At 52.3% G+C, this 115343-nt stretch carries 105 protein-coding genes and 1 pseudogene (2 of these 106 cut by a window edge); 55 read left to right on the plus strand and 51 right to left on the minus strand.

Annotation, left to right across the window (positions count from 1 at the left end; translation table 11 throughout):
* Positions 1-163, plus strand: partial view of an FKBP-type peptidyl-prolyl cis-trans isomerase gene (locus tag IMCC3135_RS17130; RefSeq protein WP_088918722.1) — the 3' end only. Its footprint begins 311 nt before the window's first position; 163 of the gene's 474 nt are visible here — the last part of the coding sequence; the start codon falls outside the window, past its left edge; it ends in the stop codon at positions 161-163.
* A gap of 71 nt (positions 164-234) precedes the next feature.
* On the opposite strand, the gene IMCC3135_RS17135 is transcribed toward IMCC3135_RS17130, so the two are convergent.
* The 4 genes from IMCC3135_RS17135 to glmS are packed head-to-tail and all read right to left on the minus strand — an operon-like array spanning position 235 to position 4788.
* Positions 235-1806 (minus strand): AMP-binding protein, encoded by a 1572-nt coding sequence (locus IMCC3135_RS17135; protein WP_088918723.1) that lies wholly within the window; start codon positions 1804-1806, stop codon positions 235-237.
* A complete protein-coding gene (locus IMCC3135_RS17140) occupies positions 1797-2999 on the minus strand; it encodes a glutamate mutase L (RefSeq protein WP_088918724.1) in 1203 nt (400 codons plus the stop codon). The genes IMCC3135_RS17135 and IMCC3135_RS17140 overlap by 10 nt, the downstream gene beginning before the upstream one ends.
* Positions 2996-4360, minus strand: coding sequence for a methylaspartate mutase (locus IMCC3135_RS17145; RefSeq protein ID WP_088918725.1), 1365 nt, complete (start codon positions 4358-4360; stop codon positions 2996-2998). Before IMCC3135_RS17145 ends, IMCC3135_RS17140 begins: the two co-directional genes overlap by 4 nt.
* The gene (gene glmS / locus IMCC3135_RS17150; protein WP_088918726.1) at positions 4357-4788 is read right to left on the minus strand and encodes a methylaspartate mutase subunit S; all 432 of its coding nucleotides are present in this window, start codon (positions 4786-4788) and stop codon (positions 4357-4359) included. The genes IMCC3135_RS17145 and glmS overlap by 4 nt, the downstream gene beginning before the upstream one ends.
* Positions 4789-4917: 129 nt before the next feature.
* Between glmS and rraA the strand changes: the two genes are divergently transcribed.
* Both rraA and IMCC3135_RS17160 read left to right on the plus strand, forming a co-directional pair.
* Complete coding sequence (gene rraA / locus IMCC3135_RS17155; RefSeq protein WP_088918727.1) at positions 4918-5397, plus strand: ribonuclease E activity regulator RraA; 480 nt, start codon at positions 4918-4920, stop codon at positions 5395-5397.
* A gap of 736 nt (positions 5398-6133) precedes the next feature.
* A complete protein-coding gene (locus IMCC3135_RS17160; protein ID WP_088921900.1) occupies positions 6134-6337 on the plus strand; it encodes a cold-shock protein in 204 nt (67 codons plus the stop codon).
* A gap of 315 nt (positions 6338-6652) precedes the next feature.
* Here the strand turns inward: IMCC3135_RS17160 and IMCC3135_RS17165 are convergent, their stop codons facing one another.
* The 8 genes from IMCC3135_RS17165 to IMCC3135_RS17200 form a co-directional block, all read right to left on the minus strand.
* A complete protein-coding gene (locus IMCC3135_RS17165) occupies positions 6653-7393 on the minus strand; it encodes a metallophosphoesterase family protein (protein ID WP_088918728.1) in 741 nt (246 codons plus the stop codon).
* Positions 7394-7475: 82 nt separating this feature from the next.
* Complete coding sequence (gene treF / locus IMCC3135_RS17170; RefSeq protein WP_088918729.1) at positions 7476-8990, minus strand: alpha,alpha-trehalase TreF; 1515 nt, start codon at positions 8988-8990, stop codon at positions 7476-7478.
* A gap of 113 nt (positions 8991-9103) precedes the next feature.
* Positions 9104-10432, minus strand: a complete 1329-nt coding sequence (locus tag IMCC3135_RS17175) for a short-chain fatty acid transporter (protein WP_088918730.1) — start codon at positions 10430-10432, stop codon at positions 9104-9106.
* A 129-nt stretch (positions 10433-10561) separates the two neighbouring features.
* Entirely contained in the window at positions 10562-12493 is a 1932-nt protein-coding gene (locus IMCC3135_RS17180; RefSeq protein WP_088918731.1) for an acyl CoA:acetate/3-ketoacid CoA transferase, read from the minus strand.
* A gap of 43 nt (positions 12494-12536) precedes the next feature.
* Complete coding sequence (locus IMCC3135_RS17185) at positions 12537-13919, minus strand: GntP family permease (RefSeq protein WP_088918732.1); 1383 nt, start codon at positions 13917-13919, stop codon at positions 12537-12539.
* 187 nt (positions 13920-14106) lie between these two features.
* Positions 14107-14976, minus strand: coding sequence for a universal stress protein (locus IMCC3135_RS17190; RefSeq protein WP_088918733.1), 870 nt, complete (start codon positions 14974-14976; stop codon positions 14107-14109).
* Positions 14977-15452: 476 nt separating this feature from the next.
* A complete protein-coding gene (locus IMCC3135_RS17195) occupies positions 15453-16082 on the minus strand; it encodes a 3-oxoacid CoA-transferase subunit B (RefSeq protein ID WP_088918734.1) in 630 nt (209 codons plus the stop codon).
* Positions 16082-16777, minus strand: a complete 696-nt coding sequence (locus IMCC3135_RS17200) for a CoA transferase subunit A (protein ID WP_088918735.1) — start codon at positions 16775-16777, stop codon at positions 16082-16084. Before IMCC3135_RS17200 ends, IMCC3135_RS17195 begins: the two co-directional genes overlap by 1 nt.
* Before the next feature lie 472 nt (positions 16778-17249).
* On the opposite strand from IMCC3135_RS17200, the gene IMCC3135_RS17205 reads away from it, so the two are divergent.
* Both IMCC3135_RS17205 and IMCC3135_RS17210 read left to right on the plus strand, forming a co-directional pair.
* Positions 17250-17714 carry a hypothetical protein gene (locus tag IMCC3135_RS17205; RefSeq protein ID WP_088921901.1) on the plus strand — a complete coding sequence of 155 codons (465 nt, stop codon included), beginning with the start codon at positions 17250-17252 and terminating at the stop codon, positions 17712-17714.
* A gap of 8 nt (positions 17715-17722) precedes the next feature.
* Positions 17723-18271 carry a prolyl-tRNA synthetase associated domain-containing protein gene (locus tag IMCC3135_RS17210; RefSeq protein WP_157736062.1) on the plus strand — a complete coding sequence of 183 codons (549 nt, stop codon included), beginning with the start codon at positions 17723-17725 and terminating at the stop codon, positions 18269-18271.
* A gap of 27 nt (positions 18272-18298) precedes the next feature.
* Here IMCC3135_RS17210 and IMCC3135_RS17215 read toward each other — a convergent pair whose 3' ends face one another.
* Together IMCC3135_RS17215 and IMCC3135_RS17220 are read right to left on the minus strand one after the other, a co-directional pair.
* Entirely contained in the window at positions 18299-19159 is an 861-nt protein-coding gene (locus tag IMCC3135_RS17215; RefSeq protein WP_157736063.1) for an aldose 1-epimerase family protein, read from the minus strand.
* A 185-nt stretch (positions 19160-19344) separates the two neighbouring features.
* On the minus strand, positions 19345-21042 hold the full coding sequence (locus tag IMCC3135_RS17220; protein ID WP_169727479.1) for a putative bifunctional diguanylate cyclase/phosphodiesterase: 1698 nt from the start codon (positions 21040-21042) through the stop codon (positions 19345-19347).
* Positions 21043-21136: 94 nt separating this feature from the next.
* Between IMCC3135_RS17220 and IMCC3135_RS17225 the strand changes: the two genes are divergently transcribed.
* Complete coding sequence (locus tag IMCC3135_RS17225; RefSeq protein WP_088918739.1) at positions 21137-22456, plus strand: IS1182 family transposase; 1320 nt, start codon at positions 21137-21139, stop codon at positions 22454-22456.
* 140 nt (positions 22457-22596) lie between these two features.
* On the opposite strand, the gene IMCC3135_RS17230 is transcribed toward IMCC3135_RS17225, so the two are convergent.
* From IMCC3135_RS17230 to IMCC3135_RS17240, 3 genes are all read right to left on the minus strand, one after another.
* Positions 22597-23433 (minus strand): hypothetical protein, encoded by an 837-nt coding sequence (locus IMCC3135_RS17230; protein WP_088918740.1) that lies wholly within the window; start codon positions 23431-23433, stop codon positions 22597-22599.
* Positions 23434-23787: 354 nt separating this feature from the next.
* Positions 23788-25302 carry an aromatic amino acid lyase gene (locus IMCC3135_RS17235; RefSeq protein ID WP_088918741.1) on the minus strand — a complete coding sequence of 505 codons (1515 nt, stop codon included), beginning with the start codon at positions 25300-25302 and terminating at the stop codon, positions 23788-23790.
* On the minus strand, positions 25299-26270 hold the full coding sequence (locus IMCC3135_RS17240) for a fatty acid desaturase (protein ID WP_088918742.1): 972 nt from the start codon (positions 26268-26270) through the stop codon (positions 25299-25301). The genes IMCC3135_RS17235 and IMCC3135_RS17240 overlap by 4 nt, the downstream gene beginning before the upstream one ends.
* Positions 26271-26419: 149 nt before the next feature.
* On the opposite strand from IMCC3135_RS17240, the gene IMCC3135_RS17245 reads away from it, so the two are divergent.
* Positions 26420-27289, plus strand: a complete 870-nt coding sequence (locus tag IMCC3135_RS17245; protein ID WP_088918743.1) for a helix-turn-helix domain-containing protein — start codon at positions 26420-26422, stop codon at positions 27287-27289.
* A gap of 289 nt (positions 27290-27578) precedes the next feature.
* Positions 27579-28097 carry a DUF3461 family protein gene (locus tag IMCC3135_RS17250; RefSeq protein WP_157736065.1) on the plus strand — a complete coding sequence of 173 codons (519 nt, stop codon included), beginning with the start codon at positions 27579-27581 and terminating at the stop codon, positions 28095-28097.
* Between the two features lie 128 nt (positions 28098-28225).
* Here IMCC3135_RS17250 and IMCC3135_RS17255 read toward each other — a convergent pair whose 3' ends face one another.
* The 3 genes from IMCC3135_RS17255 to IMCC3135_RS17275 form a co-directional block, all read right to left on the minus strand.
* Positions 28226-28447: a hypothetical protein gene (locus IMCC3135_RS17255; protein WP_157736066.1), complete on the minus strand. Its 222-nt coding sequence runs from the start codon at positions 28445-28447 to the stop codon at positions 28226-28228.
* A 1239-nt stretch (positions 28448-29686) separates the two neighbouring features.
* Positions 29687-30634 carry a hypothetical protein gene (locus IMCC3135_RS17270; protein WP_088918746.1) on the minus strand — a complete coding sequence of 316 codons (948 nt, stop codon included), beginning with the start codon at positions 30632-30634 and terminating at the stop codon, positions 29687-29689.
* 140 nt (positions 30635-30774) lie between these two features.
* Positions 30775-31401, minus strand: coding sequence for a recombinase family protein (locus IMCC3135_RS17275; protein ID WP_088918747.1), 627 nt, complete (start codon positions 31399-31401; stop codon positions 30775-30777).
* A gap of 175 nt (positions 31402-31576) precedes the next feature.
* Between IMCC3135_RS17275 and IMCC3135_RS17280 the strand changes: the two genes are divergently transcribed.
* On the plus strand, positions 31577-34585 hold the full coding sequence (locus IMCC3135_RS17280) for a Tn3 family transposase (protein ID WP_088918748.1): 3009 nt from the start codon (positions 31577-31579) through the stop codon (positions 34583-34585).
* Here the strand turns inward: IMCC3135_RS17280 and IMCC3135_RS34750 are convergent.
* Positions 34582-35214 (minus strand): CE1 family esterase, encoded by a 633-nt coding sequence (locus tag IMCC3135_RS34750; RefSeq protein ID WP_205737575.1) that lies wholly within the window; start codon positions 35212-35214, stop codon positions 34582-34584. The genes IMCC3135_RS17280 and IMCC3135_RS34750 overlap by 4 nt on opposite strands.
* 206 nt (positions 35215-35420) lie before the next feature.
* Between IMCC3135_RS34750 and IMCC3135_RS17290 the strand changes: the two genes are divergently transcribed.
* From IMCC3135_RS17290 to IMCC3135_RS17355, 14 genes are all read left to right on the plus strand, one after another.
* Positions 35421-38219 carry a nitrate/nitrite transporter gene (locus IMCC3135_RS17290; protein WP_205737576.1) on the plus strand — a complete coding sequence of 933 codons (2799 nt, stop codon included), beginning with the start codon at positions 35421-35423 and terminating at the stop codon, positions 38217-38219.
* A gap of 23 nt (positions 38220-38242) precedes the next feature.
* Positions 38243-42049: a nitrate reductase subunit alpha gene (locus tag IMCC3135_RS17295; protein WP_088918750.1), complete on the plus strand. Its 3807-nt coding sequence runs from the start codon at positions 38243-38245 to the stop codon at positions 42047-42049.
* Positions 42046-43584, plus strand: a complete 1539-nt coding sequence (gene narH / locus IMCC3135_RS17300) for a nitrate reductase subunit beta (protein ID WP_088918751.1) — start codon at positions 42046-42048, stop codon at positions 43582-43584. Before IMCC3135_RS17295 ends, narH begins: the two co-directional genes overlap by 4 nt.
* Entirely contained in the window at positions 43581-44342 is a 762-nt protein-coding gene (gene narJ, locus IMCC3135_RS17305; protein WP_088921902.1) for a nitrate reductase molybdenum cofactor assembly chaperone, read from the plus strand. The genes narH and narJ overlap by 4 nt, the downstream gene beginning before the upstream one ends.
* Complete coding sequence (narI, locus tag IMCC3135_RS17310) at positions 44339-45082, plus strand: respiratory nitrate reductase subunit gamma (RefSeq protein ID WP_088918752.1); 744 nt, start codon at positions 44339-44341, stop codon at positions 45080-45082. The genes narJ and narI overlap by 4 nt, the downstream gene beginning before the upstream one ends.
* On the plus strand, positions 45075-45899 hold the full coding sequence (locus IMCC3135_RS17315; RefSeq protein ID WP_088918753.1) for a peptidylprolyl isomerase: 825 nt from the start codon (positions 45075-45077) through the stop codon (positions 45897-45899). The genes narI and IMCC3135_RS17315 overlap by 8 nt, the downstream gene beginning before the upstream one ends.
* 55 nt (positions 45900-45954) lie before the next feature.
* Complete coding sequence (locus tag IMCC3135_RS17320; RefSeq protein ID WP_088918754.1) at positions 45955-46227, plus strand: hypothetical protein; 273 nt, start codon at positions 45955-45957, stop codon at positions 46225-46227.
* A 6-nt stretch (positions 46228-46233) separates the two neighbouring features.
* On the plus strand, positions 46234-46827 hold the full coding sequence (locus IMCC3135_RS17325; RefSeq protein WP_088918755.1) for a carbonic anhydrase: 594 nt from the start codon (positions 46234-46236) through the stop codon (positions 46825-46827).
* Between the two features lie 93 nt (positions 46828-46920).
* Positions 46921-47442, plus strand: a complete 522-nt coding sequence (locus IMCC3135_RS17330) for a DUF2478 domain-containing protein (RefSeq protein WP_157736067.1) — start codon at positions 46921-46923, stop codon at positions 47440-47442.
* Between the two features lie 124 nt (positions 47443-47566).
* A complete protein-coding gene (locus IMCC3135_RS17335; protein WP_088918757.1) occupies positions 47567-47902 on the plus strand; it encodes a cupin domain-containing protein in 336 nt (111 codons plus the stop codon).
* Positions 47903-48331: 429 nt separating this feature from the next.
* Entirely contained in the window at positions 48332-49177 is an 846-nt protein-coding gene (locus tag IMCC3135_RS17340) for a c-type cytochrome (protein WP_088918758.1), read from the plus strand.
* An 18-nt stretch (positions 49178-49195) separates the two neighbouring features.
* A complete protein-coding gene (locus tag IMCC3135_RS17345; RefSeq protein WP_088918759.1) occupies positions 49196-50581 on the plus strand; it encodes a cbb3-type cytochrome c oxidase subunit I in 1386 nt (461 codons plus the stop codon).
* Positions 50578-51396 carry a CbbQ/NirQ/NorQ/GpvN family protein gene (locus tag IMCC3135_RS17350; RefSeq protein WP_269467040.1) on the plus strand — a complete coding sequence of 273 codons (819 nt, stop codon included), beginning with the start codon at positions 50578-50580 and terminating at the stop codon, positions 51394-51396. Before IMCC3135_RS17345 ends, IMCC3135_RS17350 begins: the two co-directional genes overlap by 4 nt.
* A gap of 14 nt (positions 51397-51410) precedes the next feature.
* Positions 51411-53492 (plus strand): nitric oxide reductase activation protein NorD, encoded by a 2082-nt coding sequence (locus tag IMCC3135_RS17355; RefSeq protein ID WP_088918760.1) that lies wholly within the window; start codon positions 51411-51413, stop codon positions 53490-53492.
* Between the two features lie 170 nt (positions 53493-53662).
* Here the strand turns inward: IMCC3135_RS17355 and IMCC3135_RS17360 are convergent, their stop codons facing one another.
* From IMCC3135_RS17360 to IMCC3135_RS17390, 7 genes are all read right to left on the minus strand, one after another.
* Positions 53663-53911, minus strand: coding sequence for a hypothetical protein (locus tag IMCC3135_RS17360; RefSeq protein WP_088918761.1), 249 nt, complete (start codon positions 53909-53911; stop codon positions 53663-53665).
* 209 nt (positions 53912-54120) lie between these two features.
* Positions 54121-56274 (minus strand): peptidase domain-containing ABC transporter, encoded by a 2154-nt coding sequence (locus IMCC3135_RS17365; protein WP_088918762.1) that lies wholly within the window; start codon positions 56272-56274, stop codon positions 54121-54123.
* A gap of 2 nt (positions 56275-56276) precedes the next feature.
* A complete protein-coding gene (locus tag IMCC3135_RS17370) occupies positions 56277-57524 on the minus strand; it encodes an HlyD family secretion protein (protein ID WP_088918763.1) in 1248 nt (415 codons plus the stop codon).
* A gap of 2 nt (positions 57525-57526) precedes the next feature.
* Positions 57527-58591 (minus strand): radical SAM/SPASM domain-containing protein, encoded by a 1065-nt coding sequence (locus IMCC3135_RS17375; protein ID WP_157736068.1) that lies wholly within the window; start codon positions 58589-58591, stop codon positions 57527-57529.
* 43 nt (positions 58592-58634) lie between these two features.
* Positions 58635-58895 (minus strand): hypothetical protein, encoded by a 261-nt coding sequence (locus IMCC3135_RS17380; RefSeq protein WP_088918765.1) that lies wholly within the window; start codon positions 58893-58895, stop codon positions 58635-58637.
* Positions 58896-59528: 633 nt separating this feature from the next.
* Entirely contained in the window at positions 59529-60776 is a 1248-nt protein-coding gene (locus IMCC3135_RS17385; protein ID WP_088918766.1) for a sensor histidine kinase, read from the minus strand.
* The gene (locus IMCC3135_RS17390) at positions 60773-61444 is read right to left on the minus strand and encodes a response regulator transcription factor (protein ID WP_088918767.1); all 672 of its coding nucleotides are present in this window, start codon (positions 61442-61444) and stop codon (positions 60773-60775) included. Before IMCC3135_RS17390 ends, IMCC3135_RS17385 begins: the two co-directional genes overlap by 4 nt.
* 117 nt (positions 61445-61561) lie before the next feature.
* Between IMCC3135_RS17390 and IMCC3135_RS17395 the strand changes: the two genes are divergently transcribed.
* Both IMCC3135_RS17395 and IMCC3135_RS17400 read left to right on the plus strand, forming a co-directional pair.
* Positions 61562-61987, plus strand: a complete 426-nt coding sequence (locus IMCC3135_RS17395; RefSeq protein ID WP_088918768.1) for a YgiW/YdeI family stress tolerance OB fold protein — start codon at positions 61562-61564, stop codon at positions 61985-61987.
* Between the two features lie 45 nt (positions 61988-62032).
* A complete protein-coding gene (locus tag IMCC3135_RS17400) occupies positions 62033-62593 on the plus strand; it encodes a hypothetical protein (protein ID WP_088918769.1) in 561 nt (186 codons plus the stop codon).
* Positions 62594-62658: 65 nt separating this feature from the next.
* Here IMCC3135_RS17400 and IMCC3135_RS17405 read toward each other — a convergent pair whose 3' ends face one another.
* Entirely contained in the window at positions 62659-63111 is a 453-nt protein-coding gene (locus IMCC3135_RS17405) for an Lrp/AsnC family transcriptional regulator (RefSeq protein ID WP_088918770.1), read from the minus strand.
* A gap of 190 nt (positions 63112-63301) precedes the next feature.
* On the opposite strand from IMCC3135_RS17405, the gene nhaC reads away from it, so the two are divergent.
* Both nhaC and IMCC3135_RS17415 read left to right on the plus strand, forming a co-directional pair.
* Complete coding sequence (gene nhaC / locus IMCC3135_RS17410) at positions 63302-64783, plus strand: Na+/H+ antiporter NhaC (RefSeq protein ID WP_088918771.1); 1482 nt, start codon at positions 63302-63304, stop codon at positions 64781-64783.
* 124 nt (positions 64784-64907) lie between these two features.
* The gene (locus IMCC3135_RS17415) at positions 64908-65471 is read left to right on the plus strand and encodes an HD domain-containing protein (RefSeq protein ID WP_088918772.1); all 564 of its coding nucleotides are present in this window, start codon (positions 64908-64910) and stop codon (positions 65469-65471) included.
* Between the two features lie 145 nt (positions 65472-65616).
* Here the strand turns inward: IMCC3135_RS17415 and IMCC3135_RS35315 are convergent, their stop codons facing one another.
* A complete protein-coding gene (locus tag IMCC3135_RS35315) occupies positions 65617-66393 on the minus strand; it encodes an efflux RND transporter periplasmic adaptor subunit (RefSeq protein ID WP_269467041.1) in 777 nt (258 codons plus the stop codon).
* 728 nt (positions 66394-67121) lie between these two features.
* Here IMCC3135_RS35315 and IMCC3135_RS17425 point away from each other — a divergent pair.
* From IMCC3135_RS17425 to IMCC3135_RS17440, 4 genes are all read left to right on the plus strand, one after another.
* Positions 67122-67445 carry a divalent metal cation transporter gene (locus IMCC3135_RS17425; RefSeq protein ID WP_088918774.1) on the plus strand — a complete coding sequence of 108 codons (324 nt, stop codon included), beginning with the start codon at positions 67122-67124 and terminating at the stop codon, positions 67443-67445.
* A gap of 163 nt (positions 67446-67608) precedes the next feature.
* Positions 67609-69246, plus strand: a complete 1638-nt coding sequence (locus tag IMCC3135_RS17430) for an acetolactate synthase large subunit (RefSeq protein WP_088918775.1) — start codon at positions 67609-67611, stop codon at positions 69244-69246.
* 9 nt (positions 69247-69255) lie between these two features.
* Complete coding sequence (locus IMCC3135_RS17435; RefSeq protein WP_088918776.1) at positions 69256-69561, plus strand: Rho-binding antiterminator; 306 nt, start codon at positions 69256-69258, stop codon at positions 69559-69561.
* 46 nt (positions 69562-69607) lie between these two features.
* A complete protein-coding gene (locus IMCC3135_RS17440; protein ID WP_088918777.1) occupies positions 69608-70279 on the plus strand; it encodes an RluA family pseudouridine synthase in 672 nt (223 codons plus the stop codon).
* A 53-nt stretch (positions 70280-70332) separates the two neighbouring features.
* Here the strand turns inward: IMCC3135_RS17440 and IMCC3135_RS17445 are convergent, their stop codons facing one another.
* Complete coding sequence (locus tag IMCC3135_RS17445) at positions 70333-71202, minus strand: pseudouridine synthase family protein (RefSeq protein WP_088921904.1); 870 nt, start codon at positions 71200-71202, stop codon at positions 70333-70335.
* A gap of 355 nt (positions 71203-71557) precedes the next feature.
* On the opposite strand from IMCC3135_RS17445, the gene IMCC3135_RS17450 reads away from it, so the two are divergent.
* The 3 genes from IMCC3135_RS17450 (at position 71558) to IMCC3135_RS17455 (ending at position 74163) form a co-directional block, all read left to right on the plus strand.
* Positions 71558-71824 (plus strand): hypothetical protein, encoded by a 267-nt coding sequence (locus IMCC3135_RS17450; protein ID WP_157736070.1) that lies wholly within the window; start codon positions 71558-71560, stop codon positions 71822-71824.
* Positions 71806-72543 carry a hypothetical protein gene (locus IMCC3135_RS34170; RefSeq protein WP_157736071.1) on the plus strand — a complete coding sequence of 246 codons (738 nt, stop codon included), beginning with the start codon at positions 71806-71808 and terminating at the stop codon, positions 72541-72543. The genes IMCC3135_RS17450 and IMCC3135_RS34170 overlap by 19 nt, the downstream gene beginning before the upstream one ends.
* 246 nt (positions 72544-72789) lie before the next feature.
* Positions 72790-74163, plus strand: coding sequence for an adenylate/guanylate cyclase domain-containing protein (locus tag IMCC3135_RS17455; RefSeq protein ID WP_088918778.1), 1374 nt, complete (start codon positions 72790-72792; stop codon positions 74161-74163).
* A 103-nt stretch (positions 74164-74266) separates the two neighbouring features.
* On the opposite strand, the gene IMCC3135_RS17460 is transcribed toward IMCC3135_RS17455, so the two are convergent.
* Genes IMCC3135_RS17460 through bcoG form a run of 3 tightly spaced genes read right to left on the minus strand, consistent with a single transcriptional unit; the run spans position 74267 to position 78083 of the window.
* Positions 74267-75649, minus strand: coding sequence for a BCCT family transporter (locus IMCC3135_RS17460; protein ID WP_088918779.1), 1383 nt, complete (start codon positions 75647-75649; stop codon positions 74267-74269).
* Positions 75646-77139: a carnitine 3-dehydrogenase gene (locus IMCC3135_RS17465; protein ID WP_088921905.1), complete on the minus strand. Its 1494-nt coding sequence runs from the start codon at positions 77137-77139 to the stop codon at positions 75646-75648. Before IMCC3135_RS17465 ends, IMCC3135_RS17460 begins: the two co-directional genes overlap by 4 nt.
* 32 nt (positions 77140-77171) lie before the next feature.
* Positions 77172-78083: a 3-dehydrocarnitine:acetyl-CoA trimethylamine transferase BcoG gene (gene bcoG / locus IMCC3135_RS17470; protein ID WP_088918780.1), complete on the minus strand. Its 912-nt coding sequence runs from the start codon at positions 78081-78083 to the stop codon at positions 77172-77174.
* A 162-nt stretch (positions 78084-78245) separates the two neighbouring features.
* Between bcoG and IMCC3135_RS17475 the strand changes: the two genes are divergently transcribed.
* On the plus strand, positions 78246-79196 hold the full coding sequence (locus IMCC3135_RS17475; RefSeq protein WP_088918781.1) for a GlxA family transcriptional regulator: 951 nt from the start codon (positions 78246-78248) through the stop codon (positions 79194-79196).
* Between the two features lie 59 nt (positions 79197-79255).
* Here the strand turns inward: IMCC3135_RS17475 and IMCC3135_RS17480 are convergent, their stop codons facing one another.
* Positions 79256-79591: a YjiS-like domain-containing protein gene (locus tag IMCC3135_RS17480; RefSeq protein ID WP_088918782.1), complete on the minus strand. Its 336-nt coding sequence runs from the start codon at positions 79589-79591 to the stop codon at positions 79256-79258.
* Between the two features lie 361 nt (positions 79592-79952).
* Entirely contained in the window at positions 79953-80810 is an 858-nt protein-coding gene (locus IMCC3135_RS17485; RefSeq protein ID WP_157736072.1) for a hypothetical protein, read from the minus strand.
* 284 nt (positions 80811-81094) lie between these two features.
* Between IMCC3135_RS17485 and IMCC3135_RS17490 the strand changes: the two genes are divergently transcribed.
* The 7 genes from IMCC3135_RS17490 (at position 81095) to IMCC3135_RS17515 (ending at position 85440) form a co-directional block, all read left to right on the plus strand.
* On the plus strand, positions 81095-81577 hold the full coding sequence (locus IMCC3135_RS17490; protein ID WP_088916797.1) for a helix-turn-helix domain-containing protein: 483 nt from the start codon (positions 81095-81097) through the stop codon (positions 81575-81577).
* The gene (locus IMCC3135_RS17495; RefSeq protein WP_088916798.1) at positions 81558-82232 is read left to right on the plus strand and encodes an IS630 family transposase; all 675 of its coding nucleotides are present in this window, start codon (positions 81558-81560) and stop codon (positions 82230-82232) included. The genes IMCC3135_RS17490 and IMCC3135_RS17495 overlap by 20 nt, the downstream gene beginning before the upstream one ends.
* Before the next feature lie 1030 nt (positions 82233-83262).
* Positions 83263-83397, plus strand: a complete 135-nt coding sequence (locus tag IMCC3135_RS35270; RefSeq protein ID WP_257790392.1) for a hypothetical protein — start codon at positions 83263-83265, stop codon at positions 83395-83397.
* Complete coding sequence (locus tag IMCC3135_RS34755) at positions 83390-83803, plus strand: hypothetical protein (RefSeq protein ID WP_205737578.1); 414 nt, start codon at positions 83390-83392, stop codon at positions 83801-83803. Before IMCC3135_RS35270 ends, IMCC3135_RS34755 begins: the two co-directional genes overlap by 8 nt.
* A gap of 187 nt (positions 83804-83990) precedes the next feature.
* Complete coding sequence (locus IMCC3135_RS17505; protein WP_205737579.1) at positions 83991-84359, plus strand: cation-transporting P-type ATPase; 369 nt, start codon at positions 83991-83993, stop codon at positions 84357-84359.
* A gap of 115 nt (positions 84360-84474) precedes the next feature.
* A complete protein-coding gene (locus IMCC3135_RS17510) occupies positions 84475-84645 on the plus strand; it encodes a hypothetical protein (RefSeq protein WP_088918784.1) in 171 nt (56 codons plus the stop codon).
* Between the two features lie 318 nt (positions 84646-84963).
* Positions 84964-85440, plus strand: a complete 477-nt coding sequence (locus IMCC3135_RS17515; protein ID WP_088918785.1) for a hypothetical protein — start codon at positions 84964-84966, stop codon at positions 85438-85440.
* Between the two features lie 233 nt (positions 85441-85673).
* Here the strand turns inward: IMCC3135_RS17515 and IMCC3135_RS35565 are convergent, their stop codons facing one another.
* From IMCC3135_RS35565 to IMCC3135_RS17535, 6 genes and pseudogenes are all read right to left on the minus strand, one after another.
* Positions 85674-85808, minus strand: coding sequence for a hypothetical protein (locus IMCC3135_RS35565; protein WP_418251447.1), 135 nt, complete (start codon positions 85806-85808; stop codon positions 85674-85676).
* 76 nt (positions 85809-85884) lie between these two features.
* Positions 85885-86064, minus strand: a pseudogene (locus IMCC3135_RS35570) (cation transporting ATPase C-terminal domain-containing protein); the annotation flags it as partial.
* The gene (locus IMCC3135_RS34765) at positions 86006-86335 is read right to left on the minus strand and encodes an HAD family hydrolase (RefSeq protein WP_205737581.1); all 330 of its coding nucleotides are present in this window, start codon (positions 86333-86335) and stop codon (positions 86006-86008) included. The pseudogene IMCC3135_RS35570 and the gene IMCC3135_RS34765, both read right to left, overlap by 59 nt.
* Positions 86325-87176 (minus strand): cation-transporting P-type ATPase, encoded by an 852-nt coding sequence (locus IMCC3135_RS17525; RefSeq protein WP_157736073.1) that lies wholly within the window; start codon positions 87174-87176, stop codon positions 86325-86327. Before IMCC3135_RS17525 ends, IMCC3135_RS34765 begins: the two co-directional genes overlap by 11 nt.
* A gap of 27 nt (positions 87177-87203) precedes the next feature.
* A complete protein-coding gene (locus tag IMCC3135_RS17530) occupies positions 87204-87905 on the minus strand; it encodes a Crp/Fnr family transcriptional regulator (protein ID WP_088918787.1) in 702 nt (233 codons plus the stop codon).
* Between the two features lie 151 nt (positions 87906-88056).
* Positions 88057-88776: a Crp/Fnr family transcriptional regulator gene (locus tag IMCC3135_RS17535; RefSeq protein WP_088918788.1), complete on the minus strand. Its 720-nt coding sequence runs from the start codon at positions 88774-88776 to the stop codon at positions 88057-88059.
* Between the two features lie 273 nt (positions 88777-89049).
* Between IMCC3135_RS17535 and IMCC3135_RS17540 the strand changes: the two genes are divergently transcribed.
* A complete protein-coding gene (locus IMCC3135_RS17540; RefSeq protein ID WP_088921907.1) occupies positions 89050-91422 on the plus strand; it encodes a phosphoketolase family protein in 2373 nt (790 codons plus the stop codon).
* 36 nt (positions 91423-91458) lie between these two features.
* Positions 91459-92727, plus strand: coding sequence for an ATP-grasp domain-containing protein (locus tag IMCC3135_RS17545; protein ID WP_088918789.1), 1269 nt, complete (start codon positions 91459-91461; stop codon positions 92725-92727).
* A gap of 587 nt (positions 92728-93314) precedes the next feature.
* Here IMCC3135_RS17545 and IMCC3135_RS34180 read toward each other — a convergent pair.
* On the minus strand, positions 93315-93572 hold the full coding sequence (locus IMCC3135_RS34180; RefSeq protein WP_157736074.1) for a hypothetical protein: 258 nt from the start codon (positions 93570-93572) through the stop codon (positions 93315-93317).
* A gap of 15 nt (positions 93573-93587) precedes the next feature.
* Here IMCC3135_RS34180 and IMCC3135_RS17555 point away from each other — a divergent pair, with 15 nt between their 5' ends.
* The gene (locus tag IMCC3135_RS17555) at positions 93588-94661 is read left to right on the plus strand and encodes an NAD(P)-dependent alcohol dehydrogenase (protein ID WP_088921908.1); all 1074 of its coding nucleotides are present in this window, start codon (positions 93588-93590) and stop codon (positions 94659-94661) included.
* A 39-nt stretch (positions 94662-94700) separates the two neighbouring features.
* On the opposite strand, the gene IMCC3135_RS17560 is transcribed toward IMCC3135_RS17555, so the two are convergent.
* The 5 genes from IMCC3135_RS17560 to IMCC3135_RS17585 form a co-directional block, all read right to left on the minus strand.
* Positions 94701-96068 carry a glucoamylase family protein gene (locus IMCC3135_RS17560; RefSeq protein WP_205737583.1) on the minus strand — a complete coding sequence of 456 codons (1368 nt, stop codon included), beginning with the start codon at positions 96066-96068 and terminating at the stop codon, positions 94701-94703.
* A 90-nt stretch (positions 96069-96158) separates the two neighbouring features.
* Entirely contained in the window at positions 96159-97280 is a 1122-nt protein-coding gene (locus tag IMCC3135_RS17565; RefSeq protein WP_205737584.1) for a phospholipase D-like domain-containing protein, read from the minus strand.
* A gap of 216 nt (positions 97281-97496) precedes the next feature.
* The gene (locus tag IMCC3135_RS17570) at positions 97497-99461 is read right to left on the minus strand and encodes a M48 family metallopeptidase (RefSeq protein ID WP_088918791.1); all 1965 of its coding nucleotides are present in this window, start codon (positions 99459-99461) and stop codon (positions 97497-97499) included.
* A gap of 15 nt (positions 99462-99476) precedes the next feature.
* Positions 99477-100073 carry a LemA family protein gene (locus tag IMCC3135_RS17575; protein ID WP_088918792.1) on the minus strand — a complete coding sequence of 199 codons (597 nt, stop codon included), beginning with the start codon at positions 100071-100073 and terminating at the stop codon, positions 99477-99479.
* A 322-nt stretch (positions 100074-100395) separates the two neighbouring features.
* Positions 100396-101058 (minus strand): methyltransferase family protein, encoded by a 663-nt coding sequence (locus tag IMCC3135_RS17585; protein WP_088918794.1) that lies wholly within the window; start codon positions 101056-101058, stop codon positions 100396-100398.
* Positions 101059-101501: 443 nt separating this feature from the next.
* On the opposite strand from IMCC3135_RS17585, the gene IMCC3135_RS17590 reads away from it, so the two are divergent.
* The 4 genes from IMCC3135_RS17590 (at position 101502) to IMCC3135_RS17605 (ending at position 107770) form a co-directional block, all read left to right on the plus strand.
* Entirely contained in the window at positions 101502-102188 is a 687-nt protein-coding gene (locus IMCC3135_RS17590) for a winged helix-turn-helix domain-containing protein (RefSeq protein WP_088918795.1), read from the plus strand.
* On the plus strand, positions 102185-103543 hold the full coding sequence (locus tag IMCC3135_RS17595; RefSeq protein ID WP_157736075.1) for an ATP-binding protein: 1359 nt from the start codon (positions 102185-102187) through the stop codon (positions 103541-103543). Before IMCC3135_RS17590 ends, IMCC3135_RS17595 begins: the two co-directional genes overlap by 4 nt.
* Before the next feature lie 295 nt (positions 103544-103838).
* Positions 103839-106130: an IS4 family transposase gene (locus IMCC3135_RS17600; protein ID WP_088916227.1), complete on the plus strand. Its 2292-nt coding sequence runs from the start codon at positions 103839-103841 to the stop codon at positions 106128-106130.
* Between the two features lie 638 nt (positions 106131-106768).
* Positions 106769-107770, plus strand: a complete 1002-nt coding sequence (locus tag IMCC3135_RS17605; protein WP_088918797.1) for a DMT family transporter — start codon at positions 106769-106771, stop codon at positions 107768-107770.
* A 20-nt stretch (positions 107771-107790) separates the two neighbouring features.
* Here IMCC3135_RS17605 and IMCC3135_RS17610 read toward each other — a convergent pair whose 3' ends face one another.
* Together IMCC3135_RS17610 and IMCC3135_RS34185 are read right to left on the minus strand one after the other, a co-directional pair.
* On the minus strand, positions 107791-109491 hold the full coding sequence (locus IMCC3135_RS17610) for an adenylate/guanylate cyclase domain-containing protein (RefSeq protein WP_088918798.1): 1701 nt from the start codon (positions 109489-109491) through the stop codon (positions 107791-107793).
* Positions 109492-109560: 69 nt separating this feature from the next.
* Positions 109561-109719: a hypothetical protein gene (locus IMCC3135_RS34185; protein ID WP_157736076.1), complete on the minus strand. Its 159-nt coding sequence runs from the start codon at positions 109717-109719 to the stop codon at positions 109561-109563.
* Between the two features lie 837 nt (positions 109720-110556).
* Between IMCC3135_RS34185 and IMCC3135_RS17620 the strand changes: the two genes are divergently transcribed.
* Positions 110557-110862 carry a hypothetical protein gene (locus tag IMCC3135_RS17620; RefSeq protein WP_088918800.1) on the plus strand — a complete coding sequence of 102 codons (306 nt, stop codon included), beginning with the start codon at positions 110557-110559 and terminating at the stop codon, positions 110860-110862.
* Between the two features lie 616 nt (positions 110863-111478).
* Here the strand turns inward: IMCC3135_RS17620 and IMCC3135_RS35575 are convergent.
* On the minus strand, positions 111479-111676 hold the full coding sequence (locus IMCC3135_RS35575; protein ID WP_157736077.1) for a transposase: 198 nt from the start codon (positions 111674-111676) through the stop codon (positions 111479-111481).
* 208 nt (positions 111677-111884) lie between these two features.
* On the opposite strand from IMCC3135_RS35575, the gene IMCC3135_RS17635 reads away from it, so the two are divergent.
* From IMCC3135_RS17635 to IMCC3135_RS17660, 5 genes are all read left to right on the plus strand, one after another.
* Positions 111885-113102, plus strand: coding sequence for a hypothetical protein (locus IMCC3135_RS17635; RefSeq protein ID WP_088918803.1), 1218 nt, complete (start codon positions 111885-111887; stop codon positions 113100-113102).
* 348 nt (positions 113103-113450) lie between these two features.
* On the plus strand, positions 113451-113714 hold the full coding sequence (locus IMCC3135_RS17640) for a hypothetical protein (RefSeq protein WP_088918804.1): 264 nt from the start codon (positions 113451-113453) through the stop codon (positions 113712-113714).
* A 363-nt stretch (positions 113715-114077) separates the two neighbouring features.
* Complete coding sequence (locus IMCC3135_RS35580; protein WP_088918806.1) at positions 114078-114185, plus strand: SHOCT domain-containing protein; 108 nt, start codon at positions 114078-114080, stop codon at positions 114183-114185.
* 156 nt (positions 114186-114341) lie between these two features.
* Positions 114342-114611: a DUF5676 family membrane protein gene (locus tag IMCC3135_RS17655; RefSeq protein ID WP_205737585.1), complete on the plus strand. Its 270-nt coding sequence runs from the start codon at positions 114342-114344 to the stop codon at positions 114609-114611.
* On the plus strand, positions 114608-115343 hold the 5' end (the start) of the coding sequence (locus tag IMCC3135_RS17660; protein ID WP_088918807.1) for a DUF3141 domain-containing protein. 1019 nt of this gene lie beyond the right edge of the window; 736 of the gene's 1755 nt are visible here — the first part of the coding sequence; the start codon lies at positions 114608-114610; its stop codon lies beyond the right edge, outside the window. The genes IMCC3135_RS17655 and IMCC3135_RS17660 overlap by 4 nt, the downstream gene beginning before the upstream one ends.

Below are 115343 nucleotides of genomic sequence, written 5' to 3' on the forward strand. Positions count from 1 at the left end.
CATTCCGGGCTGGACAGAAGGCCTGCAGTTGATGGTCGAAGGTGAAAAGACTCGTCTTTTCATTCCCAGCACCCTGGCTTACGGGAATCGCGCTGCGGGTAAAATAGAGCCAGGCTCCACATTGATATTCGACGTCGAGTTGATTGGTATCAACGCTGACTAAGGGATCGTGAAACAGATAAGTTTCCATTCACGCCCCCAGAGCGCCGGGCACACTACCCGGCGATCTGAAATTCAAATATCAGCCAGCTCTCGCTTCAACTCATCCTTGTTGATCTGGTTCTGATCACTTTGCACCATGGGCAAGGACTTTCGATACACAATGCGGCTGGGTATCATATAAGTCGCCAAATGTTTTTTCAGTTCGAAGGTGATCTCTTTTTCAGAGATCTCGCTCGGTGCTGAATACACCATGACAATTTCTTCTTCTATCTGCGGGTTGTCCATACCAAAGACCGCGCATTGTTGTATTTGCGGTAGGCGCCTGGCAACGACAGACTCGACCTCAAAGGGCGATACTCGAAAGCCACTGGTCTTGATCATGTCGTCACGACGATAAGCAAAGTAGAAATAGCCTTCTTCATCCTTGTAGACATAGTCACCGGTTGCAACGACAATCTCGTCGGCCAGCTGCCCTTCCAGGTCTACGGCGTTCTTGAGTATTTGTACCGATTTGAAACGTTCAGCAGTATCTTCAGGAGCGTTCCAGAATCCTCGATAGATATAACTACCTCGATGAATCAGCTCACCTACTTCCCGTGGTGCGCATTCCTGACCGTTTTCATCGATTACGTAGAGCTCGACATCGGGAATGGCCTTGCCGATGGAATCGGGACGAATCTTGATTTGTGAAGGATCCAGATACGTGGAGCGGAACGCCTCGGTCAGCCCATGCATGGAATAGAATCGAGCGTTTCTGAAGATCTTCTCGCAATCCTCAATCATCTTCACTGTCACGTTTCCACCTGAGGAGGTGATCGTTCGTACCTTGTCCAGCAAATCGGCATTGGGATGCGCAGGCAAGTCTTCGTCGAACATCTGCGAAATATTAACCGGCATGAGAGGCAGCACGGTGACTTGATCATTGATCAGGTGATTGAAAAAATCTTCGGGCAAGATAAAACGATGTAATGACAAGGTTGCCTTGTTAAGAATCGCGCAAAAAATCTGATTCAAGCCATAATCCAGGTTAAAGATAAGCAGACCGGAAATCACGTCGGTATCGGCAAGCTCCAGGTACTGAGACACAACCCGTGCCGAATCGATAAGATTGCGATGCGAGATGACAATACCTTTGGGCGTACCTGTAAAACCAAATGAATAAGTAATGACGGCATTGTCATGGCCGTTGATATCGCAGCTGAAGGGTTTGTTGTAGTACTTGAATATTTCTTCGAACGAAGGAATGTTCTTATCAACCGTTTCGATGGAAATGATATGTCCGTCGAAGTCAATTTCCTCAATACTATTGAGTTTGAGTTTGTCGGTGATGACGCATTGAATTCCACAGTCGTCGATAATGTACTGAACCTGCTCCGGCTTGAGCAGGCGCGTCAGTGGCACCAGAATGTAATCAGTCGAGAGGGTCGCCAATATGGCGATGACCTGAGAAATATCCTTGTTGGTATAAACCCCTACTCTGGACCCTTTGGGCAGCCCCAGCTCTTGTAGATACAAGGCAACATGATTGACCCGGGCCAGCAGCTCTGCATAGGTAAGCTGTTGCTCCTTGTGTGTCAGGGCAATTTTATCCGGGTGCGTCTGTGCTGCCTTGTCCAGCAATATACGGATACAGTTTATTGACATGTTGCATGCTCCTTTGCACCGAGTGTCCAGATGTCGTAGTTGGCGTCCAGCACAGTCACAGGCTTGTGATCCGAATTGAGGATTTTCCGATAGAAAAATGCCACTACATCTTCGATGTCATCGGTGTTGAGTACTTTTGTTATACCACCGGTAAATACAATGGAGTTCATTGCGAGCAGCCTCAGGGTAACGTAGGTCGGCCTGTAGTGAGACATTTTGCAAAGCACCAGAAAGATCGCCAGTTGCATGAGTATTCTCGTTGCTTTCTCACTGTGCTCGTTGTAGATGTTCTCGGTCACCTTCAGATGCATCAGCAGTTCATAGGCAAACTCGTTATTCTCTGCCGTGAATATCAATGACTGCCTGGATTTGAAAACCCCCAGCTTCTTGAACACTATCCTGTCGTGCTCTTGCTCTGTGACGATATTGTCGCTGACCAGATCCTTGGAGTAATGCACATCGGTTGTAGCGCCGCCGATGTCCAACAGAATGAAAGGATCGGTTACTGAAAAAGAGGCGTGGATCAGTGGCAGGGATTTGTTGACCACATAGGGCGTGGGGTAGATCTGATTGCCGGTGATTTGATACAGATCCTTGATATCCTCCTTGCCTTCGATATCCTGCTGATACAGGTTGGTGAGGTAGTCTTTCAGATGCCTTTCGACAATATGCAGGCGATCGTCAATGATATTGGGTAGCACGACGAGCTTCTTGACATGTGACGCGACAAAATCTGCGTCCGGAGCGTTGCCAACATACACCACGTTCGAGTAATGCAGCTTGTCCAGATAGCTCAGCAAGCGTTCATCAAACAACCCACTGTTGGAATCGATACCACCAACAATGATGACCACGTCGATCAGATCACTGGGGATCGAGTAGTCTTCTATATCCTGAAAAACGATGGAGTCAATGATATTGATGCCGGCGTTGAACGCGATGTTGGTTGCGTACTTCAGCGAATAGGAATGGGTGAGCCCGATGATCAGTGTGCTCAGGCCACCATTGGCAGATGAGCAGATATGGATATCCTTTGCATCAAAGCGCTGTACGGTCTCGCCGCATTTGTGCATCAGATCATCAAGAATCTGCTTGTTGAAATCCCGAAAGTGTTGCTCGATGGATTCAGAAGTACAGACTTTGAAATAGGTGCTGCCGATATCGATCAGAAGCTTTTGATTACTCGTACTCACTGCATTATTCCTATATCGCGGATGATGTCATTGACGATGCTGGTCGTGTCTTTGTTCAGATCGCAACAAGACTTCTCATAGGCATAACAACGATCGGGGATCGGCACATTACCGCGCTCGATAATGCGGATATTCTTTTGAGCATCTCGAATGGTAATCATCTTGTTATGGTTGATGATATGCGGTGAGAAAGGCACATCGATAATGCCGTTCTTGATCGAGTTGAACACCTTGCGCCAGAGAGTATCGGCCGGGTCATTGAATACCGCTTCCATGATGGCATGCACTTCCGCTGTCAGGATCTCTTCCTCCTGCTCATCGACGATGGCGGGAAGACCGCTGAGAATTCTCAGCGTGTACTGCGTGTTGGCCACAGTCTTTGCGTTGGCCTCCTTGGTGGGAATGCCGACAGCCTCCTCGCGGGTCTTGGTAATGATCTTGTCTGCACCAACCATCGAGGCAATAACCGTAGACATGTTGATGAGCTGATCGGCAGAATCCCTGTTTGTCGGGAAGGCGCCCATCCATTGGTGATACACGAGATTGATAATGGCATCTTCACAGCCTATCTGTGCTGCGTAGTGGTCCGCAAGCTTTCGAGTCACTGTGCCGGTGACAATGTCCTGGACCATAGAGCCTTGCTGGGAAAAGGACACCGAGAATGACTTGACGCCCTCCTCCAGTGACAGCAGCATTTCCAGCAGCTGAATGACAATCGTTATTGATGGCGGCACGAGAGTGGCGGTGAGTGGACCGAAGGACTCTCGGTTAATGGGTCTGTTGAGGGTTGAGTAATCAGCACATACTCGTTCAACGTATTTCCAGTACAGGAATGCCTTGTCCAGCGGGAAGTTCTTGGAATACGGCAGCAGATAGGTGATCGGCCCACCTTCTATTTCGAAGATACCTGAGGCGATGGCAATTTCGATCAGAAGCCTGGCATCAGGTGTGCCGTGGCGCAAACTGACCGGATGATTGAAATGCGTCATCATCTTGCGCGTATTGCGGTAGCCATGATTGACCAGCGGATAGCCGTTGAGCATATCCACCTCGTTCGCCTCACTCAGGCGCAACATTTTCTTGGCCGTGGTGTAGTCATTAAGCCGGGTGTTGGAATCGATGGTCAGTGGCAGCACGTCGACATTGGCATCGACAAAGAACTCATACAGGGCGAACTGTTTTTCATAGGTTGGAAAGCCGCCGCGAGGCTGAACCAGCATTTTTTCCTTCTTGGCAAAATGATGAGAAATGAACAGATTCTCATCAGCACCCTTGACGAATTCGCGCACTTCATCGAAATCAAAGGAGTCAACATTCTCATTGCCGAGGATGATTTCGCGCTCTTCCTGTAGCTGGCTCATGAGCTGGGGTTCTCCTGTGGAGGTACATATTCTTTAATGTAGTCTTCGAGCATGTCCAGTCCCGTATTCAAGTCCACCTGGTGGCACACGAGATCAAAGCCATAGTTCTTGTAACGCGGTACGATATCCTTAGCGTTGCCGCTGCCCACTGTGAGATTGCCGCCGATCATCATGATGAGCTGGTCAAGACTCTTGTATTTGGCTCTGAGCTGCTTGACCTCCCGGGCCCAGCCTTCGGCTTCACCATTGAGAGAGGAAATCAGCAGAATCTCTGCGCCAGTCTCGACCGCTGCATCAAAGAATTCTTCCAGATAGGTATTCACACCCAGGTTGAATACCTCGTAGCCTCTCGCATTCAGCGACAGATCCATCAATCGGTTGGCAACCACATGAATATCGTTGCCAATCACACCCGTTACGACTTTCATGTTTAACGTGCTCTGTAACCAAGCGATCATAGTATCAAAAGTCCTCCTGTACAGAGACGTCGAGATGATAGTATCTTCCGTTCGAGCCCATACCGACTGGGCCTGACACCCCCCATCAGAGAGCAAAACATGGCCGATTTCACTGCAGATTTTTGCGACGTTCACCCTGACAAGGTATCGGTGCTCGGCCCCGGATACTCAAACTACGGGGGGGCTGAGATGTGTCAGGGCGAAGTCGTCACCATCCAGCTGGATCGCAATAATAGTGACCTCATCACGCTACTACGCGATGAAGACGGGCAAGGCAAAGTAGTTGTCGTCGATTCAGATCAAGCCTACTACGCTATCGTGGGAGAGAACCTGATGAAGTTCGCTCAGGCAAGTGGCTACGCTGGCATCATCGTCAACGGCTATGTCAGAGATACTTTTCAGATCAAAGACATTCCGGTCGCACTGTACGCCTTGGGTACTTGCCCCAGAAAATACATTCCTGTTACTCAGGGCAAGCGTGACATCCCCTTGTCTTTTGGTGGCGCTGAATTCCGTCCAGGTGATTATGTCTATACCGATACGGATGGTGTCATTGTGACAGCTGAGGCTTTGAGCTGAATTCACAATACAAGCCCTGAGACAAAAGAGAGCTGCCCAGCTCCAGCCTCCTCTGCTCGTGGAAGGCCAGGATGCCATCGTGTGAGGAGTTGAGTTCAACAACGAGAGCTGTTAACGAGAGCTACGGCAGCACGGATCCAGGCAGCTTCAGGAATGTCGACATGATCCCGTGCTGGACACGCCTCATGGGCTTGAAGCCGAAAATGCTGAAACTGGTGATGAGATCGCAGACCGGCATGAACAGTTGTGACGAAAGTAGTGGCTGATGCTCAATTGCGAGTTAGGGTAATGGGAGTATCATCTCCACGTTAGGTATGTCGATGTTCACCTTGGCGAGGCTTGGCGCATCAAGCTCTTCTATGACGCATTGTTAAGCGAAACGCAATATTTTTAACCTACTTGCGACAATTATCATGCCACATCTCCCAATAGCTAACATCTTCAACGTCTTAAGAGGGATTTATATCGCTCAAAAGTGTCAAAAAGTGCACTTGAGCGAATAAATGTGAAATTAAGTGTTTTGACGCTTGTACTCGAGACGTAAACTACCTATATTGCAACTGTGACGGTTCTAGGAGAAATTCAAGAGCTGTCCGTTGTTAGTGACTCGAAGCGTATTTTACGTGAAAGGTATTTGCTAGATAGCAGATTTAGTCTGAAGGAGTTTGTAGTCTCAAGCTACCTTTGTTTCAGACGGTCTGTCCATTTTGATGTTTTTTATATACAGGGTATTATCTTGAGTACTGGTACAGTTAAGTGGTTCGACGCGGCGAAGGGTTTCGGCTTTATCGCTCCTGAAGATGGCAGCAAGGACGTATTCGTTCACCACACTGCTATCACTGGCGACGGTTACAAGTCGCTTGATGAAGGTCAGAAAGTAAGCTTCGACATGGAACAGGGTCAAAAAGGCCCAGCAGCGGTTAACGTCTCTGCGATCTAATCCTTGTCACATAGACACGGTAATACCAGCAAGCCCCGCACGTAGCGGGGTTTGCTGGTTTCTGGAACAGGCGCTCGCCTCTTTCAGGTAAAGAAAGAAAGTAACTCCTTTTAGTAGCCCACCCGGTGTTTCCTCCCTGGATCAGACTCCTGCACGAGAGTCCAGCTACTACAAATTCACCGGTATCTCGAATTGCTCCGCCTTTCTCATTTCTGCAAGGCTGCCTTGTATTGGCTGATTAAGTCCTTCCCCATCACTATTCTTCCTGTTAATTGGCGGGTTCGAGGCTATCTATCTGGATACCATCCTCACTTGTCAATCAAGCGGCTCTGGCAAGAGCGGCGTTCTTCCGCCATCAGTCAATAGCCAGCAATCAGCACCTTCAAAGACTGCGCATGTCAGCTGCCTGCCATAGCCGGAGCCGGTGTCCAGGCACACACGATTACCATAATGACGTGCCGCTTCAACGGGTGTGTGTCCATGCACAACTAACCAGGGGTGCGGCTTCTTACTCTCCAGGAACTCGCCTCTGATCCAGACAAGATCATTTTTGTCCTGTTGCTTGAAAGGTATGCCAGGACGAATACCAGCATGGACAAAAAGAAAGTCATCTTCCTGGTGGAAGTATTCCAGTGACTCAAGGAATTTGAGATGCGCTTCTGGAACTGTGGCACGGGCTCGCTTATGGGCATCACGGAAATGATCACCATCGCCTGCGTTTATTCCGTAAGAGGCTAACGTCTCTTTGCCACCAATCCTGTCGTGCAGCCAGGTGTACTGGCGTGGGAGTCGCACATCAGCTTGCGGGGAATCTTGCATGAACAGGCTGAACATCCGGTCATGGTTGCCAAGAAGGCACAGCCAGTTCTTGCCAACAGACAAGCCTTCAATCAAAAACTCAATGACCTCTTTGCTCTGCGCACCCCGGTCGACGTAATCTCCCAGAAAGACGACTTTCGCATCGGCCCCACCGTCAGCTTCTATCTTGTCGATCGCGCACTGGAGCATGTCCAGCTCACCATGAACGTCCCCGATTACGTATATTCGCTTTTTCATTTTCTGAATTTAAACGACCTTATCCAAAATTCCAGACTCCCCATTCTGTCGAAAAACGGACCAGCGACGTATGCCATGCAAGTCATCCCTCATCCCCCAGCTCATCCATCAACCTTGACAGTACCGCGTTGGTCCAGCCAAATCCGTCCTGCACCTCATACTCACCGCCGCCTGCCAACACTCCCGGCTGCTCGACGTTGTATTTCTCCACCAGAGCTCCCACGGATTGATAGACCTGCAGGTTGTTGTCTATCCAGCGTCGGGCTCCCGTTTCTGCCTCTGTTTTGTACCCGTAAAGGCACAATCCACGATAGACGATCCATTGCAGCGGTGCCCAGCCGTTAGGTGAGTCCCATTGCTGTCCAGTGTTGACAAGAGTGGTAACCCAGCCACCGGGCTTCAGGTAGCGTGAATGGATCCGGGACGCCACAGCGGCAGCTTGTTCAGGTGTGGCCAATTCAAAGAACAGAGGGTAGGCCCCAGCCAGTGACAAGCTGGGTTTGGGTTGCAACTCCGGCAGCAGCAAGTCTGCGAAAAATTGGGTTTCTGGATCAAAGAACAGAGTCTGGACAGCCTTGCGCCGTGCAGCGGCTCGCTCCTCGCAGAAGCGCTGCTGTGGGTGATCACCCGTTAGCTGATATGCGACTGCCAGAACCGTCTCCAGCTTGTACAACAGGCAGTTCAGATCCACCGGAACAATCTGGGTGGTCTGGATGCTGGCCATGTCATGCTCATCGGCAAACCAGCGCGAGCTGTAGTCCCAGCCCGACTCTGCTCCAGCACGAATGTCTCGGTATACTTCCGCCGTCTCGCGCTTGCTGTCGGCCGCCAGCTCTTGATCTTCTGCGTGGCTTTCCTGGCGCGGCAGGCTAGAGTCATCCCAGTAGCGATTCAGGCAGGTGCCCCCTGCCAGAACTACCCGTCGCGAAACCGGGTTCTTTTCGCTCAGTGTTTCTGCCCCAATCATCCAGAAATCGTACTCGCGCTGTAGCTGCGGCAGATAGTGTCGGTAGACGTCCTGGTTGTGAGTGGTTTGCGCCAGCAACTCCACCATCAGGGCAAAGAATGGTGGCTGTGAGCGAGTGCAATAGTAGCTGCGGTTGCCATTGGGAATGAACCCGATCTGATCAATCAGGAAAGCAAAATTGGCCACCATGTTTTCAATCATGCCAATGCGGCCTGAACCCGCCAGCCCCAGCATGGTGAAGTAGCTATCCCAGTAGTAGATCTCCCTGAACCTGCCGCCGGGTACGATATACGGCCTGGGTAGTGCCAGTAGAGAGCTGTGAGGTTGCCTGGCATCCTGAGCTCGGGTCAGCACATCCCAGAGTCGCTCAATGTGCTCACGCACCGGCTTGCGTTCTGCCGAATGGAGGCTCTTGTCATCGCCCTCGGGCAGCTTGAAATGAGAGGCAACGAACTCGCTCAGGTCGAAATCAGGCTGGTGTTGCTGGCTGAGATAGTCGGCAACGATTGCCGCAGGCTCACCGTTAGGCAGGGCATCGACGAAAGTCTTGGAATCGCCGAGTAACTGGCTGTCCTGCACCGCTTGAAATAATTGCGGGTACAACTCATCAGGGGTATCGATCCAGCTCATTTATATGCTCACCTGCCGCCCTGCACCAGCATGCTGGCAGCGGTCGTCTGATTTGAAACTGGCCCACCGTCATCAGCGGGCCAGTCAGGATCACACGATACAATACCCGGGCACTACAGCACCAGCATTGCAGTACCCACAACGACTCCAGTCCAGAGCAAGGCCACTACGCAGTAGCCCATGATGTCGCGAATACCCAGACCGGCGATTGCCAGCAAAGGCAAGGCCCAGAAAGGCTGGATCATATTGGTCCATGCATCACCCCAGGCTACAGCCATGGTCGCCTTGCTTAATGGCACGCCAAGCGCTTCGGCTGCAGGCAAGACGATAGGTGCCTGTACGGCCCATTGACCACCGCCGGAGGGCACGAAAAAGTTCACGATACCGGCACTCAGGAACGTCAGCAACGGGAAGGTGGTGGGCGTCGAGATATCCACAAACCACAAGGAGATGGAGGCTGCAAGACCCGACCCGACCATCATGCCCATGATGCCGGCGTACATTGGAAACTGCAGTACGATGCCACCGGTGGTCTTGATCGCCTCATTGAGTGCGCGCAGGTAGTTGGCTGGCGTCCAGTGCAACAAGATTCCGGCAAACAGAAACAGGAAGTTCACACTGTTCAGGCCCAGCGATCCGCCGTTAGCGAAATAGTTGAACAGATAGGCTGCTCCCATGACTCCCAGAAGCACGGGTACAACAGGACTGTTTTCAATCTTCTCGGCCGGAGACATCTCGGCTCGAGGTTTGACTGCTACCTCTTCGGGCTCCTTCAGCTTCTCTGGATCCACTTCGAGGACTTCCTCGTCTTTGGGGATCATCATCCGGTTGAGAATAGGCAGCGTTACAAGCAGGACCAGCGTTACCAGAAGTACCTGCCAGCTGAAAATCGTATCACTCACAGGAATCGCTTGCCCGCCTGTCAGCAGAGACAATGCATCATCACCCGGTGAAGCCACCTTCAAGGGGATCGATGCTGATAGCCCGGCATGCCAGACCAGAAAGCCTGTATATGCCGATGCGACCAGCAAGGGATAATGGATACCGCGGATACGAGTGGCGAGTTCTTTTGCCATCAAGGCCCCGACAATCAAACCAAAGCCCCAGTTGATCCAGCACGCCGCCAATGCAACAACGGTGACCAGAACAACAGCTTGCCCCGGGTTCTTTGCCAGCCCGGCAATCGCGGCCAGCCCTCGGCGTACCGGCTTGCTCATGGCCAGGACATAGCCTGTGACAAGGATCAAGACCATTTGCATGGCAAAGGCCAGCAAGCTCCAGAAGCCATCGCCCCAGAAACCGACCATCTCTACCGGGCTCTTGCCCTCACTCAGTATGCCGCCGATAAAGACGATGAAGGTAATGAAGGCTGCGAAGAGAAATGCATCCGGTAGCCACCGGCGTACAATCTTCGTGAAGAAGCTGGCCAACGCTTGAATCATGGTACTAGCTCGTTTTAAAGGTTGTTTTGAATTTGCCTGCAGGCAAGCAGGTGTGATTTGAGAGTTATCAGGGCGTATCCCTGCTCATTGCTGCAATGATCGCATGAGTCGAACCTGCTTGCATTGTTTTCACTCTGCTTCGCGCAATGCAGCCTCGGCAGCGCGCTCGCTGTCAAAGATGGTCACTCGACGACGGCGCTCAAGCGTCTGACCAAGCCTGCGACGCAGAAAGGCCGAGGTTGAATAACGGGTTGCGCGTTTATAGAGCCGAGTCTCAAAGTCATCGATCATGTCCGACCAGGCATGCGTCAGAGTGTCATCGATCTGAGTCTGGTCGTAGTTGACAACCACATCCACCTTGCGCCCCAGAGGCAGCAGTACAGATTCGACTCGAGTCTTGATTTCATTCATATCGGCCAAGGTACGAATATTCATCTTAGCCAGATTGATAAAGAGGATGTCGCGAGCCTCATCAAACTGAATACGTTGTGCCATGCCGACTGTCAGCAGATCATCACGCAAGCCCATGGGCGCATCGATAAAGATGCGTGGATCCATCAGAGCAACATCGTCGATGTGCGGAACAAAGCCCATATGGGCCAGGATGTCACGCTCGATATCGATTCCTGGCGCCACTTCAATCAGAGCGATACCCTCGGGGCCCAAGCGCAAGACACAACGTTCGGTCACATAAAGCACTGGCTGGCCAAGACGTTGGGCGCGTTTGCCTGAGAAAGTAATCTGCTCCACCGCTGGTCCGAACTTGCGTGCACGACCCTCGCTTGCAATTTTGAGTTCACCATCGACAACCCTGACATCCAGCCTGCTGGCCGTGAACGAACCGGCGAACACCAGATGTCTTGCGTTTTGACTGATGTTGATGAAACCGCCCGCCCCGGCCAGCCTGGGTCCGAAGCGAGAGACGTTGACGTTGCCAGTCACATCGACCTCGGCCATACCCAGGCAAGCCATATCCAGACCACCGCCATCGTAAAAATCAAACTGGCTGCCCTGTGCAATGATTGCCTCGGTATTCACCGCTGCGCCAAAATCCAGCCCAGATGCTGGCTGGCCACCGATGACGCCCGGCTCAGCCGTCAGGGTGAGATGGTGCAGCAGGCCCTCCTCTGCCGCAACCCCCGCAACGCCCTCTGGCATACCGATACCCAGGTTGACCACACCACCGACCGGAAGCTCAAATGCGGCACGGCGTGCGATCACCTTGCGAAGGTCCAGTGGTGCGGGAGCCGTCGTGCCCTCCGGCTCTTTATAGCGTCCCGTGTAGTAGCGGTTGTACTGGGTTGCATAGGTTTGCGGGTGTAGCTCTGCTGGAGCAAGAACCACCGCATCAACCAACATTCCGGGGATTATCACGTCACGAGCAGGAAGACTGCCTTTCGCAACAATCTGATCTACCTGGACAATGACGACACCCCCGGAATTACGAGCGGCCATGGCCTGCGCCAGATTGTCGAGAATAAGGGCTTCACGCTCCATCGTGATGTTGCCATGCTCATCGGCTGTCGATCCGCGCAGTAGTGCGACATGGATCGGCATGGCATGATAGAACAACCGTTCGCAACCGGCGATGGTGATCAGCTCGACCAGATCAGGTGATGGCTTGTCGCTGCTTACGCGACCTCCGCCCAGTCGTGGATCAACGAAGGTCTCCAGGCCAACATGGCTGATGGTGCCGGGCTTACCGGCGGCGATGTCCCGGTATAGGTGGGAGATCACGCCTTGAGGAAAGTTATAACCCTCAATCTCGCCTTTCACGGCGCGCGCCGCCAGCTTCGGGATCAAGCCCCAGTGCCCACCGATGACTCGGCTCACCAGGCCTTCCGCCGCCAGACGGTTCAGGCCACGCTCTTTTCCATCGCCCTGTCCGGCAGCAAACAAGAGTGTCAGACCGCGTGGGTGCGATTCCTCGTCAAACCGATCTGCCAGTGCCTTGAGTAATGCTTCGGGCACACCAGCCCCGACAAAGCCGGAGGTGGTGACCGTATCGCCCGAATGGATCAACGCCGCCGCATCGCGCGGCGAGACAAGCTTGTTCAGCATGGGCCTTCTCTCCAATAGGTGTTACATAGGCATTACACCTGTATTACAGCATGGAGCCAAGCACTATCACAGTGATTGTCGCCACAACGGGTATTGCCACCGCACAGATGAAAATATCGACATAGCTTTGCTTGTGCGTTAATCCGCAGATACCTAACAGAGTGATGACCGCGCCATTGTGCGGCAGAGCATCAAAACCGCCTGAAGACAATGCCGTTACCCGATGCATCAATCCCATGCTGATTCCTTGTGCGTTACCAAGATCGGCAAACTGCTCACCCAAAGCGCTCAATGCGATTGACATGCCGCCCGAGGCTGACCCGGTGATACCTGCAAGCACATTGACTGCAACCGCCAGCGAGGCTAAAGGGTTGTCAGGAAACAGCTCAAGAACAAAGTCGCGTACGATCAGGAAAGCTGGCAGAGCTGCAATGACAGCGCCGTAGCCGACCTCGGATGCTGTATTGAAGATCGGCAGAAGTGCGCCCATGGTGCCCTGATTGATGCTGTCCTTGACGTTCTCAAAGCGCTTCCAGTTGGTTGCAATTACCAGCAGGATTGAACTTAGCAGTGCCACGATGATGGCCCAGATTCCGGCGACCGATTTGAGCGAGGTCGGTCCGTATTTGTCCTCGGCCAGATAGCTTGCATCCATGTTTGGGAAAATCAGATAGGTGAGCGCCGCATTCAGGGCAATCACCAGCACTACTGGTGCGATGGCCAGCGCAAATGCAGGCAGTTGCACATCGTCGGGCAAGGCATCATCGGCGGCCATGGCCTTATGAGTGCCATAGCCTTCACTGCGAGCCTGAGCGGCGGTCGAACGACTGTTCAACCACAAAATGCCGCCTATTAGCATGATCAATCCAGCAAGCGTGCCTAAAAGTGGTGCGGCAAAAGCATTGGTGCCGAAGTACGGCATGGGGATCGCATTCTGGATGGCAGGCGTTCCCGGAAGCGCGGTCATGGTGAAAGTAAATGAGCCAAGCGCAATAGCTGCAGGTAACAATCGTTTAGGGATATCTGCCTGACGGAACAGCGAGTTGGCGATGGGATAGATTGCAAATGCAACAACGAAAAGAGAGACACCACCGAACGTCAGAACGCCACAGGCAAGAACCACCGCTGTGATAGCGCGATGCGCGCCCACGCCTTCGACAATTCGTTCAGCAATGACTCGGGCCGAGCCACTGTCAGCCATCACTTTGCCAAAAATGGCACCCAGAAGAAACAACGGGAAATATAGGATGACATACCCACCCAGCGCTTTCATGAAGACTTGGGTATAGGTCGCCAGCACAGGCAGATCGCCACTCATCAACACAGCCAGCAGCGCAAGAATCGGCGCTAATATAAGGACATTGATTCCCTTATAGGCCAGGTACATCAAGAGGCCAAGCGACACGAATATTCCAATCAAACCCATTGTACTTTCCCTGTGTTGTGATAGATTTCGCGAATTATAATACGAGCAGTATTCGCATTGCGGCTTGTATTATTGCAAATGCCGCCTAGCTGTCGTTCTCCTGAAACCAAGCTTCATCGAGCCTGCTCCAGGAACGGAATCAGATTGATTTGCCAATGCTGTCTATGCGTCTTCGGCGTACCTGCTGCTATTGATATTTTTCTGGATTGGGTGGTATGGCCAGAACGTCAACAGAAGAAGACTGCAGAACCTGCTCGGCGACACTGCCCATTATCATTCGCGCAACGAAGTGCGCGCCTTGGGTTGCCACAACAATCAAGTCCGAGCTTGTATCGCCTGCCGTTGTCAATATTTCATGAGCAATGGAGGTCTCCAGGTGTCGCACGATTTGTTGAGGACGCTTTACTCCAATCGTTGACACACAATTGGCCAGCTTGCGTCGAGCATCGGCACTCAGATCCTGTAGGTAAGCATCCTGACTTTCTTTAGACAGGGTGTCGACCATTGCCAGGCGCAGCGCCGGTGCATCAAATACATGCAGTATGGCCATACCATTATCCATACCTATCCCCAGACGCTCGAAGTGTTGCAGCGCTGTTTGCGCGCTGTCCGACAGGTCCGTAGTCAGTAACGTCTGCTTGTAATGCCCCACCGGTGGACCATTAACCATGAGAACCGGACAACCCACTGCCCTGATCGTACGCTCAGCCGTTGTTCCGACAAACGCATCCTTCAATATCTGCCGACGGTGCGGGCCGAGTATCAATAGATCCGGGTTGATATCCTTCGCCGCTGTTGTAATTCCTGCAAATGGGTCGGCCTGGATGACGCGGGTATTGCAAGACACACCATCGACGTTTTGCAACGTGTGTGCGAGTTTGTCGAGAAGTGTTCTGGCATCAAGCGTATCGCGATCAACGATATGCCGAGGTCGATCATCGTCAACAACATGAAGTAGATGAATGCTTGCTCCACTCTCAAGAGCCAACAGCACCGCACGACGCAAGGCCCGATCTGAACGTTCCGAAAAATCAGTAGCAAGCAATATTACATGCATAGGAGTCCTCACCCAACTTCACCTGGCCGACTATTCAAGCATGATTCTATCTCGTTTTCATTGATGAATATCAATCACGAGCGAGCAGTATAGTTATACTTTTTATTACACTCGGCGAGAATTGAAGTTAGGGGTCGTGAAATAATTAACTATACTTTTCGGTTGGTCCTGCGCCTGCCCGGCAAGGCGTGAGGAGGGCGAATAGCGGGCTATTCAACCGATAAACAACGCAGAAGGGCAGGATGCAGGGGCGACTGAAAAGTATAGTTTATTGTTTCACGACCCCTTACTCGTTCCGGCAAAGCAAAAAGCCCCGTCAATGGCGGGGCTCTTCGTATTTCAGCGTTAATGCGGAGGTCATGACAGACCTCAGGGCACGCGACGTATTCGCTTCAGGCTTAACGTACTCACATCAGGCTTATCCAACCACTACTGGAAAGGTTCGATTCGGCTGAATGGCAACGATGGAAGTGTGATTAAGCGACGATAGTGGCTTCGGTAGCTGCCCGTAGTTCGTCTTCAGTGACGCCTTCGGCACATTCAACAATACGCAGCCCACCTTCTACGACATCCAGAACACCCAGGTTGGTAATGATTCGATCAACCACGGATTTACCGGTCAGCGGCAGTGTGCATTCCTTCAAAAGCTTGCTATCGCCATGCTTGCTGGTGTGGTCCATTACGACAACAACTCGGCCAACACCTGCAACCAGATCCATTGCGCCGCCCATGCCTTTAACCAGCTTGCCCGGAATCATCCAGTTGGCAAGATCACCGTTTTCAGCCACTTCCATTGCGCCAAGTATAGCCATGGCGATTTTGCCGCCCCGGATCATGCCAAAGCTCTGCGCGCTGTCAAAATAGGCGGTTTGAGGCAGTTCGGTGATCGTCTGTTTGCCTGCATTGATCAAATCAGCATCGATTTGATCTTCGGTTGGGAAAGGCCCCATACCCAGCATGCCGTTTTCTGACTGCAGTGTGACCTCAACACCTTCCGGGATGTAGTTTGATACCAGTGTCGGAATACCGATGCCAAGGTTCACGTACCAGCCGTTTTGCAGTTCCTGCCCGGCACGAGCAGCCATCTGATTGCGATCCCAAGCCATTATGCAGTCCTCACTGTACGTTGTTCGATCCGTTTTTCATGCTCACCCTGAACAATGCGGTGCACGTATATGCCCGGCAAGTGAATGCTGTCCGGATCAAGTGAACCTGTTGGAACAATTTCTTCGACTTCAACAACACAGATCTTGCCGCACATGGCCGCCGGCGGGTTGAAATTGCGTGCTGTCTTGCGGAATACCAGGTTACCGGTTGCATCTGCTTTCCATGCCTTGACGATGGCCAGATCGGCAAAGATGCCTTCTTCCAGGATGTAGGTTTCACCGTTGAAGTCTTTGTGTTCCTTGCCTTCCGCGATGACGGTACCAACACCGGTTTTGGTGTAGAAACCAGGAATACCACAACCCGCTGAACGCATACGTTCGGCCAGAGTGCCCTGGGGATTGAATTCCAGCTCGAGTTCGCCTGACAGGTACTGGCGCATGAACTCGGCGTTTTCGCCCACGTAAGAAGAGATCATCTTCTTCACTTGCTTGGTTTGCAGCAGGATTCCGATACCGAAATCATCAACACCGGCGTTATTGGAAGCAAAGGTCAGGTCTTTGGTACCCGCATCCTTTATTGCACCCAGTAGCAGCTCTGGAATTCCACAAAGGCCGAAACCCCCGGCGGCAATGAGCATGCCATCTTGCAAAACTCCGTCAAGAGCCTCTGCGGCACTGCCATACACTTTATTCATGCTGCGACCTTTCTCGGTTCAAGGATATCTTAACGTCTGATCATGCAGAAAAATCTGACTAGCACGAAGAACGAGCGTACGTCAAGATTCGTCTGTGCCAAACAGTTGATGCACTATCTTCACATAATAACTGAAGAATTCACAATCTGCAGGCCAGAATGTGCTTGTGAGGCTATATGGGGATGCCCTATCTATCAGTGCCTGACATCGTTCGATAGGACTCTCTTACCTCACGGACTTGGATGCTGGGTCTGGTACCCGCACGCATTGGACAGGCCGATACTGAATTATCAGGGTTCTACCTACAGGTTTTGATCAGATGAAATGTGAGGACTCCGTGTTGATATGTCGTTAGATAGCAGTTACCGTTGTCGCGCTGAACCACTCGCCTTCCTTGACCTGCATCAAGCTTCGAAAGGTATTCTTCGGTAACAGTTCAAGCTGGTTAATATGAAGATCGAGGGAGATCACAATGCGCTTTAGTCAAGTCAAAGAACTGGTGAGCTGGGCGGCTGACTATCACGCCCAACTAGCCAGTTCTTATACCGTGTTGGCAGCCGGACCAGTTAGTCAACGAGTCAGCATGGCGCTTCGCTATCTCGCAGAGCATGAGCGTGCCATGCAAGCGAGTCTGGCGCAGTACCTGAATGATGACAGTGAGCATCACGGCGTACTGGATACCTGGTTTGACGATGCGACTGATTTTCCACACGTACTGGTACTCAACCGCCTGTCTAAGGGCATGTCTAGCGTTGATATGCAAACAGTCCTATCCATGGCGCTGGCGACTCATCGTACACTTCAGGATCTCTACGCTCATCGTGCCGAATGCGCCGCGACATCAGCAGAAAAAGAGTTCTTCGAGGCATTGCTTGGTGGGCACGAGGGAGAAGTACGCCGCCTGAGCAGAGACATGCAACGTTTAGAAGATTATTGACAGACACGATGAGCCACTCAGACAGACCTGATCCGGAAGCAGTTATTCTGGCTAATGGTGACAAGGCTGCGAGTGTCGAGCAAGTGCTTGGCGCTTTGACGATGCTTGGCATCGAGCATCAGACGACAAGTCACGAGCCACTGTATACCGTCGTACAAGCAAAATCGGTCGCCTACAAAGACCCTGGAGCTCATACCAAGAACCTGTTTCTACGGAACAAGAAAGGACGAATGTTTCTATTGGTCGTGGAGCAGGACCATACCGTTGACTTGCGAGGCCTGCGTGACAAGATCAAGGTAAGCGGTGGGCAGTTTGCATTTGCCAGCACCGAACGACTGGGTCTCTATCTGGGTGTGGTACCAGGCTCTGTCTCACCACTGGCGCTGATCAATGACACTGAAGGCAAAGTGCAGGTCTTTTTCGAGGCCAGCTTGCTGGAGCATGAATGGATATTTCTGCACCCGTGCCGTAATACTCACAGCACGCGCATGCGAACCGCAGACCTACTCCGGGCGCTTGAAGCATGGAGCCATACACCAACGGCTTTGCAATTTTGAGCCAAGCCGCTGGCTGACTTCTCGCTATCAATCGGACTTGGGGAAAACAATTCCGATACTGTGTTCGTACGTATCGCCCGGCTCAAGGCTTTTCAGATCTGGCTTGTTCTCAAATTGATTATCTGAATCGGCAAAGTCGCAGGTAGCAAGCCAGGGCTCTATGCAAACATACGGCGCCCCGGGCTTCGACCAGATACCCAAATGTGGGGCACCACCGGTATTGACAGTCAACATAGTCTGCCCTTTGTGGCTGAGCTTGACCGACTCCGCCGTTATATCTCGAAATACCAAGGCGTCATTGTTAAAAAGGGTCTCACTCAATGAGAACTCGCTTGCATGAGGCTCGGCAACGGTATTCAGCAGGCCTGATTCATAGAGATCGTATCGGTGTAAAGGTTCGCTCTGATCAATCATAATGGTGTAGTCCGCAAGTTCTGCCGGATCGTTGATATCCAACGCAAAGGCCGGATGTGACCCTATGGTGAACAGCATTGGTTTGTCATCTCTATTGATGACTTCGTAACGAATGTCCATACCTGAATCGTTCAGGATGAAATGCACCAATAATTCAAATTGCCATGGGTACTGTTGCAGCGTCAGGCTGTCAGATTGCAAGCGCATTGAGATGGATGTCGATGAACTCGCTATGCATTCAAACGTTGCGTGTTTTGCAAAACCGTGCCTGCCCATCTGGTAGTCTGCGCCTTGATAGCTCATGCGCCCTTCTTTCAATGCACCGACGATCGGAAACAGTATGGGTGCCCTGCCACTCCAGTATTTTTCATCACCGTGCCATAAATATTCGCGCTCGTTGATTTTCAGACTGCTTAGTTCAGCTCCAACGGGGTTGATTGTCGCTTCAATGTTCTTGTTCTTGATTGTGTGCACGACGGCAAGGCCTCTGGAAAGTGAATAGCTGAAAATAACGGGCATGGCGAGTTTACGCGACTCGGATGTACAAGGTATAGGCCGATGGCACGAAATAGCTGGATCGAATCGGCTTTCTCAGGCCCTTCGCTCCAGGTACGTCCGTGATAGACCAGTGGCCTGAACTTACTGAAAGGAAACTGCCTTCAGGCTGATCGCTTGTAGCGGGTTTCGGCTCGTTCGCGCAGCAAAGCCGTCATGCCCTGTACGCACAACGGACGTGCCATGTAATAGCCCTGCGCGATATGGCACTGCTTGCTTCGCAGGAAGTCCAGCTCGCCTTTCTGCTCAACGCCTTCTGCCACAACCTGCATTTCCAGGCTATTGGCAAGCATCAGAATAGCTGTCACGATTTTTTCATTAGGAGAGCCGATAGTTAAGTTGGTGATGAAGCTTCGGTCTATTTTCAATGTATCGACCGGCATCGTTGCAATGGTGCTCAGCGAAGAATAACCGGTTCCGAAATCATCCATGGCGATGGCAATTCCGCGCGCTCTCAGCTCACTCAGAGTATTGAACATCTCTTGCGGGGCTTCAATGAGACAGCTTTCTGTCAACTCAAGTTCAAGTGCACTTGCAGGCATGTCGTATCGTTGCAGTAGCTCATCAACGATTTGTGGAATATTGCCATGCGCGAATTGCCGAGCCGAGACGTTTACGGCAATCTGGTCCAGTGCAATACCACTGGTTTGCCATTCCTTCCATTGACGACAGGCTTCATCCAGAACCCATGTACCGATCTCGCCTATCAAGCCACGCTCTTCGGCAATCGGAATGAAAACATCTGGCGGCACCATGCCTCTCTCGGGATGATTCCAGCGCAACAGGACCTCTGCTCCAACCAGCTCCATATCTTCGACTGCATACTGAGGTTGGAAGAAAAGTGACAATTCGTTCTTTGACATAGCCTGCCGCAGGGATAGCTCCAGCTTCATGCGATCCTCAAGCGTTTGCTGAATAGAACTGCCATAGGTTCGATAGTTGTTCTTGTTAAGACGCTTCGCCTCATACATGGCAGCATCAGCACACTTGACCAGGTCGTCAACGTTATCGGCATGCGTGGGGTACAAGGCAATGCCTATACTGGTACTCACTACAAACTCATGTCCGTTCAGGGCTATTGGCTGAGCCATGGCTTGCAGAATTTTCGACGCAGCCTGCTCCCCCTCATTACCGTTCTCCGAATGAGACAATAAAGCGATAAATTCATCGCCTCCCATACGGGCAATAGTATTACAGCTTCTGCCCGAGCCCTGGATGCATCCAGGCTCGGGAACGGTAACTTCGAGACAGGCAAGCAATCTTTTGCTGACAGTTTCCAACAGCCTGTCGCCCGCCTTGTGCCCCTGCGTGTCATTGATCATCTTGAAATCATCAAGATCCAGGAACAGGACGCATAGCTCCTGACCGAGCTCGGATGCCCTAATGATCCTCTCTTCAGCCACCTGATTGAACAATCGGCGGTTTGCCAGGCCGGTCAGCGCATCTCGATAAGCCAGCGTTTCTATCTGCGCGTGTGAGACCTGCAACTCATCCATTGACACTTGCAGGCGTTCACTGGTGTCTTTGAACGCTCTGGACAGATCACCAATTTCATCTTGACGCTTTATATCTACGTAAGCATGTGATATGTCTTGTTGACTCTTGACGCCAATCTCCATAGCCAGCTGGCGAAGTCTGATCAAGGGTCGCAATACCAGAGGTCGCAGGAGTGTGAAAAACGTTGCGATACCCATAAAGGTACTCACCGCCGAGATGATCGTCAGTCTGTTGACAAAATCAACAATACTGAGCCTTACCGCCGAGTCAGGCAATAATGCAACTAGAGAGATATCATCAATCATTCTTTTTCGGCTGATGATCATCGGATTATCACGATAGCTAGGAATCTGCGCGGCAGAAGCCACTTGCAGAACATTTTGAACGATAATGTCATGTATGACTATCAGTTACCGAACATACGTCGCTGAGCAGGACTTACTTCTGCCACCGTCCCTGCAAGAATGGCTGCCGGAAGGACATCTTGCCTACTTTATTAGCGATACGGTGGATGTGCTGGATCTGTCAGCCTTTCACGCTCGTTACGAGAAAGGCGGTCCGCGTAACCAGCCGTTTCATCCGGCCATGATGGTCAAGGTACTGCTGTATGGCTATTCCACTGGCGTATTCTCATCGCGCAAGCTGGCGCGTAAGCTACATGAGGATGTTGCGTTCAGAGTTCTGGCGGCGAACAATTTTCCAGCTCACCGTACGCTCTGTGATTTCAGGGCCCTTCATTTGGAAGAGCTCGCCGAATTGTTTGTGCAGGTGGTTAGGCTGGCTAATGAGTGCGGTCTGATCAAGCTGGGCACGGTGGCGGTGGACGGCACCAAACTTAAAGCGAATGCTAGTCGTCATAAGGCGATGAGCTATGGGCATATGCTCAAGGCTGAGTCAGACCTGAAAGAACAAATCAAATCATTGCTGGAGAAAGCTAAAGCCACTGATGCTGCCGAGAAGCATGAACCGGATCTGAATATTCCTGACGAGATAAAACGGCGTGAGAAGCGTCTTGCCACGATTACTGCTGCCAAAGAGCGACTGGAAGCTCGCCAACGAGAAGCGGATCGAGAGAAAGGGCGAAGTGAGGATGACGATCAACAACCGCGCAATCCGGATGGTTCGGCCAAACGTGGGCCAAAATACAAGCGAAAATTTGGCACCCCCGAAGACAAGGCTCAGGAAAACTTCACCGATCCTGATAGTCGCATCATGAAACACAGCAATGGTGGATTCGATCAAAGCTACAATGGCCAGACAGCTGTGGATGCTGAAAACCAGATTATTGTCGCTGCCGAGCTGACACAGAATGCAGCGGACAGTGCAGAACTGCCCGTGATGCTTGATGCTGTGAAAGGCAATCTGCAAGACTTGCCAGAGCAGACGCTGGCTGATGCAGGTTATCGAAGTGAAGCGGTGTTGGAACAGCTATCAGAGCTGGCAACGAATGTGACCATGGCACTGGGGCGTGAAGGTCGCGGCAACCTCAGTGTTAACACCGTGAAGTATCCTCACACTGCACAAATGGCTGAGAAGCTGCAAACCCCAGTGGCTCAACAATTGTATCGACAACGCAAACATATCGTTGAACCGCCCTATGGCTGGATCAAGTCAGTGCTCGGCTTCCGTCAGTTCAGTCTGCGTGGGCTAGACAAGGTGAGTTGTGAGTGGAAGCTGGTGTGCGCAGCATTGAATTTGAGGCGAATGGCGTATCTGTGAGCCCTAATTCAACGAAATAATCAGCGCCTGCGAGCCGCTCAAGTAGCGTTATACCCGACATTTACAGCCTTTTTTCGATTCGAGTTGCATTCTAACCGGGGCAGATGAGCGCGGGTGTCTCCGCTCGCCCAAGCGCTCACTCAAAACGCTCCACCGCGCAGACTCCTAGCCCGGTTTATCTCACCTGAGGTGGATAAGACGCTTTCGTTTTGCAACAATTGCGGATCAACGGTTCCTATGAGAGCCTTGTTTGCATGAAGGACAACCTGTCCATCATCAGTAACAGCTGACCAGAACGCACCTTTACTAATCGTTTCAAATTCAATTTGATCAGTGAGTCCAGCCAGATCCACGACAAGCATCAAATGGGCGATGTTCGATGTTGCATCAGAGCGTTGTAATGAGCTTGCACCGGTATCCAGAGAAACCCTATCAGCTTCATAGCTCACAGGATGCGTTATAACCAGCACACTCTGCCCTGCAGTGGCATCCGTTTGAATCGAGGTAGTCGGACTTGTCAGTAATTCGAATTGGTCGGGCAGCTTTGCCGGTGATGGAGAATCCGCACCCATCAATGTCTGGTAGAAGGCTGAAGATTCACCGATAGTGGCTATCGGATCCAGAGTGCGGTCTGAATGGACCAGCTTCAGGTACAAGTACTCGGGGTGAGCTTGCTGAAACTGGAGCATGTCTCTTTGAACGCGCTCCTGCAGAATAGCCTCACCCCTATTCTGCTTGCTCGCTGAGGCATATTCCCTCAGTACATTCGTTCCTGCCAGTAACTGTACGCTGGCTTCTGCGGAGGTGATGAATTTGAGGAACTCGTGCCCTGTCAAGTTCAGAGCCAGGTTCATCTCATTGAGCATATCTCGACTGGCTCTTTCGTAGAGTCCAGCATTGGTGAAGAGATAGATCAGTATGAGAGACAAAATGCCACAAGGTGCAACGATAATGAACAGTTTTACTTGTAGTCGCATTTTTGTAGATGTCTGTTACAGCTGCATTAAACAAACCCCTTGAAAACGCAGTCAAAACCAATCCTGATTGACCACCCATCACAGAGTGACAAGCAGCTTTATATACAAGATGTTTCGGCAAACCTCTTATTCAATCAACGTTGATAGTACCAGCCTGTGTACTGGTCGTCGTATTGTCATAAGACACGAAAAGCAGACGATCTCTTGTGAGTATCGGCTACTGGCTCAAGAACAATACCAAGCTCACAAGGAATCGATGTACCAGCAGGTTACAAAATTGGCGGTGCTTGTAATCAACTTGATGGCCTGTCATCGTATGCAAGGTTCCAATGCCTGTATCTTCACGCATAATCATCATCGATTTTTCAGAGCGTTACGAACAATCGATAAATCAAAAACCTCAATTCCTTCCACACCGACGGGCAGTAACGGCAGGATGGATTGCACAACATCACGAACTGCCACTCCCAGATTGGCCTCCGACAACCCTCGGCGTTGTATTGACCAAGTGGCAATAGACAGCTCAATGGCAGCGATAGTCCAGGCTGCATCAATCTGTCGCTGCAAATCATGTACGGCGTGAAACGCGTTGCCAGCAGTATCCTCCACTCCATCAGCTAACTGACCAATAGCTATCAACAATTGCGGTTGTGCCCAGATTTTAACCGAGGTGATCAATGAAGCGGCGATATGGCCAAGGTTGAGAAACTGCACACCACCGATCGCTGAATCCTCAGCGGCGAGACCCGTCGGTAGTCCCGAGAATGCCGTCCACTGCAACTTGTGTATACGCTCACCGGAAATATCGGTGATTTTCGCCAAACCTTGCCGCACTTGATCTAGCGCCAGGGTATGGCGTGTCGTATCCATATTGCCATTCGAAAATGCTGCGAACGAGTCATGATCGACAACAGGGTTGTCAGCCAGACTGTTTAGCTCTTGCGTCAATATTTCCTCTGCGTTCAAGACCACCTCCTCTACCGCACCGTGTATTTGTGAAATACACCGGAAGCTGAGCGGATCCTGCAGCAGTCGCGCCTCGCCCTTGCTCCAGAGCCTGCTGCCCTGGAGAAAGGTTCGTAGTCTGTCAGCCACTCGCGTCTGGCCCGGTCTGATATGTACCTTGTTGACGATCTCGCTGATTGCATCGAGATTACAACGAAACCCTTCCATTGACGTTGCGGCGGCCAGCTCCTGTGCCCAGGTCAGGTTTTTCAATTCCACCAGTTGCAGTGCGCCGACAGTCAGACTCACCGCATTGCTGTTGATCAAAGACAGTGTCTCCTTGGCTTTTGGCAGACCGGATGCCTGTGCCTGTTCAGACGAGATGAGCCAGTCTGCTATCTGCGCCAACGGGACCAGGTCGGATGCGCCAACCGTTCCACCGGCATCAATGGTGGGGAATTTGCCTTCGGCAAGCTTGCCGATAATCACTTTCACCAATTCCTCGCTAACACCTGAATAGCCTTTGGCAAAACCGTTCAACAAAACGATGAGTGCCCCTCTGACAATACCTTCGCTCAAGGATGGGCCAGGTACTCGGGTCGCGTGAGCGCGGACTAGTCGGCGGTTGAACTCCGCGAGTGCAGCAGTAGGTACTGCGTGATCCTTCTGTGAGCCGACGCCGGTGTTGATGCCGTAAGCCGCGATACCACTCGATGTTATATGTTCAACGACTTCTCGAGCTTTCGATACTCGTAACCAGGCCTCGTCAGTCAGTTCTACACCGGCCTTTTGCTCAATGGCAGCAACCAGTGATGCACAGCTCAGGCCGTTGCCATCGAGAACCAGTACTGGAGGTTCAGGGTTCATATTTTCGAAAGCACCTCTGGTTTCTGGACGATCGTACATGGGCAGGCTAGCAATCATGGCTTTGTCTCATGGACGTTGTCTCCAGTCATATCGACAGGCAGGGTCCTGTTGTGAAAGGACCACAATGGATGGGCAACACTGTCTTTCTCGCACCAGAGGTATCGCCTGAATACCTCGGTATAGGAGGCATAGAAGTAGTGCTCGTTGCGAACCAGCAAGGCTGCACGGTGTTTGTCAAAAAATGCGGACAGTCGGTACCAGGGTAATCTGGGATGCAGGTGGTGCACGCTATGAAAGTTGTTGTATAGAAAGAGCCATGCTAGCGGGCCACGATCGTTGACCACGGCCGTACGCCCGGGAGCGGACTCATTCGCCTGATGCTCGAGATAGGTGCGGATTTTCAGGATCGACATACCAAGGTAGGCCGCGAGGATGTACATCCCGACACTCATACTTGCAAAACTTCCAAGCCAGTCAATCACCATCGCGAGCCCAAGCAGATGGTAAATATAGGCACGGATTACTCCTTTCTCGCGCCTCAGAATGCGTTTGCAGTCGGTGTAATAGAACTGAGAGAGCCCCATGACGGGACCAAGCAGCATTCGTCCAAACAAGGTGTTGTTCAGCCGAAACAGGTACTGAAGCGAACGCGGCAGTCGATGCAGCACTAGCAGGTCTAAATACGAACTCTCAGGATCATCGTATGGGTCAGTCAGGAAGCTGTCCCGGTGGTGTGCCAGGTGCGTATCCCGAAATCGTTGATACGGCACGAAGAGACCAATAGGCGGAAACACCAACAAAGCATTGCCTGTCTTGTTTCCGAAAGGATGGCCGTGAATCACTTCGTGCTGTAGTGAGGAATGCAACGCCAGAATGACGGCTAGTAGAACGACAGACACTACCGGTCCCAAGCCAGAGGCGGCCCACGTGACAACACCGTAGGCGCCGTAGCATCCTGCAAGAACAATCAGTGTGGGCCATTCAACGTCGTGTGATCTCAACGGTATGAAGGGACGAATTGGCATGTGTTCTTTTCATTGGTGACAGGCAGTGGTCTCAATGATCACCAATGGACAGACGACAGGCAATAATGCATATTTGTATTTTATAAGGTGTTTATAGCTCGAATCATGCAATATGATGTGCAAATACAATTTTGAGGTGAATATGCAATATGCATAAACGTGATGTCGCTAGTCTCTTTCGAAAACGCCTCCGATTACTCATTGCCAGTGAGAAACAAAGCACGGCGGCTTTTCTTCGTGACACGGGAATGGATCGTTCTGCCCTTAGTCAGTTTCTCGATGAGAGCAGTGATCGGCTGCCTCGTGCCGAAGCCTTGCGACGCATAGCGGTAGCTCGAGGTGTCTCTGTTGACTGGCTACTGGGTCTGGAGAATGCTCCTGAAGGCCGACAAGTAGTTACCTCCAGCGTACAGATAGAACAGATGCAGGATGAGCACGGCACCTCACCGCTTGAGCACTGGCGAAATGAAGCCTGGGGTCACAAGCTGCGCTACGTGCCCTCGACATTACCCGACATGCTAAGCCTGGCCAATGCCGGTGACACGGAACGCACCGGGGACCCAGTCGGGGACCCTATTCATGGCAATGATCATGCGCGTGCAAGTGGTGCTGAAAACGTGCTGGAAGGCCTGATGCCCGGTGATCTGGATATCGAAATTGCCATGCCTATTCAGACGCTGGAAGATCTGGCCAATCAATCCGGCCTGTTCAAAAACACACCGCCGGACACCTGCCGACGCCAATTGCAACACATGGCGCGTATCTGCCAGACAAGTTATCCAGCATTGCGACTTCATCTCTATGATGGAACGACGACGTTTTCTGCACCATTCACCGTATACGGCAAGCTGCGCGTCGCTATCTATATTGGTGAGTCCTACCTGGTTATTACCGCACGAGAACAAATAACCAGCTTCGTTCAACGTTTTGACGAGCTCGTCCGCCGCACTCTGGTAAGCCCAGATCAGTCTCACGAGACATTGCGCAAATTGAGTGACACAGTGCAACACAAACAGTGAACCCGTGTGAACAACAACAGCGAAGAGCGATACTTGTCAAAGCCTTCGGGTAGACTCGTCAATCGCTTTGCCAGAGCGTCATCTGCAAGACTGAATTTGCATTAAACAGCTGGTAATGTGGGGCTAACCCCCTCAAATACAGCCTTTTTGAGAACTGGCACACATATTTCATGGTGCGACATTTCAAGTCATTCATTATTCGTTCGACACGATGAAATGACTTGTTCCAATCCATACACTGCACTGCAACAAACAAGGCCTATATTGATCGCTGATATGGCCGATAGCTGTGAAGCACGAAAACAACCGCATACGTGCATTTTTGAAGGAAACACCAATGTCTGCAATCCTGGCTGAAAAAGTCACCCAATACGCCGCACTGGCTGAGATGGGTATTTTCCGCGTCAACGAAATATCCAATTACAGTTTGCGTCAGGATGGACCCGACAAAGATGTTCTGCGGGTGATTTACAAGCGTGCCAAGGGCTCTCTGCTGCCGTTTAGCCGTAAATACAAATTTGGCCGTTCGGTGAAAACCGTCGTTGTTGACGGCGGTACATCACGTATGGAACGCACCTACGAGATTTCACCTTTCCTGCTCAAGGCAGTGGCTGAGCTCGAAGATTTGTTGGTATTCAATCAATATGGACCCACTGAGCCGTCCACGTCTAATAAAGATCTGAAGGCGAGTCTCATGGCTGAAATCAATGTATTGAAGCAATTGATCAACCAGTCAATTCGAGCTGAAAGTATGGGCGCCGTGAATGCCAAGCTAGACAGCGTGCGTAGACATATTGACGCGCTGTAATGCCTTTTAGCCGTTTTATCGATCGCTCGACGAGTGCAACCTGCTACACCTATAGGGCTGGGTGACCCGAGCTCGGGTTCTAGCAGGTCGTATCGTCAGCCTGCGCATCCATTCGCTTCAGTATCTGCCTAGGACGATGTGGTATCGGAAAAGAAGCGGATCATTTCCGCTGAAGCGTCGGGCCCTTCGGCATCGGTGAAGGTGCAGGCAACATCGCCGCCAGACCAGGCATGAACTCCTTCTGTCAGCTTCCAGTATTCGCACCCGATGAACTCCGAGTTACTTTCATTGGTGTACGCAGTGATCGTACTTTTGCGTCCCAAATCGGTCGAGTGTTGTCGATTGTTCAAGATCCAGGTACTCGACTCAGACGACGCTTTACTGGCAGCTAACCAGTCGCTGACGATTCGATCACTATTCGATCACTATTCGAGCAGCCGGACGTCAGCCCGTTCAGTAGATTCTCTCCAGATAGAATATCTGAACTGTTGCCAGAGATGCCAAGCATCGCAATCAACGCTTCTGGCATGGAAGGGGTATGAAGCCCAATGGAACGAAAAGTTGCGCTAAGCCTCTTCAGGTTGCATTTCTAGTAGTCTTCCAACTTGGGGGCGATAGAGGATTCGGAATCATGTTGTGGTGTGCCCGGAGTCCGGCACGTGCAGGATGCACAAATGGACCACGAGTTTGTCTGAAATATCAACGCGCTGATTCATGACGGATCAGCAAACTGAACCCGTCTTCGGTGAGGGCGGTGAGCCTGAGCGGCAGTGACCGGCGGTGTGCCCGTCGGGTGATGAAACCCGCTGACAAATAGGATTGAGGCGAGATCACTAAGCCAAGAAGATCCCAGAGGCTGAACGTTGGAAGGTTGAAGAATATGAATCCATTAACCCGCCTCTGTGGGCCGAAAGATCCGCCATGACCTACGTGATCTACCAGGTCATGCGTAAAGAGAAGCTGCTACCGATTCGGTCGGTGCAGTTTTCCGATGGACCGGTTATGCGCAACTGCCGCGTCCGGGTTCTGCTGGCTTGGTCACCGCTATGCCAACAGCTTTACGCCACCTTGCAGCACGCAAGGCCAAAGAGTGCGATGGGCAACCTAACCAATGTGTTCGAGTTCAGGCAAGCAAACCGGGGAAGGTCGATATCGGATGCCAAGGGGGCACGACCCCGACGACGTATCGACTGGCGGAGCTTCCGTAGTAGTCCGCGATGGGGAAAGCCCATTACATGGCAAAGGGAAGCAGCTCTTGTGTGCTTGTGCGACAGATTAGCCGACCGTAGTGAGGTGAATACCTTCGATAATCGGCGAAATGCAGCGCAAGCTGGCAGCATGGAAAGTTGATGTTGCCATGGCGGTATGCCGCACTTGAGGGGAGAGCCGGATGCGCCGAGAGGCGCATGTCCGGTTCGGGGAGGAGAGGCAGGGAAACGGTCTACCGCTCCCTGTCTCTTACTCCACCACAACATGATTCCGAATCCTCTATCCACCCCAACTTGATGTCGAGGAGACATTGTCTCACCAAGCCATTTTGACGGCACTCGATATCCGGCATGCCTCAGATGACGCATGCCGGATATCGGTTATTCCACAGTCGTTCGCAATAGCACAAGGTTGTCGAGCACCAGATTGGAGGACCAGATGAATTCAGCGTCCGCGCCGGCAGCGTCGAAGATATCCTTGAAATTGGTGAAGGCTGTCTTGTTATCGACGCCGACCGTGTCGTTCGAGTAGATACTGGCTGCTGGCCAGATGCTGTCGTCGAATGCGGGTGCCATCCAGTCAGTCGGGATAGCCCAGTGTGCTGCGGAGAAACCGGTACCATCGTCAACGCCTGTTTCATCACATGCCGAACTATTGCGTAATTGACCTTCGACTACCAGGCAATCACGATCGGTCAAAGGTGCTGTGTAGAATGTCTGCGCGTGCCAGTTTCCATCCGTAATAGCAACAGAGTTTGCGTCAGCATCTTGAATTTGTGCAACAAATCCACCGTCTCCGGCGTGAAAGGCTTTGCCCTGGTTGTTCTCTGAACCCAGCCCCAGATTTTCCTCCCAGTCCACCATCATGACCGCAATGGTAAGCGGACGATCGGCAGTAAAGCGAACGACATTTGAATTGAAAGGCGTGAACGGAACCGGGTCAACGGCAAGAAGCACACCATTGACATAGAGTTCGAAATAGTTGTCTGCGAAGATGTAGGCCACGAATTCCTCGCTGCCGCCTGCGTCGAGCAGTGGAACGCTTTCCAGGTCCAGTTGCGAAACAGAAGACAGTTCATCCCCGTCACACTCGTTGAACAGATCCGCAGCCTTGCGTGCTGAATCGAAATTCGTGGCGGCAGGTACTGTCCAGACTGTGCCATCATCAGAGGTGATTTCACCGACTGCACTGACTCGAGATCCGCCTCCGCAGTCGACCAATCCGGGATTGGTTGTCGTGGCGGGACCGGTTGTAAAAACAGCCTCCTGTGCTAACAGACTTGAGGCGCTTGCACAGAGCAAAGCGCCCAGTAAGATACGTTGAACCATGGATAAAACTCCTTTGTGTGAATAAGTCGGTTGATCGCTAATTTTCGAACAAATCTGGGCGGGGGACATGATTGAGTTCAAAGTCGGTTCAGTTGCCGGTGGCAGTAGAGGGATGAAGCCTAATGGAACGAAAAGTTGGGCTAAGTCTCTTCAGGTTGCATTTCTAGTACATCTAGCGCGACTTTCTTAGCTCTGCCGCCGCTGCCCACGTATTCATAGAGCGTAGAGGTGGTAATACCCAACTCTTCAGCGATCAAATTCGCCTTGGCATTCGGGTCTGCCATCGCCGCCATGGCCATACGGATCTTGGATGGCGTCATTTTTCGTGGTCTTCCACCGGTGCGCCCTCTTGCTCTTGCTGCTACGAGTCCAGCCTTCGTCCGCTCAACAATGAGCTCTCGCTCGAACTCAGCCAGGGCTGCAAAGATGCCGAAGACCAGCTTTCCTTCAGGCTTGGTGGTGTCGATCGCTGCGCCTTGCCCGGTCAGCACCTGCAGGCCAATGCCCTGATCGCACAGTGTCTCGACCAGCTCGACCAGGTGGCGCAGATTGCGCCCTAAGCGATCGAGCTTCCATACCACCAGGGTGTCGCCGCTTCGCAGGGATTTCAGGCACGCGTCCAGTCCAGGGCGTTGGTCATGCCGACCGCTCATCTTGTCGGTGTAGATCCGCGATACCTCGACGCCAGCCGCTAGCAACGCATCGTGCTGCAAATCTGTGCTTTGGTTGCCATTGGCCTTTGAGACGCGAACATATCCCAGCTGCATGTGGTTTTTCGAGTTGGTTTTCTGCAGGGTACAAGAAAACCTCTGCAGATACCGTTTTTCTTGCGTAGATTATCGGAATGAGTTTTCTTGTGATTTTCGCTCGCTATTTGCACGAAATTCGCGTCTTTTCATACCGCAAGATAAACCTCCGTTTTCCGGATGCCCTGAATCTCCTATGCCTGTCGAATTTCTGACCCAAGCGCAACGCGAGCACTACGGTCGATTTGCCGGTGAGCTGTCCGTGGTCGAACTCGCCCAACATTGCCATCTCGATGACAAGGATCGCGCTTTGATCAACAGTCGGCGCCAGGACCACAACCGTCTCGGCTTCGCCGTCCAGTTGTGCACCGTTCGCTGCCTGGGGACGTTTTTAGCAGATCCGATCGATGTGCCGAGCAATATGGTGGCGTTCATTGCCCGCCAAATTGGTGGGTATGACCCAACATGCTTAGCGCGATATCTGGATCGCAAACAGACCAGACATGCGCATCAAGCCGAGATCCAACACGCGTATGGATACCGTGACTTCAACGAAGCCCCGTGGGGGTTCCGGTTGACTCGGTTGCTCTATGCACAAGCGTGGACGAGCACAGAGCGTCCCAGCCAACAGTTCGATATTGCCACTCATTGGCTCATGGTCAACAAAGTGTTGTTACCGGGTTCCTCGACGCTGGAACGTCTAGTGTCTCAAACAAGAGAGCGTGCTGCCAATCGTCTGTGGAGCAAACTCTCCGCTTTGCCGGGTCGAGGCCAAGTGGTTGCTCTGGAAACACTTTTGCAGATCGAAACCAGCCGCCGCACCACAGCGTTAGATCGGTTACGACAAGCCCCTGTGCATGTCAGTGGCCCTGCGTTTCTTGCGTCCCTGGATCGTTACGTTGAACTCAAGGCATTCGGCATGAATCGGTTGAACGTCACCGGTATCCCTTTGGTACGGTTGAAGGTATTGGCGCGTCACGCGGCTCAAATATCAGCCTACCGTATGGCACGAATGCCTGACGATCGTCGGATTGCCAGCCTGGTGGCTTTTGTACACAGCTACCAGACACGGGCATTGGACGACGCCCTTGATGTATTGGATCTGTTGGCCTCGGACATCACCAGCAAAGCGAAATATCTCGGTAAGCGTAACCGGCTAAGGACACTCAAGGATCTGGATAAAGCGGCTATCGCACTGGCCAAAGCCTGCGCCTTGATACTGGATGAAGAACAGAGTTCGGATGACTTACGCGCCTCGATTTTCTCACTGATCGCCAAGCCTCAGCTTGAACAAGCGATCGGTACGATCAATGACATTGCTCGCCCACCAGAAGGTACATTCCATGAAGAGATGGTTGAGCAATACGGTCGACTGAAACGCGTCGTGCCTCGGCTACTGTCTGATATTGAATTCAAACCCACAGCGTCTGGTGTGCCTGTTCATCAGGCGCTCAGCTTTCTCCAGACCATCGACGGCCCGCAGAAAGATATGCCAGGCGATGCCCCCGTTGCTTTTGTGACGAACGCCTGGCGCCGTTTAGTGTTCGACAAAGGCGGCCGTATCAGTCGAGCTGGATACACGCTTTGTTTGATGGATCGACTACAGGACGCATTGCGTCGCCGTGACATTTACGTCGAAGACAGCGAGCGCTGGACAGACCATCGCTCGAAGCTATTGCAGGGTGCTGAATGGGAAGCGAACAAGGTGCAGATTTACCGCTCTTTAGGCCATCCGATCAACGTAGACGACGCACTCTGCGGGTTAAGCAAGCAACTTGATACGGCGTATCGGCAAACCATCGAACGCTTTGATCAAAATAAGGCCGTGCGAGTTGAGTACACCAACGAAAAGCCAAGTCTGACTATCACAGGCCTGGCCAAGCTGGATGAACCAGAAAGTTTGCTCGCCCTGCAGGACAAGGTAATGGCCCTGATGCCAAGCATCGATCTGCCAGAGTTGGTGTTGGAAATTCATGCCCACACAGGGTTTCTCGATACCTTCTCACATATCAGCGAGGCCAACGCTCGTGCCTCAGACATGCCGACGAGCATCTGTGCCGTGCTGCTGGCAGAGGCCTGCAATATTGGCAGAGAGCCTTTCGTTCGATCTGCAAGAACAGAACTGACGCGGCACCGATTACTGTGGGCGCATCAAAACTATATCCGTACGGAAACCTTAATCGACGCAAACGCAAGACTGGTTGATCACCAATCAACAATACCCCTGTCTCTGCATTTTGGTGGTGGTGAAGTCGCTTCGGCAGATGGGATGCGCTTTGTCAGTTCAGGCAGAACCATTCACTCTGGTGCAAACCGCAAATACTTTGGCTCGGGTCGCGGGATCACCTGGTACAACTTTCTCTCTGATCAATACGCAGGCTTTCATGGCATCGTGGTGCCTGGCACGCTCAGAGACTCAATCTTCGTTCTCGAAGGTTTACTGGAACAGCAAACAGGTCTCATTCCACGAGAGATCATGACCGACACGGCTGGTGCCAGCGACATGATCTTTGGCCTGTTCTGGTTACTTGGCTACCAGTTTTCGCCTCGCCTGGCAGACGCAGGAGAAGCCAGGCTGTGGCGCATCGACAAGGAAGCGGATTACGGTGTGCTGGATGATCTGGTTCGCAGCTGCATAAAACCTCAGCGATTCGAGACTCAGTGGGATGAAATGTTGCGTGTTGCAGGATCGCTGAAACTCGGCACTGTTTCGGCGTCTGAGCTGATTCGCTCGTTGTTGAAAAGTGATCGACCCTCAGCGCTGGCGCAAGCGATCATCGAAGTGGGTCGCATCAACAAAACGCTGTATCTGCTGAACTACATCGACAACGAAGACTACCGCCGCCGAATTCTGACGCAACTTAATCGCGGTGAGAGCCGTCACGCGCTTGCTCGAGCAATTTGCTACGGAAAACGGGGCGAGATTCAACAAAGCTACCGTGAAGGGCAAGAGGATCAACTCGGCGCGCTGGGACTCGTCACCAATGCCGTTGTGCTATGGAACACCATCTATATGGATGCCGCTATCAATCGACTGCGTGAACAAGGAGAAGAAATCATTGAGGCGGATCTAGCAAGACTGTCACCGCTGATCAACAAACACATCAACATGCTGGGCCATTATTCTTTTGCGCTGGCAGAGGGGATCAAATCAGGCGTGCTCAGACCTTTAAACGACCCAAACACGGGGCCGTTCGGTGCTTAGCGCAACTTTTCGTTCCATTGGGCTTCATACCCCTGGAAGAGGCAGCACCGGTCGGAAGTCCGGAATGAACGCCGACGGCTGCAAACAATTCGGGATACTGTTCCGCCATGATCAACGCCATTGCACCCCCGGGCGCAGAATCCGGCGATGAAGACACGGTTGGGGTCAATCGGATGGTTGGCCAATATCTCTAGAGTCAAGGCATTCAACAAAGCCGGCTCTCCACTACCTCGTTGCTGGTGTGCTGACTCATACCAGTTCCAACATAGATTCGCGTTGGCGGTTGCCGGTTGAGTAGGATACAGCACGAACATACCGTGTTCTTCGGCCAGGGCGTTCATCTGTGTCCCTGCAGAAAAACCCTGGGCGTCCTGTGTACAACCATGCAGCATTACCAACAAGGGTGCAGTCGAGCCATCAACGTCGAATGGTTTGAACAATTTGTAATTCAGTGATTCGCCGTTATGGGCATGCGAGCCATCGATGAATGCACTGGAAGTTCCTACCTTGCTCGCCTCTGGATTGATAGTCTTGATACCACCAACGGATGACTCTATCTGCTCCGTTCTTTCTCCAGAAGCCTTTGTATTGTCGGCAGACGCCCTGTCGCTCGTGAGCGATACGAGCACTAAAACACATAGTTCACAAGTTATTTTTAGTTGTATGGGCAATTTACTTAACGTTTTACAAGGGTGGTCCAGTAAGCATTGATCTACATCAAGGCATAGAGATCTTTAGGGGAAGATACTCGCGGTTCGCGAACAACTATCATTCCTTCAGCTCGCAAAGACTGTCTTGACGGAATGACTCGTACCCGAACCTTCGGAACCTATTGATGAGTCAAACAAAAACATCCGGGCCACCATCCGGAGCCCCACCCGCCACGAACACCTCACAGCAAAATCGAATACTAGGCATGAGTACTCTGGCCTTCACATTCTGTTTTGCCGTGTGGACCATATTTGCGATCATCGGCGTGCGTATCAAGCAAGACCTGGGCTTGAGCAACACAGAATTCGGCCTGCTAGTCGGCACACCGATACTGACCGGTTCCTTATCCCGAATTTTCCTTGGTATCTGGACCGATCAATACGGTGGGCGAATCGTTAATACAATAACGATGCTGACCGCAGCGGCAGCTACCTTCGCCTTGTCATATGCCACCAGCTATCCAGTGATGCTTTTGGCGGCACTTGGCGTGGGTCTGGCTGGCGGTACATTTTCGGTGGGTGTCGCCTACGTTTCCAAGTGGTTTCCGAAAGAAAAGCAAGGAACCGCCCTGGGAATCTTCGGTATGGGCAACCTGGGGTCTGCCATCACCGTTTTCATCGCCCCGTTCGTCATGGTTGCCTTTGGCTGGACTACCGTCGCCCAGGTCTGGGCTAGCGTGCTGGCGGTCATGGCCGTGGTGTTCTGGCTAAGTACCGAGGATGAACCCTCATTGAAAGCCCGTCGTCTGGCAGGTGAGAAGCCACGCAGCGCTCTGAGTCAATTAGAGCCGTTAAGAAATCTGCAAGTCTGGCGCTTTGCCACTTACTACTTTTTTGTCTTTGGTGCCTTTGTGGCGCTGGCCCTCTGGCTACCGCGTTATCTGGTGGGTGTCTACGATCTGGACATCAAGCAGGCCGGCATGATAGCTGCGCTTTATTCGGTCCCGGCGTCTGTTTTTCGCGCCTATGGAGGCCATCTATCCGACAAATTCGGAGCACGCCGCATCATGTACTGGACCTTCGGGGTATCCATACTGATGACCTTCATGCTCTCCTACCCTAATACTGATTACATCATTCACGGTATCAAGGGCGACATCATGTTTCAGACGAGCATGAGTCTTATCCCGTTCGTGTGCGCGATTTTCGTACTCGGATTCTTCATGTCGCTGGGTAAGGCGGCTGTATTCAAACACATCCCGGTCTACTACCCCGATCACGTCGGTGCCGTAGGTGGTCTTGTGGGCATGATCGGTGGTCTGGGTGGCTTTGTAATGCCTATAGCCTTTGGTGCACTACTGGATCTGACCGGTGTGTGGACCAGCAGTTTCATGTTGTTGTTTCTGGTCGCCTCGGTATCCATGGTATGGATGCATTTGTCCATTCGCAATATGGAACGTAAAGCCATGGCAGGCACCCTGGCAGATCTGCCCGAGTTGCCTGAAATGCTACCTCTGCACGGCGTTGAGCAACACGGCAAGCTGGCAGCCTCCAAGACGCTTGACGACTGGCGGCCGAATGATGAAGAGTTCTGGGAGAATAAAGGCAAACACATCGCCAAGCGCAACCTGTGGATCTCGATTGCCGCGTTGTTACTGGCGTTTTCCGTCTGGATGGTGTGGAGCGTGGTGGTAGCCAAACTGCCGTCCATCGGCTTTAACTTCTCGACTAATCAACTGTTCTGGCTGGCAGCATTACCCGGACTATCGGGTGCAACACTCAGAATATTCTATTCGTTCATGGTGCCCATTTTCGGCGGCAGGCTTTGGACAACCTTGACCACAGCCTCATTACTGGTGCCAGCATTCGGTATCGGCTACGCAACACAGAATCCAGAAACGCCGTATCTGATTTTTCTGGTACTTGCACTGCTGTGCGGATTAGGTGGTGGTAATTTCGCATCTTCCATGTCGAATATCTCGTTCTTCTTCCCCAAGAAAGAGAAAGGTAATGCGCTGGCGCTCAATGCGGGTCTTGGCAACCTGGGTGTCAGCGTGATGCAATTTCTGGTACCGCTGGTGGTCACCATTGGTGTGTTTGGCGTAATCGGCGGTGAGCCGGTAACCACGGATACGGGTCAGAACCTCTGGATCCAGAATGCAGGCTTCATCTGGGTACCTTTCCTGATGATCACAACGGTTGCAGCCTGGTTTGGCATGAACGACATCGCTTCCGCCAAAGCCTCGTTTTCAGAACAATCCGTCATATTCACTCGTAAGCACAACTGGATCATGTGTGTGCTGTACACCGGCACTTTCGGCTCATTCATCGGCTACTCAGCAGGTTTTCCACTCTTGGCCAAGTCGCAGTTTCCAGAAGTCAACTCCCTGCCCTTTATCTTCCTCGGGCCATTGGTTGGCGCACTTTCGCGAGCAGGCACAGGCTGGATCTCAGATCGATTTGGTGGTGCACGGGTCACGTTCTGGACCTTCCTGGGAATGATTGCCGCGGTATTCGGCGTACTGTTCTTTCTGGGTATCAAGACACAACCAGGCGCTTTCTGGGGCTTCTTCGCCATGTTCATGCTGTTGTTCTTTGCAACCGGTGTTGGCAATGCCTCTACCTTCCAGATGATTCCGGTCATCATGCGCAAGGAAATCGATCGACTGATGCCACAACTTGATATTACAGCTCGGGCACATCAATCCGAAAAAGAATCGGCTGCGATCATTGGTTTCACCTCGGCAATGGCTGCCTACGGTGCATTCTTCATACCCAAGTCCTACGGCACGTCGATCTCACTGACGGGCGGACCTAGCGCGGCTTTGTGGGCATTCATGCTCTTCTATGTGGTTTGCGCAGCTCTGACCTGGCTTTACTACTCACGTCGTAGTGGTCTGTTATATGACATCGAGCATCAGCCCAACCAAGCGGTTGCACCTGACGCCACCTCATCAGCGGCCAACGCCGCTTCTGCCTCTTAACTTCACTCCATCAGGAAATACACATGAGTCATTTTCTCGATCGCCTGAGCTACTTCAGGTTATCCCGTGAATCCTTCTCCGATGGTCACGGTGTTGTCACCGGTGAAGATCGTACGTGGGAAGACGCTTACCGCAATCGCTGGGCTCACGACAAGATCGTGCGTAGTACCCACGGTGTCAACTGTACCGGATCCTGTTCGTGGAAAATCTACGTCAAGGGCGGTATCGTCACGTGGGAGACACAACAGACAGACTATCCGCGTACACGTTGGGATATGCCTAATCACGAGCCTCGCGGCTGTGCTCGGGGGGCGAGCTATTCTTGGTACCTATACAGCGCGAACCGTATCAAGTATCCGATGATGCGTCGCCGTCTGATAGAACGCTGGCGTGCGGCACTGGTAACGAGTCCGGATCCGGTCGACGCCTGGGCCAGCATCGTTGAAGATGATGAGGCGCGGCGCGACTACCAGAAAGTGCGCGGCATGGGTGGTTTTGTACGCAGTAGCTGGGACGAGGTAAACCAGCTGATTGCAGCCTCCAACGTCTACACAATCAAGAAGCACGGACCGGATCGTGTTGTAGGCTTCAGTCCAATCCCGGCCATGAGTATGGTCAGCTACGCTGCAGGTTCTCGCTACCTGAGCCTTATCGGTGGCGTCTGCCTGAGCTTCTACGACTGGTACTGCGATTTACCTCCCTCCAGTCCGCAGGTCTGGGGTGAGCAGACCGATGTGCCTGAATCAGCCGATTGGTACAACAGTACCTATATCATTGCCTGGGGCTCAAACGTGCCACAGACGCGAACTCCCGATGCGCACTTTTTTACCGAAGTTCGTTACAAGGGCACCAAGACAGTTGCAGTCACCCCTGACTACAGTGAAGTGGCCAAGCTGTCAGACGTCTGGCTGCACCCTAAACAGGGCACCGACTCTGCCATGGCCATGGCCATGGGTCATGTTGCGCTTAACGAGTTCTACTTCAAGCAGCGCAGCCCCTACTTCGACAACTATGCACGTCGTTATACTGACCTGCCCATGCTGATCATGCTGAAGGAGCATAAGCTGGAGGACGGTAGCATCACACAGGTACCTGACCGCTATCTTCGCGCCAGCGATGTGTACGACACATCAGCGCAGATGAACAATCCGGAATGGAAAACTCTGGCCTACGATACCAATGGCAATGTCGTTACGCCCAACGGTTCCATCGGCTTTCGCTGGGGCCCCGAAGACCGGGCCGATAGCGGACGCTGGAATCTGGAAGACAAGGAAGCCGAGCATGACCAAGATGTTCGGCTCAAGCTTTCTGTCATGGAAGATGGCGATCAGGTACATGAAGTGGTTGATGTCGCACTGCCCTACTTTGGAGGCGTCGTCGCACCACACTTCACCGCCAACGAGCAGCAAGGTGACATAAGCCATGTTCGTGTGCCTGCTACGCGACAGACCATCAACACAGATGATGGCCCACAGGAAGTATTGCTGGTTACCGTATTTGACTTGCAGGCAGCACAGTACGGTATCGATCGTGGTCTGGGTAGTGGTGCAAAAAACTATTCTGACAACGCTCCCTACACGCCAGCCTGGGCGGAGACAATTACCGGCGTACCCGCTGAGCGCATAGAAACAGTTGGGCGAGAATTTGCCGAGAACGCACACAAAACCGAAGGCAAGTCCATGATCATCATTGGTGCCGGCATGAACCATTGGTATCACGCCGATATGGGTTATCGCGGGGTAATCAATCTGCTGATGATGTGTGGTTGCATTGGCAAGAGTGGTGGTGGTTGGTCGCATTATGTCGGTCAGGAGAAGCTACGCCCACAAACTGGCTGGACAGCACTGGCCTTTGCTCTCGACTGGATCCGCCCCCCACGCCAGATGAACAGTACCAGTTACTTCTATGCGCACACGGATCAATGGCGCTATGAAAAACTCGGTATGGATGAGATCGTCTCGCCACTGGCCGACAAGTCGCAATACGAAGGCAGCATGATCGACTTCAATGTGCGTGCCGAGCGCATGGGTTGGCTGCCCAGTTCCCCACAACTGAAAACCAACCCCATTCAGGTTGCCAGGGATATCGCAGCGTCAGGCAGTTCAGCTGCCGACTATGTTGCAGGCGCGTTGAAGAATGGGGATTTGCAGATGAGCTGTGAAGATCCGGATGCACCGGAGAACTGGCCTCGCAACATGTTCGTCTGGCGTTCCAACCTTCTGGGTTCCAGTGGTAAAGGTCATGAGTATTTCCTCAAGCACCTGCTGGGTACCGCCAATGGCGTACAGGGCAAGGACCTTGGCACAGAGGATGCCAAACCGTCGGAGGTTACCTGGCATGAGAAGGCCCCCGAAGGCAAGCTTGATCTTCTGGTGACGCTGGATTTTCGTATGAGCACCACTTGTCTGTATAGCGACATCGTGTTGCCCACCGCTAGCTGGTATGAAAAGAACGATTTGAACACCAGTGATATGCACCCGTTCATTCATCCGCTGTCAACGGCTGTTGACCCGGTGTTCCAGTCGCGCAGTGACTGGGAGATCTACAAGGGTTTCGCCAAGGCTTTCAGTGAAGTCTGCAAGGGGCATCTGGATGTCGAAGAGGAAGTGGTGCTGACACCTTTGATGCATGACACACCCGCCGAGCTTGCGCAGGCCATCGGTGTCAAGGAATGGAAGAAAGGTCATTGTGACCTGATTCCCGGCAAGACCGCTCCACAAGTTGCAGTGGTAAAGCGCGATTACCCGAACGTCTACAAGCAGTTCACGGCACTTGGCCCGTTGATGAACAAAGTCGGCAATGGCGGCAAGGGCATCGGCTGGAATACCGAAACCGAAGTCTCGCAGTTGGGTCAGTTGAATGGCTCTAACAAAGAGGAAGGCATAACAACTGGCATGCCAAAAATCGAGACCGACATTGATGCCTGTGAAGTCATCATGAGTCTGGCACCTGAGACGAACGGGCATGTGGCCGTGAAGGCCTGGGAAGCTCTGGGCAAGATCACCGGACGCGATCATACGCACCTGGCAATACATCGTGAAGATGAAAAAATTCGCTTTCGGGATATTCAGGCACAGCCCCGCAAGATTATCAGTAGCCCAACCTGGAGCGGTATCGAGAGTGAGACAGTCAGCTACAACGCCGGTTATACCAATGTGCATGAGCTTATCCCCTGGCGCACACTGACGGGCCGGCAGCAGTTCTACCTGGATCATCCCTGGATGATTGCCTTTGGTGAAGCGATGGCAAGCTACAGGCCACCGGTTGATCTCAAGGCCACAGGCGGTGTTCACAACAAGCGCAGCAACGGTAACCCTGAAATCTTGCTGAACTTCATCACCCCGCACCAGAAATGGGGCATTCACAGCACCTACACCGACAATCTGATCATGCTCACGCTCAATCGTGGCGGACCGGTTATCTGGTTAAGTGAGGACGATGCGAAAGAGGCAGGCGTTGAGGATAACGATTGGGTGGAGCTGTTCAATGTGAACGGTGCCATTGCCGCCCGTGCGGTGGTCAGTCAGCGAGTCAAAAACGGCATGGTCATGATGTATCACGCGCAGGAGAAAACCATCAACACCCCAGGATCCCAGATAACCGGCACTCGTGGTGGCATACACAACTCGGTCACCCGAACCGTACTTAAACCGACACATATGATTGGTGGATATGCACAGTTCAGTTATGGATTCAACTACTACGGCACCATCGGCACCAATCGTGATGAATTTGTGGTGGTACGCAAGATGAGTAAGATTGATTGGCTCGACACACCAGACGAGGATCATCTTGCACCGGTCTACCAGGCTCTGGGAGAGAACCCATGAAAATCCGTGCCCAGATCGGCAAGGTTCTTAATCTGGATAAATGCATTGGTTGCCATACTTGCAGTGTTACCTGCAAGAATGTCTGGACCAGTCGTCCCGGTGTTGAATATGCCTATTTCAACAATGTAGAAACCAAGCCCGGTATCGGCTATCCCAAGCAATGGGAAGATCAGGCCAAATGGAACGGTGGTTGGGTTCGCAAGAGCAACGGCAAGATAGAACCACGCCAGGGTGGCAAGTGGAAGTTGCTGATGAAGATATTTGCCAATCCGAACATGCCACAGATTGACGACTATTATGAGCCGTTTACCTTTGACTATGATCATCTGCAAAGCGCGCCTGAGATGAAGGCCCCTCCCACAGCGCGTCCACGCTCCCTGATCACCGGTCAGCGTATGGAGAAAATCGAGTGGGGTCCCAACTGGGAAGATATCCTGGGCGGCGAATTTGAAAAGCGCAGCAAGGACAAGAACTTCGACGACATACAAAAGGATATCTACGGGCAATTCGAAAACTCTTTCATGATGTACCTGCCACGCCTTTGTGAGCATTGCCTGAATCCTACCTGTGTAGCCTCTTGCCCCAGTGGCAGTATCTACAAGCGCGAGGAAGACGGCATTGTGCTGATCGATCAGGACAAGTGCCGCGGCTGGCGTATGTGTATCAGTGGCTGCCCATACAAGAAGATCTATTACAACTGGAAAAGCGGCAAGGCCGAGAAGTGCACCTTTTGCTACCCACGTATCGAAGCTGGTGAGCCGACCGTATGCTCGGAGACCTGTGTCGGCCGGATACGCTACCTGGGAGTGATGCTCTACGATGCCGATCGTATCGAGGAAGCCGCAAGCGTTGAGAAGGACAAGGATCTGTATCAGGCTCAACTGGATATCTTTCTTGATCCGAACGATCCAGAAGTCATCAAGCAGGCACGCATCGACAATATCCCGGATGCCTGGATGGCCGCGGCACGACGCAGCCCGGTGTACAAGATGGCCGTGGACTGGAAAGTGGCATTGCCGCTGCACCCTGAATATCGCACTTTGCCAATGGTGTGGTATGTCCCTCCCCTATCACCTATCTCAGCAGCAGCCAATGCTGGCCATCTGAGTAGTAAAGGCGTATTGCCTGATGTTGAACAACTGCGGATCCCGGTCAAGTATCTGGCCAATCTGCTGACAGCTGGTGATACTGCGCCGGTCATACGGGCCCTTGAGCGAATGCTTGCCATGCGTGCCTTCCAGCGTGGACGCCACGTCGATGGCGAGACCAATCTGGAGGTGTTGACACAGGTGGGGCTGACACAAAGCCAAGTGGAAGACATGTATCAGGTCATGGCCATTGCCAACTATGAGGACCGTTTCGTGATACCGACCAGCCATCGTGAAGTTGATGAAAATGCATTCAACCTGCGCGGTGGTTGCGGCTTCAGTTTTGGTAACGGCTGCTCGGAAGGCACCACCCAAACCAGTCTGTTTGGCAGCGAGAAAAAACGCACTATTCCTATCAAGATGGAAAAATGGATCCCGGCATCATGAACAGGCATCGCTCTGAAGTATCCAGTAGTACCCGAACGCTGCGAGTAATAGCACATTTGCTTGGCTATCCCAGTGAAGAACTGCGTGAGCACCTTGGTGAACTGCAAGAGGCTTTGCATGATGAGAATGCACTAGGCAAATCACGCCTTGCAGAGATCGATGCGCTGATCGCCCGGTTAAGTAATGAGCCTGGTTTGTCCAGCGAGGCTGCTTATGTCGAACTATTCGATCGAGGACGTGGTACCTCCCTGCATCTTTTTGAGCATGTGCATGGCGATTCACGGGATCGAGGGCCTGCAATGATCGATCTGGTAAAGACCTATGAGGCAGGAGGCCTGTTGCTGGATGATGGAGAACTGCCTGACTACCTGCCAGTGGTGCTGCAATTTGCCTCAACACAACCCAACGCAGAGTCACGCCAGTTTCTGGGTGAGATAGCTCATATCATCAGGCTCATCTTCAGCGCTCTGGTACGCCGTGAAAGCTCTTACGCCAGTTTGGCGGGCGCCTTGCTGGAGCTTGCCGGTGAGCGAGCGGAAGCCGTCAGCATACCGGACGAGCAGGATATAGACGAGGCCTGGGCAGAGCCTGAAGTCTTTGGTGGTTGTTCGACCGAGGGACAAGCTTCTGCATCTGCGAATAGCCCCACTCAGCCCGAGGGTACCCAACCGCTGTATTTCATCCCAAAGGCCGCCACCTCCTCGGCATCTTCGGTCACGAAACCATCATCTTCTGATACCAGGAGAACCAGCCCATGAACGCACTGCATAACTTCTTCTTCAGTATCTACCCCTATATCTGCATGGCAGTGTTTTTCATGGGCAGTCTGGCGCGATACGATCGCGACCAATACACCTGGAAAAGTGATTCGTCGCAATTACTTCGTCATGGCCAGTTGCGCTGGGGCAGTAATCTGTTCCATGTGGGAATCCTGTTCCTGTTCTTCGGCCACTTTGTCGGCTTGCTGACGCCTCACTTTATCTACGAACCCTTCATATCACCCCATGCCAAGCAACTGGTTGCCATCTACTCGGGCGGCACAGCGGGTATTTTATGCTTCATCGGACTTAGCCTGCTTATTCACCGCCGGGTAACCGATCCAAGAATCCGCATGACCAGTCATCGTACCGATCTGGCGATTCTTATCATCCTTTGGGTACAACTGGTCATTGGTCTTATCACGCTGCCCTACTCTTTGATGCACTCCGATGGTCATGCCATGCTGCAGTTAGGTGAGTGGGCACAACGCATCGTAACCTTCCGTCCCGACCACACGGTGCTGGCAGGTTTGAACTGGCCCTACAAGATTCATCTGGTATTGGGCATGACCATCTTTCTGCTGTTCCCATTCAGCCGTCTGGTACATGTGTGGAGTGGATTTGCCACCATTCTCTATGTGTTCCGTCCCAAGCAGATTGTGCGCTCACGTCGCCTGGATCAACCGTCTGCGCCCAAGCAGCCTTGGCGCTTCATGAAAGGATCTGATAAAAATGGATAGCCTTAACCAGAACACGGTTGAAACAAACAAGAAACAGCCAATCCAGGGGCCGGTGCCAAGTGTCAACGGGATTATATTGATCACTCCCGATGAATCGCTTTCAACCGATGAGCTTCGCCAGCGCGCCTGCAGTGAAATGTTGCGTCAGACTGCCATGCAGGAGGGTCTGTTGCCGACTGACGACCCAGCTCCTGAAGCCGGGGTCATGAGCGAAGCTGCAAGCGAGGCAATTGAATCGCTTCTCGATCGCGAGCTGCAAGCGGCAGAGGAAGCTGATGAATCCGCCTGCCGTCGATACTATGAAGGCCATGCCGCGCAGTTCACACGAGGCGAGCGAGTCAACGCTCGCCATGTATTGTTTGCTGTTGTCCCGGGTGTGGATGTCAACCAGCTACGCAAACGGGCAGAAGCCTGTCTGCTCGACCTGCGATGCGAGACACCGGGTGATGAAACCAATCGTTTTGCCAGCGTTGCAGGTAGTACCTCCAACTGCCCCAGTGGTGCTGAGGGTGGTCATCTAGGCTGGTTGACAGCCGATGACTGCGCTCCTGAGTTCTCTCGTGAAATCTTTGGCAAACCTGAAATCGGTGTATTACCCCGCCTGGTGCATAGCCGTTTTGGTCTGCATGTCATCGAGGTACTGGAACGAGAGGCTGGCGTATTGCCAGAATTCGAAGCGGTTCGTTCAGCCGTTTCACTGGCGCTGGAACGACAGCGCTACGCGACGGCATTACGTCAATACCTGCAACTACTGGCCGGGCAATGCGAGATCGAAGGGGTCGACCTGGCCGCCAGTAGCGATCCACTGGTGCAGTAGATTGAGTGCAAGTGAAGCCAGCCGGTCCATTGAAACAATCCGAGATTGAAATATCATGATGTTAGGCGAGCTCATCAGTCAACTTGATCAACGTGAGATTTCTGCTGATGTGTTGGCAACATTTGATCCGAAGATCAGGGATGCCATCACTCAGCGTGCCGGAACTCTGTCAATGAGCCCTCCTGATTTCATTGCGGGTGCCGTCCGTGAGTTCGTTGACTGGGCCGACGATAGTCAGTGGGCCCAGCTTCTGACGCATATGAAAAAAGCTGAGGATCCTGGACTCATGGCAGTACAGATGATTCTCTTCTGGGTGGTGAGTGACTAGTAGTCCATGCTAAGCGATCTTCTCAAACACAATCAGCGTTGGTCCGCGTCACGCCAGCTCGAGGACCCGGACTATTTCAAACGCCTGGTTGCGCTTCAGCAACCCGAGTACCTCTGGATAGGCTGCTCCGACAGTCGGGTTCCGGCCAATGTCATCACCGGGCTTGAGCCCGGTGAAGTGTTTGTACATAGAAATGTTGCCAATCTTGTTCATCGTGGCGACATGAACCTGCTGTCGGTGCTCGAATTTGCGGTTGATACGCTGGGCATACAGAACATCATTTTGTGTGGTCACTACGGTTGTGGCGGAATCCGGGCGGCTCTGGATGGCCATCGCCACGGCATTGTTGATCACTGGTTGCAACCGATTCGAGACGTTGCTGAATCACATGCCAGTGTGCTGGATGCCTGCACCTCGAAGACGGATTCATTGGACAGATTATGCGAGCTTTCAATCCAGGCTCAGGTGGATAATCTCGCTCGTACGCCGATTGTCCAGTACGCATGGAAGCGTGGCAAGCAGGTCAATATTCATGGTTGGGTCTATAGCTTGAACGATGGACTGATCCGCGATCTTGAATGTAGTCGTTCTTCGATCTGAGCAATCGCCGGATATAGCCGCAATGTCTGCTCAAAAACTTTACCTATTCAAGCTGATATCCCCCCTTCTATAAATGACAGGATGAACACTCCAGTGATCTTCACAGATAGCCTTGACATGGCATTTGCCGGAATCCCGGCAGCTGACACCGGCCAGGTCGATCGCCTGCTTTGCGATTTGGCCATACGCCTGGAACGAGATGGCGTGCGGCTCGCAGGTGCCGTTCAGAGCGATATCGAACGACAAGGCGAATGCCGCTGCGACATGAGCTTGCGAATTCTCAGTTCGGATAATCGCTATCCCATATCTGCCAGGCTGGGCCCTTTGTCCCGAGGATGTCAGCTGGACCCAGAGGCACTGGAATGCGCAGCCTGGGAAGTTGAGAGCTTGCTTCGTAGTGCATCGAATAATGCGCTGCCGCAGCTGCTTATCGTGAACAAGTTCAGCAAGAGCGAGGCACATGGCAAGGGCTTCGCAACCTGTATTGCCGTGGCTTTGGAGCGAGGCGTTTCCGTGTTATGCGGTATTGGTCGGTTGAGTCTTGCAGATTTTCAGGGCTTTACCGATGATCAGGCAGAGCTACTCAAGCCGAACAAGCAAGCCATCGAACAATGAGTGAATAGCCGAGAATTGATTCCAGGGCACTCGCTTTCCTGCCAGCGAACTTGCATCGCTAACGGTACACTTCCAATACAGGGCATGAGCGTTGCCCATCACAAATAGAAGGAAGCAACAACGCATGTCAACACATCACGCAAAGGCTGGCGAAATAGTGGATCTTGCAACCTGGGCAAACGATCTGCCCTTCGAAAAATCCAAGGCCATCGTCAAGAGCAATGGCTTTGAACTAGCTCGCCTGGTTATCAAAGCCGGTGAAGATATGCACAAGAACGGACTCTGCCATGTCAATGGACCCACCATTTTTCATTGCATTGAAGGCGAGATAGATTTGCAGACAAGTGATACAACGGTCAGGCTGCATGCCGGCCAGCTGGCCTACCTAGAATCTCAGGCGAAGCATGCGGTGACTGGTATTCAGGACTCTGTGGTGCTGTTGACTATCGTACTCACATAGGCTCAATACTTCAGACGCACTTTAAATCTTCACTTCGCATCTGTCGTGGGCGAGTACTGTTGGGAGTCACTCTGGAGTGGGAAGAATAATTGACTCAATAATTATCTGAACTTTAACTGATACAAATCAATAACCCTTGGATTCAATTCCAGTAGTGTCGTTCAAGTGATCGTGATTTCGATACTCCCTCGTTACTGAGTGTTATCGCGAGATCTCCCGAGCTTCGCTACACCAATTTTTAAAGCACTATCCGGCGCAAGCGAATAGCCCTGAAAAATAATTGCGGAGTGTCGTTGAGTGCAAACCTGGATAAAGTCGTTTCGGATCGTCGGATGGGTCGTTGTTTTTCTGATGCTGGCGGCGATTGCCTACGCTGGCACCATGTCGCTGATCCACTACTCAGCAATTTCCGTGTAGGGGTGCATTGACATGAACAAACGCCAAACCCGCCTGTTTGCCATTGGTTCGACTTTGCTCGCCGTTGTCATATTCGTCGGCATGACCATTGATAGTCACCGTCAATTCGGCAAACTGACCAATGCTGACAAAATAACGGCCGAAGTAAAACTGGGTCAGAACGTCTGGCACGATAACAATTGCATTAACTGCCACACCCTGTTTGGCGAGGGTGCTTATTACGCACCCGATCTGACCAAAATCACTCAGCATCGTGGTGAGGCCTATTTAAAAGCCTATATGCGCGATCCGTCCCAATTTTATGACGAACAGAAAGATCGACGGTTGATGCCCAATCAGGATCTGAGTGAGGATGACATCACCAACCTGATCGCATTTCTCGATTGGGTCAGCAATGTCGACAATGGAGGGTGGCCACCACGACCGATACTGGTAACGGGTGCTGGCATGCCCGGCGGTGCACCCGTCGCGGTACAGACACCAACAACAGACGACGCAACTGGCAGTTCACAGAATGCTGAATTGAACCCGATCGCTCTGGGCGAGCAGGTATTCAAGACGACAACACCAGCCTGTGGCGCCTGTCATTCCATTGTACCTGGTGTGGATATGGCCGGACCGAGTCTGGCGGGAATTGCCAGTCGCAGCGAGAAAATGGTTGCATCGTCTGACTATACAGGGCAAGCGACGGATTTACAGAGCTACCTGCATGAGTCAATCGTCTCGCCCGGTGCCTATCTGGTGCCCGGTGCGATGTACTCAGCTGATGGCACCTCTTTCATGCCGCCAGGCTATGCGATGGAGCTGACGACTGAACAAGTCGATCAACTTGTTGCTTATCTGTCCTCGCTCAAATAATCCAACGGAACTCTTCTCATGCGATACAAATCCCAGTCTGTCGCCTACTGGTACTTTGCCGTTGCGATAGCCCTGTTCGGCCTGCAATTGGTCTTTGGTCTGTTGTCTGCGGCCAAGTATCTCGGCCCTGATCCACTACTCTACATCATGCCTTTCGATGTCACCAAGGTCATCCATACCAATCTACTGATTGTCTGGGTGTTAACAGGATTCATGGGGGCCACCTACTGGATGGTGCCGGATGAATCACGTTCCGAGTTGTACAGCACGAAGCTGGCCTACGTTCAATTGGTGCTCTGGACCCTCATGGGTGTGGTTACCGTGACCGGATACCTGTTTCGGTATGGCACGGGCAACAAACTATTGGAACAGCCATTACCCTCAAAAATCGTGATTGTTATCGTGATGCTGATGTTTCTCTACAACATCGGTATGACAATCAGGAAGGCTGGCCGTCTGACCACACCAGAGGGTGTGTTGATTGCTGGTTTAGGGCTAGCCGCCCTGCTCTACCTGCCCGCGCTGCTGCATTTCGAAAACTATACGATTGCCGTCTTCTACCGGTGGTGGACGATCCACCTATGGGTCGAAGGCGTTTGGGAAATGATCCAGGGTGGTTTTCTCGCCTATTTGCTCATCCGGCTTTCAGGCGCTGATCGTGAAGTGATGGATAAGTGGCTGTATGTCATTGTCGGACTGGTGTTCATTGCCGGTGTTATCGGTACAGCTCATCACTATTACTGGATTGGTGTCCCCAGCTATTGGTTGCCGATTGGTGGAATTTTCAGTGCGCTGGAACCGGTTGCTTTGGTAGGCATGGCTGTATATGCCTATTCGGCGATTCGTCGCTCCGGCATGTTGCACCCTAACAAGCTTGCTTTGCACTGGACAGTCGGCAGTGCTGTGTTCACGCTTTTCGGAGCAGGCTTGCTGGGCCTTGCCCATACCTTTCCTGCAGTCAACAAATGGACTCATGGCACCCTCGTCACTGCAATGCATGGCCATGCTGCTTTTTACGGTGCTTACGCAATGATTGTGATGGCGATGATCAGCTATGCATTGCCGGCAATCACACGCCGTCCAGAAGAAGGTTCAGCAATGGGTTATTGGTCTTTCTGGCTGCAATTGGGCGGTATGTTCGGCATGACACTATCGTTCGCTACTGCGGGTATCGGGCAAGTGTATCTAGAGCGAATCATGGGCATGGGCTATCTTGATGCTCAGCTCCGAATCCAGATTCACTTTGTGATGCTGATTGCAACGGCTTCCATGTTCACGGTTGGTGTTGGCTTGTTCATTGTTGATTTCTTCCGTTTCCCACCGGTTTTCAAATTGATCAGTGTCGTTGAACCCGCTCCACCAAAGCAGGCAATATCGGGCAGTGGCGAAGCGGCACAGGCGTGAACATCGTTGAGCCAATCGGATTGTCTGAACAGCATGACAACAAGGAACCTTGGTATTTACCAACAGGCCAGGAGGTGGAGGTCTTTGAGCAATGCCACGCACGTCAATTGGCCGTATTGCTCAAGGGGCCAACCGGTTGTGGCAAAACTCGATTCGTCGAATACATGGCGTGGCGACTCGGGCGTCCCCTGATCACCATCGCCTGTCATGACGACCTGACCGCCAGTGATCTGATCGGTCGCTTTCTGGTTCGACACGATGGCACTCAATGGCAGGATGGTCCGCTCACTCGAGCCTTGCGCGAAGGGGCGATCTGTTATCTGGACGAAGTGGTCGAAGCCAGGCAGGATACGATTGTCGTACTGCATCCACTGGCTGATCATCGGCGCACTTTGCCTATTGATAAAACGGGCGAAACTGTTGCAGCGGCCGAGGGATTCCAGCTTGTGGTGTCCTACAATCCGGGCTATCAACGCATGCTCAAGGATCTCAAGCCCAGCACTCGTCAGCGCTTTGTTGGTCTGGATTTCGATTTTCCGCCGCTTGATCAAGAGGTACAGATAGTCAGCCAGGAAGGCGGCGTTGATTACGCCAATGCCCATGCACTGGTCAGTTTGGCGGTGCGTTTGCGTGCCTTGCGCGATCGCGGACTGGCTGAAGTACCAAGCACTCGTTTGTTGATTGCAGCCGCAAGGCTGATCGATAGCGGTATTGATCCCAAATTGGCTTGTCAGACAGCCATCGTTGCACCGCTTTCAGACGACCCGACACTGGGTAGCGCGATGCGCGATCTGGTTGATGCCATGTTCATCTAAACGGAGGATGATCCGTGGCTGAAGCTGAAGATGTCATCACTGACGCCGCACGACACGCGACTATTTATGCGCAGAATTTGTGGCGGCGGCATCGATCTGGGCAGGCTGAGGATACGCCGTTAGCGTTGAACGATGTCATACCGCGACTCGACCTGTTGCTCGAAGCCGCTTTCGGGCGTAGCTTTACCATCCGGACTGCTCAAACACCGGCCAGAGCGACGGTGCTTGCACGCTTGTTGCGACGCCAGGACCTGCCTGCATCGCATGAGGCAATCGGGTCGACTGACGGGACTCGCCTGTGGTTACCAGCAACCTTGCCGGAGGCCGACTCCGAGCCAGCAACCATGGCACGGTTTCGACTGCTTGCATTGCGTCAGGCCGTACGGGCTTCTCGCGGCAGTGCAACCTGGTTCCCAATCGAGGCACCAGCGCTGGTGAGGGACTTGTATCGTCTGCTTGAGGCCCATGCCGGCGACAGCGTTCTGGCTCGAATGCTGCCCGGCACGGCCACCCCGCTTGCATCATTGGGTCAGGACGCGTTGATACGACGACCTTCACTCAACGACTTCCCTGCTTCAAAGCAACCGTTTGAAAGGTGTGTGCGCGAGTTGATGACAGCACCACTTGAACGCCCTGTCGATCTTGCTCGTTTGTTTGCCCTTCCTGGCCTTGTTCCTATGACAGCCTGTGTCACACCCGCCCAGACCCTGGCATTCGCTGAATCAATTTACGACAGTTGGCTGTCGGGCTCCAGCGCGATGACAAACGCTGCGGTGTCGAGGCCATGGCTTTGGCCGGATCAGTGGACTGGAGAGCTGCGTGCCCCGAAACAGCTGGAACGCGGTGGTTCGCTCTCAGCTTGCAATCCTGAGTCCGATGAGCAGATCGACTCGGCGACGCGTAGTGCACGACTAGAACGTCGTCCAGAGGTTCGAGAGGCAAAGGATGATGAAGATGATCAATCCCCAGGGGCCTGGATGGTACAAACGGCAGCTCCGCATGAGATGGCCGAAGATCCGATGGGGCTTTCACGACCAACTGACCGTGACGCGGATACGGCGGCCGAGGACTTTGCCGATGCCTTGTCTGAAGTCCCAGAGGCGCGTCTTGTCTCGACGCCTGGGAAGGCGCGAGAGTACCTGTTATCTGATGACTCTCCGGATCCGCGTGCACGCGCAGAAATCATTCCGATCAACATTAATGCAGCGGACTCATTGAATTACCCGGAATGGAATTGGCGCTCCGGCACTTACCAATACCCGGGCGCTACTGTGTTGTTACGATCGGCCAACTGTGGGTCACAGCAATGGGTCGACGATACGCTTGCCAAACGCGCACCCATGCTGCACGAAATTCGGCGTCGCTTCGAGCTACTGCGTAGCGTGCGCACACGCTATTACCGTCAGCATGATGGCGACAATATTGATCTGGCCGCCTATGTTGAAAGTCTGGCGGCGTATCGAGCCGGCTTGCCACTGGAACAACGGCTGTATAGCAATGAACGACGCAACAGGCGTGACCTGGCCGTCCTGTTACTGGTCGATATCAGCGGTTCAACAGATAGCCTGGTGAGTGGTGGCAAACGAATCATCGATGTCGAACGCGAAGCTCTGTTGTTGGTCTGTCTTGCACTTGATGGCCTTAATACGCCCTATAGTGTTCAGGCATTTTCGGGTGAAGGCCCACGTGCTGTGACAGTACGATCCGTCAAGTCTTTTAGCGAACCCTATAGCGATCAGATCGCATTGAAAATCGCTGGGCTAGAACCTGAAAATTACACCCGGGCGGGTGCCGCCTTGCGCCATGCAACCGCTCTGTTGATGCGTGAACCGAGCGAGCGCCGATTGTTGCTGATGCTCTCAGACGGCAAACCGAATGACATCGATGACTATGAAGGTCGGACCGGTGTTGAGGATATGCGTCAGGCGGTGCAAGAGGCAAGTTTGCAAGGCATTGCCCCATTTTGTCTGACCGTAGATCGCCAGGCTGCCAATTACATGCCTTTCATTTTTGGACCGCATCGTTATGCGCTACTGCATCAACCTGAATTACTGCCAACCGTATTGCTGGACTGGTTGCGACGTTTGTTGGTTTGAATGATTGTTAGCGCGATCTCTGAATTTCCCCTGGCGGCTGACATTCTCTGCCCTCTTCTATCACCGCCTGACTTTGCAGTGATAGAAGGGGTTTCTGTCGAATAGATAACACGTCAAACCGAGATCACATTATCAATCCAGGCAATCAATTGTGACGTGCTCAACTCGTCTCATTTTGGATCAGTCAGGATATTCGGTTTCCCAGCATTGAACCCCTTGGAGTAGAAATCATGCAGGGAGCCGAGTTGGCCTGTTTTCATGATCCCCAATTGCAAATCCATATATTCTTCCATACTAATGGTATTTCCGTGCATATCCTGCGCTCTTGGCAACTTTCCGATTGTTCTAACGGAGCCACCGACACACTGTATTTCATCAGGTGTCAGAGTTTGCAAATCGGTAGATTGATATACTTTCATGATTACAACTCCTGTTGCTTGCAGCGACTTTGCTGCCGAAATGACCCTGAATAAGGATCGTCTTGTTACATTTTTTTCGCCATGATATTTTCTTGGCGAAAAATCTGCGTATGCCGAAGAACCTGAAAATGAGCTAATTTCCTGATTAAATACAACTCTGGTTTCATGTCCTCATTGATCGCTTTTCCTGATCGTGCCCATGCGTAAAGTCAGGTGCTGAACTGTGAATGAGCCTGTTCCACACAGGATTGCGTTTTCACAGGAATCTCCGCTATGCTCCTGATCTGCATCTCGATGACACGATCAGCAGATGCAATGGTTTCTGGCCGGTGAGCAATGATGATTCGTGTAACTGGCAACTGCATGACAGCGGAACTCACCAGTTTTTCCCCAGCCACATCCAGATGACTGGTTGCCTCATCCAGCACAAGAATGCGAGGCCTCTTGTACAAGGCTCGAGCCAGAAGCAGTCGTTGCTTCTGCCCACCCGACAGCACAGAGCCCATATCCCCTATCATCGAGTGATACTGCAGTGGCATGCAGACTATCTCGCGATGGATGGCAGCCATATTGGCAACCTGTTGCACCAACTGCATATCGGGTGTTGGATCAAAGAAGGTGATGTTGTCGCTTATGGAACCGGCAAACAATTGATCATCCTGCATGACCGTACCTACCTGATTCCTATAGGCGGTCAGATCCAGTTTTTCTAGTGACTGACCACCGATGAAGATATCCCCGCACTCTGGCGGTAGTAACCCAAGCAGTAGCTTGACCAGGGTTGTCTTGCCACACCCTGATGGTCCTACCAAGGCAACGCACTCACCAGGTGAAATATGCATACTGAAATCGTCAAGAATCTTCTCTTCGTTTTCTGAATAACGATAGGAAAGTGCACTGACGCGTATATCCAGCATCTCGCCCTCTGCCAGTGGTTCTGCATTGTGACGCTCAGGCTCCACATCGCTTAAAGCGATATCTGCGACACGTTCGGTATGCAAGCTCAGCATTTTCAATTCAATCCCTTTCTCGATCAAGTTGGTGGTGCGTGAAATAAACTGTTGTTTGTAGGCAAGAAAGGCAAACAGCATCCCCACTGAGAACCGGCCATCCAGAATCATCACCCCTGCAATCCAGACAACGACAATGTTTTCCAATGAAAAGATCAGCCCATTGACACATTGATAGGCCAGACCCAACCTCTGCACCCGAATGCCAGCATTGAACTGGTCTACCATCAGGCTTTCATATTGTGTGCGGCGTAGTATCTGTCGGCCAAACAGTTTGATACTCTGGATTCCACGGGCAGTCTCCAGAAAGTGCGTATGGCGTTTGGCACCACGGGTTATTGCCTCCTCTTGTGCCTGCCTCAGCGGCCTGTACAGAGCCAGCCGAACCAGTGCGTAGCTGAGTGCGGCGACTACCACCACAGCCGACAGACTGCCTGCATAGAACATCATCATTGCAAACGTGGTAATAACCATCAAACCATCGATCATTGCGGTAAGAAAGCTACCCGTGAGGGTTGTCTGAATGGTTCCCATGGAGTCAAAGCGTGAAATGACATCACCCAGGTGGCGACGTTCGAACCAGATCATGGGAAGCCGAACAAGGTGTCGAAAAAGATTGCTGAGTAACTGCAGGTTCAACTGGTTACTGATAACCATGATGACCCAACCGCGTAGTAAGCTGACGCTGACTTGAATGAAGCTCAGCAACAGAAATCCGATAGCCAACAGAGTCAGCAGATCTTTGTCGTTGGATACGATGGCACTGTCGACCACCAGTTGCATGAAAAGAGGGGCAGCGAGAGTGAATACCTCCAGCGCAAGAGCCAGCATTATGATTGTTGTGACAGCTTTTGGCAGGCCCTGTATTCTGCCCAGCAAATGACGCAGGCTGATTTTTCGACGCTCTTCTCTGGCAACAAAATCGGCCTCGGGCAGCACTTCCAATGCGATGCCGGTGTAGTGTTTTGACATTTCCTTCAAGCTCAGACTTTGCTTGCCTGTGCCGGGATCGTGAATTTCCAGGTTCTTTTGACCAACACGTGTCAATACGACGTAGTGATTGAAATCCCAATGTAAAATTGCCGGAAGCTGCAATTTGTTCAATTCATCCAGATCAGCTTTGACCGGACGTGCCGCCAACTTCAGCTGACTTGCCGTTTGCATGAGGTCGGAGAGGCGTGCACCACGGGCCGTGCCCAGATTTCGTTGATGCAGGCTAGCAAGATCTGTCTTGTAGCCATGATGGCAGGCAATCATCACCAGACAGGCAAGACCACATTCATTCGCTTCATTCTGCAGAACGATGGGAGTTCTGGAGCCCCCTACAAATTCAAGCATATTAATGGCCGCCATATTCAGCTCCTTTTCGTCAGACTGAACAGAGGATCGAACATCCATTGCATAATGGTTCGTCTATCGAGTAGTACATCACCATCAAATGACATGCCGGCCTGCAATGGGAACTCCTTGTCATAAGCTGCAACCGATTGTTTCTCAAGGTCCACGGTCACCAGATAGGCAGGTGATGTCAGCGGCGTTGGTAAATCGACATCACCGGGTAACAGTAAGGTTCTGGCTATGGAATTCACCACGCCCCGGTAGTGACCAAAACGTTGATAGGGAAAAGCGGCATAGCGCAATGCAACTTCCTGACCGGGTGTTACGAAACCAATCGCACGACTAGGGACCAGTAGTCTTGCCTCCAGGCGCGCCCCTTCGGGAATGATGCTCAACAAAGGTGCATCGCGTCGAGTCTGCTGCCCGGGTTGAATAAGAATGGTAGTCACAATACCGTCGGCAGGTGCAGCGACGACTATCTCATTGTTAGTCTGATACTCGCTACGTTGTTGCTGCAGCTCCATGGTGCGTTGCCTTAATGTCTCCTGTTGCAATTGCGAATCCAGCTCGCCACTGGCCAGCTCTGTGTCCAGGGCCTGCTGACGTCCAAGTAATGCAATTCTGTCACGTTCCAATATTTGTAATCTACCGCGTAACTCCATTGAAATATCTTGTTGCCGGTACACATCAGAGCTGGCTATAAACCCGGATGTTTTCAATTCTTCGAATCGTTTGCTTTCTTCCCGTGAGTTCTGCATTCGTAGTTTGAATGTGCGTATGGACACCTCCAACTGCAGGAGTTCATCAGCCAGATTGATTCGTCGACTCTCAACGGTTTGCTTGCGAAGAATATCCATCTTCTTATAGGAAACAAGCTCATTGTTCAGGCTGTCCAGTCGGGCTTGCAGAAATCGAATGGCTTCGCCGTTTGCATCGCGTACCTGCAAACTGCCACGTTCTGTTGATATGACGGCCAGCACTTGACCTTTTTGAACCAGCATCCCCTCTTCTACTCGCCGTTCAAGCAGCGTACCAACCACCTGTGGGAAGACCTTGACCAGGCCTTTATCCGGAGATAGATACCCTTGCACACTCGCTTTTCTGTTGAATTCTCCCAAGCATAGATAGACCACCAGACAAATGGAGATGACAAATGCCATGAGCGTTAATACGGTGGCTTTGGGGGAGGCCGCTATCAGCAAGGTCCCCTCCAATGGTTGCTTCTGTTGCTCCAGGGCCTCTTTGCGAAATAGTGAGCTGCGCATGATCAGGCAACCCCTGCGGTGGACATATTCCAGGCAGTTCTACGTATTGGCAGAGACACTGTTCGGGTCTGTCTGGCATACAGCCCCAGCCGTTCGTACCAGTTGATGAAGCATCCATTACCAGCATTTTCCAGTGATGAGTACAACCCGGTACTCAACTTGTTCAGTTCAGGACCAAGGCGATTTTGCCAACCACTCACCATGTCGCTGATACGGCAGTCTCTCAGATTTCCAAGCGAGTATTCTCTTGGAAAACCATACTGCAATGGAACAACTTCGCCATCAGGTTCAATAACAAGTACCGATAGCAGTTCGGCCAGCCTACCTTGCAAAGGTGTGGCGTAGTCGCCCAGAAAGAATTGATCTGGACTCTGCTCGAATGCACTGGTATGAATCAGATCCAATTGTATGTTCAAGCGGCCGCCCAATTTTTTCTTCAGATGCTCTACCAGTAACCATGCATGAGTACTCTCAATGGTATCGGGGGCTTTTCCTGACAGTTGCGTGGTGGCATTTCCGGTGTTCTCAAGCGGATGTATCATCAGTCCGCTGGCACCTGATTTCAGGCAAAACTCGACAACCCAAGGAAGTTCATCAAGATTATTCTGAGTCAGTGTAAACAGAAATCCGAAGCTGATTCCACGCCTGCGAAGCTGCGACAGGTTTCTTTCCATCGTTTCAAACGCACGAGATGAGTTACGCATTGTATTGTGTGAATCAGGTTTGCCATCGAGGGACATGACCAGAGCATTGATATCATTCTCGATAGCATCCAGCCTTGCGCCGGTAAGCAGCATCCCGTTGCTGACAAGCGAGGTCTGCATCTGGATCCCTTTGGCATGGCTCAAAAGCTCTGCGAGCGGTTCATACACCAAGGGTTCACCTCCAGAGAAGCTCACCCAGTCATAGCCTTCATCTGCAAGATCATCCAATGCATCCTTTAATACAGCAGGCTCTAGCGATTCGCTCTCCTGCGGTGATGAGGATGAGTAGCAATGCTTGCAACTGAGATTGCACTTTCGTGTTGGATGAATCTGAACGATTCGTGTCTTTCCAGTAGGTCCCATTGCTCTCATCTCCTTGACGTTCTAATCGACAGGCTTACCTGAATCAGTAGCCGTTGCTGATAGATTTTCCGGTAGGAATATTCATGACTCTTCCCACCTTCTCCAGCTTGACGAGCGTGCCCCGGTTAGTCAGCCCCCTGAAAACATCAGGGTCGATTGTTCCCAATGGAAAAATGTCATTGGGCCACAGCAGATTCATTGGATTGATACCTCCCGCCACTTGCGAGATTTCTTCTGCAGTCAATGAACACAAGCTGTTTCCTGAATTCAGTAGTTTCTCGGAACCGCGTTTCTCAGTAGTCATAGTTCTACATCCCTTTATGATATTGCGATGGACGACACACATATAGCCCTGATGCGAATAAGTCTTTCCATGAAGATTATTGCTCGCCTCTTTCAGCCTTGGCTGAATACAAGCTGGGCTACCTGTCTATCGGATGTACTGCACTGAACATCTTCAATTCGTTGCAAGCTCTGTCGGCTGACAACGCGGCCAAGATAATATCAATGCTATCGTTCAATCAACTATCCGTAGGTTGTGTCAATCTTTCGTTACTTTGCAGGAGACAGGGAAATATCCCCTTTTGCCTTGCTCTATCAAGCTTTTATTGCAGCTATGGATGTGCGTATCAGATCGATGAAAAGAACTAACCTCGACTAATAGATGGCGTTTCAGGGGCCATTATTACCGGGCAGTCCTGTGAGAGGTTAAACCCTGAACCTTATTACTCACAACTGATCATCGAAGGGTGACTGAAGATGAGCTCTTCAGGCTATTCTCACTTTTCACAAACAGTGCAGTTTTTATATGCAACCAAGATACTTAGCTCAAGCCATCCATGAGCAAGATGAATGACCTCTTTGTCTTTATGATTATGAACGGCAATCTGGCCAGACGCTAGCCACCCTTAGATAGGTAATATTCCCTCTGGCGTTATTACTCAGCGGCCATGCCGATTTCTACCATAAATGATGAAGCATCATTGCTGAGCTCTAATTGCCACTGCATGCGTTCGCAAATACGTTCACTGATAATAAGGCCGTAGCCATACCCGCTTGAACTGCGGCTTTCATTGCTTACAGGATTGCTGATGGAAATGTTGTTCTGATCTGCTTGTAGGAAAATGGGGCCGGCGGCATGGTCCAGTGCGTTGGTGATCAGGTTATGCATTAGTACGTGCAAAAATATGGTCGGCGCTTTTATCGTAACAGCCGCATCAATATCGATACTTAACGAGTGATTCTCTGTCGCATGACGTTGTCGTCTGGCGTGCTCGGCGACCTGGACCAGCTCTGCCACAAGACTTGCCAGATTTACATCCGCCATTTGCTCATCAATCAGTTCCGATCGTCCCAGCAGCAAGAAGGTCTCGATAAGAATGGCCATGTCATCACTGGCCTTTTCGATACGGGCAACCGCACGGCCTTTGGCATCAGCTTGCGGCCATGCGCGAGCCAGATACTCTGAGGAACCCTTGATCACTGTCAATGGCGTCCGTATCTCGTGCGAGGCAAAGCGACTGAACTCCCTTTCGCGACGCAACGATGCGGCGACCAGTTGCTGCGCATCGGCCAGCGCCTTTTCGATGGCCCGTAATTCGGTGTAAGGGGCGTCCACCTGAATGGTCGAGCCATCCGGTGACAGGTCGCGTATCTTGTCTGCCACTGCCCGCAGAGGCCGAGACAATCGACGGGCCAGTACCAGACTTGCCAGCAGCATGGCGGCAATGCCTAACAGGGCAAGCACAACGGCTGTCGTATGCAGCTTTCTTTCATAGCCATCCAGATAATCATCAGCGTTATCCTTGAATACCAGGTACATCAGCCCTTTGCCAGAAGGGTGTTCGGCGACCACGAAATGTTTGTCTTCATCGCCCAGTTCATGCTCGTGGAACCCCGAGTCCGTGTAGCTTCCCAGCCAGCCTGGCGGAGCCCGATCGGGACCAAAGAAATCAAATTCAAACGGGTTGGGCTCACTGGTCTGTTTACCTAGTTCGGCCCAGTCCAGAGAGTAGCGTTGCACTTCAACATCCAGCCAGTGGTTCAGGCTGATCTTCTCCATGCCATCTTCCAGCTGTACCAGAGTAACGACATACAGGGAGGCAAAAATCATCGCCAGCAGGCTTACGCCTGCGATCAAGACACTGGAAAAACGGCGGTGCAAGGAGGCGGTCTGTGACTTCACAGTGAGATGAGCCGATACCCTTCGCCGTGAACTGTTTCCACGCTGATGGGGATATTGGCGCTCTTGAGTGATGTACGCAAACCATAAACATGGCTGCGTAGTGAGTCGGTGGCTGGAGGTTGGTCGCCCCACACCGCCTCTATCAAGGCTTCGCGACTGACCATGGCAGGCGCTTGCTGAAGAAGATGAGCAAGCACTTGCCGTTGTAGTCGACCCAGCTTGACAGGGCGACCCTGCCAGAATATTTCGTGGGTCGACAGATTGCAGCAAACCCCGAGAAATTCCACCTTGCGCACCGTTGCAACCTCCCTACGCCGGGCCAGTGCATGTATACGCAACAACAACTCCTGCATGGCGAAGGGTTTCACCAGATAATCATCACCGCCCGCCTCAAAGGCAGCCTGCTTGTCTGCCAGGGAGTCGCGTGCAGTGAGAAAAATGACAGGCGTCAGCACCTTGAGCTTTTCACGCATCTGTCGCACAGCGCTGACACCATCCAGTCGCGCCATCATGATATCGGCCACGATGACATCGAAGCATTCAGTGGCAGCCAGGGCCAGGGCCTGTTGCCCGTCATACGCACAGTCGCACTCCAGGCCTTCCAGTTCCAGATAATCGACCACGGTTTCCATGATCTGCTGGCTATCTTCGATGATCAGTATTCTCATGACTTCCTTGTACGCCCTACCCTCAACTATCACTTCACAAACGCTTCACAAACGCTTCACACGCGATCGTGCAGTATTCAAATTCGAATTGTAGAACACATTCTGCGGAGAACGAAGATGTTGAAACTCATCCACTCTGAGTCGGCTCGCAGCAGTTCAGAGCTGCCCAGGCTCAAGAGAGTGGAAAAAGGCTTGATGCTCATGATGATCGGTGCTGCCGTGGCTCTGCCCATTGTTGCACTTGCTCAATACCTGGGGCCAACAGAACAAGCCGTCTATGCCTCGGTGGCTGATGTACTCGCTGAGCCTGTCGATGATGCACACGTCAGCTTGCAGGGCCTGGTCGTTCTGCATGAGGGGGGAGATTTTTATCGTTTTGCTGATGCAAGTGGTGAAATCCGGATTGAACTGGAAGTCGAAGACATGCCGGCTTTCAGCTTCGATGACAAGACCCCGGTCAGGATTACGGGTGAAATAGATAACGAACTGATGCGCAAACCCTTCATTGAAGTCGAACGGGTGGAATTGACAGAAGCGTCCTGAACTTTACCTCAATTAATCAATAACTCAAGGCTAGTGAAAAATCCTATGAACAAGTTCATGAAAAAACGCTCATTGAGCATCGTTGGCAGCATCGTATTGTGCAGCCTGGCACTCACTGCCTGCAGTGACAACGACGATGACAATGAATCGCAGCCTGTTGCTGACAACACACAACCAGGTCTGAGTGCTGCAGATCTGACAGGCAGCTGGAGCACGGGCTGTATTCTCGATGATGTCAATGATGCTACTGATGGCTACGAAATAGAGAGCGTCAGTTTCTCTGACGCTGGGTTCACAGCGTCAGCCGCCTCATTTTCGGATGCCGGCTGCACCACGGCCGTCGTGGATGATGATGACGTTGATCTACAAGGTACCTTCAGCATGGGCGATACGGTGTTAACGGCCAGCGGGTTGTCAGCAACACAGATCGACTTCAGTTACACCGACGCGGTTAGTGGTCAAGAAAGAATCCTGCTTGATCTGATAGCCATCCAGGACGGCAGCCTGTTCCTGGGTGAAGGTGATTTCGATGATTTGCTGGAGAACGACCTTGAGGCACGTCCTGTATCGCTTGATTTGCTAGAGCCTTACTTTGCCCAACCCTGATAGTCAGGCAGTTGCATTTTCCCGGATGGAGACTGGCAATTCGGGCGTGGATTTTGTTACTGCGATCAAAACTGGCGCAAGTTCGATGAGGTTCGCTTGTGGGTTACCAGAAGAAGGCTTGTTTCAGTAGCAGACACGCCCTCTAGCATGCGAATACGGCCAAGGATGGCATCGAACGCCGCCAGATCGGCGGCACCCAGTTCAACAACGAGATCCCAGCGACCATTGGTCGTATGGATTGACTGGGCTTCAGGCATGCCATAGAGTTGATGAATCACACTGTTCGCACGCTTGCCTTCTATGGCCATCAACATGGTGGCGCAAACCGGCAATTCATGTCGATCCTCTTTGAGGACAACGGAAAAACCAAGTATTTCTCCGGAGCTTATGAGCCGTTCAAGCCGTGAACGCAATGTCGCTCGCGACACACCAAGTGTTTTTGCCAAGTCGGATATCGACAGTCGTCCGTCATGACGCAGCTCTGTAATTAGCTTCTGATCCAGGTCATCCAGTGCCATATTGATAAGTCACAACAATCAAATTGAAAAATATACCACCCAATTTGCTCATTTAGTCAATTTACTTTGCCACTATTGTCACGGACACTAGTGCATCCTGAATCGTTCATTAAAACGATTTAGGTCAAACGAGTGTCTCGGTATTCGTCGTGATGCTCTATTTCCAACAAAACCATCGTTGCAGAGATTCATGAAGAAACCGAAAAACGAACCGCGCATACCCAGTCTTGGACTGGCATTGATATCGTTATTTTCGCTTATAATAGGTCTTGGCGTTTCGATTGCAATATTTGGTCTGGCACCTCATATGCCCATGCTCTTTGGTGTGGTGATGGCCAGTTCGGTGGCTCTGTACTGCGGTTTTGACTGGAAAACCATTCAAGATGGCATGATCAACGGCATTACACATGCACTAAGCTCTCTCATCATCTTGTTGCTCGTTGGGATATTGATCGGCGTGTGGATTCTGGGCGGTGTTGTACCGACCCTGGTCTACTACGGATTACAGATCTTCTCCCCTTCAATTTTTCTGTTTGCCTGTCCGATCATTTGCGCTATTGCCTCGTCAGCCACTGGCACCAGCTGGGGCACGACCGGCACCGTGGGTGTGGCCTTGATGGGTGTGGGCGCCGGTTTGGGTCTTCCGACACCGCTGGTGGCTGGCGCTGTACTTTCAGGTGCCTATTTTGGCGACAAGATGTCACCACTATCAGACACAACCAATATGGCTCCAGCCATGGTGGGTGTCGATCTCTACGTACATATTCGTCACATGATGTCGACAACGGTGGTCTCTTTTGGCATCGCATTGATATTTTATGCAATCGTCGGTAAGGCATACACGCCACAGGGCGCAGATGTTTCCCGTGTTGATTCAATCCTTGAGATGCTGCAACAGACTTTCATCATTCATCCTCTATTGCTGATCGCCCCCTTGCTTGTCATGGTATTGAGCTTTCGAAAAGTACCCGCTATTCCCGGCATTGCAATCGGTGCTATTGCCGGCATCATTTTCTCGATATTGGTCCAGGGAGCTGACTTTACGGCAACACTCAATACGGCGATGTCAGGCTTCACTGCCGAGACCGGCAATGCCGATGTTGATGCCTTGCTCAGCCGAGGTGGCCTTGAATCAATGGCCTATACGGTCAGTCTGATTATCGTTGCGATGATGTTCGGTGGTGTCATGCAGAGTACCGGTCAGATACAGGTGATCGCCAACAAGATCCTGTCATACGCACGCTCCACAGGGTCGTTGATCCTGACAACTGCATTGACAGCCATCGGCTCCAATTTCCTGTTGTGCGACCAGTACATGTCTCTGGTATTGACTGGACGCATGTATGCCCCGGCGTACAAAGATCGGGGCCTGGCGCCCGAGAACCTGTCCCGTGTCACCGAAGATGCAGGTACGGTTGTTGATCCGCTCGTGCCTTGGGGATCAGGTGGTTCCTATCAGGCAGCCACACTGGGTGTACCAACCATCTTGTACGCACCGTTTGCGGTATTTTGCTGGGTGTCACCGCTGGTCACGATACTGTTTGGCTATATGGGATGGACTATCAAACCCCTTGCCCCTGAAACAGACACAGACCCTAAGGACTTACCACCAGCTTCAGCAGAGCCCGCGCTTGCAAAGTCCGTCGATGAAAAGCAGACCGCTGATGTCTGAAAAATGAAGTAGATCCTTGAGATCAGACTTCAGAGTCCATCAAGGACGAGTAAGAACTGCTATGTGAGGGTGTAATATCATGGTTAACACCACGACTTGATCACCCTCACATAACAGGATCAACATGAAGACAGTCGCATTCACGCGCATGAGAGACGGCACTGCCGAAGAGTACGCGTTTCTTGAGGAAATAGAAGTTGCCTATGCAAAGCAACTGCCTCAGCGAATAGAAGAGCAATTACAAAAACTCGAAGAATCGCTAGGCGGCTACCGTGTTTCTCGCCTCGAACACTCCCTGCAATCAGCAACACGCGCTTATCATGATGGCCGGTCTACCGAGTATGTGGTGGCAGCACTGGTACACGATATTGGTGATGAACTAGCTCCGCATAGCCACAGCGAAATGGCTGCAGCCATCCTCAGGCCGTACGTCAGCGAAAGGCTGTACTGGATCATCAAGACCCATGGCATTTTCCAGATGTACTACTACGGTGAGCAGACAGGCGTTGACAAGCATGCCCGTGAACGTTATCGCGATAACCACTGGTATGCCGATGCCGTAGAGTTCTGTGAGAAGTATGACGAGAACTGTTTCGATCCGGACTATACAAGCAAGCCCTTGTCATTCTTTCGCCCTATGATCAACGAAGTGTTTACACGGGAGCCCCGGTTTGGGGAAGCTGGCTGAGCTCTGAGCAGGAAAAATTCGATCATCCGTTGATCGGATTTATCCTGCTCGGCAATTCTACGAGCCAGTCATCAGGACTGCCAGCCTCCTCCCAACACACGATAGAGAGTCACCCAGTTACTAGCCTCCTCTAATCGGGTCGCTATCATGTTCTGTTGCGCGGTGTAATACGAGCGTTGCACCGTCCGTCAACACCGAAAGTGAGCTTTCCAGCCTCCAGCACACCAGCCTTGGCAGCTCCTCCGTCAAAAATGGGCACCGAGACTGACGGGATAAAAGTCCATAAACCCGTACCACCACCAAAGAGTTGCGACAATTGACTGCTGCTTGTGCCAACACTGGTGGTCAGTGTGATACTCGGAAAGCGGGCTGCCCGCGCCGCCCCGATACTGGCATTGGCAGCCCGCACCTGGGCGGAGGCAACCGCTGCGACTGCCTGCTTGTAGGCGGCCTCGGCTTCTTCAGCACTTTCCTGACTGACCGCCTCAATTCGCACCAGTTCCTGGTAGCGCACCGTCTTGGCCTTGGCACTGGCGACAGCCACTTCAGCACTTGCCAGTATCGCCTGGGCATCAGCGACTGAGGTTTGCGCCGAGGTAGGGTCTATCTCGTACAGTACCTGCCCTGCCTCCACTGTGCTGCCCTCGGTGAACAGGCGCTTACGCACAATGCCGCCCGTTTGAGGGCGGATCTCGGCGGTAACGGCAGCGACGACACGTCCATTCAATTCACTTGAAACGGGTACTTCGCTACTTTTTACGGTGTAAGCAACGACCTCTACTGGAGGCGTGGCTTTAGCCTCAGCCTCTGTTTTTTCACTGCAGGCCGCAAGGCTCAGAGCCAGTGTGTCTATCATGGCCGTGGCTCGCAATGTCGAGCCTGGGTTGGTGTACACCCAGGTAGTGTCTAGCGGTTTGTACATGTTGTGTTTCTCTGTGTAAGTGATCGTCATCGAAAGGATGTACGACGTACTTAGTTCGAAATTATTTCGAAGGCTGGGACGGTGAGCCTGGCTGCTCTTCATCAAGCTCCTCAGCACCCGGCGAAAAGCCACCAAATGCATTTCGAAGCCGGAGTGTCAAGGTCGCAAGATTGTCAGACTGATCACCAACTACCTCATATATCTCCCGATCAACTTCATTCCACTCTTGGTAAATCTGCTTTAACGAGCTGTGCCCATGCTTTGAAAGTTTGAGCACGTTACCTGCGACGCCTGACCCAGCTTCTCGAGAAGATCCAGTACTCGTGCCTGCCGTGGGTGAATGCCAAGCGGTGCCAGGCGAACACGCAGGCGCTCTTCTAGTAAGTGCGCGAAGTGGAGATGCAAATGGGAGTGTCTTTTAGTTAGCATAGTGATTGTTAGTATGTATATAGTTAGCATGCTGAGTGTTTTCCATGAATGCAACCTTGCTTGATCAATAAGTCGCAAGAGCTGACGCGACAGTTGCCATTGAGAGACCTCAGAGTGAGACCTGATGTGCGAACGTTTACGCCTCAACCGCGCCACTATCAGGAGTTTTGAGAATTTCATGGCCGCTACGCGTTACCCAACATGGCCTTGGCGTCACGAGGTTTATTCCTGATGCTTAATCAGTACATGGTCAATATTTATTAGCATGAAGGTAGAAACAAAGCCTTGGCTAAGTTTTATTGAATCAGTACAGCTCTAACAGGTCCATTTATTGCCCCGTCAGTTGGGGGCAAGTTGGCTCAGGGCTGGTGACGCCATCACTGCCTGATAGCGCGGCGTTGACGATTGCTGTTGGCATTGTTGGTGCCACCGTTATGCCACATGCTATCTACCTTCACTCAGGCCTGACGCAGCATCGTGCGAAGGTGCAGAACAACAAGGATCGTTGGAAGATACTGACCTTTTCCAATCGAGAAGTGGTTATAGCCCTGGCTGTTGCCGGCATGGTCAACATGGCGATGGTAATCATGGCCGCTTCGGTGCAACTGTGGTTCTGTCACTGAACTTAGTGCTGCTGGCGCAGATATTCGGGCTTGCAATTCTGGGGTTGTCCTGACTCAGGATCGTCTTCGTCAGCTGACTGCACCTAACCACTGTAAAGGCGACTGCGCCGCTGCACTTCATGATTGCTGGTAACGTGTAGGCTATTCAACGGGAATATTGCGCATGAAGACTTCAGATCTATTTGTCAAAGCCCTGGAAAATGAAGGCGTTAAATACATATTTGGCATTCCAGGTGAAGAGAATCTGGACTTTCTTGACTCGCTCCGGAAATCGAGCATTGAACTGATTCTGACTCGCCACGAACAGGCTGCAGGATTCATGGCAGCCAACTATGGCCGGTTAACAGGTGAGCCCGGCGTCTGCTTGTCGACCTTGGGGCCCGGTGCAACCAATTTTGTGACTGCTGCTGCCTACGCGCAACTCGGTGGTATGCCTATGATCATGCTGGGCGGGCAAAAGCCGATCCGCAAGAGTAAACAGGGTCGTTTTCAGATTGTTGACGTAGTGAGCTTGATGGCCCCTGTTACAAAGTATTCAAGGCAGGTGGTTGATGGAAATAACCTGCCCTCAATGGTGCGTGAAGCATTCAGAATCACGATGGACGAACGTCCGGGGGCGGCTTATATAGAATTGCCCGAAGATATAGCCGAGGAAGAAGTTAGCGCAGCTGTATTTGATGTCGTTGGACACCGACGCCCCAATGCCGATGATCAGTCTATCGATGCAGCGGTGAAGATGATCAAGGCAGCCAAATTACCGTTACTACTGATCGGAGCCGGCGCCAACCGAAAACGCACCAGCGAGTCACTTAAAGAGTTCATTGATCAAACAGGCATCTATTTTTTCAACACTCAAATGGGTAAAGGGGTCGTGGATGAGCGCCATGAGCGATTCATCGGTACTGCTGCCTTGTCAGATCATGACTACCTTCATTGCGCGATCGAACGTGCAGATTTGATTATCAACGTCGGGCACGATGTTATCGAAAAGCCGCCTTTTATCATGGAGAAAAATGGCAAGCACGTCATCCATATCAATTTTGATGCAGCCTCTGTGGACGATGTTTATTTTCCACAATTAAATGTGGTTGGTGACATTTCCAGCACCATCAGCAGCCTGACAAACAAGCTTGGCAAGCTGGATCAGGATTTCAGCTTTTTCCAGAGAGTACGAGACGATGTGGATTCACACGTTACCAAATACTTCAAGGATGAACGTTTTCCGGTATTGCCTCAGGCATTGGTCAGCGTTCTGCGAGACCATCTGGAAGCAGAAGACATCGTCACGCTGGATAACGGTGTTTACAAAATCTGGTTTGCTCGCAACTACGAATGCTATGCCCCCAACACCTTGTTACTGGACAATGCTCTGGCGACGATGGGTGCTGGACTACCCTCAGCCATGGCTGCAAAATTACTGAATCCTGATAGAAAGGTCGTCTCAGTCAATGGTGATGGTGGGTTTCTGATGAACTCTCAGGAACTTGAAACGGCAGTGCGGATGGATCTGGATCTCGTTGTCATCATCCTGACTGACAACGCCTACGGCATGATCAAATGGAAGCAAGAAGGTGTTGGGTTTGAGAATTTTGGCCTTGACTTCAACAACCCTGATTTTGTTCAGTACGCAAACAGCTTTGGAGCCACTGGCCACAAAGCTGAAAGCTACGAGAATTTTGTAGAGATTCTGGGAACCGCACTAAACGGCAAAGGTGTACATGTTATCGACTTGCCGATTGACTATTCATTGAATCACCACATTCTCAATGTGTTGTTGAAAGAGAGTGCTTGTATCGTCTGATACCAACCAGTGAAAAGGCCCAGTTGCGACAGGAGACATGACATCGACGTAGAACCCTACACCCCAATCAATTGCTCAGACTATGATTACATCGAGCTTGCCTGTCTGGATCGTTGCGAGGTTGATATCGTCAAGCACGAGGGTGTCGTTCGCGGCTGCGCTGTAACGACTGAAAAAGACTCCAATGGTGAGTATCTGATTGTTCAACTGGAGAACGATTTGCGCGAATCCATTCGCCTTGATCAAATCAAGCAGATTGTCGTGCGTTCAGAGCCTCGACGCTTTGAGGAACGGACTTTCAAGCCGCGCTCTTAGCGTAGTCGGTTATCATCGACCGATAATCCTTGAAAACCCTGCCCACGTGAATGACATAGTCGACACTTTTGTAGCACCTGCCTGTCTGGATGACATCGAGTTGCTGTATCAGGATGACTCTTTGCTCCTCATATCGAAACCCAGTAAGTTGCTGAGTTTGTCGGGCAAGAATCCGCTCAACAAGGACTCTGTTCACTTTCGTCTTGTTCAGGATTTCCCGACGGCGACCTTGGCGCATCGTCTGGATCTTGGCACATCGGGAATAATGGTGGTGGCCCTGGATAAACCAACCAACGCGCATCTCACCAGGCAGTTCCAGCAACGCTCTATTGCAAAAGGCTATAGGGCTGTATTGCAGGGCCATCTGAAAGCAGATCAGGGCGTGATAGATGATCCCATTGCGAAAGACAGTTCAATTTTTCCGCGCCTGAAAATCTGCCAGATATCGGGAAAACCTGCACTCACTCACTACCAGGTGGAAGAACGGTGGGAATCACCAGCTCGCAGTGTTGTGCATTTTCGACCGGAAACAGGCCGCACGCACCAACTAAGAATTCATAGCCAATCCATCGGGCACCCTATTCTTGGCTGTGACCTTTACGGTGATGAGCACAGCCTGCGCTTGGCTGACAGGTTGATGCTGCATGCACAAACACTAGACTTCGTGCATCCGGCTACTGGTGAACAGGTGCACGCGGTTTGCCCTTCACCCTTTTAGCTTGTCTGTTGGATCTGCACACGCGCCTCGGTCTCGGTTCAACGATTCTAGCGTTACCTGGAGTCCAGCTGCAATCGCTGATTCTCAGCCACCGAGTATTGCTGCTCCTGGCCTGTCATGGGACAGGTAAATTGCAACGACACCGATTGCAACTGTAAGTCTCTGCCCTCGTTTTCATCAGTGCCATTTCCATATAGCCGATCACCGACAATGGGATATCCCAGACTGCTCAAGTGATGACGAATCTGATGTTTACGCCCTGTGATCAACTTCACATTCACCAACGAGCAACCATCTTTATCATCGACGTAGGAAAAGAAACTGCATGCCGCCTTTCCATCAACGGCTTGATTCACCTCATGATCTTGTGGGTGAACGCTGAAATCACCCTCCACGATCGCTTGATAGCGCTTATCCATCTTTCCGTCACGAAACATCTCACTGAATAGACGAGCAGCAGTTTTGCTGTGGCATAACAAGATGAGTCCTGTTGTTGCCCGATCAAGCCGGTGCACGATAAACACAGGACGCTCTGTCGTATTGAGCACCTTGGGCAGGTTGATCTCCACCCAGCGATTAATACTGGCAAAGTCTCCCCAGCGACTGCCCTGACAATAAAGCCCGTACGGCTTGAACCAGACACTGTAATCCTTCGCATCGTGGATCAACTGTGGCTCTGGTACAGCTTGAGTGAGCAGCTGGGCATTGTAGTTAAGCTCCAGCTTATCCCCTGCTTGCAAGGGTTTGCTGGCACGCCGCAACCGTTTCTTGCCATTGCCTCGCAGCAACCACACAGCGCCTTTTTGCATGGCATCCTTCACTTTTGCCTGAGACAGATTTGTGTGATTGGCCAGTAGTTGGCTGGCCTTGAGTTGACTACTGTCGACATCGATGGTCAGGCTGGTTTCGATAATATCTGGCATTGGCGTCATAACAGCGTCAGGACATACACTTTAACGCATTTCAATCTATATCTGCTGGGCCTGCATGTTCAACTCTTCATGGCAGCCGCCTTCTTCCGGGCTGTATTCCATCACCTTGCGATAGTGATCAGCAGGTCTGACTGTACTTTTGGATCATCATGCCTTCGAAGATATTCGCGTAGTCTCATAGCCGATAGTTTTTGCCATCGTTGTTTCCTGTCAGATGCTCAAATCGGATGATTACTTATGAATACACGTTTCCTGGTAACGGTTTTTCTCTCGCTTTCCCTTACGGCCTGTGGTGGCTCGTCAAGCAGTGACCCTGATAACAATCTGGACGACAGCCCTGAGGGTAATGGAGAAAACACTACTGGAGATACTGGAGACACTGGAGGCACTGGAGGCACTGGAGACACTGGAGACACTGGAGACACTGGAGACACTGGAGACACTGGAGACACTGGAGGCACTGGAGACACTGGAGGCACTGGAGACACTGGAGACACTGGAGACACTGGAGACACTGGAGACACTGGAGGCACTGGAGACACTGGAGACACTGGCAGTGACAACTCCGGAAGTATCAGTGGCGATATCAAGTTCATGGGCTATGTCTCAGTGAATGAGGATGTTTCGGATAATGAGGTCACTGCAGAGGGAACCTTTGTTCGGTATGCTTCTGACATCGCAGGAAACCTGATTGCCTCCTCCTTTACAGCCGGGCTGGATTTGAATGCTTGCACGGTTGAAACCATCGATTCGTCAGATCTGAACCTGGGTCCGGATACCAGCATTCCAGATTTGAATAGCGATCTGATCCCCGAACTGGTGAGTGCTGGCGAAGCCCTGCCTTTTAGTTCCAGTGCTGGCAGCTATATAGAGCTACAGAGAAATGAACAATCAGGATTCATTTTTTATACATCCGAGCCCGAATCAGTACCTGGCCCCACACCTTCGCAACTAACACTGAATATACCCGGTGATGTTTTCCCTGAATTTTCCAATGTAGATATGCCAACAGTGGAACCCTTGATTTTCATCTCTCCAGAACAAGGCCAATCAATTACGCCGGCTACCAATTTTTCCTGGACACCGGGAACTAATGCTGATGCCCATATTACTATCTCAGCGGCTAACATTTCATTCGCAGGAACGGCCTTGGTAACTGTTGTGACATGCGTAGTAACAGACGATGGTCAATTCAGTTTTCCATCACAGACACAGAGTGATATGGGCGACTCTTTCAACAGCATTCTGGGAGGAAGCCTCACACGACAAGTTTTCACTTTCCAGCAACAAGGAAACACAGCACTCATCCTTACTGCGACAAGCAGTAGCTAGTTACAGCTGATATTGGCTTCGCAGATTGCGGAGCCAATAATCAACATCAATGCTTCTCGTCCAAAGCCCTGACGCCAGGAATTCAGCCGCATTACTGACTATCCATTAGCTGGAATGCTTAGCGCACCTAAAACCAGATTCGGAACCTTTCTAACAGACCACAGTCGGAAGAGCTATAAGTCCCGATGATACATCGCGCTCTTTGTTAAAAAACAGGACAATTCCTATAGCAGCGAGAATTCAAACTTGTTCGATAAATCCTTCGAATCACTGCGTTTGAATCTTCTTGAGCTTCTAAAGTCGAAGCACGAGTGGTTGTTGAGCGGCAAGGAGTATGCCGACCTTCCAGAGAGCATTCGGGGTGCTATTGAGGAACAGCAAAATAGTAGCGAACGCTTCATCAGCTGGATTCAGATCGCCATACTGGTCGTGTTTTCGGTTCTCTACACAATGGCACCTAAAACCTCACCCATAGGTGCAGAGTTCGAACCCGTGCCTATATTTCTGGGCACCTATTTTGTTTTCGCGTGTTTACGTCTGTACTTATCCTACACATCACGTTTGGCTCACTGGATCCTGTTCCTGTCTATTTTGGTAGATATGGGCTTGTTACTAGGATTGATCTGGTCTTTTCATCTTCAATATATGCAGCCGCCTTCGTTCTATCTGAAGTCACCGACATTGCTGTACATATTCATTTTCATCGCGCTTCGTGCTTTACGTTTTGAGCCAGGCTACGTACTTCTATCCGGTATTGTGGGCGCTGCGGGTTGGTTGCTTCTGATGGTTCTTGCCATCCTGGATGAGTCAGGTCGTTCTGTCATAACGAATGACTATGTTATATATCTGACATCCAACAGCGTACTGATTGGTGGTGAACTCGACAAGATGATTTCAATTCTGGTCGTTACTTTCATTCTGACACTTGCAATTTCCAGAGCACGACGTCTGATGGTCCGATCGATTGTCGATGGTCGAACAGCAGAAAGCCTTTCACTATTCATCCCGGAGGGCGTCGCTTCTCAAATTGAGAAAAGTGATGGACCGCTGATCAATGCACAAACTGAAACCCGTGAAGCCAGCATCCTGTTTGTAGACCTGACCTCGTTTACCAGCCTTGCAGAGAGCCTGCCACCTGAGAATCTCATCGCGGTATTGAATGAGTATTTCCTCCTTATCTCAGGACCCATAGAGCGCAATCATGGAGTAATCAATCAGTTTCAGGGTGATGCGATTCTGGCAAGTTTCAACCTGCCAACCGAGGATCCTGATCACGCCAGTAGTGCGATATCAGCAGCTCTTGAAATTCAGAGGGTTTTGCATGAGTATCAGTTTGAAGGAGGCATAACCTTGTCCACCCGCACAGGGATCAATACTGGCACAGTGGTTGGAGGATTTATCGGAACACCAGTACGATTGAGCTATACCGTATACGGAGATAGTGTCAACATTGCCTCTCGACTCCAGGTATTAAGCAAGCAATACAATACCGCCAATCTGGTTTCTTTTCGCACTATGCAGCTTTGTGACCATGAACGATTTGCATTCAAGAAAAAGGGCAGTGAAATACTCCGAGGCCGCACTCACCCCATCGTATTCTATGAGGCGAGCGCGAAATGATTCTACGTGTGTGTTTCACGGTGCCAGCAGAGCGTTGACATAAGGCTTGCGTACCTTCGCATCCTTATGCCAACAGCTAGCTCGCATTGAATCAACCTGGCGTTTAATCCGCCATGATTATTCCGGATTTTCTGGTACGCAAGACACGGAGGATAAATGCTGTCCCCAAGGCAAAGACACCAAAAGCCACTGGGATGGCTGCTACCGAAATCAGAGTCAGGATGACTTTATAGATGTCGCTTGATAATAGATTGATCGAGATTGCCAGCCCTGCCATGGCCACGATCCACAAGACCCTTGACCCATTGACAGTAAGCATCTCGCAAACAAGCCCGGCGGAATCCGCACTAGTGACAAAGAACAATAGAATGTTCACCGTCAGCACGATAGAAAGAATACCCGTGCTGTCAATCTGGGCTACCAAGGCAAAAACATCTTCCACGTTCTCTGACATTCCCGCCAATCCGAAGGTTGTGAACCACAGACAGGAAATCAGGCTTGGCGCAATCAGAATACCCAACACCATCTGGCGCAATGTACGACCTTTGGAAATCCGTGCAATGAAAACGCCAGTGAAGATGAACCACCCATACCATGATGCCTCAAATGCGTATAGCCAATCTGCCAACCAGGCTTTTCGTTCCGGATCTCCCAGCCCGATATCAGTAGCCATCGCTGGAAAGCGCACCAGATATTCAGGTAACAGGCGCCCTAGCGTGCTCAGAATCTCCAGTGGTTGTGTGAGCACAAAAGTGGCGAATAGTAGAATCAGTGCGAACACGCTGTTGTAGTTACTTAACCACTTGATCCCCCGGTTCAACCCCGAGGTCGATGACGCAATGGCGAACAAGGCCAACACGCCGATAATGACGGCTTTGTTGATCTCAACGCCAAACCAACCGATCAGACTGGATTGTATGGGGGTGCTGGCATAGGAGAAAGTCAGTGCCAGGCCAATTACGGTGGAGACCACCAGACTGACCAGATTGAGCTTGCTCAGAAAGCCATTGCCAAGCAGTTCCTCAGCTGGCTTTTCGATACCCATGTTATAGATCGCGTAGCTGAACATGACCCCGACTGCAAGGTATCCGACCCATGCCAGAAGCGCCCAGTGGTTGTAGGCATTCAGCATTGCCTCATTCACACTCATACCAGCCGCGACATGCATTTGCGGCTCGGTGACACCCCAGGTGACCAAGGCGATACCCATGCCAGTGGCAAACAGCATTCCGAGCCAGCTAACTGTCTTGAACTCAGGGTCACCGCTACCGAACTTGATCTTGCCTAACGGCGTAAAGCACGCCCCAATGAAAAATATAGCGGCAAGAAACGCAGGATAGGTGAAGATAAAGCCAAAATTACCAATAACACTTTGCTTGATGATGTTCAGATAATGCTCGAACTGCACTGGAAAAATTGCAGTAATCGCTATAAGAGCCACGATAACAACGATCGAGCTTACTGAAGTCAGATAGTTTTTATTCATGGTTTCTGCCCGACAGCACGTCCGAATCCTTCGGGCATCATCAGCTGAGCTTGAGCGGTAGCGAAGGTGGCAAGTCGCTCTGCGACAACAGATTCTGGCGGGCAACTGCGGCGTGACTCCAGATCCATGTGCAGCAGTAGAGTCTCGACTGTAGCGACAGGCTTGTCAGCATCGGTTGAAAGGTGATGGAACAGGTGCAGCTTTTTGCCTTGCGTCGGCAACACCTGTGTTCTGACCGTCAGTGTTTCATCGGCGCGTGCTTCATCGAGGTATCGCACATGACTTTCCACCGTAAAGAAACTCTTGCCAGAGGCTATATAGGCCGCATCGGCACCGATCAATTCCATAAAGCGATCGGTAGCACGTGAGGCTGCTTCGACATAATGGGTTTCGTTCATATGACCGTTATAGTCGGTCCAGGTGTTGGGTATCTGACAACTGAATGTGACTGGCAATGACACAAGCGGCGATGAGATTGCCCCTTCAGACCCGCCAATCGGCTGTGCAGAGGCGTCTGACGCATTCTGTGGAATCAGTGTTTTCTCATGAGTATTCAAGACAGTTCCGGCACCGTGTCCCGACTTTTTCAAGGCGCGCAACAGGCCAATCAGATTATCGTCGCGTTGTCGTTCCAGATCCCGAATCGGCAGATGGCCTGACTGTGCATCGGACTGCTCGACGATCAGATCAACAAGTTCCGGTGTAAAGTCGGGTACGTCCATCAGTTTTGTCCAAGGCCATTCCAGAGCCGGTCCGAACTGCTCCATGAAGTGCCTCATTCCCGACTCTCCACCGGCAATCCGATAGGTTTCAAACAACCCCATCTGAGCCCAGCGCAAACCGAAGCCCATGCGAATGGCGTCATCGATCTCTTCTGTCGTGGCAATACCATCGCTGACGAGCCACAGGCTTTCCCGCCAGACAGCTTCAAGCAGACGATCGGCAATGTGTGCATCGATCTCCTTGCGTACGGTCAACGGAAACATGCCAATACTGTGCAGAATGTCGGCAGCTTGCGTGGTAAGCGTCGCATCGCCCACCAACTCGACCAATGGCAGCAGGTAGACGGGATTAAACGGATGAGCCACGATGGCATTCGCACCCTGGGCATTAAGCTCAGATGCCTTGAACCCTGAGGTGGACGAGGCGATGATCGCGTTGTCATCTGCATAGGTCTGGAGCTCTGCAAGTATCCGGTGTTTCATGTCCAGACGTTCTGGCACGCTTTCCTGAATCCAGATAGCGTTACTAACGCACTCTGCCAGTTGTGCATGAAACGACAACTGTCCTTCTGCTGGCAGCAGGATGTCATACAAGGCGGGCAAGGAGCGACGCGCATTGGCCAGCACCTCGCGAACCTTGCGTTCAGCCTCTGGATCCGGATCAAAGACAGCGACATCCCAGCCATTGAGAAGAAAACGAGCGGCCCAGCCACCACCAATGACACCACCGCCAATGATTGCCGCTCTACGCCTTGATGAAGTCTTCATCGCAGAGTTCATATTATCTGTGCTTACCGGATTCATACCGGCGCTCGCTTGACAAGCCCCAGCCGAGTTCGCACCTCATCCGGACCTGCGACTCGCGCCCCCATCCCCTCTATGATGCCCCTCGCCCGCTCAACTAATTGAGCATTGGTGGCCAATACGCCTTTGTCGAGAAAAATATTGTCCTCCAGCCCTACTCGCACGTTTCCTCCTGCAAGAACGGAGGCTGCCACGTAAGCCATCTGATCTCGGCCGAGACTGAAAGCTGACCAGTTCCAGCTGGAAGGCACATTGTTGACCATTGCCAGAAACGTGTTCATATCATTTGGTGCACCCCATGGCACACCCATGCACAGCTGTACCAGTGCGGGTGAATTCAGCACACCTTCTTCGGCCAACTGCTTTGCAAACCACAAATGACCCGTGTCGAATGCTTCAATCTCGGGTTTGACACCCAGCTCGGTCATCATGCTGCCCATGGTGCGCAAGGTACCCGGCGTATTGGTCATGACGTAGTCCGCTTCGGCAAAATTCATGGTGCCGCAGTCGAGCGTGCATATTTCTGGCAAACACTCTCGTATATGCGCCATTCGTTCACTGGCACCGATCATGTCGGTTGCTTTTTCGTTCAACGGCAAAGGGGCTTCGGGCGAGCCAAAGACCATATCGCCTCCCATACCTGCAGTCAGATTCAACACTACATCTACATCTGCGGCGCGAATTCGCTCTGTCAGTTCCCGATACAGATCTAGTCGACGCGAGGGCGCACCGGTGTCCGGATCACGAACGTGACAATGCACTATTGCAGCACCGGCACGGGCAGCGTCAATAGCGCTGTTGGCAATCTGTTCCGGTGAGCGCGGCACATGTGGACTGCGATCCTGTGAGGCGCCCGATCCGGTTACCGCACAAGTGATGAATACATCGCGATTCATGGCTAGGGGCATAATAATGATCTCCTTGATTGTCTGGTACCGTCATTGAAATCTGCGACAAATCATCAGATACTGGCATTAGATGTCAACAGATTTACGTTCAGGTGGCACAAATCAAGATATGCTCATGGCACGATTGAGCCTGTTCCATTTCTGCCAGTTAAGGGTCGCAAAATGCCAAACAATGCGTTTCATGTTGGGTTCGTTCTGTTCGACGGTTTTTCCAATATGGTGTTGGCCTGTTTGATGGAACCCCTGCGAGCAGTGCAAGGCCAATCGGATAAGCAGTCAACATGGTCGGTGCTGACTGTCGATGATGGTCCTGCCAGAAGTTCCAGCGGGCTACTTGTCACGCCCAGTCGGCCCTGTGCCGAAGTGGCCGATCTGGATGCATTGGTCATCGTTTCCGGCTATGGATTCCGTCAACACACCACGGCCAGCACAGGGAAACACCTGCGAGCCCTGGCCAAACGTTCGGATTTGCTGATCGGTGCGGATACGGGAGCATGGCTGCTGGCATCCAGCGGCTTGTTGAGCTCTGGGGAAGCCACCATTCACTGGCATGTACTGGATGAGTTCACTGAATCGTTTCCCGCACTGACGTGTACTTTCACGCGGGTGGCAAAACAAAAGCAGATCTGGACCTGTGGCGGGGCCTCCACCGCGCTGGATTTGATGCTGGCGCTGATTGCCGAGACGTTTGGACCCGCTGCCGCGTTTAGTGCGTCGACCCTTTTTCTGCATGATGCAGAACGACAGTACCGTTCAGGGCGAGGCCCCAATTATCTCAAAGGTAAAGGCAGCACCCGCCTGTTACAGGCGATCAATCGAATGGTGGAGACGGTCGAAGAACCGCTTTCTCTGGCAGATCTTGCTGCATCGGCGAGCCTTTCCCTGAGAACGCTCAATCGGTTGTTCCGCACTGAAATAGGCCTGTCACCAGGCCAGTATTATCAGATGTTAAGGCTCGATCGTGCGCGCGATCTGGCAACGAGTACCGAGCTGTCCTTATCCGAGATTGCCGTACGCTGTGGATTCTCGACAGCCTCCTCTCTCGGCAAGGCATTTTCACGTACCCATAAGATCAGTATAGGAAAAATCCGATCTCGTCACGAGCATTATTGAGTCAAGCTGCGTGAATGATGCGCATAGACACGTCAAGTCGCTTGAGGTAGAAGGAATTCTCAGGCTGCGTATCGCTGCTGTTCCATCTCTGGGTGCTCTTCCATACTGACCACATCGGTTTGATGAGCCATTGGCGCAACGGCTGGCACAATAGCAACGAGCTGCTCGGTTGTATCAGTCGCAACAAGCCATGGCCAGGCCTTCACACCTTGCTCCAATAACTCACGAGAAAAACCCATATCGGCCAGCATATGATCACTTTTTGTCAGTAACGCTCGACGAGCACGGCGGCGCCCGACAACGTTAGCGAAAGCATGGCTTTCTGTGTCGAGCTTCTTGAGGGATAAAGCGGATGGGTATCGAGCCATCATTAATTTGTAGGTACCGTAGAACATGTATTGTAGTTTCTCTTGTTTGAAGCCAGCCTGATGCCGCTTCTTCAGTCTTTCTTGCTGACTAAGATAGCGACATGTAGTAACACAACAAACGATAAAAACTTGTGCCTACGGAAAGCGCAGCTTACTAATGACAGGCGGTCATATGACAGAGGCGGTACTGGTGTTTATTCGAGTATCGGTTGATCAGCAAAACGTATAGGTCTCTTGATATAAGGTATATTTCAATCAGTATCTGAAAATAAAGTATAGAGGTGATGGCTTATCTGAACTCATTGTGTGTCAAGACAGTCATGTAGTAATATTACCTAGATGTCGGATGTATCAAGATAATCCAGCAAGTTTAAGTCAACTGGCGATTCTATAGCCTCACTGTTCGAATCCTCGTCTCCAGCACCGAATGAATAACCACCAACAGCGCATCCCCCTTCTGTTGCGTCGTGTAGCCGGATCGCCAGGCGGAAATTCTCGTCAGAGTGGCGTCCTGATCGATGAGCGAGCTGAGCTCGTCGTCTGCCGCATCACGCAAAGCAAGCTCACCGTCGTCCCGGGCCACGCAAAAGAATCTGCGCCGGTCATGATCCCCCGATGCGTCGGATACGAATACCGGGCCGGCGATCTCGATGAAAATGACAGTCAATGTGTTAGCGTCAGCAGGAGCGGGTGGCCAGCGGAACACTGAATCGGAGGTAAGAGTGGCCAGACCCTCAGGTGTGACATTCTCCAACGGCGTGATGTTGGCAATTGGCATATCAGGAAAGCCGGGAAAGCTGTCACCGGGTACATCGAGTGTAAGTTCGTTAGGCGGGAGCGATGCACTGTCGACATAGCCAGAGTCGCCGGGTTCCGGATCCTGCAATAAGGTGTGCCAGGTACCTGCTGGTGAACTGAACACCAGTGCCTCACCGGCGCTGATGGACTCAACTTCGATTGTGCTGTCCGGTTCAATGATGAAGGCGGCTCCGAGACCCCATGGGGTAATGGCATCTGTCGAGCACAGATCAGGCGACGGCACGACTGTCTCGATGGTTCGCTCGTTTCCAAGAGGTTGATTAAGCAGCGCGAAGCTAGCCTCTATCGAAGTGCCTCGTTGACCGTCACCCAGCTGCTGATTGAGCCAGACGGCTCCCAAGCGTTGAATCGGTACGTTACTCGTCTCGCCGATTTCGGCGGACGGGTCAGCCGATCCGTTGTCGCAGGCGCTGATCGTGAATGCCACAATCAGCAGGAGTCGAAGTGGTCGAGCTAGATCAGAGCCAGGCAACATATTTTAGAAGTTCAGTTGAGGATCTTCAGCGTTAACGTCATCATCTTTGCTAACGGACGAGAGAAGCTGGCCGCAGTCTAGCCTCCGGTCGGTTGACTTGCCCAGTAGCTCTCTTCGGTCCCCGAGTATAGGACATATCAAAACATCGACCACCACTAGTGGTGTAACCGCTTGATAAATTCCAGTTATAGTCTAACTTCATAATAATACTTTGCAACCTGTTGAAGTGATTGAGAATGCCTAAGCGTCATGTGGTTAAGTTGTCCGAAGAAGAGCGCCATGCTCTGGAGCAGATCTGTAAAACGGGACGCATAGCGGCGCAGAAGCGACGACATGCACAGATTTTGTTACTGGTTGATCAAGGAGAGCATGGTCCTTCGATGACCGATGCCGAGGTTGCTGAGCGAATGGAACTGACCACCCGTTGCATCGCAAAGACACGCCAGCGATGTGTGGAAGAAGGATTGGAACTGGCGCTGCAGCGTAAGAGACGCAGTCGAGAGCGAACGGCAAGATTGGATGGCGATGCGGAGGCCAGGCTAGTAAGCCTGGCTTGCAGTGATGCGCCAGAAGGCCAGGTGCGTTGGACGTTGAAGCTGTTGAGCGAGCGTCTGATTGAGCTGGAAATTGTCGAAAGCGTGGCTTATGAAACGGTGCGTCAAGTTTTAAAAAAACATCATAAAACCTTGGCAGAAACGCATGTGGTGCATAGCGCCTAAAGAGGACGCGGGGTTTGTCTGCCAGATGGAGGCTGTACTGGATGTGTATAAAAGACCTTTTGATGCAGAGTATCCTGTGGTTTGTATGGACGAGACAACCAAACAATGCACGCGTGAGGTACAAAAACCGATCCCGGCATCGCCTGGCCAAAGTGAGCGCTACGACGGAGAGTACGAGCGCAATGGAGTTGCCCACCTGATGGTGTTCTATACGCCATTGGAGAGTCGACGCACGGTGCGTATTGCCGACAATCATGCGTCGGGCGAATGGGCCGAAGGCGTCCGTGACCTGGTGGAGAATCAATACCCCCACGCGAAAAAGATCACGCTGGTTATGGACAACCTGAGCACTCATAGCGGAGCCTCCCTATACAGAACGTTCGAACCCGCCGTGGCACATGCGCTTATGCAGAAGCTTGAGTTTGTCTTTACACCCAAGCATGGCAGTTGGTTGAATATGGCTGAATGTGAGTTCAGCGTTCTGGCCAGGCAATGTTTGGATCGACGCATTGCCGACGTGCCTACGCTGACCAAGGAGATAGCCGCATGGCAGACCCATCGCAACGAGAACGCCAAGCCTGCCGACTGGCGCTTTACAACCGACGATGCTCGTATCAAACTCAAAAGGCTTTACCCGAAAGTATCATGCAGTTAACCTACTAGGCTGGCATACCGAATACCCAACATCCATGGCTTTTCATCAATCATACAGCTGCCAGGTACCTGCCCATTCACCCTTTGAAGCACTTGCTGGGCCTGGGACGCTCACTCCACCACTCATCTAGCATCTGATCAATCTTCACCACGCAACCATCCGTCTTACGGTTCTCGTCACTTGGGCAGTATCCTTCGATAATCTTTGCTTCGGAGTTTCTCCTGGCAAACACCTGGCGGCGGCGCACTCTAGAGCTGCCAAGTGCTTTCAACGCTTGATGTCGACCGTGCCTATGACAGCTTTGCGGATGAAACATACCGTCAATGATCAATGTGATTAGCTATCATCAACAGCCGCTGTGGGCACTTTGCTGACCGTCGTCGCACCAGCCAAATCTTGCAAGTCAGAGGGTTCTTTGTTCAGAACCATGTCAAGTAAATTCTTCAAAGAACAACGCTCTTACTGCGCTTTGCCAACCTGTTTACATGATCCGGCACTCTACAAAACTACCCTACTTCACTTTGGGCAGCTTTCTTAGTTGAGTTTCCATTTTTCTGAAGTGACAGGAGAGAAGTCCACTAAATCCGTACTAATGCTATTTTAACGGATTATTGCGCTTATACGACTATTTGGAATTAGATTTTCGGTTTAGGATTCGTCGGCGTCTTCTGAGTGGCGAGTGAGATCAGGACTGAGTTCTGCCTCCAGTTCACTGACATTGGGCAAGCTGGATTGCAGGTCATCTGGCAAGTTACTAGCGAGGCGGAGACTCAACCGACAGGCATGTCACTGCGCGTCAGTGGGGTCCCGGCAGCGTGGGAGGATTGCTCCCACTTGAGTTCTTCGGTGAATCGAGTATCCGAGTCTAGAATCAGTTGTCGAAGTTCGGTCAACAACAGTCTCTAGGGCTCGGACAAGTCTTTTGAACCAGCCATCAATCTTGTCATTCATTGCAACCTGAATCCACTCTTTGTTTCTTCCCACAAGTCCGCCCAGTCGCATCTCTTATTGCCCCCTCTAGAACCCAAAGATGCGCGAGCCGCGCCGTCACCATGGCCTGAAGCGTCTCCCCTTCCCGTTGCTCGCCCGTGCGCTGCGCGGTGAGTGCCAGCAATTGACCTTTGGTACTCGCCAGCGTCGATTGTGTCTTGCAGGCCGTGGCTGATGCTGATGCTGATGCTGATGCTGATGCTGATGCTGATGCTGATGCTGATGCTGATGCTGATGCTGATGCTGATGCTGATGCTGATGCTGATGCTGATGCTGATGCTGATGCTGATGCTGATGCTGATGCTGATGCTGATGCTGATGCTGATGCTGATGCTGATGCTGATGCTGATGCTGATAGTGATGCTGATAGTGATGCTGATAGTGATGCTGATAGTGATGCTGATAGTGATGCTGATAGTGATGGTGATGGTCAGATTGGAGCTCTCTCGCTGCCGTGCCTCGAGCTGGCTGTTCAGGTCCGTGCGGCTGGATCGTGCCTGGGACAGCGCGTCGGTTTGACGACGGACGCTGTCCCGTTCGACCCGCAACCCGTCGCGCTCGGCCAGGGCCTCATCGCGTAAGTGCTGACGCTCGGCTGTCAGCGTCTGGATGTGCGCTAACAGACAGACGAACGGACGCTTTCGGCGCAGAATTGATACAGTGTAACCAAAGAATTTCTGCATACAGACGGCAATGACAACATCCGGCAGACGAGAACGCTGTGATCTTCGCAAGGGACGAAATGAGCCACACAGATGCTCGGCCTCATTGCAGCGGCTGGCAGCCATCGCCGCAACATCCGTCAGCACCGTCCTTGAGCTCGACGAACCACAGATAGCCTGGAACGCAGACCCCGAACTCTCAACGAACAAAGAAAGCGCAACCATGGTAATGATAACTGTAAGAACGGACGAGATTCCCAAACCGACGTTGAGTTCGACGCTCACGGCGCACAATGACCTTAAAATACTGCCTCTACTGGCGGTCGAAAAGCATCTCGGCTCGTCACCAGAAGGATTATCTCAGACCAAGGCGACCAGACGCCTGACTCAAAATGAGTCGAACGAGGTCGCGGAGAAGAAGACCCAAACACTGCTGAAAATTTTGACCTGTTTCAGGGGCATCATTCCGAGATGAAACGCGCTGGGAACTGATGTCGATCAATCCGAAATCACCAGTACTCTGACAATTTGTTCAGAAGGCAGCTCAATCCTCCCGTGCTGGCGCAATTCTTCCGAAGGTCAACCACGGAATGTCGAAACACAATACGTATTCGGGAGTGGCCGCACTCGAGAATTACGAGTCGTTACTGCTTGCGCTGAACGACGCGCATGTGCTGTCCGAGTGCGAGATCATGGGCGGTTTCGAGGACACTGCGGCTGCCAATAAAAACGCGGACGATTCTGACGTCGACCTTGCCTGAAAATTGATTCCTCCTCAGGGGAATTTGACCCTGTTCATGAGCGCCGACGAAACGTTGCAAACAATGAGAGGCTGGATACCCTGTAGACGTTACAGGCAGCCGCGTAGTCCAGAAGGACCGGTCAGATTTACGCAACGCCGAGGTAATACCAGATATTCAGAGCGAACGAATTAAGTTCGCTACCGCACAGACAACCTTTGTCCTTCGAGTTCATAAAAGAACCAGTTTGAGCTATCGAGTTGATGGCCGACCAGAATCGCATTTCCTGCTTGCAGCACCGCAAGCTCACTCTTCCTGTCGACTACTGGAGCTTTCCCCATGATTTCACTTCGTACTGTTGCAATCGCGACCGCCCTGAGCACTTTTGGCCTTACTGGGTGTGCCCAGATGCCCGTCGGGCACAACGCTCAACGTCCTGATGCCGCATCCACTGGAAACATGTCCATGCCGATGGACGGTTCCGAGGCGCAAATGGCTCGCATGGACGAACAGATGACGGCCATGCAGGCGATGCACGACAAGATGATGGAGGCCAAGACGCCGGAAGAGCGAAACGCCATGATGGCGGAGCATACGGAGGTCATGCAGAACAGCATGGCCATGATGAATGAAATGGGCTCTGGCGGCATGATGGACAAGGGCGGCATGAAAGACAAGCCCGACATGCAGGACAAGGACCGGATGCATAGTGACATGGGCAAGCATCGCAAGATGATGGAAAAGCGCATGCAGATGATGCAGTCCATGATGCAGATGATGATGGACCACATGCCCCCTGCCCCGGGCAAGTCTTGAAGGGCGACGAAAAGAGAGCCGGAGTATCCGCACGTCGACTCGCTTACTACAAGTTTGGTACAGTGGGCAGATAAACATGATCGGTGATCGTCATCTGCGTAGGAGATGCGTGCTGACACGGCGCGTGAAGATTGCAACGCACCCTTCGTCTGCCTGGAGCGATTGCTCTGGCGTTCTTCTTTACTCAGGAGGTTCTATGAAGTACTTGACGGCGATTGTTGTTTGTTTGATGCCTATGCTCGCCAGTGTCGTCGCAACAGCTTTCGCCCTTCACTGAACCAGAGCACTCCACTGACCATCGCCACACACACGGACCACTGGCCCGCCGAGAGCGGTACAGTGCCGAAGGCGAGGTTGAGGAATGGCAGGTGAACGAGCGCCCCCTTGCAGTGCTGTCGACAACGCTACCGCGGCCCACAGCCAGCGGTTTGAGAAAGCGGCTCGGAACGCGGATGCGGACTTGGAGCGCGCGTTAACGCAGTTGAAAAGCTGTGTCAGCACCAGCACCGTGAAGGTGGCGGTGCGCGCCAGTTCCAGGCTGTGCGGGCCGGCGCCCAGCCAGGTATCAACCGGCTCGATCAGTCCACCGGGCAAGAACAGGTCCAGCGTCAGCAGGGTCAGCACCGACGTCGACAATGCCAAGACCTGCCGCAATGCGCACCGCCGTGCGCGGATGGTCGCCGGTGATCATGATCACGCGGATGCCGGCCTGCCGGGCCTGGTCGATTGCCACGGCCGCCTCCTTGCGAGGCGGATCGATGATGCCCACTGTGCCGAGGTACTCCAGATTCTGTTCAAATGAGGCCGCCTCCTCCGCAGCATCGGTCGGCACCTTCGCGTCAGCTGCCACGTTGCGGCGCGCCACGGCCAGCGTGCGCAGCGCCTCATCGCTCATCGCAGCCACGTCGGCAAATATCTGCGAGTGCAAGGCTGCATCGAGTGCAACCGTAGATTCGCCGTGGCGTGTGTGAGGTGGTCATCTTCGCCAACGCCGCTACTGCCTGCGCCGTCTTGGCTTCCTGCAGCCAGCCCAGCACGGCGTTCAGCACCACCACGCAGATGATGACGATGGCATCCAGAGGCCAGCCGGCCACATCTGGTTGACTCCGGCCATCAAACCACCAGGCAGCCAGAGCCACAGCTGCTGCTATACCCAGCAGGTAGACCAGCGGGTTCTGCAGCTGCGCCAACGCCCGGCGCCAGACTGGCACGGGTGGCAGAGCGCGCAGTTCGTTCGGACCGTCCGCGCGCAGCCGCTTGGCAGCCTCCCCGGCGTCGAGTCCACGCTCCAGGTTGGTGCCAAGCGATGAGACCAGATCGTCAAAATCGATCAGCGACGGGTCTTTCGGTGAAGCTTTCTGCGATTCGGGATCTGGCATCGGCGTAGTTGAGAAAGACCCTTTCCGACCCGTGCGTCGCGCCTGGCCGGTAACCCGTACGTCGTCGTGTCCGTATACGTCGATTTTCTGCAGATTCCTGAATTGGCGAAGCATGGTGTTCTGGCTTTCAACGGTTTCAAACGCAGAGCGTCCGGCAGGAGTAGGGTCAGTGGACGCGCAGCAAGGTGCATGGTCCAATGGACAGTTTGCCCGGAACAGGGAAATTAAAAGTGCGCCTCTGGCGGCACGGCGTCTGTGCGATAGCGCACAATGCAGCTCCGACGGCGCCAGAGCCTGCCCCTGCGCAATGCCGCCGGTTAACACACCGGTTCCCAGCAAATGCGCGAGCCATTGCAAGCAGGCAGAACGCTGTCAACCGCGCTGCTACGCCGGTAATTGAAGAACCTCTACGTAGCTCCTTCTATCCGCCGCATAGCAGTCGCACGCCGCCGCCTCAAGGCCGACTCGATCGAGCACCGTCAATACGCCGCGGCGATATCTGATGTGCCCGGCACGCTGCAATTCGCTCGCGGCCCGGGTGACGCCAACGCGACGAACACCCAGCATATAGGAGAGAAATTCTTGCGTGACGCGAAACCTGTCTGCATGAGCCCGGTCCTGACTCATCAGCAGCCAGCGGGCCAGACGCGGACCAATTTCGTGGTAACGCAGGCACGCCGCCGAGGTGGCGAGTTGCCTCATCAGCACATAGGCATAGCGGTTCAAACTGGTGCGCAGCGCCCCGCTCTGGGCGAGCTCGTGCACGAACACGCCGGCGCCGATGCGCCACGCCGAGCCCGCCCCTTGCACGAGGGCGTGCAAGGGTGTGGTCGACACGCCCATGGCCAGCTGAATCCCGAGCATGCCTTCGCGTCCTACCATACCGACTTCCAGGGCTGCCTTGCCGTCGATCTGGGTCAGCAGCGAGATGAAGCCGCCGACGGGAAAATACACGTATCGCGTTCGTTCTCCAGGCTCACACAACACCTCTGCGAAGACCAGATCGATTGGTTCGCAAAGGCTGAGCAGGTGCAGGCCGTCCTTGCGCGGAAGGCGTTCGATCAGGTGGTTCTGGGCGTCGGTCATGAACTCTCACCGGGTGGTCCCGATGCCGAAGCAAATGGACAACCGAGTCTAACCTCGCTTCGCCCCGGGGACTGTCTGCCAGCGTACGGAGCGGTATCGGTGGGGTCGACATGCTCGTGGCGCGATCGCCGTCCTGATTGAACGCTGGCGCTCAGGTCGCCTGGAGAGCCGGTAGCAGGCGGTCGTATTCCTTCTTGACGACCGCGTAGCATTCGCACGTCCGCTGTTCCAGGCCTTTGCGGTCCAGCACCGTGATGTGGCCCCGCGCATAGCGGATCAAGCCGGCCCTCTGCAGCTTGAGCGCCGCTTCGGTTACGCCCTCACGTCTTACGCCGAGCATGTTGGCGATGAGTTCCTGGGTCATCACGAGCTCATTACCGTGTAGGCGATCCAGGCTAAGCAGCAGCCAGCGGCACAGTTGCTGATCAAGAGAGTGGTGTCGATTGCAGACCGCCGTCTGCGCCATTTGCGTGATCAGCGCTTGCGTGTAGCGGAGTAATACGCGCATCACCGGGCCGGAGCGGTTGAACTCGCCCTTGATCACGCCGGCCTTTAGACGAAATCCCTGCCCCGCACTTTGCACGACGGCGCGGCTGGGCGTCGACTCGCCGCCCATGAAAAGGGAAATGCCGACCGCGCCTTCGTTGCCGACCACCGCAATCTCGGCCGACGCACCGCTTTCCATCACGTAGAGCAGAGAGACGATCGCCGTCGACGGAAAGTAGATGTGCGTCTGCTGCGTGCCAGACTCATAGAGCACGTCGCCGAGGGACAACTTGACCCACTCCAGCTGGGGAAGCCACCGCGTCCATTCGGCCTCGGGCAGCGCCGCGAGCAGGTGGTTGGACTTGGGGTCATGGCCGATCGGCATTGGATGCTCCAGTAAACCCTGTTCGCAGAATCTCGCCTATGTCTTGGAGGTCAGCGGTTAGTATACGCAAAGGGTTTGCTCTATGTGCGACAGCGCACGGACGGCGGGATCCCGAAGCGCATAGCTTGCCAAGGATCCGTAGCTCCCTGCCCTGTCCCGCTATGCCCATGGGGTGGCGTTGGCGTTCGGAGTAGAGCAGCAGCCACCGCGTATTACAGGCGTGAGTCGTGTGCCGCATCCGCCTGGCTCGCAATGACTGAAAACAATCAAATCATGAATACCTCATCAGCATCTAACGTTCTTGACCCCGACATGTTGCGCAAGCTGGATGCCTACTGGCGTGCGGCAAATTACCTCTCGGTCGGGCAGATCTATCTCTATGACAATCCGCTGCTGAAGGAGCCACTCACGCTTGGGCATGTCAAACCGCGCCTGCTCGGCCATTGGGGCACGACGCCGGGGCTCAATTTCATTTACAGCCACCTGAACCGTGTCATCAAGTCATACGATCTCAATATGATCAATATCACCGGGCCCGGTCATGGCGGACCGGGGTTGGTTGCCAACGCCTATCTGGAGGGCACCTACAGCGAGGTTTATCCCAAAATTTCGCAGGACGAAGTCGGCCTGAAGCAGTTGTTCAAGCAGTTCTCATTTCCGGGCGGTATCCCGAGCCACGTGGCACCCGAGACGCCGGGATCGATCCATGAGGGCGGCGAACTGGGATACGCGCTTTCCCACGCCTATGGCGCGGCCTTCGACAATCCCAACCTCATCGTTGCCTGCGTTGTTGGTGATGGCGAAGCCGAAACCGGCCCGCTGGCAACGAGTTGGCATTCGAATAAATTTCTCAATCCGGAGCGTGATGGCGCGGTGCTGCCGATCCTTCACTTGAACGGCTACAAGATCGCCGGACCGACGGTATTGGCACGCATTCCCCGCGACGAACTGGACGCTCTATTTCACGGGTTCGGCTACACGCCCTGGTTTGTCGAAGGTGATGATCCGATGACCCTGCATCAACTCATGGCCGCAACGCTGGATGCTGTTATCACTGAGATTCAGAATATCCAACGAGAGGCACGGGCCAATGGGTTCAGCAGGCGCCCAAGCTGGCCCATGATCATACTGCGCTCGCCCAAGGGCTGGACCGGCCCGAAGGTGGTCGATGACAAGACGACCGAGGGCACGTTTCGTTCTCATCAAGTGCCGATGGGCGAGATGGACAAGCCGGGGCATCTGGCGCTGCTGGAAAGCTGGATGAAGAGCTACCGACCGGAAGAATTGTTCGATAGCGAAGGCAAGCTCCACGCTGAGATCGCGGAACTGGCCCCCGTGGGAGAGCGTCGCATGAGCGCAAATCCCCACGCCAATGGCGGCCTCCTGCTGCAGGATTTGCATCTGACCGATTTCGTCAAGCATGCAGTCGAGGTCCCATCACCCGGCGCGGTGATGGCCGAGGCCACTCGCGTACAGGGGCAGTTCATTCGAGATGTGATCAAGCACAACCCGGACAACTTCCGCGTGTTCAGTCCGGATGAAACCACGTCCAATCGCTGGGGCGTCGTGTTCGAGGTCACCAACCGCTGCTCCACCGCCGAAATTCATGACTTCGACGACCATGTTGCGCCCGATGGTCGTGTGATGGAAATGCTGAGTGAGCATCAATGCGAAGGCTGGCTGGAGGGTTACCTGCTCACAGGCCGACATGGCTTCTTTTCCTGTTACGAAGCTTTCATCCACATCGTTGACTCGATGTTCAACCAACACGCCAAGTGGTTGAAGGTGACCCGTGGCATTGCCTGGCGGCGGCCCATTGCTTCGCTGAATTACCTGCTCACCTCGCATGTCTGGCGACAGGACCACAACGGATTCACCCATCAGGACCCGGGGTTTATCGACCACGTCGTCAACAAGAAGGCCGAGGTCATCCGCATTTATCTGCCACCTGATGCGAATACGTTGTTGTCGGTAACCGATCATTGCCTGCGCAGCCGTAACTACGTGAATGTCGTCATTGCAGGCAAGCAACCTTCGCCGCAGTGGCTCGACATGGATGCTGCCATCCAGCACTGTTCAACTGGCATTGGAATCTGGAGTTGGGCGAGCAACGACCAGGGCAGCGAACCCGATGTTGTGATGGCGTGCTGTGGCGATGTTCCAACGCTCGAAACGATGGCGGCCGTCGATTTGTTGCGGTCCTATTTTCCGAAATTGAAAGTCCGCGTTGTCAATGTTGTTGATCTGATGAAGCTCCAGTCACAGAGCGACCACCCGCATGGTTTGGAAGATGCCGAGTTTGATCGGCTTTTTACGGTCGATAAGCCTGTCATCTTCGCCTACCATGGCTATCCCACGCTCATTCACAGGCTCACCTATCGGCGTACCAACCACGATAATTTTCATGTGCATGGCTACCAAGAAGAAGGGACCACCAGCACGCCGTTTGATCAGGTGGTGATGAACGAAATGGACCGCTTTCACCTCGTAGCCAATGTCATCGACCACGTGCCGCAGCTTGGGGTGAACGCTGCACACGTAATGCAGACCATCACTGACAAACTTGCCGAACACAAGGTCTACATTGCCGAACACGGCGTAGACATGCCGGAAATCCGTAACTGGCAGTGGCCAGCACATGTGTAGCTCCCTATCATTTCTCCAACACACCTTTCCAGGAACATGACAGAAACTGAACAACTTGCACTCTCCGACAGACTGAACCAGCACTGCCTTTGCACAACGCTTGATCGCAAACGACTGGAGGACGCTGTCGGTCGTGCGGTGGATGACCCTGAGTTCAATGTGGAGCATCTTGAAAGTCGACCAAATTTACTTTCCAACGTCCTGGTATTCCTCTCGTCCGACGAACTGGCGAACATGCAAGGTATTGTCGATGCTATCGAAGCGGTAGCAAGATTACCTTTCTACCAAAGAACCGTCCTTGCCTGGGCACCTGAATCTGCGCAAAGTGACTTTGGACCGGTGGGGGCATTCATGGGCTATGATTTCCATCTCGACAGCAGCGGTCCGAAGCTCATCGAGGTAAACACCAATGCCGGCGGTGCCTTCATCAACGCCCTGCTCGCAAGCGCCCAGAAAGCCTGTTGCAGCGAAATGGAACGCGGACTCATCGCGATGCAGGCAGAAGACTTCGATACGCAGGCGCTCAATGTATTTACCGCGGAATGGCGGCTCCAACGTGATACAGATCAGCCTCGCCGGGTGGCGATCATCGATGACCAGCCGGAAGAACAGTATCTCTACCCCGAATTCATTCTGGTGCAGCAATTGTTGCGCAACCATGACATCGACGCTGTGATTGGCGATGCATCAGCACTGAAATACAAGGCGGGAAAACTCACTCTTGACGGAGAAGAGATCGATTTCGTTTATAATCGACTGACCGATTTTTCATTGGTCGAATCGCAGCATGCCGCACTCGCCGCAGCTTACAAGGATGATGCGGTTGTGGTCACGCCAAACCCTCGCAATCATGCCATTTACGCGGCCAAACGCAATCTGACGTTGCTGTCAGATCAGACCTGGCTGAAATCGGCTGGTCTGCCTGATGGGGTGCGAACCAAGCTGGCAGGCATCCCGAAAACCACCCTGGTCACGCCTGAAAATGTCGAGGCGATGTGGGCAGAGCGCAAGAACCTGTTCTTCAAGCCGCTCTCCGGCCATGGCGGCAAGGCTGTTTATCGCGGCGACAAACTGACCAGACGCGTATGGGCTGACATCGTCGCTGGTGGATATGTGGCACAAGCCTTCGCGGCTCCGGGCCAGCGCATGATCAAGCTTGATGGTGCACCCGTACAGCGCAAGATGGATATCCGGCTTTATACATACTCTGGCCAGATTCTGCTGACAGCGGCGCGACTCTATCAAGGCCAGACGACGAATTTCAGAACGCCAGGGGGAGGATTTGCGCCGGTGTTCGTGATTTGACTGGCGGGTCGTTGGGCTCGTTGTGTCCGCCAATTTCCGGACGCATGGCCCAGAGCAGCAGTTCTGCAAACGTCTGCTGTTGGCGCGATGAAAGGGTCGTCGACCATGACGATATCATGGACCTTGTGAGAGCAGCGCTCGAAGGCGCAATGCACTTACTCGCGGTCGAACCCGGTCTCCTTCAGATCTGCGTCAACGCCCTTTCGACCAAGCCACTGCAGATTCGCGCCGGATCGGGCATTTCGATGAGCTGATCGATGCCCCAAGGCTACGTACCGGAGCACACCCTCGTCACCAATGAAGACGTTGGAACATGGCCGTCATGATGGCGAGTAAGGGTGCGTAGCGGGTCTCGGACGACATCATCCATGTCGATAGTGGATGGAAGTCACACTCGGCCGCGAACCATCGTCACGCCACACACATCGGTTCGACATCCTCGGATATCGCCTTGCTGGTCATCCCGACCGACGAGGCAACAAAGGCTCCCAGTTTCCGGATCAACGGGTTGTTTTTGATGATGCGTACTCATTCCATGAAGATCGTTGAATAGTTTTCAGCGATAACGAGCTGATGACTGATGTCGATCAGCCCGAAGTCTGACTTTCTTGGCCAGTATGCCTTGAATGGGCGTTCTCAAGAACGCTGCGGCCGCCCATGAAAATGCGGGCGGTTCTGACACCAACGTCGAAACGGACAGGACCGTGGCAGTGCAGATGAATCGCATCATCAAGGGTGGAAACTCGGTTCGCAGAGCGTGACAAGGCGACTTCATTGCTACGCAGAGAGTCCATTCTCTTCAGCACCACCAGGTGGCCCATCGCCTGATCGCTAAACGGTTGCACAAAACAGGAATCGACATGTCCAACATGAAAGCACTGGTATTTATCGAGAAAGATCGTATTGAGCTTGAAGACAAGCCCATTCCGGATGTCGGACCGAACGATGCGCTGATACGGGTGACCACGACCACGATCTGTGGCACCGATGTTCATATACTCAAGGGCGAATATCCCGTTGCAACGGGTTTGACCATCGGCCATGAACCGGTCGGTATCATTGAGAAACTCGGCAGCGAGGTCACAGGGTTTGAAGAAGGTCAGCGTGTTATAGCCGGTGCCATCAGCCCGTCCGGTTATTCCAATGCCTGTTTGTGTGGACAATGGTCGCAGGATGGTCAGGATAACAAACACGGTTTCAAGCCTGCCGGCGGCTGGCGATTCGGGAATACAATTGATGGTGCACAGGCAGAATATCTGCGTGTACCGGACGCCAGAGCCAATCTGTCGCCAGTGCCTGATGGTCTGACCGATGAGCAGGTGTTGATGTGTCCCGATATCATGTCAACCGGCTTTGCTGGCGCAGAGCGCGCCAACATCCAGATTGGCGATACCGTCGTTATATTCGCCCAGGGGCCGATTGGCTTGTGTGCAACGGCCGGTGCCAAACTCAAAGGCGCCACAACGATCATCGCCGTCGATTCCGTACCCGAACGCCTGGCGATTGCGCGGCAAATGGGGGCTGACCATGTCATCGACTTCAGCCGGGTGGATCCGGTGACCGAGGTGATGAAAATCACCGACGGGCGCGGTGTCGATGTGGCCATCGAAGCGCTGGGACGACAGGAAACTTTTGAAGCTTGCCTGCGCTGTCTTCGCCCGGGCGGGACCCTCTCGAGTCTGGGCGTCTATTCAGGAGATATTACGATACCGCTTGACGCTTTCACCGCCGGACTGGGAGATAACCGCATCATTACCTCACTATGCCCAGGCGGAAAGGAACGCATGCGACGATTGATGGAAGTGATCTCATCCTCACGGTTGAATCTGGAGGCATTGGTCACTCACCGTTACAAACTGGATGATATCGTGAGTGCTTACGACTTGTTCTCCCACCAGCGTGATGGCGTGTTAAAGGTGGCTATCACGCCTTAGGGAAAGGGTGCGGTCTACGACAACCATAAGGCAACTTGCTCATAACCACCCCCCGTCAAAGCCCGATCGTCGCAAACCGTCGACTATATACGGGCAGTTTCGCATCAGCCGCCACACTAATCCCGTGTGGTAATTTTCGATCATCAAAATAGTTGGCCCTTCATTGATTCCGAAATGCCAGGGCGATACCCATCCGTGGGCATTGCCGGATGCAACCGGGTAGGTCGGATTGAAGGTCGCTTTGAAGCCGTAGCGGTTGGATGCTGTCAATTCGAGGTCATGAATGCAGTAGCTGAGCGAGGGCAACACAATTTCGGGCGCGAATGGTAGCGACGCCGCGACTACCCACGGCGCGATCGTGCCGTCATCGGGTCCGTACGGCACGCCGCGCCCCAGGTAACCAAAGAACTGGCGCTCGATACCGGCCACGTTGAGTGTGTCCGGACCGGGACCTTCGCTCGCGGTCAGGCCCCAGCAGTGCCCGCAAAAGTCGGTGAATTTGAGCGGATTGTCGATGGCATACTCATGTTGCACATAGGTCGCGCGCCGACTGTTCTCAAAATAGTCGATGCCTTTGCTTCGCATGAAAGCATCCTGGATACCGCGAAAATCGATCCAGATGTGGGAGAGTTGATGCGTGAAGAGCGGCCCGGCATAAAGATAGTCGTATCCGTAGCAGTGGTCCCATCGGTAGGTGGCAGTCCATGCCGCATAGGCACTCTCGGACAGTGGATTCGTCGGCGAACCCAGCCCCAGAATGTACAGCAGCAACGCCTCGTCGTAGCCTTCCCAGCGATAGTTGAGGAAGCCGCTTTCAGGCGTCCAGCCATGCGTCACAGTTTCACCCTGGTTCTGCGCCCACGGCCAATCGGCACGGCGATAGAGCGCGTCGGCGAGGGTACGGATTTCATGCTCGTCCGCTGTGTCAGCGTCAAAGTACCTGCCTGTCGTCAGTGCCCCCGCCAGCAGAAAAGCGCTGTCTATCGTCGACAGTTCGCATTGCCAGGCGCGTCGCCCGGTCTGCATGTCTAAAAAATGATAGTAGAAGCCCCGATAGCCGGTCACGTCAGGCTCGGGACCTTGCGGACTATTCCAGAAAAATCGCAGGGTCGCAAGCGTTCGCTCCACCGCCGCGTCATGTGACATGAATCCGCGCTCGATAGCCACCGGGTAGGAAGCCAAAGCGAGGCCAGTGGCGGCAATACTGGCAGGCCAGTCGGCTTCAGTCTTGTCGATCACCAGTCCGTTGACCGGATTCGTCTCGTGCAGAAAATAGTTGAATGATGCGCGCTGAAGCTCTTCCAGCTCTGCATCGGAAGCGCTTGTCGCCGGGTTCATGGGGTCATCTGGGTTGTGACTCCCGGACAAATGCGCTTCGCGGTTCCTGACATTCTTTGGCTTGATCATGACCTCTGCCCTACTCCCATTGTCTGGTTGACTCTCTACTGCAAGTACGTCGTCGCCCATTGCGTTGTACGTTCCTCGCCCGTGGCTCTGTCAAAGCCAGCGGCGCATGATCCATCCAAACGCCTCAAGCATCCGTCCTGACCAGCGCCGCCTCTCCCAGTTCACGGACGTGATCGGCAGCGACTCCGTCAGGTCATTGAGGAAGTGTTGCTCGAGTTGCGAGCAGAAACCTCGCTCCCCGCTCGCGAGTACGAGCTCGTAGTTGAGGAAAAAGCTGCGGTAATCCAGATTCGCGGTCCCCACCGCCGCCCAGTCGCTGTCGATAACAGCGGTCTTTGCGTGCAACATTCGCGGCTGATACTCGTATATGCGCATGCCGGCAGTCATCAGCACGTCGTAATAGGCTTGCGCCGCCCATCGCGTGATCGGCACGTCGCTTTTTGAAGGCACCAGCAGGCGTACGTCGATACCCCGACGCGCCGCCTGGATGAGCCGCCGTTGGGTGAGAAAGTCGGGCACGAAATAGGGTGTTGTGAGAAAGATTCGTTCGCGTGCGCCTGCAAATGCATCGGAGTATAGGCAGTGTATCCGGTGACGGCAGCTGCGCGTGTTGTTCGATACGAGCGTGGGGGTCAGCCTGCCGCGCTGGGCTGGCATCCAGTGCCGGTGTCCGTGCCAGAAAGTGTCGAACAGCCTGGTCGCGTCATCGACGAGCTCGCCGGTGATTGCGGCGTGACTGTCGCGCCATCGTGCCTCACCATAAAACCGGCGCGAACTTTGCCGATGGATGTTGAATCCTCCGACGAAGGCGACCTGGTCATCGACAATCAGCAGTTTGCGGTGATTGCGGCGGTTGTATCGCAGCGGATGACGCCAGTTCCATCGATTAAACCACTTTAGAAATCCGCCTCGTTCTCGCAGATAGCGTTCCATGACCTGCGACGAGCCGCCCAGTGCGCCCGCTGCGTCCAGATGCAATCTCACATCGAGCCCGGCCGCAGCACGCTCAGCCAGCGCCTGCGTAAATTGCCAACCAATCTCATCGTCCGAGAAGATATAACTCTCCATGCGTACCGAGTTACGGGCGCTGCGGATCGACGTAAGCATTGCCACGTACAGATCATCACCTTCGGTGAACAGGCGCGTGCCCTCAACAGCCATTGCGGCATTTCCAAGTAGCTTGGGTGCGCGGCGGTTTGATCGATGTGTCATTGATGTCTAGTTCCGTGATGCGGGCAGCCTCCCCCCACCCCATCAGGACGGCTTTGATACAAACACTGGTTGAATCCAGCGGCTTCCACCCTCTGCAACGCCTTGTTCCGCACGCCGTTGCAGGCATTTTTGACCCATACCGACGACAGCTCGCTGCTTAGCGCTGGGAGTGTAGACTGAGTTGATGAGCACTATCAGCATCTTTGCGGATTCGAGTTACCGGATTACCGGTGGCATGGGACACCCGAGGACATCCGAAAAGGCGCGCACTAGTTCGACTTCAACAGAAAGTAATTTTTTGTCATGCAGGACGCAGGCGGCACAGGCCTTCAATAGTTGTGGTTTGGCCAGGGGCTTGAGCATTTCCACTTTTTTCAGGGCGATATCCAGGTTTGAAAAAGTGATTTCATTTTCTGCCACTACTTGAAGCCCGCTGATGTCCAGTATGGTTGTCGCGGCGCTAAACGCTTCCTCAACGGCATGGTTCTCCTGTTGACCAGCATAGGCCAGTACCGAGAGGATCAACTCAATTTCCTGCTTGAGCTGGCCAACATGGGAATAGCGCGTTTTGGTGTGTACCAGCTTGAAAAATTGCCCATCGAGATGGGTAAACAAAATTTTCTGTAAGGACCATTCCAACAGATCGACCCTGGAATCCATGTCAATCAAGACCACCAGGTTGTCTCTGAAGGCCTGGTACTGATCGAGTGATAGCTGTTTGAGTGCCGGTATGGCGATATCAATGAGTGGCAAGCGATATTTAATATCCAACCCACCCATCTCCGGCAATAGTTTGCGTGTCAACACCCCTACAGCTGGGTCGGCATGCGTCTGCAGATGCGCCAGTTGCCTGTCACGAACCTCCTGTCCAGAATCCAGCACCAGGGAATAGATAACGGCGCGAGCGCCATAAGGTTCACGGGCAGCCTCAATGATGATGGTGGGCAATTCTGATAGCAGCGAGCGGGCGTGATGGATGGTTTCCGCTTTCGGACTACCAATCTGATCAATCGCATTCGCGACATCGGCCATGGCGGCACCGGTAACAACCGTGGCCAGATGTCTGGCAAGCGCATCACGCGTCATGGTTTCATTGTTACTGGTCTCTTCCTCGTGACTCAGGCCACCCTCTCGGGGTGAGACGGTATTGTCTTGCTTGTCGGACGCGGCAAATTTACCGTCCCAATGAGGATCGATGCGCAGGATACGTTTCGCCAGCGGCGGGTGCGTAGCGGACAAGGCTTGCATAAACCCCGAAACACCCTGGGCGAAAAAGGCATGGCTGACTTCGAGGGCGCCGGGGCTTTCTACCTTGGAACCAGACTCGAGTCCGCCGATGCGCTTCAAGGCGCCCGCGATCCCGTCCGGGTTGCGGGTAAACTGAACCGCCGAAGCGTCCGCCAGGTATTCCCGTTGTCGACTCACCGCAGCCTTGATCAGGCCACCGAAAAAGGTGCCGGCAAAGCCGATGACCATCAGCCCGATAGCCAGTGCCATTATTCCACCCGCATTCTTTCCGCTATTGCGCCCGCGCCGTGAAAAGGAAGCGGAATACAACAGATAGTAGCCAATGATGCCGAGAATCAGGATGCCATTCAGTACGCCGATCAAACGGATGTTGAGCCGCATATCGCCATTAAAGATATGGCTGAACTCATGGGCAATGACACCCTGCAGTTGATCTCGACTTAGATGATCAATCGTTCCCTGGGTCACCCCGATGACAGCATCGCGTGGCGAGAACCCGGCCGCAAAGGCATTGATTGCCGGTTCGTCGGCGAGCAGATATACCGGCGGTGCCGGTGTGCCGGAGGCGACAGCCATTTCCTCCACCACGTTCAATAATTTACGTTGCTTCAGATCCTTGGTATTTTGCGGGATCAATTTTCCACCCAGCGATTCAGCAACCACCTTGCCACCCGCCGACAGGGCCATGATCTTGTAGAGACTGCCCGCCAGCACCACCACAACGACACCTGCGCTGACAGCGGCAATTGTCTGCCAATCCATTTGCTGAAGCAGTGCTCCGCCCTCTTGCAATTGTTGCCTGTTGATATATCCAAACACGACCATGACCAGGAGATTGACCATGACAATCAATGTGACAACCGCCAGGCCAAACAGCAAGACCAGCAGGAGCGTGTTTTTGCGTACACGCTCTTGTGATTCAAAAAAATTCATAATCAACCGCAGTGGTTAGAATGAGACTTCTGGTGCAGCCTGTATGGCCGCCGTATCGTCGAACTCCAACAGGGTCGCATCTTGCGTATGACCAAAGCGTTCTGCAAAGAACAGTGGTGGAAACGTTTGCTTATAGGTGTTGTAGGCCATCACCTGATCATTGAAAGCCTGCCGGGCGAATGAGACCTTGTTCTCGGTGGAGACGAGTTCTTCACTCAACTGCATCATGTTCTGATTGGCCTTGAGATCCGGATAGGCCTCCATCACCATATTGAAATTCATCATGGCACCGGCCAGTTTGTCTTCGGCGCCACTCAGGCCTTTTATCGCCTCGGCGTTACCCGGATCGGCAGTCGCCGTTGATAACATATGGTTGGCCGTATTGCGCGCCTCGACGACAGCCTCCAGGGTTTCACGTTCATGCTTGATATAACCTTTCGCGGTCTCGATCAGATTGGGAATCAGGTCGTAACGCCGCTTCAATTGCACCTCGATCTGTGCAAAAGCATTCTTATAGCGATTCTTCAGTGTGACCAGTTTATTGAATATCGCTATGACATAAAAAACGAGCAGTACAACAACAACGAGAATAACGATTAATGTGGTATCCATATTTCTCACTTTTTTCCAAATTGTCGCACCCATGGATGCTATTAACTTCTACTGTAAACTTACTATATTCAAAAGTTCATTTTTCATGGTGTTAATCCTTTCAGGAGCATCTCATGAAATACATCGTAAATTTATTTAATACTGCAAGCATGTCGCCGTCCATTGCCTGAGATCCTTCCACGATTCGATGCAGATAATCAACACCGTGGAAAATCTCTGGTTTCCGCTGAGGTGCGAGGCAAATGCCCCCTGCCAGTTCGCCAGCATCGCCATGATCAACAACTTCCCGACCCTGCTTCATTCCGATTAATTAATGACGGCGTTACGACGGGTTATCGGCCGGCCGTGAACGCTGCAGCAGAGTTTTCCACTGACCCCAGTGCGGAAAAAACATAGGGACCCGTTGTTGATACTCCCCATACGATTCTCCAAATTCCGCTATGACTTTGTTTTCTTCACGTCTGGCAAGCAATGTGTACATCAACACAATGATGGGAAATGCAATGACCGAAAAAACAGTCGGCCAATGCACGATTCCCTCTCCAAACAAGGCGATAAACAAACCAGAGTATTGGGGATGCCTGACCAGAGCGTATAAGCCGTCGGTAACAAGGCGTTGTTCCTGACGGGCACGATGCAGCTCACGCCAGCCTTGAATGACAAGTCCGATACCTAAAAACAGCAAGCCGTAACCGAATACCATGGCGACAAACATGCCGGTTTCTCCCATGCCAACCAGAGAAGACCATAAATTTGCATTCAAATGACTTTGATCTAATCCAAAGTAACGAACCAGTAGATAAATAGTCATCGGAAAGCCATACATCTCAGCATATAATGCAATGATAAACGCCTGCACCAAGCCTGCCCCCGCCCATTCACGCCAGGTACTGGGAGCAAGATAGCGGTAGAACATCCATGATGCGATAACGATCATGAAGACGGCAAGGATCCAGATGCCGGAATGTGCGATTGGTGCATTCATATTCAGTACTCTATCTGTCAATTATCAGCTCATAATGCAGAGATGAGGCCCGTTTCGTGATCCTCTTACCTGCATCGTTCTGGTGCCTAGTATGAGTACTGCGGGTTTGTAAGTATGTGGCAGGGTTTATACAGATTGGTATAGTTCACTCGTCAGTGACGGCTTTCCAGCGTATATCTGATTTTGGATTTTCAGGATAATCCGAGGCTGGTTTGAGATACACTCATATCGCTCATGGCGTGACATGGCATATATCCTTGATCGTATGGTTCAGGCTCGCCAAGTATCGAGAAACGTGAAAGATCCTTGATCTGTGTCGGAGTGCCAGATAACAATTTGGTATAGTGGCAGACAGTCCTGCGAGAGGTTTGCAGCTTCAGGCTGTGCACGTGAAACGCATGAACTTATGAGAATCCCGACGGCTGCGCCAAGAATCGATAAACATGAAGATATTAGTGATTGAGGACGATGCAGAGACGGCAGCTTTTATTGCCAATGGGCTAAAGGAGCTCGGTCATGTGTGCGATCTGGCCGTTACGGGCCGAGATGGGCTTTACATGGGAACCTTTGAATCCTACGATATGATGATCGTTGATCGCATGCTGCCCGAGCTCGATGGCTTGGACATCGTTCGCACCATTCGAAGCAATGGCGTAAAAACACCTATACTGTTTCTCACAACACTCAGCGGTGTGCACGATCGAGTGGCGGGATTGGATGCAGGGGGCGATGATTACCTATCCAAACCATTCGCCTTTTCTGAACTCGTTGCGCGAATCAATGCGTTGGCTCGAAGACCGCCTATCGACACGATAAAACCGGTACTGCGTGTTGCCGATCTGACATTGGATCTCATCAAACGAACCCTGGTTCGTGCAGGACAACCTATCGAGCTACAGCCCAGAGAATTTCGGTTGTTGGAATATCTCATGCGGCATTCAGACGAGGTAGTGACGCGTACCATGTTGCTCGAGCATGTGTGGGAGTTTCATTTTGATCCTCATACCAACGTGGTGGAAACACATATCAGTCGATTACGCGCAAAGGTGGATCGCCCCTTTGAGGTGGCCCTTATTCACACCGTCAGAGGGTCTGGATACTGCATCCGCGAACCCGACTCTTCGGCGTGAGATTTCCCGCTGCTGCACGCAGTGTGCCTGTAGGGTACGCGATGATATTTGCGGCTCTGTCGGCCATCATGATGTCAATGCTATTGGCTGTGCTGTTTTGGTCGATATCCTCGCTTCTTGAACGTCATATTGATGAGACTATAGTACGGCAGCACGCGGTACTCAAAGATGATCTAGCGCAAAATGGCATGGAATCAATGTTGGAATTGATTCGTTTGCATGCAAAGTACCCCGCGTCCAGCAGCATCCATCTACTTGCTCTGAACAGTGAGGATCGCTACCTGGCAGGAGATCTACCGTTGTTGCCTCCGGTAGAAGGCTGGCAAAACCTGGAGAAACAAACAGAGCGTATCGATGAGAATAGCTCACTTCGCAGTTACCGGGCTCTGGGCACCCGATTTGATGATGGCACTTTTGTGCTCGTCTCGGAAGACATTGCTGACCTGGTCCAAACTCGTAGACTACTGTTACAGTCTTTTAGCATCACACTGGCCGTCACGGTCGCGCTCTCCCTATTCGGTGGGCTGTTCATCGGCAATGTCTTGCTAAGACGCGTTGAGTCCGTCAATCAGATCGCGCAAGCCATTATGAATGGAGATTTGTCACAGCGGATACCGCTGGTGGGCCGGCATGATGAACTTGGCGGTCTGGCGGAAAGCCTGAATCGTATGCTCGCTCGGATCGATGATCTCATGCAGAATCTACGAGCGATCACGAGCAATATCGCTCATGATCTACGCTCCCCCTTGAGCAGACATCGACAGCGACTGGAATTGAGTCGAATGAAAGAGCGTAGCCTGGAAGAATACCGAGCGGTCATCGATACGGCTATCGAAGACACGGATTCGATTTTGAAAACATTCGAAGCCATGTTACGCATTGCGCAAATTGAAGCAGGTACGCTGAGAGAACATTTTGCACAAGTCGAGTTGGATGAAATAGCCGATAATATTGTTGATGCGTTTCAGGCCGTCGCTGATGATGAGGGTAAGGAGCTCTGCGCTCATGTAGAGTCCGACTGCCGTGTGATGGGCGATCGTGTGTTGCTTACGCAATTGATTTCCAACCTGATAGAAAACGCGTTGCGACACACACCCGTAGGCACACACATTCGACTGGATATCGAACGCTACGAGGGTAAAACGCGAATCGTACTCTCTGATACGGGCCCCGGCATTCCAGAAAAGGAAAGAGAGCGTGTCTTTCGACACTTTTATCGGCTTGATGCGAGTCGATCAACACCGGGGAATGGCATTGGACTAAGTTTTGTCGCCGCTGTGGTTAAAGCTCACGACGCAACCATTGAACTCGATGACAACGAACCTGGGCTAAAAGTAACCATCACATTCTCTTGATTCAGAGAACGAGGTTTCGCTGTGGCAGGAAATTCGTCAGAGACAATGGTGCTGATTCATGCTGCGATGCGTACGTCGGAAATTAGCCGGCTCAATCCAACGCATTGCGACGAGCCACCCCCCCCCCCCCAATGGCATTCATTTTGGAGCAAACTAATTTCCCCGTCACGGGCAGTTTTGTAACAGGCTGATTAGTATGAACATTCTACACTTCCGAGATGTCCCTCAAAAAACTCTTGACTCGCTTCACGACAGTTGACACACTATCTGTGCGTCAACTTCAGTCGAAAGGGCCATGGATCCACTCATAGAGAACCTCAGCTCAACCACCTTTGCAGGCAAGCGATTTACCCGCAAGCAAATCTGCACCATCCAGGAAACCTGTCGCGCTTTTCCAGCACTAAGCCGACGGGAATTGGCTCATACGATTAGCGAACATCTAGGCTGGTGTACACCGGCGGGCAAGCACAAGATTCAGTCCTGCCTGAGCACGCTGGAGTCGCTGGAAAAACTGGGCATTGTGTCCTTGCCAGCAATCGATGAGACCAAGAGACCAGGCCTGCAGAAGCAGATCAAACCGACTTCTCGCTCAGAGCAACAACCTCTCATCGACGAGCCGTTGGACCAGCTGGCAATTACGGTTCAATTGGCCGCAGACAAGCACGACATCGGGCTGTGGAACGAGCTAGTCGACAGGCATCATTACCTGGGCTACAGGCGACCTATTGGGCCGCATTTGCGCTATTTCATTGTCGATGCGCAAGGACGAAAGTTAGGCTGCCTGATGTTCTGCTATGCCGTCAAGTCGCTACCTTGTCGTGATCAATGGATTGGCTGGCAGGAACAGAAATACAAAAAACACCTGGATTTGCTAGTCAATAACAATCGATTCCTGATCTTCCCGTGGGTAAAAGTGAAATGCCTGGCCTCAAAGTCGTTATCCATGGCCTGCAAACAATTGAGCGATGATTGGCTGGCGAACTACCACACGCGTCCCGTGCTGGTCGAGACATTCATTGATCCGACAAGATTCAAAGCCACCTGCTACCGCGCGGCCAATTGGCAATGCCTGGGTCAGACCAAAGGCCAATCTGCCACTAAAAGCACACCGGGTAAATCTGCGAAAGATGTCTATGTTTTTGCACTGACCCGGAACCCCAAACCCATACTGATCAATGGCCCTGAGCTTGTCCGCAAAAAAGGTAAAGCACACTCTAGAAATACAGGCCATACGCCCAGACCACTGGGCCCAACTGATCCCTTTGTTCAGCTGTGGCAAAACATCATTGGCACCGTGATTCACGTTGCTCATGATTTCGATCGGCAATGGCAAAAGCGTCAACGCGTGTTGAACTCACTGTTGATCATGCTCTTCATCTTCCGGCTGGTTTTTTCAACGAACAAACAAGGCTATGCCATCACCACCGCTGAGCTTTGGGAGCAGTGCCGCACTCTGGGCATAGACCTTCCTCAACCCACGCCGGTCGCAGCATCAGCTTTTTGTAATGCTCGCGCCAAATTAGATGAAGAGGTGTTCAAGTTACTCCAGGTTCAAATACTTCAACAAGCCAAACCCGACCCCAAAAAACTATGGCAAGGCCATCGTCTAATGGCTGTTGATGGATCAAAATTGAACTTACCTCGGCAGTTGATTCGCGCAGGCTACAAAACGCCCTCGGACAATGCCCATTATCCACAAGGTACTGTGAGCTGCCTCTATGAGCTAAAAACGAAAATTCCCATCGATTTTGACTTGGCCAGTCATCGCGATGAGCGCAAAATGGCGATCAGCCACCTGAACTCACTCTCTGAAACCGATGTGGTGGTCTATGATCGTGGATATTACTCGTATGACATGCTGCACGAGCATGACAAACGTCACATACACCCTATCTTTCGACTCAAGACAACCGCCTGTCGCGTGGTTGAAGCATTTGCCAACAGCGATGACATCGATGCCGTCGTCCAGATTTTTCCTAGCCAGTCAAAGCGCACATCCATACCTGCGCACGACCCACAGCCGGATTACCCAGCACTCGCGCTGCGGTTAGTGAAATACGATGCTGGCGGAACAAGCTACATTCTGGGCACCACATTATGGGATCAGAAAAAATACAGCATTGAGCAACTGTCAGCGGTCTATCACTCGCGCTGGGGTGTCGAAGAGTTGTACAAAATATCCAAACAGCTGATGAAAGTCGAAGACTTTCATGCTCAAAGCGAGCGAGGCGTCAAGCAGGAACTCTTTGCACATTTTAACCTCATCACTCTCGCTCGATTATTTGCCAATCACAGTGAGGATGGCTTTCAATCAAAAAGCGAGCAAGGCGAAAGTGAAAAGCACGCCATTAAAGCGAACTTCAAAAACTGCCTCATGACGGTGGCTAGACATATCGAAGCTTTGTTACTTCAACAAACCAACCTGCTGAACAAGACCGTGAACACCATTATCGCTAGCATTAGCACGTGCCGGCAGAAGTTACGCCCCAACAGATCGTACGCGCGATGCTCAAGAAAGCCTGTGGGCAAGTGGAAAGCACCAAAACCAGCAAAACTCGCCGCAGCAAAGACACCGATTACGGCTTAAAGCAAAAAACAGGGAAAAGCACTGGCCGCCGAAAACCGTTTTATTAAGTGAATGGCTTATTTTGTTAAGTGAATGCCATTGCCCCCCCCCCCCCCCCAAGATGCTTCATTCAGTGTGACGCAAAACCTGATTGCATCACCGTATAGTATTGGAAACCCGATCGTTATCCTGACTTTTGCATCATCAGGTCATCTGAATGAGCCAGGTATGGTGTCGAGGAATAATGATCTGTGATAACGGAGTGGCGGCGTGTCGACAAGTTCGAACACGCCAACCGACTCGAACCCCAGCAAGATCCGCTAGTAAGAACCCACTGCCCCGCCGCTGTTTGGGCTGTTCTTTCTGGGCGCCACGATGTATCAGCTTGGGTTGCCGTTGCTCGAAACCTTTGCCTATGGCTAGTACATCGCCGTGATCATTGCACCCGCATTGACCTTCTATGCACAGAGGGCATGGGCATGAACACCCTCACGTCGATTGACAGGCTTCATCCCGGCAAGTACGACTTCATCCGACCACTCTGCGCCTCTGCCCGATCCGCTCGCCTATGGTCGAGATTTCTGGAAACTATCTGTGCTATTTCTGGACACGCGACCATCGCGCTTGTGTCGTGCTGAATTGGAAGGTTAGGTATCCGCATGAATAGAGCTTTCAAATCATCTGAATCCTCACCGAAAAAAGGTTGGACGAACACCTTCGTTTACTGGCTGCAACACTCGGTATCCAGACGCACTCATATTGCTTTTGGCGCCGTACTGGTCATGTTCTTGTGGGCACTGTGTTTTCCACTGATCAATTACGGACTCTCCGCATCACCGCCAATGACATTTGCTGCACTCAGGGCTTTGATCGCAGGCGCTGTTCTGTTGGCAATCGCTCAGTTTCAGGGCAGAGCGCCTATCAGAACCGCAAGGCTCTGGGGGTGTGTCATTCTTGCCGGATTTACAGCGACTAGTCTCGGGTTTTTTGGCATGTTCTATGGTGGCGGCCTTGTCGCTCCTGGGCTTGCGACCGTGATAGGCAATACACAACCGCTTATCGCGGCATTGCTCGCTTGGGCAGTATTGCAAGAAAGACTCTCACGTTCACAACGTTATGGGCTCATTACCGGGTTTGCTGGTGTCGTGCTTATCGGTGGCCCCAGTCTGTTTGGTACCGGGTCTCAGATTGCGGGTATGAGCTATATCCTGATAGGTGCGGTAGGTGTAGCGATCAGCAATATCGTATTGACCCAGATTGCCGGGCGTGTCGATACTCTGCGCGCAATGGCCTGGCAATTGATCATAGGCAGTATGCCGCTGGCATTGTTGGCTTACTGGACCGAAACCGGCAGTGCCATCATCTGGTCGTGGCCCTTCGTTGCAACTCTGCTCACACTGAGTGTGGCGGGTACCGCAGCGGCGTTTATTCTATGGTTCTGGTTGTTACAACACGCCACGCTCAGTCGACTGAATGTGTACACCTTTCTGACCCCCGTGTTCGGCTTGGTGATGGGCGCTGCCTTTTTCTCGGAAAAAATCCCCCCGATTGCGCTTATCGGTGTTGTAGTGAGTATAGCCGGAATCTATTGGGTCAATAAAACCGACGTGAGTCCGCCAAAAACGTTGGTGGTGGCCGAGTCCATCCAACCTCTGGAGTAGTGATTTCCTATCTGCCGATTCTATTCAGGGTGAACGACGTTCCCATGTTTCAGTCTTATGTCCTGCAACAGTTTAATTAACTCTGTTGAATTGTCTATAGTGAATATGTCCAACGGCTTCTCACGCCCTCGCACATGTACAGTATGTTGGGGGAGCTCTCGATAATTAACACCGATATTGCGCAAAACATCTTTGGACACTATAAGACCGGTGCAATATTCTTTGGTTAGAGCTTCAAGTCTAGCGGCAATATTTACGATATCCCCAAGAGCGGAAACTGTCGGCGAATCGGGTGGTCCCATGGTTCCCACAATGGCATACCCGCAGTGTATGCCGATTCCAACCCTGATCGGGAATTTCAATTCTGCCGCTAACCACACGTTGAGTTTCTCCAGTCTTTGCCAGATTTCCACTACACCTTCCAATGCTTGACGACATCCGCTCTCCAGGTCACTATCCAGACCATACAAGGCCATTAGTCCATCGCCATTGAATGTGGCGTAATGGCCGTTGGTTGCATGCAGGGCGTCGGCAAGCTGTTTGAAAAACTGATTATGTATGTAGACCACATCGTAGGGTAATCTTTCCTCGCCCAGTCTGGTTGAATCTCGCATGTCTACCAACATGCAGGTGATCTGTTGCTCGTGCCCCATCAAACCAACCATAGGTGTGGAGCTATCGGGGTGCAACAATGGGGTGATCGAAATATCCTGCTGCGGCCGGAGCTGACAAGCGAGTCTCACACTAGGATTGGCGCCGATACGTTTTAAAGCGAGCATCTCCAGCGCCCCAGGCTCTGGAAGCGAAGACTTACACGCCGTAATTTTTACACGACAAGTTGTGCATCGACCTCTACCGCCACAGACTGCAGCATGCTGGATACCTGCCTCGCGAAGTGTATCCAGAATGGTCTGATTATCTCGTCCTGTTAGCTTTTTGCCAGTAGGGGTATGGAATATCAGATAACCTCCGTGATTTCTTCCCCAATATTCCCGAATCGAACGAAAGATCAACACCGCGATCAACAGCAGCACAAATAACCACATTATCGACAATTCTAAACTTATAAGAAAATTGACTGAGACCGGGTCAGAATTCATTGTTTCCTGATGTATTTTCTGTAATACAGGTGAATCCGTTGGAAGTTGCCAGCTTTCAAGCCCTGCAGCTAGAAAACCCAGGCCAGCAAGCAATGGAATCATCAAGCACAACGGGTAGAGTACGGGCGTCCATTTTTTATACCCTCGTTTATGACGAAGCCAATAATGAATGCCCACAGACATGTGGATCCAGGCAACGCCCATCAATGCATATTGCTTAGCAATATCTACCGGCTGGCTCCACAAAATCGAAACCAATCCCGTGTAGTGCTTGTGGATATCAAGGATTTCGTGGGAACCACGTGTAGCTGCGATATGACCAATCAACAACAAAGGCATCACAAGCGCCGTTGCGAATTGCAGCATATTCCAGGCAGGCATGCGCAGGCTACTGCGTTGAATCAATGAGACAAACATCAGCCCTGCATGAACAATAAATGCCGAATACAGCATTACGCCAAACAGCGGTATTGACCATATCGCGAACAGAACTTTAGCTAAAGCATCCATGGCGGCCAATGAGATGATACCCAGAGCAGCATTGAGCAGATGCAGTACAAGAAAGAACGCAATGAATAATCCGCTGTATAACCGTAACCTGTGTTCTAATTTCGAGTTCATTTATGGATTGATATGGCTTTACTACCGACTATTAAGATCAACACGGAAAGTTGCTGCATAGACGACCATCTAAGGCATGCCGAACAATACTGGTTTCAACGGAGCTTCTGACAATGCATTGGCATCGGTCTCGGGAGGAGAAGCGATAGAACCCTCAGCCGGAGAGCATGCGGTTATTGTCAAACCCAGTGATAGCACCAGGGAAGCTTCAAAAGAATGGTATTTCATGTTCAGTTCGTTCAGCGTGGTGTACGCAAGCACTCACCAATCTGATCGAGCAGCTGTTCATTTTCTGACAGTTTCCACATGTGGTCCCTGAGTGTAGCAGGGATGTGCATACGAGTGGACAAGCTCGAGATCAGTAGCATCATGCGCGTCTTGTCACCGGGCCTGGATCGTTGCTATCAACGCCTGTTGAAGAATTGATACAGCTGGGGATCATATTGATATAGCTCCGCGCCTGTTAAACGTTGCCGTGATGCGTCTGTTTTCTGGTCCAACGGAACGCATCAATGAGCGAACGCTGCTGATGGCTGATGGTAAGAATATGGCCAAATCGGGTATGGCGATGAGTGTAGTGATTCACTCTTGACTATGCCGTTAGATATACTGATTCACGAAGCTTCTACCACATGCTCGTCCATCACAACGAGGAGTCGGTGGTGAACCAATTGGAAGAGTCCTAGCAATAGAGGCGTGTCATTTGTTAATAGCTGTCACGGGCTAGTTTTTAAGGTTCGACGATTGATCAAACCTGCCTCTCACTCGGTATCAGGCTTGAGGCAAGAGTCAAACACCGTTGTGCGTCCAAATTGAGGTTGTAATTGTCATCTAAATGTTGGTTGATTGTAAGGTTACCTGACCTAGTATGAACACACCAATGCAATGATCCATCGTGCTGCTTGATGGTGGTGATGCACTTCTACGACTGACTTGATCTTAACGACAAGCTAGAGGAAAGCACGGAAACCACAGAGCTCAGAAAAGGGTTGTGCAAGATCGAACTGACGTAAGTAGGAGCGTGGCCCGCTTACAGCCATTCGTGTTATTTCGAGGGTGTATACGATGAAGATATTAATAGTCTCCACACTACTACTGCTGACACTGATGTCTACTCTAGTCAACGCAAAAGATACGTTGATCAAAGAGCCGGATCCGGTTCAACAACCAGTACAGTCAGATTCGCACATTGCATGGCACGACTTTCGGGCCAGGTTAGGCAGCTACACACGAGTCCGCGCCAGCATGACTGATAGCGGAGTCATTTCACTATGGGGATTCGTGGGCCCATTCGAGGGGGACAAGCTTGAGGTGCTGGCAAGCCGTGTGGAGGGGGCAACTAAAGTCTTAAACTATACCGGGACGAAGTAACCAAGCGTATCGCATGACACGAACGGAGCGACTTTAAGCATTGATGGTCAACTCCGTCGTGTCAGCCTAGATGGAATTCACGGTGCATTCAGCTAACAGAATCACCATCATCTGCCAGAATACAAAGCACACCAATGACCAAAGAAACAGCTCGGACCTTAGCCCTACTGTGTTGGCCAAATTCATCCGCTTGGCCCATGTTTTTCGCAGCAGCATGGGCAACGCTCAAGAGCGTTCGGCGATAGCCTGTGCTATATACCAGCGAATGGTGCTGATCGTTTCTTCAACATGACGCTGTGCTCTTTGGGGAACCCCTCGGGACGAAATCGTCGGTTATGGAAGGTTCTTTAGGTACCCGGAACTTTCTTTTAAAGCTCTCAGGATGCGTTAATCGTTGTTCGACCAGAAAGGCATAGCTTGCAAAACACAGTGTGGCATGGTGCGGAGCGCCGCCCGGATGGAAACCGCGCCAGTTACGACCCTCATAATGGTTGAGACCGATCTCGTCTTTGAGCTCCTGATAGCCACGCTCGATATGCCAACGCCTTCACGCCAAGTGAGATACTGCCATTCGCTCTCATCCAGGTTCAACGCTCTGTGCCTGCAACTCTGTGGTTCATGCCCCTTGGCATAGCACGGCCGAGTAGATCGACGTCCACGCCCCGAATAGGGCTTGGTGGGGGGGGGGGGGTAGTAATTTCACACTGGGCAGGCTCACCAGATGGGAAGGATTTACATGGAGCACATAGAGAAGTTCGAGTGCGTCCAGTCCTGCACGAAACACCGAGTCATTGCCATAAACAGAGTCTGCCAATACGACTCCAATAGCACAGTAGGACTAGGGTTCGTGAAATCAACAGGTAATTTTTAAACGCCTCCTGATTTTGACCTTGAAAGGTCATGAACTTAAGTTTACTGTCTGAAGTTAGGTATTTTAATATTGATAATTCTGTAGTCGTATTTTAACGAATTGCAATACTTTCATTTAACGGATCACAAATCAGCACGTGGAGAATTTATAAATGAAAAATAACAAAAGATTGATGACTGTCAAGGTGATGACTTCTGCTGCGATGCTTTGCATTTCAGGACAGGCGAGTGCCATGAAGATAGTAGGCAACGCAAGCGACAGTTCGGATCTTGCTGGGTTCGAGCTTGAGATTTATGGGTATGCGCGACTGAACGCAAGTTATGATATTGACGAGGACATCAGCTCAGGTGCTCGGGCTGGAAACTTCAGCCTGATAAACACGGGTTCTGCAGAAGATAACGAGATTACCGGGATCTTTGGGGCAGACGCATACCAGACTCGAATCGGTATTCTCAGCACTCATTCGTCGGGCCTTAAAATAAAAGTTGAAGCTGACTTTGAAACCAATGGAAACGGCCTCCGACTTCGTCATGCATATGGCGAGTACATGGGTATCCTGGCCGGGCAGAACTGGTCAAACTTTACCAGCTTCGTCGGCTACACGCCGGTGCTCGATTTTGATGCACTACCCGGCAGCCCCGGTGCCCAGTTCCGCACTCCGCAAGTGAGATATACCATGGGCCCACTGGCGTTATCCATTGAAGAACCGCTCAGCTATAACGGGCTTATCGAAAGTAACGGCCCACCGGACCCAGTCGATGGAACGCGGTCAGTTGGCGACAATGAAGACGAAAAGGATAGCCTGCCCGTATTCGCCGCGCGCTTCGAAGACACTGCAGGGTCAGTGTCCTACTCGGCAGCTGCCATGGTGAGAAAAGTAGATTATGACAACGGCACTACAGACGATAGCGCAGTCGGGTACGGAGCGTTCGGAGCGGTCAGCCTGGCATTGACGGACACCGTCACCCTGCACGGAGCAATCAACTATGTGAAAGGTGGTGGTGTCTACCTCTATCGATCGGGCGAAAACTACGCGGCCGTTGATGGATACGTTACCGAAAACGGTGATCTTGAGCTTATTGGCGGATATGGTGGCACACTGGGTGTATCTGTTGATGTTGGACCCGGCTCAGTCAATGTAGGCTACGGTTTCACTGAAGTTGACTGGGATGACGGTGAAAAAGACCTGGGGGCGGACGCTGTTGCCGACAGACATGAAAACAACAGCTCGATTCTGGCGAACTATCAATGGAGTCCTATTAATCAAGTGGTTTTCGGCATAGAGTACGGATACTTCAAGGTTGAAGAGGTCGGCGGGGATGAAGGCGACGCTAACCGTCTCCTGTTTGCTGCTCAGTACAACTTCTAACGCTCTTGGGGTGGCTGGAAACTGCCTTGGACCTGACGGTCAGGGCAGTTTTTCGTTAAGCGTGCTGGAGGACATCGTACCTGTCCGGCATCGTCACTCGCGATCACCAGGTCCTTGCAATAAACCATGGCCCAGCACATTACCCACTGGCGTATGGATATATCGATACCATATTATAGTCTGTGCAATATACCAGCGAATGGTACTGATTGATTCTTCAACATGACGCTGTGCTCTTTGGGGAGCCCCTCGGGACTAAATCTTCGGGTATGGAAGGTTCTTTTGATACTCGGGACTTTTTTCAAAGCTCTCAGAATGCGTTAATCGCTGCCCGACCAGAAAAGCATAGTGACCCAGATTGCCGGGCGTGTTGATACTCTGCGCGCAATGGCTTGGCAATTGATCATAGGCAGTGCACCGCTGGCATTACTGGCTTACTGGACCAAAAGCGGCAGTGCCATCATCTGGTCGTGGCCGTTCGTTGTCGCTCTGCTCACACTGAGTGTGTACACCTTTCTGACCCCCGTGTTCGGTTTGGTGATGGGCGCTGCCTTTTTCTCGGAACAAATCCCCCCGATTGCGTTTATTGGTGTTGATAAACAATCGGTATAGATTCCGGAATCTTTTCGTCATTCAACCTCAGCTACAGTGTGTATCGAGTCGAAAACAATTGGAATTAACCAGATTGATTTTACAACTTTCACCGATTGCTACCATTTTTGTTGTTTGCGTTTAGATTCACAGGAGTAGGTAAAAATGAAGACTGTTATTTCAACGGGTGTATTGACTCTTCTATCAGGTAGTTCCTTGACGGCGATGGCCGATCAAGGTGCATGGTATTCCTCTGATCATATGTGGGGTTCAGGTGGCTGGATGTGGGGGTCTATGTTCATGTGGATAATACTAGTCGCGCTCGCGATACTGGGCATCTTCACGTTTTCTAAATAACGCCTATCACCCGATACCAATCAGACGATGGTGACCACGCCTTTGGATCTATTGAAAGCACGTTATGCTAAAGGTGAGATCAATCAACAAGAGTACGAATCACACAAAAAACCTTGCAATCGTAAGAACACCTAGTGTTGTGGTTGATTACCTGCTTGGTTGAACCATCCTGCATAGATGGTTGATCGTCGAGATCAAGTACGCAACACAGCCCACTATGCGAGGCTTGATCGGGAAGAGCCCTGAGAGCACGTTTTCACACAGACATAAGCCTAAAAACGGATATTCCCTATGTCAGATCCAAAACCCATTCGCATCTATCCAGTTGGTATGTCTCTTGGCATCTTGCTGGCCTTCAGTTTTGCACTCTGTGTGGTGTTCGGACTGCTTTTTCCGGTGGCCACGATGTATCAGGCATGGTTGCCGTTGCTGCCAGGCGTAAGCTGGATCAGCTGGCCGAGCTTTCTGCTCGGACTGGTCGAAACCTTTGCCTATGGCTGGTACATCGCCGTCATCGTTGTGCCCGCGTTGAACTTCTTCGCACCGAGGGCAACGGCATGAACACCCTCACGCCGATTGACAGGTTAATTCCGACAAATACAACTGTGACTCTACCGTTATCAGACACATTGGCGCCCCTGCCCGATCCGCTCGCCTATGGTCGAGATCTCTGGGAACGCTCTGTGCTGTTTCTGGACACGCTGCGCGAACGCGCCGACAACATGAACGCTCATGAGCGCGCCGGGATGCCGCCGCTGCTGGATTTCAAGTATGAAACGCTGATGGATGCGCGCAGATTCGAGCGTCCGGCCAATTACGCGCTGCTCAGGATTACCGAGGTGGAGGGCAACTGCTGGGATGACTGCGTGGATGTGGCAAAACCGCCGGTCATTGTGCTCGACCCGCGCGCGGGCCACGGTCCCGGCATTGGCGGGTTCAAGCGTGACAGCGAGGTCGGCATGGCGATGGCTGAGGGGTACCCGGTCTATTTCGTCATCTTTTTTCCCGAGCCCAGCCCCGACCAGACGCTCGAGGATGTTCTGTACGGATTGCGCCGCTTTGTCGACGAGGTCTCTGCCCGCCACGAAGGTTCAGCCCCCGTTCTTTATGGCAATTGCCAGGCGGGCTGGGCCGTCACGCTGCTCGCGGCCCACTGCGAGGGGCTGGCGGGGCCAATTGTCCTCAACGGATCGCCCCTGTCCTATTGGGCGGGCGAGGAAGGGGTCAACCCCATGCGTGTCACCGGCGGATTACTGGGCGGGGTTTGGCTGGCCCATCTGACGGCCGATCTGG

The organism is Granulosicoccus antarcticus IMCC3135 (genome assembly GCF_002215215.1).
Classification (GTDB): domain Bacteria; phylum Pseudomonadota; class Gammaproteobacteria; order Granulosicoccales; family Granulosicoccaceae; genus Granulosicoccus; species Granulosicoccus antarcticus.

What these genes read in the sequence shown, in the direction of transcription:
- IMCC3135_RS17135 (WP_088918723.1), bottom strand. Translation starts at nt 1,806, where the DNA reads ATGTCAATAAACTGTATCCGTATATTGCTGGACAAGGCAGCACAGACG.
- IMCC3135_RS17145 (WP_088918725.1), bottom strand. Translation starts at nt 4,360, where the DNA reads ATGAGCCAGCTACAGGAAGAGCGCGAAATCATCCTCGGCAATGAGAAT.
- glmS (WP_088918726.1), bottom strand. Translation starts at nt 4,788, where the DNA reads ATGAAAGTCGTAACGGGTGTGATTGGCAACGATATTCATGTGGTTGCC.
- rraA (WP_088918727.1), top strand. Translation starts at nt 4,918, where the DNA reads ATGGCCGATTTCACTGCAGATTTTTGCGACGTTCACCCTGACAAGGTA.
- IMCC3135_RS17165 (WP_088918728.1), bottom strand. Translation starts at nt 7,393, where the DNA reads ATGAAAAAGCGAATATACGTAATCGGGGACGTTCATGGTGAGCTGGAC.
- treF (WP_088918729.1), bottom strand. Translation starts at nt 8,990, where the DNA reads ATGAGCTGGATCGATACCCCTGATGAGTTGTACCCGCAATTATTTCAA.
- IMCC3135_RS17175 (WP_088918730.1), bottom strand. Translation starts at nt 10,432, where the DNA reads ATGATTCAAGCGTTGGCCAGCTTCTTCACGAAGATTGTACGCCGGTGG.
- IMCC3135_RS17180 (WP_088918731.1), bottom strand. Translation starts at nt 12,493, where the DNA reads ATGCTGAACAAGCTTGTCTCGCCGCGCGATGCGGCGGCGTTGATCCAT.
- IMCC3135_RS17185 (WP_088918732.1), bottom strand. Translation starts at nt 13,919, where the DNA reads ATGGGTTTGATTGGAATATTCGTGTCGCTTGGCCTCTTGATGTACCTG.
- IMCC3135_RS17190 (WP_088918733.1), bottom strand. Translation starts at nt 14,976, where the DNA reads ATGCATGTAATATTGCTTGCTACTGATTTTTCGGAACGTTCAGATCGG.
- IMCC3135_RS17195 (WP_088918734.1), bottom strand. Translation starts at nt 16,082, where the DNA reads ATGGCTTGGGATCGCAATCAGATGGCTGCTCGTGCCGGGCAGGAACTG.
- IMCC3135_RS17200 (WP_088918735.1), bottom strand. Translation starts at nt 16,777, where the DNA reads ATGAATAAAGTGTATGGCAGTGCCGCAGAGGCTCTTGACGGAGTTTTG.
- IMCC3135_RS17205 (WP_088921901.1), top strand. Translation starts at nt 17,250, where the DNA reads ATGCGCTTTAGTCAAGTCAAAGAACTGGTGAGCTGGGCGGCTGACTAT.
- IMCC3135_RS17210 (WP_157736062.1), top strand. Translation starts at nt 17,723, where the DNA reads ATGAGCCACTCAGACAGACCTGATCCGGAAGCAGTTATTCTGGCTAAT.
- IMCC3135_RS17220 (WP_169727479.1), bottom strand. Translation starts at nt 21,042, where the DNA reads ATGATTGATGATATCTCTCTAGTTGCATTATTGCCTGACTCGGCGGTA.
- IMCC3135_RS17225 (WP_088918739.1), top strand. Translation starts at nt 21,137, where the DNA reads ATGACTATCAGTTACCGAACATACGTCGCTGAGCAGGACTTACTTCTG.
- IMCC3135_RS17230 (WP_088918740.1), bottom strand. Translation starts at nt 23,433, where the DNA reads ATGCGACTACAAGTAAAACTGTTCATTATCGTTGCACCTTGTGGCATT.
- IMCC3135_RS17235 (WP_088918741.1), bottom strand. Translation starts at nt 25,302, where the DNA reads ATGATTGCTAGCCTGCCCATGTACGATCGTCCAGAAACCAGAGGTGCT.
- IMCC3135_RS17240 (WP_088918742.1), bottom strand. Translation starts at nt 26,270, where the DNA reads ATGCCAATTCGTCCCTTCATACCGTTGAGATCACACGACGTTGAATGG.
- IMCC3135_RS17245 (WP_088918743.1), top strand. Translation starts at nt 26,420, where the DNA reads ATGCATAAACGTGATGTCGCTAGTCTCTTTCGAAAACGCCTCCGATTA.
- IMCC3135_RS17270 (WP_088918746.1), bottom strand. Translation starts at nt 30,634, where the DNA reads ATGGTTCAACGTATCTTACTGGGCGCTTTGCTCTGTGCAAGCGCCTCA.
- IMCC3135_RS17275 (WP_088918747.1), bottom strand. Translation starts at nt 31,401, where the DNA reads ATGCAGCTGGGATATGTTCGCGTCTCAAAGGCCAATGGCAACCAAAGC.
- IMCC3135_RS17280 (WP_088918748.1), top strand. Translation starts at nt 31,577, where the DNA reads ATGCCTGTCGAATTTCTGACCCAAGCGCAACGCGAGCACTACGGTCGA.
- IMCC3135_RS17290 (WP_205737576.1), top strand. Translation starts at nt 35,421, where the DNA reads ATGAGTCAAACAAAAACATCCGGGCCACCATCCGGAGCCCCACCCGCC.
- IMCC3135_RS17295 (WP_088918750.1), top strand. Translation starts at nt 38,243, where the DNA reads ATGAGTCATTTTCTCGATCGCCTGAGCTACTTCAGGTTATCCCGTGAA.
- narH (WP_088918751.1), top strand. Translation starts at nt 42,046, where the DNA reads ATGAAAATCCGTGCCCAGATCGGCAAGGTTCTTAATCTGGATAAATGC.
- narJ (WP_088921902.1), top strand. Translation starts at nt 43,581, where the DNA reads ATGAACAGGCATCGCTCTGAAGTATCCAGTAGTACCCGAACGCTGCGA.
- narI (WP_088918752.1), top strand. Translation starts at nt 44,339, where the DNA reads ATGAACGCACTGCATAACTTCTTCTTCAGTATCTACCCCTATATCTGC.
- IMCC3135_RS17315 (WP_088918753.1), top strand. Translation starts at nt 45,075, where the DNA reads ATGGATAGCCTTAACCAGAACACGGTTGAAACAAACAAGAAACAGCCA.
- IMCC3135_RS17320 (WP_088918754.1), top strand. Translation starts at nt 45,955, where the DNA reads ATGATGTTAGGCGAGCTCATCAGTCAACTTGATCAACGTGAGATTTCT.
- IMCC3135_RS17325 (WP_088918755.1), top strand. Translation starts at nt 46,234, where the DNA reads ATGCTAAGCGATCTTCTCAAACACAATCAGCGTTGGTCCGCGTCACGC.
- IMCC3135_RS17335 (WP_088918757.1), top strand. Translation starts at nt 47,567, where the DNA reads ATGTCAACACATCACGCAAAGGCTGGCGAAATAGTGGATCTTGCAACC.
- IMCC3135_RS17340 (WP_088918758.1), top strand. Translation starts at nt 48,332, where the DNA reads ATGAACAAACGCCAAACCCGCCTGTTTGCCATTGGTTCGACTTTGCTC.
- IMCC3135_RS17345 (WP_088918759.1), top strand. Translation starts at nt 49,196, where the DNA reads ATGCGATACAAATCCCAGTCTGTCGCCTACTGGTACTTTGCCGTTGCG.
- IMCC3135_RS17360 (WP_088918761.1), bottom strand. Translation starts at nt 53,911, where the DNA reads ATGAAAGTATATCAATCTACCGATTTGCAAACTCTGACACCTGATGAA.
- IMCC3135_RS17365 (WP_088918762.1), bottom strand. Translation starts at nt 56,274, where the DNA reads ATGGCGGCCATTAATATGCTTGAATTTGTAGGGGGCTCCAGAACTCCC.
- IMCC3135_RS17370 (WP_088918763.1), bottom strand. Translation starts at nt 57,524, where the DNA reads ATGCGCAGCTCACTATTTCGCAAAGAGGCCCTGGAGCAACAGAAGCAA.
- IMCC3135_RS17375 (WP_157736068.1), bottom strand. Translation starts at nt 58,591, where the DNA reads ATGGGACCTACTGGAAAGACACGAATCGTTCAGATTCATCCAACACGA.
- IMCC3135_RS17380 (WP_088918765.1), bottom strand. Translation starts at nt 58,895, where the DNA reads ATGACTACTGAGAAACGCGGTTCCGAGAAACTACTGAATTCAGGAAAC.
- IMCC3135_RS17390 (WP_088918767.1), bottom strand. Translation starts at nt 61,444, where the DNA reads ATGAGAATACTGATCATCGAAGATAGCCAGCAGATCATGGAAACCGTG.
- IMCC3135_RS17395 (WP_088918768.1), top strand. Translation starts at nt 61,562, where the DNA reads ATGTTGAAACTCATCCACTCTGAGTCGGCTCGCAGCAGTTCAGAGCTG.
- IMCC3135_RS17400 (WP_088918769.1), top strand. Translation starts at nt 62,033, where the DNA reads ATGAACAAGTTCATGAAAAAACGCTCATTGAGCATCGTTGGCAGCATC.
- IMCC3135_RS17405 (WP_088918770.1), bottom strand. Translation starts at nt 63,111, where the DNA reads ATGGCACTGGATGACCTGGATCAGAAGCTAATTACAGAGCTGCGTCAT.
- nhaC (WP_088918771.1), top strand. Translation starts at nt 63,302, where the DNA reads ATGAAGAAACCGAAAAACGAACCGCGCATACCCAGTCTTGGACTGGCA.
- IMCC3135_RS17415 (WP_088918772.1), top strand. Translation starts at nt 64,908, where the DNA reads ATGAAGACAGTCGCATTCACGCGCATGAGAGACGGCACTGCCGAAGAG.
- IMCC3135_RS35315 (WP_269467041.1), bottom strand. Translation starts at nt 66,393, where the DNA reads ATGTACAAACCGCTAGACACTACCTGGGTGTACACCAACCCAGGCTCG.
- IMCC3135_RS17430 (WP_088918775.1), top strand. Translation starts at nt 67,609, where the DNA reads ATGAAGACTTCAGATCTATTTGTCAAAGCCCTGGAAAATGAAGGCGTT.
- IMCC3135_RS17445 (WP_088921904.1), bottom strand. Translation starts at nt 71,202, where the DNA reads ATGCCAGATATTATCGAAACCAGCCTGACCATCGATGTCGACAGTAGT.
- IMCC3135_RS17450 (WP_157736070.1), top strand. Translation starts at nt 71,558, where the DNA reads ATGGAGAAAACACTACTGGAGATACTGGAGACACTGGAGGCACTGGAG.
- IMCC3135_RS34170 (WP_157736071.1), top strand. Translation starts at nt 71,806, where the DNA reads ATGGGCTATGTCTCAGTGAATGAGGATGTTTCGGATAATGAGGTCACT.
- IMCC3135_RS17460 (WP_088918779.1), bottom strand. Translation starts at nt 75,649, where the DNA reads ATGAATAAAAACTATCTGACTTCAGTAAGCTCGATCGTTGTTATCGTG.
- IMCC3135_RS17465 (WP_088921905.1), bottom strand. Translation starts at nt 77,139, where the DNA reads ATGAAGACTTCATCAAGGCGTAGAGCGGCAATCATTGGCGGTGGTGTC.
- bcoG (WP_088918780.1), bottom strand. Translation starts at nt 78,083, where the DNA reads ATGCCCCTAGCCATGAATCGCGATGTATTCATCACTTGTGCGGTAACC.
- IMCC3135_RS17475 (WP_088918781.1), top strand. Translation starts at nt 78,246, where the DNA reads ATGCCAAACAATGCGTTTCATGTTGGGTTCGTTCTGTTCGACGGTTTT.
- IMCC3135_RS17480 (WP_088918782.1), bottom strand. Translation starts at nt 79,591, where the DNA reads ATGTTCTACGGTACCTACAAATTAATGATGGCTCGATACCCATCCGCT.
- IMCC3135_RS17490 (WP_088916797.1), top strand. Translation starts at nt 81,095, where the DNA reads ATGCCTAAGCGTCATGTGGTTAAGTTGTCCGAAGAAGAGCGCCATGCT.
- IMCC3135_RS17495 (WP_088916798.1), top strand. Translation starts at nt 81,558, where the DNA reads ATGTGGTGCATAGCGCCTAAAGAGGACGCGGGGTTTGTCTGCCAGATG.
- IMCC3135_RS35270 (WP_257790392.1), top strand. Translation starts at nt 83,263, where the DNA reads ATGCGCGAGCCGCGCCGTCACCATGGCCTGAAGCGTCTCCCCTTCCCG.
- IMCC3135_RS17510 (WP_088918784.1), top strand. Translation starts at nt 84,475, where the DNA reads ATGTCGAAACACAATACGTATTCGGGAGTGGCCGCACTCGAGAATTAC.
- IMCC3135_RS17515 (WP_088918785.1), top strand. Translation starts at nt 84,964, where the DNA reads ATGATTTCACTTCGTACTGTTGCAATCGCGACCGCCCTGAGCACTTTT.
- IMCC3135_RS34765 (WP_205737581.1), bottom strand. Translation starts at nt 86,335, where the DNA reads ATGAGCGATGAGGCGCTGCGCACGCTGGCCGTGGCGCGCCGCAACGTG.
- IMCC3135_RS17530 (WP_088918787.1), bottom strand. Translation starts at nt 87,905, where the DNA reads ATGACCGACGCCCAGAACCACCTGATCGAACGCCTTCCGCGCAAGGAC.
- IMCC3135_RS17535 (WP_088918788.1), bottom strand. Translation starts at nt 88,776, where the DNA reads ATGCCGATCGGCCATGACCCCAAGTCCAACCACCTGCTCGCGGCGCTG.
- IMCC3135_RS17540 (WP_088921907.1), top strand. Translation starts at nt 89,050, where the DNA reads ATGAATACCTCATCAGCATCTAACGTTCTTGACCCCGACATGTTGCGC.
- IMCC3135_RS17545 (WP_088918789.1), top strand. Translation starts at nt 91,459, where the DNA reads ATGACAGAAACTGAACAACTTGCACTCTCCGACAGACTGAACCAGCAC.
- IMCC3135_RS17555 (WP_088921908.1), top strand. Translation starts at nt 93,588, where the DNA reads ATGTCCAACATGAAAGCACTGGTATTTATCGAGAAAGATCGTATTGAG.
- IMCC3135_RS17560 (WP_205737583.1), bottom strand. Translation starts at nt 96,068, where the DNA reads ATGATCAAGCCAAAGAATGTCAGGAACCGCGAAGCGCATTTGTCCGGG.
- IMCC3135_RS17565 (WP_205737584.1), bottom strand. Translation starts at nt 97,280, where the DNA reads ATGACACATCGATCAAACCGCCGCGCACCCAAGCTACTTGGAAATGCC.
- IMCC3135_RS17570 (WP_088918791.1), bottom strand. Translation starts at nt 99,461, where the DNA reads ATGAATTTTTTTGAATCACAAGAGCGTGTACGCAAAAACACGCTCCTG.
- IMCC3135_RS17575 (WP_088918792.1), bottom strand. Translation starts at nt 100,073, where the DNA reads ATGGATACCACATTAATCGTTATTCTCGTTGTTGTTGTACTGCTCGTT.
- IMCC3135_RS17585 (WP_088918794.1), bottom strand. Translation starts at nt 101,058, where the DNA reads ATGAATGCACCAATCGCACATTCCGGCATCTGGATCCTTGCCGTCTTC.
- IMCC3135_RS17590 (WP_088918795.1), top strand. Translation starts at nt 101,502, where the DNA reads ATGAAGATATTAGTGATTGAGGACGATGCAGAGACGGCAGCTTTTATT.
- IMCC3135_RS17600 (WP_088916227.1), top strand. Translation starts at nt 103,839, where the DNA reads ATGGATCCACTCATAGAGAACCTCAGCTCAACCACCTTTGCAGGCAAG.
- IMCC3135_RS17605 (WP_088918797.1), top strand. Translation starts at nt 106,769, where the DNA reads ATGAATAGAGCTTTCAAATCATCTGAATCCTCACCGAAAAAAGGTTGG.
- IMCC3135_RS17610 (WP_088918798.1), bottom strand. Translation starts at nt 109,491, where the DNA reads ATGAACTCGAAATTAGAACACAGGTTACGGTTATACAGCGGATTATTC.
- IMCC3135_RS34185 (WP_157736076.1), bottom strand. Translation starts at nt 109,719, where the DNA reads ATGAAATACCATTCTTTTGAAGCTTCCCTGGTGCTATCACTGGGTTTG.
- IMCC3135_RS17620 (WP_088918800.1), top strand. Translation starts at nt 110,557, where the DNA reads ATGAAGATATTAATAGTCTCCACACTACTACTGCTGACACTGATGTCT.
- IMCC3135_RS17635 (WP_088918803.1), top strand. Translation starts at nt 111,885, where the DNA reads ATGAAAAATAACAAAAGATTGATGACTGTCAAGGTGATGACTTCTGCT.
- IMCC3135_RS35580 (WP_088918806.1), top strand. Translation starts at nt 114,078, where the DNA reads ATGGTGACCACGCCTTTGGATCTATTGAAAGCACGTTATGCTAAAGGT.
- IMCC3135_RS17655 (WP_205737585.1), top strand. Translation starts at nt 114,342, where the DNA reads ATGTCAGATCCAAAACCCATTCGCATCTATCCAGTTGGTATGTCTCTT.